Genomic DNA, 115343 nt, shown 5'->3' on the forward strand with positions numbered 1-115343 from the left:
TAGACGGTGATAGCCCGGTACACGAAAGGGTCTTACGAGTGAAATTGAGTAGGGCGGGACACGTGTTATCCTGTCTGAATAGGGGGGGCCCACCCTCCAAGGCTAAATACTCCCTACCGACCGATAGTGAACGAGTACCGTGAGGGAAAGGTGAAAAGAACCCCGTAGAGGGGAGTGAAAGAGAATCTGAAACCGTATGCGTACAAGCAGTGGGAGCACCTTGAGGGGTGTGACTGCGTACCTTTTGTATAATGGGTCAGCGAGTTACTTTCAGTGGCAAGGTTAACCGAGAAAGGGGAGCCGAAGGGAAACCGAGTCTGAACAGGGCGACTGTAGTCGCTGGGAGTAGACCCGAAACCGGGCGATCTAGCCATGGCCAGGGTGAAGGTGGGGTAATTCCCACTGGAGGCCCGAACCCACTGATGTTGAAAAATCAGGGGATGAGCTGTGGTTAGGAGTGAAAGGCTAAACAAGCTCGGAGATAGCTGGTTCTCCCCGAAAGCTATTTAGGTAGCGCCTCATGTATCACTCCTGGGGGTAGAGCACTGTTTCGGCTAGGGGGGCGTCTAGCCTTACCAAACCGAGGCAAACTCCGAATACCGGGAAGTGCAATCATGGGAGACACACAGCGGGTGATAAGGTCCGTTGTGGAAAGGGAAACAGCCCAGACCGTCGGCTAAGGTCCCAAAATTATCGCTAAGTGGGAAACGATGTGGGAAGGCGAAGACAGCCAGGAGGTTGGCTTAGAAGCAGCCATCCTTTAAAGAAAGCGTAATAGCTCACTGGTCGAGTCGGCCTGCGCGGAAGATGTACCGGGGCTCAAGCGATATACCGAAGCTGCGGGTGCGAATTCTCTTTAAGGGGAATTTGCGCGGTAGGGGAGCGTTCCGTAGGCTGTTGAAGGTGTGCTGAGAGGCATGCTGGAGGTATCGGAAGTGCGAATGCTGACATGAGTAACGATAAAGGGGGTGAGAGGCCCCCTCGCCGAAAGCCCAAGGGTTCCTGCGCAACGCTAATCGGCGCAGGGTGAGTCGGCCCCTAAGGCGAGGCCGAAAGGCGTAGTCGATGGGAAACCGGTTAATATTCCGGTACCTGTTATAACTGCGATGGGGTGACGGAGAAGGCTAGGCTAGCCGGGTGTTGGAAGTCCCGGTTCAAACGTGTAGGGAGCGCTCTTAGGAAAAACCGGGAGCGCCTATTCCGAGGCGTGATGACGAGCCTCCTTAAAGGAGGCGAAGTGGTTGAGGCCCTGCTTCCAGGAAAAGCCTCTAAGCATCAGGTTATAGCGGACCGTACTCGAAACCGACACAGGTGGGTGGGGTGAGAATCCTCAGGCGCTTGAGAGAACTCGGGTGAAGGAACTCGGCAAATTGACACCGTAACTTCGGGAGAAGGTGTGCCCTCGGTAAGTGAAGGCCCTTGCGGCTGGAGCTGAAAGGGGTTGCAGTGACCAGGTGGCTGCGACTGTTTATTAAAAACACAGCACTCTGCAAACTCGTAAGAGGAAGTATAGGGTGTGACGCCTGCCCGGTGCCGGAAGGTTAAGTGATGGGGTCAGCCGTAAGGCGAAGCCTTTGAACGAAGCCCCGGTAAACGGCGGCCGTAACTATAACGGTCCTAAGGTAGCGAAATTCCTTGTCGGGTAAGTTCCGACCTGCACGAATGGCGTAACGATGGCCACACTGTCTCCACCCGAGACTCAGTGAAATTGAATTGGCTGTGAAGATGCAGTGTACCTGCGGCAAGACGGAAAGACCCCGTGAACCTTTACTATAGCTTTGCACTGGATTTTGAACCTGCTTGTGTAGGATAGGTGGGAGGCAATGAAGCGTGATCGCTAGATTGCGTGGAGCCATCCTTGAAATACCACCCTGGCATGTTTGGAGTTCTAACCTAGGCCCGTTAACCGGGTCGGGAACAGTGCATGGTGGGTAGTTTGACTGGGGCGGTCTCCTCCCAAAGGGTAACGGAGGAGCGCGAAGGTACCCTCAGCGCGGTCGGAAATCGCGTAGTGAGTGCAAAGGCAAAAGGGTGCCTGACTGCGAGACGGACAGGTCGAGCAGGGGCGAAAGCCGGTCTTAGTGATCCGGTGGTTCTTAGTGGAAGGGCCATCGCTCAACGGATAAAAGGTACTCCGGGGATAACAGGCTGATACCGCCCAAGAGTTCATATCGACGGCGGTGTTTGGCACCTCGATGTCGGCTCATCACATCCTGGGGCTGTAGCAGGTCCCAAGGGTATGGCTGTTCGCCATTTAAAGTGGTACGCGAGCTGGGTTTAGAACGTCGTGAGACAGTTCGGTCCCTATCTGCCGTAGGCGTTGGAGATTTGAGAGGAGCTGCTCCTAGTACGAGAGGACCGGAGTGGACGGACCTCTGGTGTTCCGGTTGTCACGCCAGTGGCATTGCCGGGTAGCTATGTCCGGAAGGGATAACCGCTGAAGGCATCTAAGCGGGAAGCCTTCCTTAAGATGAGATCTCCCTGAACCTACGAGGTTCCTGAAGGGTTGTTGGAGACGACAACGTTGATAGGCGGGGTGTGGAAGCGCAGTAATGTGTGAAGCTAACCCGTACTAATGGCCCGTGAGGCTTGACCATATAACACCCAAGCGAGTTGGGCGTGTTGCCTAGAGAGACTTCTCTTTTTTGCCTGGTGGCCATAGCGAGTAGGTCCCACCCGATCCCATTCCGAACTCGGAAGTGAAACTGCTCAGCGCCGATGATAGTGTGGGATTACCCATGTGAAAGTAGGTCACTGCCAGGCGCCTTAAATAGAAGCCCCCAGCGGGATAACTCCCGCTGGGGGCTTTCCTTTTTCGCTTTGTTAATCTTTAGAATGTGCTAATGTGCTATAGAATTAAAAACCCTTGCCTGCGCTGCTAATAAAGTTAAAATTACAGTAATATTCGAACCATATGCTTGGTGGGTTTATTGTTCTTTTTTTCCATTTTATTGCGGCGCCGTTCGCAGTCGTACATGCTTTATTATTTAAACGCGACCATCGCGCTGCACTAGGCTGGGTTAGTGTTTCGATTTTATTCCCCATTGCGGGTCCTGTGCTGTATTTTTTTTTTGGTGTTAACCGCATTCGCCATAATGCTCGAGAGGTTACCGGCTGGAAATCCAGGTTGCCTTATTTTGGTTACGAGCGAGGCGATGTATTTTTACCGCAAGCCCCCCCCCCGGAGGTAGATGCTTATCCGCTAGTGCATGTGGGTTGGCGTACGACAGCGACTCCACTAATAGCAGGAAATGCCGTAAGTTTTCTTAGGAATGGCGACGCTTTTTATCCACGGCTGATCGAAGCTATTAAGTCTGCGCAGGTACGAATTTGGATTTCCAGTTATATTTTTTCTGGTGATGGTATTGGTATGGAGATTGTCGCCGCTCTTACAGACGCTGCAGAAAGAAATGTGGATACACGCGTCTTGGTGGACGGTGTTGGTGCCTGGTATTCGTTACATAGTTTACGGCGATCTCTGAAGTGTACAGGTATCCGATACGCTGAATTTTTGCCGCCACGGCTACTGCCGCCATCACTTCACATTAACTTGCGTAACCATCGCAAGATTGCAATTATCGATACTGAATATGCCTTTTTCGGAGGGCTTAATATTGATAATCGTCATTTTGTTACCTCTCCTCGAATTGATAATCCACATGAGGATGTACATTTTGAATTATATGGTCCAGCAGCAACTAGTTTAGCCAAAGTTTTCTCCCATGATTGGTATGCCGCCACGCGTGAAATGCTTGTAGTAACGGCTGGTAATGGAGATAAACGGGGTAGCTCATTTGCCCGGGTAATTGAAGATGGTCCAGATGAGGGATTAGACCGGTTAGCTATGACTCTCCTCGGCTTGGTGGGTGGAGCATGTCGGCGAATCCGTATTATGACACCTTATTTTCTCCCCCATCGTGAATTGGTAGGTGCTCTTCAAGGTGCTGCTGTACGTGGCGTCACTGTGGAAGTCTTGCTTCCGCAACAGTCTAATCTACGTTATGTGGATTGGGCAACCCAGCATTCATTATGGGAGTTGTTGCAGTGGGGTGTACATATCAGTTTGAAGCCCTTACCCTTTGCCCATAGTAAACTTTTTATAGTGGATGATGACTATGTGCTTGCTGGTTCATCTAATCTAGATCCGCGCAGTTTGAGACTAAATTTCGAAGTGGGCGTAGAATTGTTTGATACTAGACTGGCAAAGATTGTTAATAATTATTTCGATGATGCTTGGAAAGATGCACGAGTGCTACAATTAGAAGATTTAGATCAGCGCTCCGTACCAACTCGGTTGCGGGATGGTTTTTTTTGGTTGTTTTCAGCCTATCTATAATTACGAAATTAAAGCTGCTATCCTATTCTGAGTCTTAAAGTGGTTTTTATTTTATACAAATGACTGATTTTAGGCCTCTAATGCGCGCTTTTTTCTCTGCTGGTAATACCCGTAATTATGCGTTTCGCAGGCAACAACTGCAAAGCTTGCACCGATTAATTTTCGAACATGAAGAAGAAATCATTCGAGTACTAGCCGCTGACTTTGGTAAGCCAACAGCAGAGACTTATGCTAGTGAAATTGCTTTTCTATACCAAGAAATCAACCATACCCTCAAACATCTTCGTAACTGGATGCGACCAAAGAAAGTATCCACGCCCCTGGTTCTTCAACCCAGCAAAAGCCGTATATATTTCGAACCCAAGGGAGTAGTTTTGGTTGTTGGTCCTTGGAATTATCCTTTTCAATTGACGTTAGCCCCAGTAGTTGCTGCCATGGCGGCTGGTAATTGTGTGGTAATTAAACCTTCAGAACTTACTCCCCAAACTTCAGCTTTGATAAAGCACTTAATTAACAATTATTTTTCGCCAGAATATCTGGTTGTGGTAGAAGGAGAAGGCGCCCAGATTGTTCCGGAGTTAATTGATAAATATCACTTTGATCATATTTTCTTCACGGGTTCGACCCGGGTGGGTGCTATGATTGCTGAACAAGCCGGACGTCATCTAATTTCTACTACCTTGGAACTAGGAGGGAAAAGCCCCGCAATTGTAGAGCGTTCTGCTACCTTTGAAGTAGCCGCTAGGCGCTTGTTATGGGGTAAGTTTTTTAATAGCGGGCAAACCTGCGTTGCACCTGACTATCTTCTCTTAGATGAAGAGATAGCTGATTCATTCATAGAAATTCTTAAAAACAACTTATTAAAATTTTATGATGATCCCTCCCAAGCTAGCCGTCATCTTGCTCGAATTGTAGGTAAAGAGCGCTGGAAAACACTAGTAGGTTACCTGGAACAGGGAAAAATATTGTATGGTGGGCAATATAATGAAGAGAGGCTCTACATTGCTCCGACCTTATTACAAGTTACAGATTTGTCCCAATCCGTGATGCAAGAAGAAATTTTTGGCCCTATCTTGCCTATTATTACCTATCAGAACTGCTCTGAAGCATTAGAAATTATTGAAAGAAATCCTTACCCGCTTGCTTTTTATCTTTTTACTCGTGAAAAGAAAAAGCAGAACTGGTACTTAGAGCATGTTCAGTTTGGTGGAGGTGCTATTAATAATGCCATGGTGCATCTCAGTAACCCAAACCTGCCTTTTGGCGGAATTAACCAATCGGGGCATGGACGATACCATGGCTATGAAGGATTTTCCGCATTTAGTAACCATAAGAGCGTACTCCATAGCGATACCTGGTTTGATCCTGATTTCAAATACCCTCCTTATTCTAAAACCACTTTAAAGTGGTTTCGCCGTTTGTTGGGATAATCTATTTTCGGTAGTCCTGCATTGTGAGTGATAATCGGGATCGGGTTGTTGGGCAAAGGGTCGCATTATAATGGTGGACAAAATACCCAATAGCGCCGACATGGTTTTCTAATTTCTTAGAGGATGTCCCTACCCCGTTACTCCCATTTTTAATAATATCAGTACCACCGCATTGGGGACAGTTCATGGCTATCTCCTTGAGAAATCTATACAAATAGATAGAGCATAACCACTCAATATCAATGCCCGCTTAATAATTCCACTTCAGCCCTTTCCCCTATTATCCAGAAAAAATACGCTTAGATTCAATGGCCCCCATAGATAACTCGCGATAAGTGATATTATCGTGGGTTAAGATCGCGGGACAACTTTAGAATATATTGTTTGTACTATTATGTGAAATAACATATTATGTAATATTTTATTTTAAACATTATTCGGCTAAGGAGACTCCACATGGGACGTCCCGGCGTGACTTATAGAGAAGTAGCCGAAGCCGCCACGCAGCTAACCCAACAAGGCCATATTCCCACCGTAGATGGGGTGCGGGCGCGGCTGGGCACCGGCAGTAAAAGTACGATTGGCCCCTTGCTCAAGCAATGGAAGGCCCAGCATGCGGCGCGGGTAAGTGAATCCGAAACGGGTTTGCCGGTGGAATTGGTGGCGGCGGTGAAAGGGCTCTATGAGAGTCTGCAGCAGCAGGCCCAGAGCCAAATGGACACCGTAAAGGAAGAGACCCAGACCCAGGTGGAAGCGGCCCGGGAGGCACAAGCCGCGGCGGAGGCGCGTCAGCGGGAATTAGAAAGGGCCTTGGAAGCCAAAGAGGCGGCGTGTGCTCAATTAGACGCTGAAAAAGCCACCCTGAAAGTCGCTTTGGAGGACACCCAGCGGGTCCAGCTCACGGTGCAGGCGGAGGCAGCGGGCTTGCGGGAGCGCCTTGAAGACCGCACCCAAGTCGTGCAGGACCTTAAGCATCAGTGGGCCCAAGCCCAGGCCAATCTGGAGCATTATCGGGAATCGATCCGAGCGCAGCGACTACAGGAGCGAGCCGATGCTAGGCGACAGCTTCAGCAGCTCGAGCAAGCCTTAAAGGAAAGTCGGGCGGAAAATCAGGCGTTTCAGGCAACCTACGGTCGGCTGGAGAAGGAGCAGATCCGGCTCCAGGCGGAGTGGGATCAGTTGCATACGGAGAAGACCTCTCTAAGCGAGCAAGTGGAGCAACTCAACCAGAAGCTTGAACAAACCCAGCAGCAGTGGGCAGAAAGGGAAGGGCGATATCAGACTTTAGGCCAGGCTTATCAAGAAGCAATTGCCAAGGTGGAGACTCATAAAAAAAACCTCCTTGAAGTGGAAAAGCAAAAGGCGAGGACACAGGAGAAGATGGAAACATTGATTGCTGCCCTCCAAAAAGCGGAGGATAAAATCGATGGGCTGCAAAGCTAAAAGCAGGTCTTGGCCCAGGAGAAAGCCGCTATCGAGGGGCAGTTTAAACGAAGTTAGGCTGGGTCACCGCATCACTTTTTGTGCAAAAACTGCAGGAATTTCCACAACAAAACAAGCTCACGCAGGCATTGCAAGAATATGGACGCCTACTCCGTACATTTCACATTCTACGCTGGTATGCCGATGAAGCCGAACGCCGGCGCATTAATCTTCCGCTCAATAAAGGCGAAGCGCTGCACTCTCTACGCGCGGTTATTACCGTCGCTAATAAAGGCGTGCTCCGACGCAAACAAGAAGGCGGAGTGGGATCATTGCATACGGAGAAGACCTCTCTAAGCGAGCAAGTGGGGCAGTTAAACGAAGCTTTAACGCACACTCAGCAGCAGCGGGCAGAAAAGGCCCCGGTATTTTCGGGGCCTTTTCTTGAGATAATTTAATAATTTAATTGAGTGACTACTCATCACCACCAAAAATTCCTAAAAGCTGCAGCAGGCTTAGGAATAAATTATAAATCGCCACATACAGACTAACCGCAGCCATGATATAGTTAGTTTCACCCCCATTAACAAGCAAGCTAGTTTGAAACAAAATAAAGCCTGACATTAACAGGATAAACATGGCAGAAACGGCCAAAGATAGGGCAGGAATTTGGAATAACATGGCGGCTAACCCAGCAAGAAAGGCTACTAAAATACCTACCATTAGAAAACCGCCAATAAAGCTAAAATCTTTACGGGTCGTTAGGGCATAGCCTGAAAGGCCAAGGAAAATAACGCCAGTACCCCCTAATGCGAGCATAACGGTTTCATGACCATTGGGTAGACCCAGGTAGAAATTAAGAATAGGTCCTAATGTATAGCCCATAAATCCGGTGAGAGCAAAGATAGCCGCTAATCCCCACGCGCTATTGCGTAGCGCATTAGTTAGAAATAATAAACCAAAATAGCCTATCAATGTAATTATCCAATGCACAGGGGGGGCATTAACCGCCATAGCAACCCCTGCAGTGACAGCGCTAAAAAGCAGAGTTGCAGCAAGAAGAGTATAGGTATTACGCACCAGTTTATTAGTTGCGGGTACCGAAGAGGTTTTCTGTAAAACTACTTGATCGTTGTAACGCATCACATCTCATCCTTACTCTAAAAATGTAGGAGTTTCGCTAAGGCTAGCAACCGCTTAGCGATTTAGTTCTTAGCTTACTTAGTTTTATCGAAAATAGCAATAGTTGAATTTCTTTGTTATCTTTATGATGATCAATGGAGGGCTGGCCGAGAGGTTGAAGGCGCTGGTCTTGAAAACCAGAAGGGGTAAAAAACCCCTCCAGGGTTCGAATCCCTGGCCCTCCGCCATAAATAGTAGATTTTACTATGCGAAAGACATATAACGATGGGCTCGTATTGTTAAGAGAAAAGGGGTAGTTTCAATGGTGGCATCATTACGCCTTAGCCGCAAACCTGGTAACGGTGGCTCTTCTGGAAGAGGCCGAAGACGAGGAAGACGATCATAACGGGTTGCTGGATAAAAGATAGGCAATACCGCCCGTTTTTGTGCTCGCCGTGTTCTTTTCTCTTCTATAATTCTCCAGGCAATATTAGCACGAGGATGGATATGAGGAGGGTTAACAATAGCTAAACGCTCATTAAAGGCAAGTCGATCTAAGCGAGATAAATCAGCTTTAATTAATAAAGGGTTACTTTGGGCCTTTTCAAGGCGTACTTCTAAACGGCGTCGGGCTTCTTCTATATCAATACTTTCAATTTTTGGTAAACGACTCCAAATAAAACTTACTGACTCCGGCACTTGTTCTAAAATCACAAATTTTCGTGTTGCCTGCCGTCTGTGTAAGCGAGCATGTCCTAAAGATGCGAGAGCAATTTTAATTAAAGGCCGTAATAGGGAGGTACCCATTTCTTGATTTTGTTCTTCAATTTTAATTCCATCTATACTTTTTAAAGCTTCTTGTAAATCAGCTTTAGCTTGATTAACGTGATGGATGGTTTCTAAAGTAGTATAAGAAACACCAACTAAGGCAGGGCAGATACAGGTAGAAATTGGATCCTGACCATCACGATAATCGATTGCAGTAACTATTTGACGAACTTGTACGCGGGCTTTAAAAGGATCTTTTTCATGCCAGACCCATAAAGGATAACTTTCTTCTTCTCTTAAGAGCCGATCGAGTATCCTTAATTGAATCTCTAAATGATGCATTGCGGTAGCAAGAGTAGCACGGAGTTGGCTATTTATATTATTCATAATAGCATTATCGTATTTAACATAATATGTATTATACGAACATTAATTAATCATCATCAGAGCAATATCTGTGAAAAAAGATTACTCAAACCAATTTCCCCAAAAAAAAGGAATTATATATCTTAATCATGCGGCTGTTGCACCTTGGCCTCGTCAAACGGCTGAGGCGGTTAAGCGTTTCGCTGAAGAGAATGTCACCATAGGGGCTTGGCGTTACCCCCACTGGTTGGAGACGGAAAAACAGCTACGGGAATTAGCTTGCCGCCTAATTAATGCCCCCTCAACAGATGATATTGCCTTAATTAAAAATACCTCAGAAGGTTTATCTATCGTCGCTAGCGGCTTAGACTGGCAAGCTGGTGATAACATCGTAACGAGCAATCAAGAATTTCCCTCTAATCTTATTCCTTGGCAGGTATTAACAAAACGGGGTGTCCAATTACGTGAAACAAATTTATCAGCGGAACCTACCCCCGAAGACTCATTATTAGCTCAAATAGACGAGAAAACCCGCCTACTGACTATCAGTTCTGTCCAATACGCATCAGGTCTAAAGATGGATCTGGAGAAAATAGGCCAGTTTTGCCGACAGCGAAATATATTATTTTGTGTCGATGCCATTCAAAGCTTAGGATCGCTAAATTTTGAATGCCAAACTATTCATGCTGATTTTGTAATTGCCGATGGCCATAAATGGATGCTAGGTCCAGAAGGCATGGGCATATTCTATTGTCGACCCGAAGCAAAAGAAAAATTACAGCTTCATCAATTCGGATGGCATATGGTGGAAGAAATGGGGGATTACGATAACAAAGTTTGGAGTATCGCCCGATCAGCACGCCGATTTGAATGCGGTAGTCTTAATATGATAGGAATTTTCGCGCTCAAAGAAAGCTTAGATTTATTAATTAATAAGGTTGGCATAGACCAAGTGGAACAGGCAGTTCTCGCAAACACGGCTTATCTTGTTGAAAGAATTCAAGCTGAACCAAAACTCCAATTACTCTCTCCCAGTTCTCCAAATCAATATTCTGGTATTGTCACCTTTAAACATCAAAGAGTAAACTCATCTATTCTCTATCGCCACCTAATAGAGCAAGGAATAATATGTGCTCTACGTGGAGGTGGTATTCGCTTTTCTCCCCATTTTTATACACCCAAGACAGAGCTTGTACAAGCCTTAAACGTATGCCTAAACGTTTAAGGTATTATTAACAAAAATAATACAAGGCCAAAAATACTATTGGGTTAGTACTCTTGGCTTAAACTTGTCGCCTAATTATCTTTTGCTTTATCAATTTCAAGTTTTAACAACTCTGGATTAACGATTTGAGATTTACTTCCACCTCCTGTTTCCATGAAACCCACGCCAACCATTAGAAGAATAAATGCAGCCACACCTATAGCAATATAAATTAACTGTTTATCCATTATAACCTCTTATTTATCAAATATATTTGATTACTAACCCTCAAGCAGGCGCTACTACTTCGGAAAATAAGGAGAAAAAATTTTCTGCTGTTAAATCCTCAAGATTTGCTAACGATGTTTTCCGCAGATCTGCCATGCATTGGGCAACATAACGAACATAAGCGGGTCTGTTGGGTGTACCCCGATGAGGTACTGGCGCTAAGTAAGGAGAATCGGTTTCTATCAGCAAACGATTAGATGGGACTTGGGTAGCCACTTTACGTAAATCTCCTGCATTACGAAAAGTAATAATTCCCGAGAAGGAAATATAAAACCCCAAATCTAAACCCTCCTTTGCTGTTTCCCAATCTTCTGTAAAACAATGAAGGACACCTCCTACTTCATCTGCGCCTTCTTCTTTCAGGATACGCACCGTATCTTTTTTAGCTTGCCTAGTATGTATAATAAGTGGTTTTCTGCATTCTTTTGCTGCTGCAATGTGAACCCGCAAACGCTCACGCTGCCATGCCAAGTCCCCTTCACTGCGAAAATAGTCTAAGCCGGTTTCTCCAATAGCCACCACCTTTGGAGTAGCCGCTAATTTTAGTAATTCTCCCGCACTAATCTTAGCGTCTTTATTGGCATTAGGATGTATGCCAATGGAAGCCGACACCTCAGCGTATTCCTGCGCTAATGCACAAATGTCAGGAAAGGTTTCTAAGTCCACTGACACACATAGCATATGGCCAATTCCTGCTTTTCGCGCTTCCTGCATTACAGGATGCACTGAACCATCAAACGGAGTCAAATCAAGCAAGTTCAAATGGCAGTGAGAATCGATCAACATAAAAATCTATACATCATATTTATGAAAAATAGTATAATAATACCATTTACTTACATCGTATGAGTTGATTTTTCAGATTTAAGCATACCGGCTAAATATGTCTCTATTTTATCCCGAGCTGCACCACCATTGATATCATTAAATTGAATACCAATTCCCGCAGCTCGATTACTTTGAGCCCCTCTCGGAGTAATCCAAACTACCTTACCTGCAACGGGAATCTTCTCTACCTCCCCCATTAAAGTAAGCAGCATAAAAACCTCATCTCCAATATGATAATTTCTATTAGTAGGTATAAATAATCCTCCATTTTTAGTAAAAGGGATATAAGCATGGTAGAGAGCATTGGTATCTTTAATACTCAAAGATAATATACCTTGCCGAGGAGGTAAAGAAGAATCGGATCGATTAGGTATGCTCATGGTGAGACTCGCTAAAACACATTAACCATTGAATGAGTATCCCTTCTAGTAGGAGCTGAGAATTAATATTAATTTGTCCTTTCCACATTTCCCGGTTGCAAGTAGCCTTCTTTTGCAAGGTAAAGAGCATTTCAAAAGTTGCCCTTCGTACAAGCAACTGAAGCGAATCAGCAACATCGCGATTTACCAAAAACCTTTTGGAAACCCCGCTTCTGAGACGAAGCATATCTCCTGCTAGCGTAGACATCCAATATAGCGGTTCTCCCAAGTCATTCTTAAGGCAATTTTTTACCATCTCAAAAAGATCCAATTCACCTTGAGCTAAAGAAAAAAGGTTATTGAGGAAATCCTTACGGTAAGATAAAAAGTCCTGTTCCGCATACTCTAAAGCACGCAAAGGCCCCCCTCCGGATAACATTAGCAAAGTCATCGGATCTAGATCCATAGAAGATGAGAGGCGCTGCTGTAGCCATACTTGTGCCTCTTGGGATTTAAGTGGCGCAAAAAAGAACTGTTGACAACGGCTACGAATAGTGATGGGCAACTGTAAAAATGCAGAGGTAATAAGAACTAAGACTGTTTTACTAGGAGGTTCTTCTAAGATCTTAAGTAAACTATTAGCAGCATTCAAAGTCATTTCTTCAGCAGGAAAAATGGCAACTGTCTTAAATAATGATTGCCGCGCCTTAAGTGCTAGGTGGGACTGGAGCTGCCGAATCTGATTCACTGAGATCGTTTGCTTTCCTTCCTTAGGGGAAAGAGTCATGTTGTCAGGGTGACTGCCAGCGCACTGCAAGCGGCATCCAGAACAAGAACCGCAACCATAGCCTCCTTTTTGTGGATATTCACAGGAGAGAGCCTGAATCAAATTAGACGCAAAAGCCCGTTTTCCCATCCCCACTGGACCCGCTAACAATATAGCGTGGGGCATACGTTTTACAATTTGGGATGCCATAAGTCTATTCCAATGCGGCTGATGCCAAGGATAAAACTCAGACATCCTGATTTACTTCTAAGAATGCTATCATTACTTTCTGAATAGCTTCCTGCACTTTTAATAAAGGTAGCGAAGAATCAATTAGGCAATATTGGGCTGGATATCTTTTAGCCAAGGAAAGGTAGGTCATACGAACACGATCAAAAAAATCAATCTTTTCCTGTTCAAAGCGATCTAGCTGCTGGCAGCGAGTCGCAGCCCTTTGTAATCCAAGCCTCGCAGGGACATCAAATAAAAGAATTAAATCCGGGCGTAAGCCATTAAGTGCCCAACTTTCAAGTGTCGCAATACGTGATAAAGGGAGTTTCCGCCCTCCTCCTTGATAAGCATAGCTAGCGCTTGTAAAGCGATCGCAGAGAATCCACTTTCCCGCTGCTAGAGCAGGAAGAATCACCTGTTGCACATGTTCTACACGAGCCGCAAACATCAATAGAAGTTCCGTATCGGCAGACATGCTTTCTAGCCTCGGCGACAATAATAATTCTCGAATCTGTTCCCCCAATAAAGTACCACCAGGCTCACGAGTAACAACGACATTTTTCCCTGCACTCTGAAGCAACTGCTGAATAAATGTAAGCTGAGTACTTTTTCCAGCTCCCTCAATACCTTCAAGCGCTATAAAAGGCATGATTAATTATTATTCTGCCTACCTAATTGATAGTTTCGTACTGCTTCCTTATGTTCTTTAAAGGTAGCCGAGAAATGATGGCTGCCATCACCACGAGAAACAAAATAGAGTGATTTTTCTCCTGCTGGGTGAAGTGCTGCTTGTAATGCTCCAAGACTAGGCATACAAATAGGTGTTGGAGGAAGTCCAGAACGGGTATAGGTATTATAAAGTGTATCTTTTTTTAAATCCTGGCGCCGTAAATTTCCATCAAAATGATTTCCTAGACCATAGATAACCGTTGGATCAGTTTGTAAGCGCATTCCTCTTTGAAGACGCCGCACGAATACGCCAGCAATCAAAGGCCGCTCTTTGGTCAGTGCGCTCTCCCGTTCAATGATGGAGGCTAGTATCAAAGCATCGTAGGGATTTCGGTAAGGAAGCTCAGGTTCACGATTTTCCCATTCTTGAGCTAGGTGATTTTCCATAAGTTGATAGGCGCGTTGCAAAAAATCCAAGTCAGTGGTATTAGCAGGGAAAAAATAAGTATCAGGGAAAAATCGGCCTTCTGGATGTTCACGAGGATAACCAAGACGTATCATGATCTCAGAATCTAATAATTGTCGATTCAAGGTTTGTTGAAGATAAGGACTATTTTGGACAGCTTTTCTCACTTGCGGAAAAGTCCATCCTTCCACCAAGGTTAAGCTATATTGCTTTACCTTACCTATTACAATTTGGCGCAGAAAAGCCAACGGTGTTATTGCTGCCTGAATATGGTACTCACCGGCTTTAATGTCCTTGGCGACCCCCTGCCAACGAGCTAATAATACTAAATACAGAGGATGCTGTGCTAAAACTTCTCGTTGATGTAGTTCATTAGCAACGGAATATATTGTAGCACCGCTGGGAATTACCAAATGCAGACCTTGCTGGCCTATCTGAAGTGGTATATGAATGAAGCGATCATACTCAAATTTTAACCATAATATTCCTGATCCTACCGCGAATCCTAACAGCGCTAATAAAAAGAAAAATTTTTTACCCATGATATTACCTAACTGTTGCTCAATTAGAGTGAACGAGCTAGGATTGCATTAAATGCTGTAGGTGCCGCGTTACCGGGCCTAAGGGATATTGACTTTCTCCAAGACGGCGTACCGGCCATATCCCTATTAAACTGTTACAAATAAAAAGCTCTTCCGCTCTTTTGAGATCTGCCAGCATTAATGGGCGCACTACCGTTTTTAACCCCAAATTAAAAGCCTGCTTTAATATAAACTCTCGCATGACTCCAGCTACACCGCAGCCGCTTAAATCGGGGGTTTGTAAGTGGGCGTCTTGAACAATGAACAGGTTGCTCATAGTCCCTTCAATGACGTGCCCTTGGCTGTCTAGCATCAATCCTTCAGGAATCATTGGATTTTTCCATTCACTTCTAGCTAGCACTTGTTCTAAACGACTAAGGTGCTTTATACCTGCTAAGGAGGGGTTATAGCCTAGTGAAGTGCGGCAAACTCGAAGGGTAATCCCATACTCCATAAAAATGGATGGATAATTTGGCCAAGGATACACTGAAAGAATGCGAGTAGGTTGAGGTTGCGATGGCGGTTGATAACCGCGGCCCCCGCTGCCCCGAGTCACCATAATTTTCAATACCCCTCGAGAAATCCCCTGACAAACCTTAACTACCTCTTCGTCTAGAATTTCCCGCGCTATTGGCGGTATCAATAAACGACGACAACCCTCTTCTAACCGTTTTAAGTGAGATGAATAAAGTATAGCTCGTTCATCATGAATGGCGATTGTCTCGAATAAGCCATCACCATATTGTAAACCTCTATCGGTAACCTCAATGTCAGAGGCAACCTTGCCATTTACAAGGATCATTAAGGGTAAAACCAAAGCTCGATACTACCAAGCTATGGACTCATTCCAATTGGCGAAAAATTAAAGATCCATTGGTACCGCCAAATCCGAAGGAATTAGAAACAACAGTTTTAATTTTCATTTCCCGAGCGGTATTCGGCACATAATCTAAACCTTCGCATTCCGGATCAAGATTGAAAATATTAATCGTGGGAGGAGCAATTTGATCACGGATAGCGAGTACAGAAAATATAGCCTCTATTCCTCCCGCGGCACCTAGCAGATGCCCCGTCATAGACTTGGTAGAACTCACGGCGGTTTTTTGAGCATGACTTTTCAAAACTGCCTTAATCGCAAGAGCTTCCGCACGATCACCGGCAAGCGTAGAAGTACCATGGGCATTAATATAATCAATGTCTTCGCTATTGAGATGAGCGTCTTTTAGCGCATTTATCATACAACGAGCTGCCCCTTCTCCATCTCTTGGCGGCTGGGTCATATGGTAGGCGTCAGCGCTCATTCCAAAACCTACCACCTCGGCATAGATTCGAGCTCCACGCCGCTTAGCATGTTCCAACTCTTCTAGAACTACAATGCCGGCACCATCGCCTAGAACAAAACCATCCCGATCTTTATCCCAAGGCCGGCTTGCTGTTTCCGGTTCCTCATTACGAGTAGATAAAGCACGGGCGGATGCAAAACCACCTAGACCCGTGGGAGAAGTCGCCATTTCTGCACCCCCGGCTATCATTACCTTTGCCTCGCCACGCTGGATGATACGTGTTGCCTCACCGATATTATGAGTCCCGGTGGTGCAAGCTGTTACAATAGCGATATTAGGACCCTTCATGCCATAAAGGATAGATAGATTCCCGGCAATCATATTGATAATATTGCTCGGCACAAAGAAAGGAGAAATCTTACGTGGTCCCCCTTGGAGGTATGCACTGTGCCCAATTTCGATCCCATGCAGCCCACCAATACCCGAGCCAATAGCAACACCCACTTGAGTCGCGTTCGCTTCGTTAACTTCTAATCCCGAATCCTCAACAGCTTGCCTTGCCGCAGCGATGCCATAATGGATAAAGGGATCCATTTTACGGGCATCTTTTAAGGGGAGATAATGTTCAATATCAAATCCCTTTACTGCCCCTCCAAAGCGAACAGGAAAATTTGTAACATCAAAATTGGTAATAGATCCAATGCCACTCTTACCTGCTAATAAATTGGCCCAAGATTCCTTAACATCCAACCCCATTGGACAAACTGTACCAAGGCCCGTAACGGCAACCCGTTTATCAGACAACAATTCACTCCCTTTTAAATAAAGAAACGCGGCCGCATTATGGTATTTCCATGATACGGCCTGGCCTCTTGCTTTGGATCAATAAGCAGTATGCTTATCCTTGGCGTTCTTTAATATAATTAATAGCTTCTTGAACGGTAGAAATATTTTCCGCTTCTTCATCAGGAATCTCACACTCGAAGGCTTCTTCCAGTGCCATAACGAGTTCTACGGTATCTAATGAATCAGCTCCCAGATCATCCACAAAGGACGACTCATTAGCTACCTCTTCAGGATTTACGCCTAATTGTTCAACCACGATTTCTTTAACTCGTGTTTCTATATCACTCATAATAGTTTATTCCTCTAAAAAACAGCTTCACAGATTCATCTGCGGATGCTAGTTTATCGGTAACCCCCTAAAGCAACAAGACAATAAAAATAATATGCTTTTAAAGCTCTTAATAATAACTAGGCCATATAGAGTCCGCCGTTAACATGTAAAGTTTCTCCCGTAATATAACTCGCCTCTAAACTTGCAAGAAAAGCGACTGCAGCAGCAACTTCCTGGGCTTTGCCCAATCTGTTTAAGGGGATTTGCGCCAGCAATACTTTCCGTTGAGTATCAGCTAGATCGCGAGTCATATCGGTGTCTATAAAGCCTGGAGCTACAGTATTAACGGTAACCCCACGAGTTCCTACCTCCCGTGCAAGCGCTTTGGTAAAGCCTATCATGCCTGCCTTTGCAGCAGCATAGTTAGTTTGTCCTGCATTTCCCATCACACCGGTTACCGAAGCAATATTAATAATGCGTCCCCAACGAGTTTTTATCATACCCCGAAGGCATCCTTTTGAGAGACGATAAATAGCTGTTAGATTGGTATTAAGAATAGTTTCCCATTCCTCATCTTTCATACGCATTAGCAGATTATCATGGGTAATACCTGCATTATTGATCAAAACTGTGGGAGCACCGAGTTGCTCTGAAGTAACCGTAAGCGCTGAATCAATTGAAGCAGGATCAGAGACATCCAATACTATCCCCATACCTGGCCATTCCCGTTCAGCAAGGAAAGCACTAATTCCTTCAGCACCCGCCTTTGAGGTAGCCGTTCCAACTACCGTCGCTCCTTGAAGAGCAATTCCCTCGATAATAGCCCGACCGATTCCCCTACTCGCTCCAGTAATTAAAGCAATCTTACCTTCCAATTTCATGAACCATCTCCTGCCGTAATATTGAGCGCCTTCTCAAGGCCAGCCGGATCAGAAATAGGCAGTACCGTCATACTCTTATCAATTCGTCTGATGAGTCCCGTCAACACTTTTCCAGGTCCGCATTCAATCAATACATCCACCCCCTGAGATTTTAGCCAGGTTATCGTTTCCACCCAGCGTACAGGGTGATTCACTTGCCGAGCTAAAGCATCGCAAATAGTATGGGGATCTTCATTAACGGTCACATCTACATTATTTACTACTGGAATAGATGGCGTTTCAATCATATATTCTGATAAACGCTGGCGAAGCTGCTTTGCTGCTGGTCCCATAAGCTGGCAGTGAGAAGGAACGCTCACAGGAAGAAACACAGCCCGCTTTGCCCCCATTTCTTTAGCTTTACTCACCGCTCTGTGAATAGCATCAGTATGACCAGCAATCACCACCTGTCCCGGTGCATTGAAATTGACTGCTTCCACTATTTGGCCCTCAGAAGATTGCTCACAAATGCTTTTAACGACATCATCGGGGAGACCAAGGATAGCGGCCATTGCACCTTCTGGCTCTGATACCGCCTCAAGCATATAGCGCCCTCGATCTGCAACTAAGCCTATCGCCGATACAAATTCTAGAGCTCCAGCACAGACCAATGCTGTATATTCTCCTAGGCTGTGTCCAGCCATAAAATCTGGACTCCGCCCTTCCGCAGCGCACCAAATCCGCCAAACAGCCACCCCCGCTGCTAACATAGCTGGTTGGGTATAATCGGTACGGTTTAATTTCTCCTCTGGCCCTTCCTGCACCAACTTCCAAAGATCATATCTCACAGCGGCAGAAGCCTGGTCGAAAGTCTCTCGTACTTGGGGATAGGGTTCGTAAAAATCGGCTAACATCCCTATAGTTTGAGAGCCTTGCCCTGGAAACACAAATGCTAATTTATTCATTAAATCAGTATATTAACAGAGCTGAACCCCAGGTAAAGCCGCCACCAAAGGCTTCAAGTAAAAGGGTATCTCCTCGCTTGATTCGGCCATCACGGACCCCTATATCCAGCGCTAATGGGACTGAAGCGGCAGAAGTATTGCCATGAGTATCAACGGTAACAATCACTCGTTCCATAGAAAGATTTAACTTCTTAGCAGTAGCAGCAATGATCCGGATATTAGCTTGGTGGGGAATAAGCCAATCAATTTCCTGCTGAGTCATCCCATTAGCTGCCAACGTCTCCTCAACCATGTACTCCAGAGTGCGAACCGCTATCTTGAAAACTTCATTTCCTTTCATTTGAATGAAAGCTTCTCCCTGCTTCACTCGTTCATAAGCCTCAGAAATACCCGCAGGCACCGTCAATAGCTCTTGGTAACTGCCATCCGCATGAAGGTGAGTTGAAAGCACTCCTGGTTCCGAACTAGCCTGAAGTACTACCGCCCCAGCCCCATCACCAAATAGCACACAGGTGGAGCGATCACTCCAATCGATAATGCGAGATAAGGTTTCGGTACCCACAACTAAGGCGGTTTGGGCGCTACCAGTGCGAATAAACTTCTCGGCTATGCTCAAGGCATAAACAAAGCCGGTACAAACAGCTTGAATATCAAAAGCAGCAGAATCATGAATATCTAACCGCTGTTGAAGTAGGCAGGCCGTGCTGGGAAAAATTCGATCAGGCGTAGTAGTCGCCACGATGATAAGATCAATCTCTTGGGGTGCGATGGCTGCTGCTTCAATAGCCTTCCAAGCAGCTAATTCGGCAAGATCGCAAGCGGTTTGATCAGGTTCAGCCACATGTCGCTCTTTAATTCCCGTTCGTTCCCTGATCCATTGATCAGAAGTATCCACCAAGCGCTCTAAATCAGCGTTGGTGAGTACTCTTTTGGGAAGAAACCCTCCGGTTCCTATAATACGGGTATAGCTCAAACCACTTGTCCTTCCGATAACCACGGCTCCAAATGGGCACTGATATGTTTAGGTACATCTTTACGGGCTTCAATTACAGCAATATGAATTGCATGGGCAAAAGCTGTTATATCTGCTCCACCATGGCTTTTAATAACTACCCCATTAAGCCCTAGCAAATTAGCTCCATTATAACGTCGAGGATCCATCCGCTGGCGGAAGGCTTTAAGCACCGGGAAAACAAGGAAGCCCGCAAAGCGGGTAAGGTAGTTACGTTGAAACGACTCCTGGAGGTAATGGCGTACCATTCGAGCGACTCCTTCACTGGATTTTAATGCTACGTTGCCCACGAAGCCATCACAGACAACCACATCAACTCGGCCTTCGTAGACATCGTCCCCTTCTATAAACCCCGCATAGTTTAAATGACTCTGGGAAAGCATGCGGCCTGCCTGCTTGATTCGCTCATTCCCTTTTATAATTTCCGAGCCGATATTTAGCAGCCCTACCGAAGGTTCTTTAATGCTATCAATAGCACTGGCCAGCACCGATCCCATCAAGGCAAATTGGTACAAATTCTGAGCGCTTGAATCTACATTAGCGCCTAAGTCTAGCATATAGCAGTGTCCCCGAATTGTAGGCAAAGCTGAAACAATTGCTGGACGATCAATCCCCGGTAAAGTCTTGAGTACAAAGCGAGCAATGGCCATCAAGGCACCAGTATTACCAGCGCTTACACAAGCATCAGCCTTTCTGCTTTTAACTAGATTAATAGCTATTCGCATGGAAGAATCCTTTTTAGCCCGTAAAGCTTGTGAAGGCGTTTCGTCCATTTCAACTTTCTGTGAGGCATGCTGGATAGTCAAGCGTGTTCCCAATTCCCCCCGATGTGCTGCCACTAAATTATTTAACAGATCTTGATCTCCGATTAGGATTAACTTTACATTAATCATTTCAGAGAGCACTTTAAGTGCGGCAGGAACAACTACTTGGGGACCGTAATCGCCCCCCATTGCATCTAGCGCGATGGTAACATTCAATCCTAAAATGCCCTTATTCGTTTTCGTCTTCGCTTTCTTCTTTACTGAAGATTACCTTTTTCCCACGGTAGTAACCGTCCGTTGTAATATGGTGCCGACGATGAGTTTCTCCCGAGGAAAAATCCACAGAAAGTGTCGGCTTTTTTAGCCTATCGTGGGCGCGGCGCATACCCCTCTTAGATGGGGTTTTTCTATTTTGCTGAACAGCCATGTTAAAACTCCTTAAATTTACGAAGGGGATTCAATTTATACGAGTATTGGACGCCTTGTCCCTCTTTTTATTCAATCAGATCTGGAATTTCTGCTTCAGAACATTCACCCAATGGATGACTAACCGCGATCGGAAGTGCCAAAAGCAGCTCTTCTCTTACCAAGCGCCATAGAGATGCAGTTTCCTCTGGTTTTACGATCCACTGCTCACAGCTATCAGGCCAATGATAAATTTCCGTTTCATTTACCACCAGTTCAAGTCCAATTTGGGTATCAACAACAATATCTACAGGTTGCAAACACCGCTGACAGGCCAATCGTAATCGTGCTTTGACATGTCCTCGAACAAAACAGCGGCCTTCCTTATTGCAATTAAATGATAGTTCAGCCTCAGCGAACCCTTCTTTATCTAAAAGATCTAATTCCAGTCCCGGTATACATATAAGCGGTACCCGTCCTTGAATCCGCTGACCGGATTGAGCTAGTTTCCAAGGTAATACGTGATCCGATAAATTCGTTGGCATAAGCGAAACGCAGGGATTGTAACGGGCGATGCTATTACTGTCAAAATTTGGATAAATTAATGATTTAACTACGCAGTATTATAGAGTTCAATAATGTTCATATCACGCTCTTCCCGAGTTAGCTTAGCATTATCCGAGCGTTGGTTTTCTAATTTTTTTAGATATTCGGTATTAACATCACCCGTAACATAATCGCCCGTAAAACAAGAAACATCAAAACACGTTAGGGCAGGATTACGTTTCCGGACTGCATCGATAAGATCGGACAAATCTTGGTAGATTAGCCAATCTGCTCCTAGAATATCGGCGATTTCTTGCTCGGTACGGTTATGGGCAACCAGTTCACTTGCCGCCGGCATATCAATCCCATAGACATTAGGATAGCGTACAGGAGGTGAAGCCGAAGCAAAATACACTTTGTGGGCGCCCGCATCTCGTGCCATCTGGATAATTTGCCGAGAGGTTGTTCCACGCACGATAGAGTCGTCTATAAGCAGTACATTTTTACCCTTAAATTCTAAATCGATAGGATTAAGCTTCTGCCGAACTGACTTTTTCCGCTGCTTCTGCCCCGGCATAATAAACGTTCGGCCAATGTAACGATTCTTAATAAAACCTTCTCGATATACAATTCCCAGCACGTAGGCTAATTGTAAGGCTGCGCTACGACTAGTATCAGGGATCGGAATTACGACATCAATATCGTGATCTGGACGCTCCCGCAGTATTTTCTGAGCAAGCTTTTCCCCCATCCGCATTCGAGATTTATGCACTGAAACATCATCAATCATCGAATCAGGCCGGGCGAGATAAACATACTCAAAGATGCAGGGTGAATACATCGAACCATCAATACACTGCTGGATGTGAAGATCACCTTTCATATCAATAAAGATGGCTTCCCCTGGTGCTACATCGCGAACCAATTCATATCCTAATGCGTCAATTGCAACACTCTCAGAAGCAACAATGTATTCGGTCTTAGGAATTTTTTCACGTCTACCAAAAACTAGAGGACGAATTCCATAAGGATCCCGAAACGCCAATATACCATAGCCTGCGATCATTGCTACAACCGCGTATGCTCCGTGACAACGTTGATGCACCTGACTAACCGCAGTAAATAAATCGCTGGGGGTCATTCTCATTTTATTTAGCCGCTGCAATTCATGGGCAAGTACATTAAGCAGCACTTCCGAATCAGAATTGGTATTAATATGCCTCCTGTCCGCCCGAAAAAGAGCCCTTTTCAACTCTTCCGAATTTGTTAAATTACCGTTGTGGGCAAAAGTAATACCATAGGGGGAATTTACATAAAAAGGCTGGGCTTCAGCCGAGGAGGAGCAACCCGCAGTGGGATAACGAACATGACCCATTCCCATTCTGCCTTTAAGCATCAACATGTGGCGGGTATGAAAAACATCTTTTACTAAACCATTATCCTTACGCAAGTATAACCGGCCCTTATCGTAGGTTACGATTCCGGCGGCGTCTTGTCCTCGATGCTGCAATACCGTCAAACCATCATACAAAGATTGGTTGACTTCTTCGTTGGCCACAATGCCGATAATGCCGCACATCTTGCCTATCCTCTTGTATGGATCATTTAAAACTGAATATGTCCAGCAATATCAGGAGGCATAAAGCTACGTACCCAAAGAGCGAGTCCTTGAAAATAATTAAGCAATCGTGAATTTTGCCACCATGATTCCTGGGGTATAGGGGTCATTCCCGCTAAAATTACCAACACTGTGGTAATAGCCACACCGCGTGTAATACCAAAGGCAAGTCCGAGAATTCTATCCGTACCCGTTAGTCCCGTTGTTTGCACCAACTTGACAATGAAATGGTTTACAATTGCAGAAAACAACAAAGTAGCTAGCAAGAGCATAAGAAAGGCTATTACTAATCGTAGCGAAGGTGAAATTGAGATTAAATCGGCAAGCCATTCAGCTATTTGGGGTGAGAAATTTAGTCCGATCCAAAAAGCCGCTACCCAAGCAATTAAAGATAAAGCTTCCTTGACGAATCCTCTTGCTAAGCTGAAAAACCCCGATAGAAAAATAATTCCGATAATGGCATAATCTATCCAAATCAATAGCCTATCCTTATTATAGGGAATTAATATATCTACTTTAACTATCAGAGGGTGAAATAACGAAAGCTTTGGTTTGCAACCGACGTTCTAACTCCTTCCTAATCTCCTTGGCGCGTATTCTATTTTTTTCTGGACCTACTCGAACCTTATAAATTGTTTTTTCCCCTTTTTTTGCTGTCTCTATAAACGCTTTATAACCAGAGGAAGTCACATCGCGATGCATCTGCAGCGCGTTTTTCTGATGACTGAAGCTACCTATTTGAACAAACCATTTTGCCGCTTTCGACGACGATACAGAAGATTTTTCTTTACTCAAAGGAACAAAGTTTGGCAACTTTTGCTCACCTTGCGCTGGCAGTTTTTTAACGGTAGAGACAAAAGTCGATTTTTCCGGTTCCGGCAAAGGCTTATTGACGACCTCAAGCGCTTTATATTCAGGGAGCATCTCGGTAGGCTCACCAAGCAATAAAGGAATTACAATTATTCCTACGCTAATTAGCACCGCTGCCCCGATCAGTCGTTGCTTTAGATTTTTATCTAGCACCGCTTAATATCTAGTGAGTTCTTACTAATGCTGCTTTTCCTTGGGGTCCAATAGTTTCACCTTCTTTAATTGGGCCATCATTACTCTTTTTTCCCTCAGGCATACGCTGCAAGGCAACAGCAAAGACGTCCTCAACCCATTTAACAGGGCGAATATCAAGATTCTGGGTGATATTTTTCGGGGTTTCAGCCAAATCTTTACAGTTTTCTTCTGGAATAAGCACAATTTCAATGCCCCCCCGTAAGGCCGCGAGCAACTTTTCCTTTACTCCGCCAATAGGCAGCACCTCTCCGCGTAGGGTAATCTCTCCTGTCATTGCTACATTGGCTCGTACAGGAACATTAGTTAAGGCTGAAACTAACGCTGTGCACATACCGATTCCTGCACTTGGACCATCCTTGGGAATAGCGCCTTCTGGTACATGGACATGAATGTCATAACTTTGATAGAAACTTGGATCAATGCCTAGCCATTCAGCTCTATGGCGCACCACGGTAGTTGCCGCTTGAATCGATTCTTGCATAATATCACCTAATTGCCCCGTATAAGTTGCCTTCCCCTTGCCAGGCATTACTGCAGACTCGATCGTAAGCAAATCTCCTCCTACTTCCGTCCAGGCCAATCCCGTTACTTGGCCTACTCGATCTTGTTCATCAGCCCGCCCAAAGCGGTATTGTTTTACTCCTAAAAAAGTATCTAAATTTCTAGCGTTTACGGTAACTTTTTTAACAGCTGGCTTTAATTGAATCCGCTTAACTACTTTACGGCAAATCTTAGAAATTTCTCGTTCTAAGTTACGGACGCCAGCTTCCCTTGTATAGTAACGAATAATATCCTTTACCGCTCCTTCAGAGAGAGTAAGCTCTCCCTTCCTAAGGCCATTGTCCTTAGTTGACTTCGGAGCAAGATAACGGGTAGCAATATTGATTTTCTCATCTTCCGTATAACCTGATATCCGAATAACTTCCATCCTATCAAGCAAAGGTCCCGGAATATTTAAAGTATTCGCGGTAGTCACAAACATGATTTCTGAGAGATCATAATCTACTTCTAAATAATGATCATTAAAGGTATTATTTTGCTCAGGGTCTAGGACTTCTAATAATGCTGACGCAGGATCGCCACGAAAATCCATTGCCATTTTGTCAACTTCATCCAGCAAAAATAAGGGGTTACGAGTACCATTTTTAGCTAAGTTTTGGATAATTTTGCCAGGCATCGAGCCAATATAAGTGCGGCGATGTCCTCGTATTTCAGCTTCGTCACGGACTCCTCCTAAAGACATACGAACAAATTTTCGATTAGTCGCACGAGCAATAGAGCGGGCGATAGAAGTTTTTCCTACCCCGGGAGGACCCACCAAGCATAATATAGGCCCTTTAGACTGCTTTACCCGTTGTTGTACAGCTAGGTGTTCAAGGATTCTCTCCTTCACCTTTTCTAAGCCATAATGATCCGCTTCAAGCACCTCTTCTGCCTTAACTAAATCCAAACGAACTCGATTCCTTTTTTTCCAAGGCACACTTACCAACCAATCAATGTAGTTGCGTACAACAGTCGCTTCAGCGGACATGGGTGACATCAACTGCAACTTATTTAGCTCCACCATGGCTTTAGCCTTGGCTTCCTTCGGCATACCTGCTTTTTCAATTTTATTAGTGAGTTCTTCGATTTCATTAGGGACATCTTCAAGCTCACTTAATTCCTTTTGGATAGCCTTTGCTTGCTCATTTAAATAATATTCGCGCTGGCTTTTCTCCATTTGCCGCTTAACACGCCCACGAATGCGCTTTTCTACCTGAAGAATATCAATTTCTGATTCCAAAAGACCTAATAAATGTTCTAAGCGTTCTCGAACATCATTAATTTCCAGAACAATCTGCTTTTCCTCGATTTTAAGCGCCATATGGGCAGCAATGGTATCCGCCAGTCGGCCTGAATCATCGATACTTGAAAGTGAGGATAGGATTTCGGGTGGTACTTTTTTGTTAAGCTTAACGTATTGCTCAAACTGGTTAAGCAAAGAGCGGGTAAGTATTTCTGTTTCTCGATTATCCTCTCCAATATTTTTATAATGAAACAGCTGTGCACAAAAATAATTTTCCGCACTGATATACTGACTTATCTGAGCCCGCTCACTGCCTTCCACGAGCACTTTTACCGTTCCATCAGGAAGTTTAAGCAGCTGCAATATATTAGCTAATGTTCCGATACCATAAATATCCTCAAGCTGAGGATCATCTTGGACAGGATTCTTCTGAGCCACCAGCAATATTTGTTGATTGGCTTCAATTGCCGCCTCAAGCGCTCTAATAGATTTTTCACGTCCCACGAAGAGAGGAATAACCATATAGGGGTAAACAACGACATCGCGTAGCGGTAGCACCGGGGTAGAAACCCCTCCTTTAACTATAACTGTATCGGTCTTCGTGCCATCTTTCTTCATGCTGGAAAACCTCCATATATTGGAAAGTAGGCTAAATCTAGCTGCTTCATCTTATGGTATCAAGAAATGAACTTCAGCCAATGGTAGGGCTTACCCACACAGGAAGGGACTCCTTCGCTTATATGGGGATGTAACGCATCAAAATCAACTGGCTAGCGAAGGCATCATGAAATATTCCAAAATTTTTATACAAGGTTATTTTATTAATCCGAAGCCGCTTTGGTTTCCTGATGTTCATAGATTAATAATGGCTCCGCCTCTCTTTTAACGACACTTTCATCAATTACCACTTTACTCACATGGTCCATTGATGGCAGATCGTACATCGTATCGAGTAGGACATTCTCAAGGATGGAACGTAATCCTCGAGCACCGGTTTTAAGTTCCATTGCCTTAGTCGCAACTGCCCGTAACGCATCTTCGCGAAACTCAACCTTGCAGTTTTCCATTTCAAACAAGCGGGCAAATTGCTTAGTAAGCGCGTTCTTGGGTTCTCTTAGAATACGGATAAGCGCAGCCTCATCTAGCTCATCCAAAGTTGCAACTACTGGCATACGCCCTACAAATTCAGGGATCAGGCCATACTTAATAAGATCTTCTGGCTCAACGGCCTGCAAAACTTCTCCCATACTCCGCTTATCTTCCACACTTTTAACCTCAGCGGAAAAACCGATACCTCCCTTCTTGGAGCGATCTCGGATAATTTTTTCAAGTCCGGCAAAAGCACCTCCACAGATAAAAAGAATATTAGCTGTATTGACCTGCAGGAATTCTTGCTGTGGATGTTTCCGCCCTCCCTGAGGAGGCACTGAGGCTATGGTTCCTTCGATCAATTTAAGTAAGGCTTGTTGTACCCCTTCACCAGAGACATCGCGAGTAATAGACGGATTATCTGATTTACGAGAAATCTTATCTATTTCATCAACATACACAATACCTGTTTGGGCTTTCTCAACATCATAATCGCATTTCTGCAACAATTTTTGGATGATATTCTCTACATCCTCGCCAACGTAGCCTGCTTCCGTCAAAGTGGTAGCATCGGCAATAGTAAATGGAACATCTAACAAGCGTGCTAGTGTCTCTGCAAGCAGGGTCTTACCGCTACCCGTAGGACCTATAAGTAAAATGTTACTTTTTGACAACTCAACGTCATCATTCTTTTTACCTAACTGAAGACGCTTGTAGTGATTGTAAACAGCTACCGATAGTACTTTTTTGGCATGGCTTTGGCCAATAACATACTGATTAAGGATATCCCTGATTTCATGGGGTGTAGGTAGATGACTGCTCTTGCCGGAAGAGAGCCTATCCTGCATTTCCTCACGAATGATGTCATTGCAAAGCTCAACACATTCATCGCATATGAAAACAGAGGGACCTGCAATAAGCTTTCGCACTTCATGCTGGCTTTTGCCGCAAAAAGAGCAGTAAAGCAGTCTATCGTCGTCACCTCTACGGGGCTTGTCGTTATTCATGACTTATCTTTCCTGCAAAATTCTCAGGTAAACAAGTGGCTTCAACCTAATTATATCTTTAGAGAGCCAGTTAAATTCCGCGGTTCCCTTGCAACTAAATTTCCTAAAGCGATATCTCGGTACGTTGTTTAAGCACTGAGTCAACTAACCCATAGGCCAATGATTCGGTTGCGCTCATAAAATAGTCACGATCAGTATCATGTTGGATTTTTTCAATAGGCTGGCCGGTATGCTTAGCGAGAATATGATTTAGACGCTCCCGAACCAACAAAATCTCCCTCGCATGAATATCAATGTCCGTGGCTTGCCCTTGGAAGCCTCCCAAAGGCTGGTGAATGAGAAGCCGTGAATGGGGCAAGCAATGGCGTTTCCCCGGCGCTCCCCCTGCTAATAACACTGCCCCCATACTGGCTGCTTGACCAACGCAAAGAGTGCTTACATCAGGTTTAATAAATTGCATCGTATCATAGATGGATAGTCCAGCGGTTACCGATCCCCCCGGAGAATTAATATAAAGATGAATATCTTTATCAGGGTTTTCAGATTCCAAAAAGAGCAGTTGGGCAACAACCAAATTCGCCATATGATCTTCAACTGGCCCCACCAAAAATACTACCCGCTCCTTAAGTAGTCGAGAATAGATATCGTAAGCGCGTTCCCCGCGAGCTGTTTGCTCTACGACCATCGGAACTAACGTATTGAGGCTATCGATCATGCATTTTCTACCTTTAAGTTTTCATTAACCACTTTGTTAATCCTGAATCTTCTCCTTTGCTAGGGAAATCTGAGGATTTACTACCTCTTCGAAACTCATCGCTTCATCTGAAACCTCAACCTGACCCAGTACCCAATCTACGATCTGAGTTTCCATAACGTCTCTTTCAATTTCTGAAAGGCGTTCTTGATCGCCAAATATCCATCGAGAAAACTCCTCCGGGTCCTCGTAACTCGCTGCAAGCTCCGTGACTCTTTGCTTTACTTTATCTTGACCCGCCTTAATTTCTTGCTTTTCTAAGATCGTACTAAAAATTAACCTTAAAGCCACCCGTTTACGCGCCTGTTCTACAAATGGAGATTCACCCAAAGAGATTGCTTGTGGGTTAATACCTTGTTTAATCAAGTTATTCTTGGCTTGCTCATGCAAAATTTTCATTTCCTCCTTCACCAACGATATTGGTAAAGTGATAGGATTAGCAGCCAGTAAGCTATCCATAATTTGCTCTCGTACGCGATCACGAGTGGCTTGTTCCAAGTTTCGCGTCATCGAAACCTTAATTTCCTGGCGTAGGGTCTCCACTCCTCCTTCCTTAATACCGAGCTTCTCCGCAAAATCTTCATTAATCTCAGGTAACCGTGGCGCCGTCACGGAAATAACTTTCACTGTAAAGCTTGCCTGCTTACCTGCCAATTCCTGATTGCCGTAATCTTCTGGAAAAGTGATATCAAAAGTAAGCTCTTGGCCCGTATGGGCGCCTATTAAGTGTTCTTCGAATTCCTTAAGAGTCGTTCCTTTACCCAAAATAACAAAAAAATCCTCTTTGCTCCCACCTGGGAAAGATTTTTCTTCAATACTGCCATGATAATTAATAGTCACTCCATCCGCCTCTTGAGCTGGACGTTCCACGGGTTCCCATTCTATATGCTGTTCCCGTAGCTTTTCTAAAACCTCTTGGATATCCTTATCGGTGATTTCAGCCCGTGGCTGTTTGATCTTAATTCCGTCAAGCTTAACAGACTCAATATCTGGTAATACTTCGAAAGTTACCGTATAGGCAAAAGGTTTGCCAGCTTCCAACTGAGGTGGCTCAACCCGCGGCATACTAGCAGGTCGCAAGGATTTTTCTTTGATCGCATCACGAAAACTATCCCGTACAAATTCATCCGATACCTCTTGGCGTACAGCTGAGCCGTACCGACGTTCTACCACCTTGTAAGGGACTTTGCCAGGACGAAAACCATCCATTTTTATTCTCGGAACCATGGAACGCAGACGCTCTTGCACCCTGTTTTCAAAATTACCCTCCGGTAATGTGATGGTCAAGCGCCGTTCTAGTTCGCCGGTCGCTTCTACCGTGACCTGCATAAATATATTACCTCAATCTATTTAGTGTTTTAATATAGAAAAACCTAGCAAAGCTGTTAATTGGTGCGAAAGGAGAGACTCGAACTCTCACGGGATTTCCCCACTGGTACCTAAAACCAGCGCGTCTACCGATTCCGCCACTTTCGCGTAATACTAATCATAAATAGGTATTATTAGCACATATATAGCATATTTTTTAAAAAGTAGCCTATATATACTCTAATTTTTTGAAAGCTCTATGCTAAACTCAATAGGAGATACGGCTTCAAAGAGAAGGTGGTATCTGCGTAAAATTTGGCAACTTCTCTAAAAACCAATGCTGTGATTGTTCTTCATACCACCAATTCTGCTGATCATTAAGTGTACGTACAACGTTATCGTCCGGATAATAGTAATTAAACTTAATAGTGACTTTAGCTGTTAACCCGTCTTCCGATAGCTGCCGCCTAAGAACCTCATACCTAGTTATCCGAGCGTTATTCAAAAAATCCCGGGAAACAAGTTTAGATGGCCCATTTCGAGGTCGTACTAAAGTATCTAAAATCTCATAATGCTGCCAACGTATGCTGGAAGCATAAGACTGAATTGCATCTTCCAGGATAATAAGGCGATCCTTCGTGAGCCCGCTGCTGGCACACCCGGCCAAGAAACCTATTCCTAAAAACAAAATTTTCAGCCCTGGAAAAAAGAAAGCCTCTCCCAAAACCCTCTCTTCCTGGTTTCGGTATAAAGAATTGTATATTCCCATTGTATATGCCCCCGTGCATGTAGTTCCCTAAGATACAGACGCTTTTTAAACTTACGCTTTTCTTTGGGCGGGGCAAATAGCGATAAATGTGCCCGAGTTTCTTCTAAGACGCTGCAGATCTCTTGAGATTCCTCGCTATTTTTAATACAGTCCTTAATGATTAATTGGATTCCAAGCCCAGTGAGTGCATAAGAAGAATGATTTAAAATTTCTCCAACCAACTCTTGGCCAACGCCAGGTCTGGGTTGAAATTCAACCGTAATGAATTCGATCTGCTCGATAGGAATAATATTTCTAACTTCTTTGGCACCTTCTTCCTCAGGTTGAGATATAAAAAAGCCGATTAAAGTCAATAAGATAATGCCTCCTAATGTCTGGAGGCGAAATTTAGCCGGAACGATGAAAATAAGAAAAAGAGCGAGCAGAAATAACCAAACCATTAGCGGTCTCACAAACATAATAAACCGATGCGCTTCTCAGCTAAAGGTAAAAATTAATAAATAAAATAAATGAGCCTGACTTTAAAATCGGTTATAGAATAAAATTCTAAAATTATTTAAGGCCAAAAAGCAGTGACACGGAAAAATTTTTAAATAGTTTATGAGCAGGAATATAGTTTTTCCCCTTATTCCGCACTATTGTTATTATTTCGTCAGTCAACACATTAGTGAATTTTTCGTATCCATTGACTTCCGGTATTTCCACCCAGGTTCCTTTCCACAGCGACTCACCAAGGGGCAGTCCATCCCCGTTGTCGCCTAAAAGCGCAAACCACCTGGGAACAACAGAAAGTACTAGCTTATTTTGATGTCTTCTTGCGAATGCACAAATATGCTTTGCTTTAGCTCCATGAACAGATAGAGCGGTATAATCCCCTTTCTCAAAAAGGAAGGGCAACCTCGCACGAAAAGATAGGACTTTCCAAGTCAGATAAAGTTTTACCAGGCTATTTTCTTTATTTCTCAGCAGTTCGTAGGTATGGAATGCCAAAGGCTGCCCTGAATGAATCAGCAGCATTAAATGCTGGAGCATTCGTTGCCTTAACGCAAAATCCACGGGATGACGGTTATCGGGATCAACAAGTTGGAATTCCCAAAGTTCATTACCCTGGTAAATATCTGGCACACCAGGAACAGTCAATTTTAATAAAAGTTGAGATAATCCATTTAGTAAGCCAAATCTTGCCACTCGCTTCTGAAAGGGTATAAAATCCACTAAAAAAGGATTTTTTTCCAGATTACCCAAAGCATTACGCACAAAATGGACCACTGCCGTTTCGTACTCTATATTAGGATTTATCCAAGAAGTATGAACTTTAGCTTCTTTAATTGCTTTTAGCATATAGGCCTCAATGCGGCCTTGAAAGTTGATTAACCTCTCCTCGCTCATTTCAAGCAGAGGCCAAGCACCAAGCACTGTTTGGTAAAATAAATACTCGTCATTCCGGCTTGGGGCACGAAATCCATTTAGCCTGCGTACTTTAGAACGGTTGATGCGTGTCCATCGACTTAAGCGCTTACGCCATTCTTCTGGTATTTCAGAAAGCACATTGAGGCGAGCACGTACATCCTCGCTGCGCTTGCTGTCATGAGTTGAAGAAGTTATCATACCATGGGGCCAGTGTTGGACCCTTTCTTGGTTAGCTCGATGAAAAGAGGGAAGAGAAACTCCAAAGTTTCTCGGATCACTGCCGACATCATTGAGGGAAACCAAATAATTGTATATATATAATGCAGTATCCTCAAGAGCTTTAGCCATAACTGGCCCCGTATATTGTTGGAATCGCATAACGAAGGGAATAACCCCCTCGGGGAATTCGCTCCTTAATGAAGCTTCCAACAAGAGAATAGCTTGGATAAAGTCAAAAATACTGATGTCGGCAGCGGGACTCCTCTTCTTTGCTTGGACCACGGCCCACTGGACAAAGCGCTTATCTTCTTCCGAAACCTGATTCGTAGCTACGTAGGTACGATAAACAGGGAAACAAGCAACCACTTCCGTTAATGCCTCACGCAGTCCATTTAAAGTAAAATCCCGGGTATGTCGATCCCTTTGAGCAATGCTATTAAGCCTATTGGCAAGTACTGTAAGCTCACTAGAAAGCTGGACCCGAATGATGATTTTTTTACGCTCATAAAGTAATTGATCGAAATCCCATGAACGACCGATAAAACGACTATAGAGTTGTTCAAACTCTTTTTGGGAAGAGGGATATATAAATAATCCGTTATTGAGGGAGGCAAATTCATAACCGGTGGTACCACAAACAGGCCAGTTTTCAGGGAGATGTTCATAACTAGCCAAGATTTTCTCAATTACTATATAATAGTTGGGTTTAGAAATTGGATGGGAAAAATGATTCCTCTCGCCCTCACCCTGTATGTCTATGATTTTTTTATTGAGGTGCTGATAATAGCTAAGAGGATCGTAAAGTCCATCAGGGTGATCGATCCGCAACCCGTCTACCTCCCCTTTCTTCACTAACTCTAAAATAAACCGATGAGTGGTTTCAAATACCGCTTGATTTTCCATCCGTAGACCGGCTAAATCATTGATATCAAAGAAGCGGCGATAGTTAATTTCGTCGGCAGCGACTCGCCAATAAGCAAGTCGGTAAGCCTGCCGCTCTAATAAATAGTGCAGCTGATTAAAACTCTCCGGTTGCTCAACCACACCGTTGAGGACTGCCACAGTATCTAGTACGAAGGCCCCAATGGCAGGATATTTTCGACACGATTCCGCCAAGCGTCGTTTGTAAATAGCGCAGTCTCGAAGGCGTTCAGCTCTCTTCTCATCACTAGTGTCATGGCGGGAGGGAAGGTGCTGAAAAGCTGTGATAAGGCTTTGATATTCTAGAAAAGATACTTCTTCTTCTGGGAAGTGATCTGCTAATCGCTCCATTCGATATCCCAAAATATCTGGATAAGTGTTTGGATCAATAGGAAACCGATGATGATAAAAGCAAAGACTAAATTGCCCCCGCTCAAGATCAAAGGTGAGTTCCAGCTCTCCTTTTTCGAGTACCGTGCCATAATGATCTCCAAGCAGGGGCAATAGCACCTTCCCTCGTAATTCTTCTTTTATGGGACGCCAATCAATATCAAAGTAACCAGCATATTCGGAAGCAGGTCCGTGTTCCAGCACATCGAGCCACCAGCCATTATCATCGCCACCCACCCCCATATGATTAGGCACAATATCAAGTATTTGCCCCATTTCATGGCGTCGCAAAGCTAAGATCCAAGAAGAGAACGTTTCTTCATCGCCGATCTCCGGATTAAGCGCATTATGATCCACGATATCATAACCGTGAGGGCTTCCTGAACGAGCCTTAAGGTAAGGGGACGCATAACAGTGACTCACGCCTAATTCATGGAGATAGGGAACAATCGCCTCAGCATCAGCAAAGGTAAACTGGCTGTTAAATTGGAGCCGGTATGTAGCACGAGGAATTTTGATGATCTTACTCCCTTGGATATAATAGATTTTTCACTTCATGTGATGATAAAATAGTCATCTCAGCTATGGGGATTCTCCTTAAAAAACCAAATTACCATCTCAGGAGGCAATTTTTTGTGAATAAGTATTTCATCTAAATTTGAGGAGGTCGTAAAAAGTGTTCTTCCGGAAAGGAGAGATGGTAAAGGAACAGAAATTTTTCCTAAGTTAGCTAATAGCGTTAATTGCGCTCCATCACCTAATTGCCAGCGAACTTGTAATGCTTGCTTGCCTAAGGGTATATAATAACCGTTGTTTTTCCTCATAGTAGCTAGCCTAGGTACAATCCATTGACGCCTGAGGTTTAGCAGATTTTGATGCAGATCAAGCCATTCTTTTCCTTTTGTATTGGTTGCGTGCGCCCAGTTTAAAACAGCGCTGTCAAAGGTCACCTGAACTGTAGGATCCGGAATCTGCTTTTGGGCCGCAGGACTATTAAACTCAGGAAAATGGGCGAATTCCCTTCGCCGACCCTCCCGAACACTGGCAGTTAAATCCTCACTAAAATCACAAAAAAAAGGAAAAGGCTGAGTTGATCCCCACTCCTGCCCCATAAATAAAAGGGGTGGGAAAGGAGAAAGTAATAGCAGTGCCGTTAATGCCTTTACTTGTTCAGGTGTTGTTAAAATTGTTATTCGCTCACCGAAAGCCCGGTTACCCACTTGATCGTGGTTTTGAAAGAAGGCTACAAAGGCGCTTGGTGGTAAAGCTTTACTAGGCTCACCGCGAGGTTTTCCTTCCCTGTAAGGAGAATTTTGTCCTTGATAATCAAAGCCCTCGCTTAAACAGCGGCCTAGATGAGCAATGGGCTGATCAGCATAGTCTAGGTAGTAGCCTGTAGTTTCCTGAGTAGTGAGCACATGCAAGGCATGGTGGATATCGTCATTCCATTGTGCAGTATACCAACGGGGTTGCCCGTTAGATGTACGGGTAAGATAATGAGCTATATTACTATCATTTTCTAGCACCAGATGTATACGTCGTTTGGAATCCAACTGGGAGAAGACCGTCTCTGCTAACTCTTCCAGAATATGGGGTTTAGAATCGTCTTGAATTGTATGAACCGCATCTAACCGAAGGCCGTCGAATCGATATTCCTCTAGCCAAAAAAGAGCATTATGAATAAAAAATTGCCGAACCCAATGGGCATCCTTACCATCAAAATTGATAGCTGCTCCCCATGGGGTGTGGTGACGCTCCGTAAAAAAGTCTGGGGCATATTGATGGAGGTAATTGCCTTCTGGACCAAAATGATTGTACACCACGTCTAAAAACACCATTAAACCGCATGCATGGGCAGCTTGCACAAGGGATTTGAGATCGTGGGGTTGGCCATAACGGCTATCGGGTGCAAACAAGGAAACACCATCATATCCCCAATTCCAACGACCTGGGAAATCGGCAACTGGCATCAGTTCCAATGCGGTTACCCCTAATTTTACCAGATGCTCCAGGCGGTTCTCTAAACCTTGAAAAGTGCCCTCTGGGGTAAAAGTTCCTACATGGACCTCATAAATAACGGTCTCTTCCCAGGGCCGTCCACTCCAGCCGCCTTCCTCCCATTTAAAAGTAGCTGGATCAACTACCTCGCTGGGACCGTGGATATCTCGGGGCTGGAATCGAGAAGCGGGATCAGGAACCCGCTCCCCACCGTTGATCTGATAGCGGTATAAACTGCCCGGTCCAGCCCGCTTGGTTTCTAGCTCAAACCAACCCTCCTCTTTAAGAGTCATAGCTAAGGGGGCTGCTTCTGGCGTACCTTCCAAGCATAAATCCACTTGTTTAGCGGCAGGCGCCCATAACCGGAAACGTACAGTACCTCTTTCCGTCAATTCAGCGCCAAAGGGCATATCATGGCGGTGCTGCATCGTTTGTAACACCTTTCTTGAAATTCTACTCAGTTAAACTATAGCTTATAAAAAACATAGTGGATAATTGTTTATTTTTATAAATAGGCGCAAACCTGCTCGGTTTTCATTTGAAGTCTTATAAAGTCTTTCTAGTAGTAGCTTGGGCTAAGGTTTGGAAGATCACTGGCCCTGCTAGTGCAGCAAATACCGGTGCGCCAGCAATGAGATACCAATAAAACGTAGCAAAACGCCAGAGAACAAGGGCAGTTGCCAATGTGGCGCTATCAAGGAAAGGTCCTAGCATTACCCCAAATCCCAATTCAACCCCCCCGCTCCCACCCGGCAAAAAGGTAAAATGCCCTAAAGTTAGTATTAATACCTGGGTAATAAATAGATAAGGCCAGGGAACATTTTCGCCTAGAGCTAAAAGGAGAACATAAAGAACACTAAAGCGTAACAGCCAATGAGCGATACAGAAGAGATAAGCGGCATATAAATATCGTCGAGGAAGCCCTAAAAGCAGCGTTAAACCGTGGCGAAGGCGTAGCATCCAGCGTGCTGCTCGCTTTCGACGAGGGGTAGAGACTCTGAATAATTTTAATAGATAGCCGAATGCTCGCAACAATTTTCGATATTGCCGAGCGAGAACCCACATAACTCCCATCCCGCCGGTAAGTAATACCACCACCAAAATAAACCCAAGGTGTATATCATAAGCCGCGTTGGTTGCCAGCTTTATCACTACGATGATGGAAGCAGTAATAAAAAATAATAAGTCTATTCCCATCTCCATGGTAAAGATAGCTGCTGCATGAGCCGTTTTTACACCATATCTATTTAAAAGATAGATATAGCTAACAATTCCGCCGCTCCCGGCAGGGGTAGCGGAAAAAGCGAATTCCCATGCCATAACCGTTCCGAGCGCGCTTCGATGTGAGAGCTTGGTATCTACCGCAGAGATTAAAATTCGCAGTTTAGCGGCATTAAAATTCCAACCAAGCACAATCATTCCCAAGGTAAGCAGAGGCAGCCAAGGAGGCACTTGGCTGAGGCGCTCAAAGATTGCCAGTCCGCCATAGCCGAATGGGATCGCCAAACCTAAGCCCATGGCTAGCAGGGCTAAAATCCAGTAACGTCTCACGGATTTAGATTAAAACGGTTGAAGATAAAAAGTTCGGCAAACTGAGCGGGTTTATCGTTGCCATAGAATATGGGTTACTTCACTTGGAAGGAAGGTCAGTAATAGCGTGAGATATCTTAAAGAGGTACAATTTATGGTTCCGCTGCAAAAGTTTGCGTATCTATGTAAGCCTTTCCGGGGATCGTATCCTTTTCTTAATTCTTCGACTTACATAGGAGACAGTTGTTTAGTTTCGATATTTGACCATTACCCAATGGGTACTATTTTACAGGGGGAAAGTTACATGCTGAAACTTTCTCCGCAACCGCAAGTTCCGGTAACATTTGGATTTTGAAATTTAAAGCTCTCGTTCAAACCTTCACGCCGGTAATCCAATTCGGTACCGTCAATAAAATTTAAACTTTGCTTATCAACTAGGATCTTAACTCCATCATGATTAAAAACAGTATCCTCCGATTTTACCTGCTTTGCGAAATCAAGCACATAAGCATATCCTGAGCAACCACTTTTTTTAACACCTACCCGCAAACCTTCTACATTTTCCTGCTGGGAGAGAACTTTTTTAATTTGCTTTAATGCAGAAGCCGTAACTGTAATTGCCATCTTTTACTCTCTCCTATCTGCCATAACCAACATCACACAATAACATCCTCTGAAATTTACTTATTTGACTTTCTAGTACCGTAATCAGTTCATCTATTTGAGATAAATTATTCTCCACCCCGATACTGACACGAACAGCCCCTTGCGCTAGTTCTGGTGCTACCCCCATGGCTAGCAATACGTGGCTGGGTTGGTGATGGTTGCTATCACAAGCGGAGCCGCTAGAAACGCCTATTCCCGCCTTATCCAAGGCCATCAGCAAAGTCTCTCCTTCTATTCCAGGTACAGTAAAAAAGAGAGTATTAGGTAAGCGCTCAGCTTTTTCTCCAAAGATAACAATCCCTGGTAATCGCTGTAAGGATTGCTCTAGATATCCCCGCAATTGGGACCATTCACGAGCACGTTGCTCCATCTCTAGGCTTGCAAGTTCGGCGGCTTTACCAAATCCCGCAATAGCAGCCACATTTTCGGTACCACTACGGCGACCTTTTTCTTGGCCGCCTCCTTGTAGAAGCGGATAAATATCTACGCTACTGTCCACAATTAGCGCTCCTACTCCCTTAGGGCCTCCCATTTTATGGGCTGAAAGACTCATAAGATGAACACCACTGTGGCGAAAATCCAGGGGTACTTTCCCTACCGCCTGGACCGCATCAGTATGAAATAAGCTTTCTTGGACGCGCACCCTCTCACTTAAAGCAGCAATATCTTGTATAACTCCAGTTTCATTATTCGCCCACATAATAGAAACTAAACGAGTATCAGGACGTAATGCTGTCTCTAAAGCTAAGGGACTCACTCTTCCTTCGGAATCCACTTCAATTTCAGTTATTTCAACTCCCTGGGTCTGTAAGGCTAGTCCAGGCTCTCTAAGAGAAGGGTGTTCTACGGCGCTGATTGCGAGGTGGCCTTGAGGACGGGGACCCATTGCTCCAAATATTGCTAAATTATTGGCTTCGGTACCACCGCTTGTAAAAATCACCTGAGAGGGCGTTGCCTGAACCAAGTCAGCTACCTGGGTGCGAGCCTGCTCTATGGCCTCTCGAGCAATACGACCATAACGGTGTACGCTAGAAGGATTTCCTTGCTGTTCCCGAAGATAAGGGAGCATGGTATTCAATACCCGTTTATCCAACGGAGCTCCTGCATTGTGGTCAAGGTAAATTGCCATTTTAAGAAACGCGATTCGTACCTACCATAACAGTGGATGCGGTGCAATCAGCACAGCTTACCGAAACAGCATCATCTAGCCGTGTCGCAACTTCTTGGATGTCATCACGCTGAATTAGCTCACCCAAGGTAATGTGGGCAAGAAATTTATAAATCTGCCGACTGAGATCTTCCCATAGCTCATGGGTAAGACAGCGTTGGTTTTCTTGACAGTTTTTTAATCCCCCACAGCGTGTAGCGTCCATGTTTTCATCAACTGCGGTGATAACATCAATGATACTGATTTTCCCCGCTTCACGACTTAGACGATAACCACCACCTGGACCTCGAGCACTGCCCACTAGACCTTTCTTACGCAGCCGAGCAAAGAGTTGTTCTAAGTAAGAGAGGGAAATCCCTTGGCGGCGTGAAATATCAGCTAGGCTAATCGGACCTTGCTCGTAATGTAAAGCCAAGTCCAGCATTGCGGTTACCGCGTAACGACCCTTGGTTGTTAGCCGCATGTAATTAAGCGTTCCCTAGTTCAGTTAGCAAAAGAATTACATAACTGACTATATGAGTCAACTATTTGGCCACTGCTGATTTATCCTCGCCAACTTGTCGTTCTTGTTCCTCCTCATTATTATTATTTATAGATAACTCGCTGGTTTTTAAATTAGGTAGGCTTGCTTTAGGAAGCTCTCCTCCTAAGTGCTGAATCTCGGCCGTTATTTGCTCAATACGCTCATCTAAACGCTGAATATGCTTAGTCAAACCATGGATAGTTCGTTCAATAGGATCGGGGGCATCTTGAGGGGTACCGTAGGCATCAAATTCAATATGTTTAGTTATTGCCGGATGTTTGGCCTTCCCATATTGATCTTTTGATTGAACCATGTGTCCCGGAACTCCAATCACAGTGGTATTCACTGGAACATTCTTAACTACTACCGAATTAGACCCTATCCGTGCCCCATTGCCTATGTGAACAGGTCCAAGAACTTTAGCGCCAGCCCCTACCACTACATTATTTCCCAAGGTAGGATGCCGTTTTCCTTTTCGCCAGCTGGTCCCTCCCAAGGTTACCCCGTGATAAAGCGTACAGTCATTCCCAATCTCCGCGGTTTCGCCGATGACTACGCCCATCCCGTGGTCGATAAAAAAACGCTGTCCAATCCGAGCCCCTGGATGAATTTCGATCCCGGTTAGCCAGCGACTCAAAGTAGAAATAACTCGTGCCAGCCATTTAGCCCCTAAATTCCACAGCCGATGACTCAGTCGATGCCATAAAATAGCATGGAATCCTGGATAAGTAGTAATGACTTCGAAGGTATTACGTGCTGCGGGATCCCGTTCGAATACGCACCTTATTTCTTCTCGCAAGCGTTTAAACATAATAAAGGTACCTCTTCCCCTGACTAATCTAGCTCATAGCTGTTGCTCAGATTCCTGTTATTCTCTTTTGCAACTGTATAGAAATCCATTATTTCTTCATCATAGCCTCAGGGATCTGTGCTTTCTTTTGGGCAGCAGTTAGAATTCCCCGCAAGATATTGATCTCAGGAGTATTGAGGTGGGCGCGAAAAAACAAGCGGCGTAAGCGGCGCATTAAAAATTTGGGATTACTTGAATTAAGAAAGTCAATTTTTATTAAAGTCTGTTCTAAGTGGCTAAAAAAGCCTTCTATTTCATCTATAGAGGCTGATGATGATTCTCCAGAATGCCGAAAGTCATCCGTCATGGAAGCCATCCGGATCTCATAGGCCATCACTTGTACCGCCGCCGCTAAATTTAGGGAGCTATATGTTGGATTACTTGGAATATGGACCCAATAATTACAATGATCTAGCTCGAAGTTAGAAAGCCCTGAATTTTCTCGACCGAATACAATTGCCACTTCTCCTTTTAGGGCTTCCTGAACAACAAGGGCGCCAGAGGCCCGGGTATTTAATACTGGCCAGGAAATATTTCTAGACCGAGCACTCAGCCCAAATACTTTCTGACAACCAGCTATTGCTTGGGCCAAGCTGGTGCAAACCTTTGCTTGGACCAATAACTCATCTGCACCAGAAGCCATGGCTGTAGCTTCAGCGCAGGGAAAACGTCTTGGATTAACTAAGTATAAGCGGTGTAACCCCATGGTACGCATGGCCCGCGCTGCTGCTCCAATATTGCCGGGATGGGTGGTTTCCACCAATACGATGCGTACTTTTGCTAATTTCATAGTCAATCTATTTTAGATTCAGTAATAAACATAGCGTCGCCATAGCTGAAAAAACGGTAACCTTTTTTTACTGCATGGCGATAAGCAGTTAATACCTGTTTACTGCCTGCAAAAGCGCACACCAGCATAAGTAAGGTGGTCTCAGGCAAATGAAAGTTAGTGATTAAAGCGTTTACAGTGCGAAATCGATAACCAGGGAAGATAAAAATCTCCGTTTCCCCTTGGTAAGGTGCGATAATCCCTTTTGCAGAAGCAGCCTCCAGTGCTCGTACAGTGGTTGTCCCTACTGCCACTATCCGCCCTCCCGCCTGTTGGGTGTCCCGTATTTGAGTACAAATTTGTTCAGACACTTCCACGTATTCTGAGTGCATTTGATGCTGGGTGATGTTTTTAACCCGTACTGGCTGAAAGGTGCCTGCTCCTACATGGAGAGTAATATAACCTGATTGTATTCCTTGGGCTTGTAATCGTTTTAGCAGTAACTTATCAAAATGCAGGCCCGCGGTAGGTGCTGCGATAGCACCCGGACGAGAGGCATAAACAGTTTGATAACGCTCTTTATCAACAGATGTTGTTTTCCGCTGAATATAGGGTGGTAAGGGTATTTGGCCTATTGCTTCAAGGAGTTGTGGTAAGGGGCGAGGATCTAGAAAGCGCAGTTCAAATAGCCCCTTAATCCGCTTCCTTACTTCTACTTCTACTGATTGTTCCATCACCAGACTCTGCCCTGCCCGGGGCGGGTTGTTTGCCCATACATGAGCTAGCGCTCGGTGTTGATCTAGGAATCGTTCTATTAATACTTCTATCTTACCTCCACTATCTTTAACCCCTTGAATTTTAGCTGGTATTACCTTAGTGTTATTGAATACCAATAAGTCCCCCGTTGACAATAATTCAGGAAGCTCGATGAATTGCTGGTCTTTAACGATTCCAGAACTGCCCTCCAGAGATAATAAACGACTCCCTCCACGCCGTTTGGGAGGATATTGAGCAATTAATTGCTTGGGGAGGTTATAAGTAAAATCACTTAGCTGCATAATCTATAATTTTAGCATCATCAGCTAAAATTATAGGTTTATTTCTTTTCGGACATCAAAATTCGTATATAATAGTATATTATGTGCCGGGGTGGCGAAATTGGTAGACGCGCCAGACTCAAAATCTGGTGGTGGTGACACCGTGCGAGTTCGAGTCTCGCCCTCGGCACCATTTTTAAAGACTGATTGTACGGTATATTTTTGCGCTAAGTATCCTTGGTTTAATTTCAATCATTATCTTTAAATACTCTTCAGTCCTATATCTATCTCTTCTGGCATTCCCTATGGTAGTGGCATCGCCTGTAGTGCTAATATACTGAAGTTACTGGGAATGGACATTAGTAATCGTTCTAAGCTCCTCTCCCACAAAGAACTCCATTTTACCCACGCACGTCTTCTTCGGTTTGATTTTTATAGAGCGTATCTCTAGCGAGATAGGAGGGAGGGGTTGCCCATTAACACTAAGAAATGCCTTCCCTCCTACATCGCTAAAGGGTGCTGCTCCGAAGGCTACATGGGTTCCACTTTCCGAGAGAATCCACCTCCCAGCTAAAAAAAATTCATAAGCATCAACAGCAAACCAGCAGAAATTAGAAAGATCTTAAACCATGAAAACCTCATTATTTTTATCCTCCTATTGTAAATAAAATAACTGCTGGAAACATGGCAAATTTCGATATTGATGATTTTCTAAAGAATTTAACTGCTTGCCCAGGCGTTTACCGTATGTTAGACGCCAAAGGGAAAGTGCTCTATGTTGGTAAAGCAAAAAACCTAAAAAGGCGAGTAGGTAGTTATTTTAGAAATTCAAAACTAGCACCTAAAATCCGCATCCTAGTCAACCAGATTTACAATATCAAAATTACTGTAACTCATACAGAGAATGAGGCACTGATTCTAGAAAATAATCTTATTAAAGCTCTACAGCCTCGCTATAATGTATTATTAAAAGACGATAAGAGTTATCCTTATATTTTTCTCTCTGCTGACGATTTTCCCCATTTAGGGTTTCATCGAGGAGCCAAGCAAGCCCCTGGACAATACTTCGGGCCTTATCCAAGCGTTAGCTCGGTATGGCAAACGCTGAAATTACTTCAGGGGGTTTTTCCTGTACGTCAGTGCGAAGATAATTTTTACCGCAACCGCTCTCGTCCTTGCTTACAATATCAGATCAAACGTTGTACTGCTCCTTGTGTGGGTTTAATTAGCAAGGAAGATTATAATCAAGATATTCAACACGTGGTGATGTTTTTAAAAGGGCGGGATCAGCAGGTTATTAATGAGCTGGTAATACGCATGGAAGAAGCCTCCCAGCAACTTGCTTTTGAACAAGCGGCCTACTATCGGGATCGAGTTGCTAGTTTACGGCGCATCCAGGCGCGTCAGTATATCAGTGGTAAAAAAATGGATATTGATGTGCTTGGGGTTATCCTTGCGGAGAGAATGGCCTGTGTGGAAGTTTTTTTTATTCGCGGTGGGTATAATTTAGGCAATAAGACCTTCTTACCTAAACTTGAAGGGAACCTAACGCCGCAAGAGTTGCTTTCTGCTTTTATAGCACAATATTACTTAAATAGAGAGATTCCACCTGTCCTTGTACTCAGCCATCAACCTAAAGATATGAATCTGCTCACCGAAGTACTCAGTGAGCAGGCGGGAAGGAAGATCACCTTGATAAAGCCAGATCGGGGTCCTAAGGTACAATGGGTAAAAATGGCTTTAACCAACGCTAAGATTAACTTAGATCAATGTCTCGCAAAAAAATCGAGTATTGCTGCGCGCTTTAAAAGCTTACAACGATTACTAAATTTAGTGAATTCCCCCCAGCGGATTGAGTGTTTTGATATTAGTCATATTCAAGGGACATCTACAGTGGCTTCCTGCATAGTATTTGATAGAGAGGGCCCCCGTAACGCTGATTATCGCCGCTTTAATATTAAAGGGATCATTCCAGGGGACGACTATGGCGCCTTGCGCCAAGCATTAACCCGACGTTTTAAAAAAAAAGAGGGAATATTTCCAGATTTACTTGTGATTGATGGAGGTAAAGGACAGATAAATCAGGCACTTACCGTGCTTGAAGAAATAGGAGTTATAGAAACCACCGTACTGGGAATAGCGAAAGGTCCCGAACGTAAAGCAGGGAAGGAAACCCTATTTTTGGCAGGGTATGAAAATCCGATAATGGTAACACCCGATTCGCCAGCTTTACATCTATTGCAGCATATCCGTGATGAGGCTCACCGTTTTGCTATTATCAACCACCGCAAGCGCCGTGCTAGGGGGGGTAAGCTTTCTCGTTTAGAGGAGATACCTGGGTTAGGCCCTAAACGGCGTCGGAAACTCTTGATCCAATTAGGAGGATTGCAAGAGATAATGCGGGCCGGAGTTGAAGACTTAGCCCAAATAAAGGGAATTAACCTGGTATTAGCTCAACGTATTTATGATATTCTTCATAGATGATAGTTAAAAATAAGTCTAATGGAGAATAGGGACTGTGGCAGAGTAAAAGTAAAGATTCCGCGGTTTTTTAAGCGGAAAAGGGCTCAATTCATGCCCATTTATACCATTCCCAATGTAATAACAATTTTGCGCATTGTAGCTATCCCCGTTTTGGCGACAGTGTTTTATCTTCCTCTACCCCATGCTCGTGAAATTTGTGCGGCATTATTTGGTATAGCGGCTGTTACTGACTGGCTGGATGGCTATCTAGCAAGGCGTTGGCAGCAAACTTCACCGTTTGGGGCCTTTTTAGATCCGGTTGCCGATAAGCTAATGGTCGTTATTGCCTTGATATTACTCTTACAAAGCCATCCTTCCGTGCCGATGGCTCTTTCAGTAGCAGTTATCGTCGGTCGGGAGCTAACGGTATCGGCACTGAGAGAATGGATGGCAGAGATTGGACTACGTGCTAGTATCGCTGTTTCTATGTTAGGAAAATTTAAGACCACGTTCCAGATGATTGCTGTCTTTCTACTACTTTATCAACATCCTATTGGTCCTATTCCTATATGGGATATTGGTTTAATCCTTCTTTATATTGCGGTTGCTTTAACCCTAGCATCAATGATTGTCTACCTCAATGCCGCTTGGCTAGCATTAGTGGGACGTGTAGAAAATTAGGCTTAACTTGACATAGAACGGTTCACTGCTACAATGACTATCGCTTGAGCGGGAATAGCTCAGTTGGTAGAGCACAACCTTGCCAAGGTTGGGGTCGCGAGTTCGAGTCTCGTTTCCCGCTCCAAATAGCATGATAAAACTCCTTTGATGTTAGCTAACTTGCTTCAGGCTGGGTGGCAGAGTGGTTATGCAGCGGCCTGCAAAGCCGTGAACGCCGGTTCGATTCCGACCCCAGCCTCCATCATTTGGTCTAGTTTCTCGTGATTTTATTGAAGGATCTTTTCCTATTCAAAGTCTAAGTGTGGGTAAAGCCTTGCTTCATTATTGAATCCGCGTTACAGTTCTTTAAAGATAACATTAAGCGCTCCCTCTAACTAACTAAAAAAAGCCCGGGTGGCGAAATAGGTAGACGCAAGGGACTTAGTAATTTGAGCACCTAGGTGGGAAACCCCTAGAGTGAATGGAGTCAGATTCGGGGGAACCTCAGCAAGTTTTCAGGATGGTGGCAATCCCGAGCTAAGCCTTAAGGGGAAAGTGTAGAGACTTAACGGCTCCTACCTAAATCATTTTGATTAGTGATAAGGTAAAGATAAAGTCCAGACCACAAATGTACTTGTTTTATTAGCAAGTGCAGCAGCGAAAGCTGTAGCGGGTAAGAAAATCCCTTGGGGGAAACCCCGTGCCGGTTCGATTCCGGCCCCGGGCACCATATATGATATGGTAGTATATATTTTTATTTGGGAGAGATATAATATATATGACTATCTCATGACGAAGAAGTAGATAACTGTTAAAATCTAGCAATTTTTACAAATTTGCCAGAAATTTTATGCCCTCCGCTTTAACCTTTGCTTCTCTAATACCCGCCTTACCCCACCGGGCTGGCGATCATCACCATTTTGGGCAACTCTACGGAAGCAGTTTCGGCCTGGTATTAGCGGCCTCCGCCTACCATCATCCGGGTCCCATTTTGATTATTACGCCAGATACGATCACAGCGAACCGGTTGGAGGATGAACTCCGCTTTTATCGCAGTAACCAGGAAGATAGCCCCATCCTCCATTTTCCGGACTGGGAAACTCTACCCTACGACACCTTCTCTCCCCATCAAGATATTCTCTCCGAACGATTAGCCACTCTTTATCAATTACCTCGCTTAGAACGCGGCATATTGATTGTTCCAGTATCCACCTTGATGCAACGGCTTGCACCTCAAGAATATCTAGAAACCCATAGCTTGCTACTGGCAATTGGTGATCGCCTTCATCTAGAAAATTGGCGTAAGCAGCTAGAAAAGGGAGGATATCGTTGCGTCTCCCAGGTAATGGAGCACGGTGAGTTTACCATTCGGGGCTCCCTCATCGACTTGTTCCCCATGGGTAGCACAGTACCCTATCGAATCGATCTCCTTGACGATGAAGTGGATAGTCTCCGCAGTTTCGATCCGGAAACCCAGCGCTCTCTGCAATCGGTAGCGCAGATCCAGCTATTGCCTGCCCGCGAATTTCCCCTGGTAGAAGAGGCGATTGCCCGATTCCGAAAGAACTATCGAGGCACTTTTAACGGCGATCCCCAACGTAGCTTGATTTACCGAGAGGTAAGCGAAGGGCACCCTCTTCCAGGAATAGAATATTACCTGCCGCTTTTTTTTGACCATACTGATACTCTATTCGACTACCTTCCTGAAAATACACTGGCTGTCACTTTGGAGGGCGTCAACACCGCAGCTGACAGTTTTTGGAGAGAGATTAATGATCGCTATGAACAGTACTGCCACGATATAGAACGCCCTCTCCTACCCCCCCCAAAACTCTATCTCCAAGCTGGAGAGGTCTTTGGAGCTCTTAAACACCTACCCCGAATCAGTCTACGATCCTCAAAATTAGAGGAAAAACCCGGTTATCAGAATTTTGCTACTGAAACTCCGCCCCCGCTTATGCTCAATGCCCGTACTCCCCAGCCACTGGAAACTCTTAACCAATTTATAGAAAGCTTTACAGGACGAATTTTATTTACCGCCGAAACCGCTGGGCGCCGGGAAACTTTGCGAGATTTGTTCAAAGATAACGGAATTTGGCCTCATTTTTTTGACAACTGGGAGACTTTTCTGCAGGCTGAGGAACGCCTTGGTATTACCGTAGCACCCTTACAACATGGCTTGCTGCTCGGCGAACCGCGGATCGCCGTGGTTGCCGAGTCTCAATTATTTGGTCAACAAGCCATGCAGTACCGCCGCCGCCAGGAGCGTACTCGTGATGCGGATGCGGTAGTCCGGGATTTAGTAGAACTCTCCATGGGTGCTCCAGTAGTCCATGAGGAACACGGCGTAGGCCGCTATTTAGGTCTGCAAACCCTAGAAGTTGGAAAAGTTCGCACCGAATTTATGGCGTTGGAGTACGCAGAAGGGGATAAACTCTATGTCCCCGTCTCTTCCCTCCACCTAATTAGCCGCTATACCGGCGCCACTCCTGAGGCGGCACCTCTGCATAAACTTGGCTCCAGCCATTGGGAACGAGCTAAGCATAAGGCCCGGGAACGAGTTCGAGATGTGGCCGCCGAACTGCTAGCTATCTATGCTCAGCGGGCAGCTCGAAAAAAACCGCCCCTGCCGACCCCAGACTCTCACTATGCTGCCTTCGCTCGCGCCTTTCCCTTTGAGGAAACGCCAGACCAAGCGGATGCTATCCAAGCGGTGATTGCCGATCTGACTTCAGATCAACCCATGGACCGTCTCGTCTGCGGAGATGTAGGTTTTGGCAAAACTGAGGTGGCGATGCGAGCGGCCTTCATCGTTTCTCAAGCAGGCAAGCAGGTGGCGGTGCTAGTACCTACCACACTTTTGGCTCAGCAGCATTATCAAAGCTTTAAAGACCGGTTTGCTGATTGGCCAGCGCGGGTAGAAGTGATATCTCGATTTAGCTCCCGTAAGGAACAAGAAGCTGTGATCAATCGTATTGCGGATGGCCGAGCAGATATCGTGATCGGCACCCATAAGCTGCTGCAGGAAAACATCCATTTTAAGAATCTTGGACTAGTGATCATCGATGAAGAACACCGCTTTGGAGTCCGGCAGAAAGAGCGCATGAAGGCTCTGCGAGCTGAAGTAGACATTCTCACCCTAACTGCAACCCCCATTCCTCGAACGCTCCATATGTCTCTGTCCAATCTCAGGGATCTTTCCATTATTGCCACGCCACCGGCGCGGCGTCTAGCCATTAAAACTTTTGTACGACAATGGAATGACAACCTTCTCCGGGAAGCGTTATTGCGGGAAATCAAACGAGGGGGGCAAGTCTATTTTCTTCATAATGAAGTAGAAAGCATTAATAAAATGGCTCAACGGATTCAAGCCCTTTTCCCTGAAGCCAAAGTGGGCATTGCCCATGGCCAGATGCGGGAGCGGGAACTAGAACAGACGATGCTAAATTTTTATCACCGGCGTTTTAATATCCTGGTTTGCACTACTATTATCGAAACTGGGATTGATATTCCTAGCGCCAATACTATTATTATCCACCGAGCCGATAAACTGGGATTAGCTCAACTGTATCAACTCCGGGGACGGGTGGGACGCTCTCACCATCGAGCTTATGCCTATCTGATTGTCCCTCCCCGCTCGGTCATGACCGCAGATGCGGTCAAACGCCTAGAGGCCATCGAGTCCTTAGAAGAACTAGGCGCTGGTTTTACCTTAGCCAGCCATGATATGGAAATCCGGGGGGCGGGAGAACTGTTGGGTAAAGATCAAAGTGGGCAAATGCAAGAAATCGGCTTTGATCTTTACAACGATCTGCTAGAGCGGGCGGTCAATAGCTTGAAATCCGGGCAAGCCTTGGATTTAGAGCAACCACCGGCACAGGGTCCAGAAGTCGATCTCCATGCTCCTGCTCTGATCCCAGAAGATTACCTCCCCGATGTCCATACCCGGTTAGTGCTCTATAAGCGGATCGCCGCCGCTAAGGACCATCAAGCACTGAGAGAACTTCAGGTAGAGATGATTGATCGCTTCGGCCTATTGCCAGAAGCCACTAAGACGCTATTTGCTACCCACAAACTTCGCTTAAACGCAAATGAAATGGGCATTCGCAAGATCGAAGCAAGTTCCCAAGGCGGTCGGATTCACTTTCAACCAGAACCTAAGGTGGATCCTATGGTTATCATTGATTTAATTCAAAAACAGCCTAGCATTTACAAACTAGATGGCCAGGAAAAATTCCGCTTTATCCAAAAACTACCTGATACCCAAGCACGCTTAGAGGCCCTAGAAAAATTACTCAAGCTATTACTCATGAAAAAAGCGGCCTAGAAATACTAAAACGAGGCTCTCTAGTTGAACCATACAACAATGATGCTTGTTATTTGCGCCAACATTTTAATCATTGGCTGTACCTACCCATTGTCTCCCAAGTCTACTGGACAGCTTGCTTATGTGGCTGGAAGCTTGGACTTCCGAAATGTAATGTTCAGTAACGTCTTTATCATTGCTGTTGATGGCCAACGCTTAAAGTTTTGGCAAAATAAAGTAGCTGTCCCCCCTGGCTCTCATCGTTTTACAGTGGGATACCGCTACCGAGATCCAGGCGATCATCCCACTCAAAAAACCACGGTTGCTTTTGCTGCCGTAGCCGGTAACAATTATCGGCTGGAGTACTATTATGGAAAAATCCTAGTCAGAAATATGGATAATTATAACATTATTGCCCAACAGCAACTTCCCTAATTCTAAACATCTAGGAAATTGATTGCCGCCGCTGCGGAGTCCAACGCTCTTCCAATTTGGCTAGATTCTGCCGATGCATGATAATCACTACTTCATCCTTAGCTTTCAATTGAGTCTCAGCGTCGGGAATAAGAAATTCGTTGTTTCTATACACACAAATCACTCGGCTTTTTTCAGGCAAATCGAGTGCTTCAATAGCGCCTTCATCCTCCTCTCCAACGGCAAATGAAAATACCCGAGCCACATCCCGGATCATGGTAGAAAGTTCCAAGGGATTCCTGCCATCAAACCTATCTGCCAAATAGCGTCCAATGGTTCGATCCGGGATAATCGTATCATCCAACCCCAATTCAATGCACAGGTGCTCCAGTTCCGGATCTTCTATCTTGGTGACTACCCGGCGGAAACCCAATGACCGCCCCATTAAATTCGCCTGATCATTTTTCCTCTGCCTGCAAAATTCTTCCTGCTAGCTTGGGCTTATGTACGGCTTGAGGAGGAAGAGCAGAGCGCTGTATAAGCAATTGCACCAAACGCAGAAAAATCAATAGCCGCAATATCTTGATACCACCAGCAGTAGAGCCGACTCCCCCGCCTATACCCATCATACCTATTAACAGTAATTTCGAACTAGAATCAAGTTCAGCAACTTCCAGCGAGCTAAAACCGGCTGTGGTCTGGGCAGAAAATCCCAACAACAATCCCTGGGAAGCACTCTCCATCCACGGTAAAACTAGCGATGAATAAAGAAGCCATGCAAGCACCCCACTGAAGGCTCGTAACTCCGTATCAAAAATATATAATTCCCGTTTTCCCAATAGCTTGGCAGGATAGAATTGGGTATCATTGAAAGATCTGCTTACTTTTGGCTTTTACCCCGCATCTACCAGCAGTGTTTCTTATGAAATGGAAGACAACTATTGAGTAGGAGGTACATCCCTGGATGAAGGAACTTCGGCCCTCAGCTACGCTGTCCATGGCCGTGTAGTTGCCAAGTACTTGGGTCAGTTACTCGCTATGGTTGCGATTCTGACCTTGGCTCCTTTGGGGGCATCGATTGTCTTTTATGAATACGATCTAAGCATTCGTTACCTTGCCGTTGTCTTTGTTTTAAGTTTTTTTGCTATTCCTTTGGCGCGATTATCCGTGCCTGTCCAAGTGCAGATCAACGAAGCTTTAGTAGTCTCGTTGCCCTTGCTTTTATCCTAGCACCGTTAGCGATGAACTTTGCCCTCATGGGCGAGGACCTCTTTTTTTTGGATGCTTTTTTTGAAGCTGTGTCCGCGATTACGACCACAGGGTTATCCACTTTAGCAAGCGTTGAGGATAAATCCCAAACTTTTCTGTGGCTCTAAATTATGCACTCTCTGCCATTTCCACGGGTGGATTTTCTCCTTCAGATAAGAGTTTGCTGGGTTTGAGTACCGGTTTTGCCCCTTGGGCAATCATCTTACTGGCGTTGGCTGGGGCCATTCCCTTGCCGCTTTACTATCTTATTTACCACTTCGGCTGGCGCCAAGCCTAAGAAACACTGCTGGTAGATGCGGGGTAAAAGCCAAAAGTAAGCAGATCTTTCAATGATACCCAATTCTATCCTGCCAAGCTAGAGGCCAACTTCCCTCCCAGAAAACCCACAACCGCTAAATGCCCTGCCGCTAACGCGAAGGCACTCATGAAGCCCCAGGATAAAGCATACCTCAGTAAGGTAGTATTCATAAGTAACCTCCACAGCAGAACTGGAAAGGTCAAAAAACTAAGCAACCCATCCATACGCTCCTCAGAAACAGGAAGCGGTAAATCACTTAGAAGAAACAACAGAAATAAATCAACAAGACTCACCGCAATACCGGCACAGGCCAATGCCGTCACAGTTCTCAGTATTCGATCACCACGTTTAAGCAATAGCAAGGGCACACTTGCCATTAAAACCAGTAAAACGGCATCGAATACCCCCAAAAATCCCGCGGCTACTACTGAATAGTCAAAGGTTGCTACCCATAGCCGACACAAAACATAAAAAATTAAACTACCCACTAAGAGCGGCAGCGAAGAAGGCAATTTTTGCGGTCCAGCCTCTAGCTGGAATATGGCATATAATGTCTTGGTAAAGTTAATCACATTTGAGAACATCTGCAGCCTACCTTTAGAGGCACCCCAAGGTGCAATTTGTTACTTTTCGAGGCGGCAATAGCGCTTTTCCGCCAATTACCCAGCTCCTAGCAGCTATAGAACAATACCTATTAAGCTTAATTTCGCCACCACAAAACTAATACAAACTATAGCGCAATAACCGCCTCCCTTCCACACCACCTCGCTAACAATATTGACCTTAAATATCAGAAATAATAGCTAGTTGGTCACTATCCAATCCACGCCGAAGAAACCAACCATGAGTACTGCTCATCAACGAGCTTATGGAATGCCAAATCCAAAGTCCGTATTGGTTCCATCATTAAATTAGCCGTATACTGTCTTCACCAAGAACTGCCTAAAAGTGTTGCTAAAGACAGCTAATATGTCCCTTACTAAACATCAAACGCGATATTTACGCACGCTAGCCCACTCTCTAAAGCCCGTAGTCATCGTCGGCCAAAGCGGAGTAACAACAGCTGTGCTAGATGAAATTGCAAGCTCATTAGAACACCATGAACTGATTAAAATAAAAATGCACGACGCAGAGCGAGAAGAGAGGCCAGCAATGGTGAAGTCTATTCTCCAGGTCACGCAAGCAGAGCTAGTGCAAGTTATCGGTAGGATAGGCATATTTTACCGACGCGGGGAGAAAGCCCGAATAACTCTACCCTGAAGCTATTATACTTCGCTAAATTGACCCATCGTATCCACAAATATACCTGCAATAGCCTCCTGGAAAGCGCCACTTATTAGATAAAATCAGCGCTGGACTCCGTGCTAGCCTCCCGTTTATCCCCTATTAAATCTTTTAAGGTAGCCCCTTTCATCGCTTGATCTAAAGCCTGCTCAATTTTTTCCATTATCCCATCCACCGCAGGCGATTTAAGGGAAATCGATTCAAGGGGAAATTTTTGTTCTTCGGCCTGCCGAATGATAGCTAGCACTTTTCGTACGGTAACGGTAGCCGGATCTTTGCTCAGCAAATAACCTGGAGGTTCAGCACCAGTTGCTGTTACAAGGCGAGCGCGCTTCAAAGATTCTATAATGTCCTCGATTAAATAACTAGGCAGGCTAAAATGCTTAGCTAAATTCTCTAGCGTAGGCGGAGGGCAGCCTTGATGGAATGCTTCTCCTACCCGCGCGAGGATAAGTAACCCTACCCGCTCTTTAAGGCGATTGCTTAAGAGCAGGGGATCTTGCTGCGCCAAGCCTATCATGCGAGGATTTTGGTGATAATAAGCCACCTGGGCCCCCACTAAAAGAACAAGCCAACTAATATAAAGCCAAATCATAAAGAGAATCACGATGGCAAAACTGGAATAAATGGCATCGTATTTAGTCGAAGTGGTGACAAAAAAAGCGAAAAGAATTCCGATGGTCTCCCATAATATTCCGGCCACCGCTCCCCCTACCAAAGCGCTTCCTAGTCTCACTTTAGTATTAGGGAGAAAGAGATAAATAAAGGTAAAGCCAGCAATCACTAATAGGTAAGGCAGTAATTTGCTCATCACCACCAGCGTTTTACCCAAAAGCTCAAAATCCAAGAGAGTCTGAATAAAACTGGTTTGCATCACCGAGGCAGTCGCTCCCACTGCCGAAAAGACCAGCACGGGTCCAATTAGGAGTACACTTAGGTAATCGCTAAAACGGCGTGCAAAGGGACGCTCCGCCTTAATCCGCCAGACATGATTAAAAGCGCCTTCAACTTTCTGGATAAGAGAAATAACTGTATAAAAAAGCAGCCCTACACCCACCGATCCCAACACCCCCACCTTTAAGTTTTCTACATACTGGATAATTTTAGTGGTAATTTCTTCGCCCCGTGGTCCTAAAGGCAGTAAAAAATGATGTAACACTGGCTCTATTTCATTGTGGATACCAAAAGCCTTGAGTACGGAAAAACTGACCGCCAGTAACGGTGCTAGAGAAAGCAGCGTCGTATAAACTAAGCTGGTTGCCTGCAAAGTGAGATCACCCTTAAAAAATTCCCGCGACACCGCATATACAAACTTCGCTTTTTGCCGTAAAAAAGCTCGCCAACGATCTTCCCCTCTCCTTTCAGGAGATCGCAACGCCTGCTTCAGGCGCACTTTGGTTTTTTGCCACAAAGTTGCCATCAATAATCTCTTTTACACTTATTCTCCCGTTGTATGTTGCCGTTTAGCAACAGCTTCCAGTAACGGCGTAATCAGTTCAAGAGGTAGAGGAAAAACAATGGTGGAACTTTGTTGGTTAGAAATATCTTTAAGAGTCTGTAGATAGCGTAGCTGGATTGCCCTTGGATCCGCCGATAAAATTTGAGCAGCTTCCAGCAACCTGCCGGCGGCTTGTTTCTCTCCCTCCGCATTGATAACCTTGGCCCGCCGAGAACGCTCGGCTTCAGCCTGCTGAGCGATAGCGCGAATCATGCTTTCATCCAGATCCACGTGCTTGATTTCCACATTGGAAACCTTGACTCCCCAGACATCCGTTTGTTCATCCAAAATTTCCTGGATATCGTTATTGAGCTTATCCCGCTCCGTCAGCATTTCATCTAAATCATGCTGACCTAATACCGAACGTAATGTAGTCTGGGCTAATTGGCTAATAGCCTGATGATAATCTTCTACCTGGATAATAGATTTCTCGGGATCCACTGCGCGAAAGTAAACGACTGCGTTAACTTTCACGGACACGTTGTCTTTGGAGATTACATCTTGGCTAGGAACATCCAATACCACAATTCGTAAAGATACCTTGACCATCTGCTGAATACCGGGAATAAGAAGAATAAGACCGGGACCCTTAACCTTCCAAAACCGCCCTAGCATAAAAACCACACCCCGTTCATATTCCCGGAGAATGCGGATAGATAGGACCAGAAAAGCGACGGTAATCGCCAGCACATATAAAAACGTCTCAATCATGAAGATCCTCCTCCAACTCTGGCTTGACCGTTAACGTTAATCCCTCCAATTCCGTCACCCGTACCCGCTGTCCCAATGTAGTCGGCTCCCTTGCCTGAGCCGACCACAATTCACCATGGATGCGCACGGTCATTTTATCTCTCGCTACAGCCGTCACTTTTCCCACCGCACCCAGCATTTGTTCCCGGCCACTCACTACCGGCCGTTGCTGGGAACGGGCCGCCAAGAGCAAAACCATATAGAGAAAACCGGCACTGCTTACCGCAGCGGCTACGATTAAGGACCAGGAAATCTGATAACCTGGCGCTTCGACATCCAATAAAATGACCGAACCCATCACAAAAGCAATACCTCCCCCTATTCCCAAGGCGCCAAAGCTAGGTACAAATACTTCAGCAGCCATAAACGTAATTCCCAATAACATCAGCGCCAGGCCCGCTGAGCTGATAGGTAAAACCTGAAAGGCATAAAGCGCCAGCAACAAAGAAATCGTTCCTACTACTCCCGGCAAAATAAAACCTGGATTAGCCATCTCGAAAATTAACCCATAGATACCCACTAACATTAAAATATAGGCTATATTAGGGTGAGCTATCATCGCTAATAAGCGATCCCGCCAGTTAGGCTCAACCGGGATAATCGTCATATCGGTAGTTTGCAAGGTTATTTCGCCGCCTACCACCTTGACGTTACGTCCGTCGAGACGCTTAAGTAAAGTAGGAATATCTTGAGCTATGAGATCAATAACTTCCATCTCTAACGCTTCTTGAGCCGATAAGCTAGCAGCCTCCCGCACCGCTTTCTCTGCCCATCGCTCATTACGGCCTCGCTGCACGGCCAACCCTTTGATATAAGCCACCGCATCATTAATCGCCTTACGGGCTAAGGTATCTTTAGGGGGAGTGCCGGCTTCCTCACCCTCCCCTGGGGGGGTTGCTTCTCCCGGCGGCTGGCTGCCCATAGGGAGATGCACGGGAGTTGCCGCTCCTAGGTTGGTAGCAGGCGCCATGGCAGCAATATGACTGGCATACATAATATAAGTACCCGCACTGGCTGCCCGGGCCCCGCTGGGGGCTACATAACCTACCACGGGTACTGGCGAGGCCAAAACATCCTGGATAATCTCTCGCATGGCCGTATCTAACCCGCCTGGAGTATCCATCCGCAAAATAATCAGCGCCGCTCCTTCAGTGTTGCTTTTTGCCATGGTTCGCTGGATATAATCGCTGGTTGCTGGCCCGATAACGCCTCGAACATCCAACAGGAGAGCAGTTCCCGCCAGGTTCTGATTTTGCTGTGCTGGAACCGCCCCCCCCAAAAAGAGGCAAACGAGAGATCCTAATATCCAAAAATACCACTTACTAGTAAACACAAAAAAGAAGGGCTCCATTAAGAAATAAATGAATGACTATGTTTTAATAGTAGACAACCTTAGTCCTTAGTTATGTCACGCACAATGGAAATTTTATTAAACGGTAAAATTCATCAAGTACCAGAAAACTGCTTGATATCAGACCTCATCGCTCTACTGGAACTCCAGGGAAAACGGCTTGCCGTGGAAGTCAATCAGGAAATCGTATCCCGCAGCGAATATACGCAACAGCCACTTCAATCTGGCGATAAAGTGGAGATCGTCTACGCTATCGGTGGCGGTTCAGATCTTGGCGCTACCGCTAATCCCTTAACACAAAATGCTAAAATGGAAGAGATAATGAGCGCATTGGATACTCCCTTAATGGTTGCGGGCAAAACCTACCATTCCCGACTCCTGGTAGGCACGGGTAAATACCGGGATCTGGAAGAAACTCAGAACGCTATCCAGGCTAGCGGTGCGAAGATCGTCACCATTGCTATTCGCCGAAGTAATATTGGGCAAAATCCGGGAGAACCTAACCTACTCGATGTTATACCGCCAGATCGTTATACACTTTTGCCCAATACCGCCGGCTGCTACAATGCCAAAGAAGCGGTACGCACCTGCCGCTTGGCCCGAGAACTGCTAGATGGCCACAACTTGGTAAAGCTGGAAGTCCTAGGAGATGAAAAAACCCTATTCCCCGATCTGGTAGAAACCTATCAAGCCACTGAAGTGCTTATCAAGGAAGACTTTCAAGTGATGGTCTATACCAACGACGATCCCATTGCCGCTAAACGCCTGGAAGAGATGGGCTGTGTTGCGGTCATGCCCCTAGCGGCACCCATTGGCTCCGGGCTAGGCATTCGAAATCCCTATAATATCCTTGAAATTGTCCAAAACGCCACCGTGCCTATCCTAGTGGATGCGGGCGTTGGCACTGCTTCCGATGCGGCGGCAGCCATGGAGCTAGGCTGCGATGGAGTACTCATGAATACCGCTATTGCCGGGGCTCAAAATCCTATTTTGATGGCTTCGGCAATGAAAAAAGCCGTGGAGGCGGGCCGTAGCGCCTACCTAGCCGGGCGTATCCCTCGGAAACGCTATGCTAGCGCCTCTTCTCCCCTTGAGGGCACCTTCTTTTAGTCCCCTTCCCCTCTGCAATCTATGTTATTGTTAAGCAGAGGGGAATAAGTATCCTGATATGCCGAGAAGTTTAGGTTGCTAGAGTAGCTGCTCCAGGAGACTGGAGATAGTAGTAAACCCCCCTACGATCAGCCATCCTTACTAAGTCTATGAGTTCAGGTAAGTTTTTTACCTTGAGTTTTTGCATTATGCTATGACGGTGAGCTTCCACCGTCTTCATGCTGATCTCAAGATCAAAGGCAATCACCTTATTAAGCCTCCCCTCAAGCACTAAATCAAGAATCTGCTTCTCTCGGAGTGTTAAGCTTGTTAAGCACCTGTGCGCGGTTTCAACTTGTTTTTGCTGTCTCCAAAGAGCAAGCGCCTGGTTCGCTGCTTTATAAATAGTATTCAATATTATTTGCTCTTTAGCTGGTTTTTCCAAAACATCGATAGCCCCCTGCTTAAGGGCCTGTACCGCATAAGTAATTTCGCCTGCCTCCACCATCAGAATTATGGGTATCCTGGAACCCAGTGCTTGCAACCGCCGTTGTAGAGCCAATCCATTTATTCCCTGAAGAGAAAATTCTAATAGCACACACCCCAGTTTTTTCCAGCAATTGCTATCTAAAAAGGATTTAGCCGACTCAAATTTTTCTATCGCTAGCCCTGTGGAATAAACTGGATTAACTAGTTTGTTATACAGGCTTTTGTTGATTCCTACCATAAATACTGCTGGTTTTTCCGACTGCATGATCAGCTAGCATTTCCTTCAGTAAAAAGAACATGCTATCAGGCTGGTAGCAGCTTAACATTGATCGTTATCAATTCATGAATCGTGATAGATTAGGTGGGTTTGCTATATGGCAGAGATATAATATATATGTTAAATAAAAAATCCAAGAATTTAAGTATATTACAAGGAAGCTTCAGCTAGCCGCCGCAATTGCGTTTTATCAAATCGATAGGTTTCCGCACCTATTTCTGGCAGCCGCTGGAGGAGGTTCTGACGCTTCCATTGGGCCATCACCCGGCTGATACTTTCCGGAGTAACGCCTAGGACAGCCGCCAATTCCCGTCCAGGCAATAGTCGCGCTGTATTGATTTCCTCTCCCGAATTCCACACCGAAAGATAAATAACCAATCGCGCTAGTCGGCTACGAACAGTACCTGTTGAAAATTGCACAATCCACGTCTCCGCCTGACGAAGTTGATCATGCCATTCTTCCATCAGGGGTGTGCAGAGGTCGGGTACTTTCTCCTCTACTGTTCTAATCACGGATAATGGAATCTGGCATACCTCAGCGGGCTCTATAGCAACCACTGAATGATCGAAATGGGGGTTGGTTAGCAACTCAAGACCAAAACTCTCCCCATTCCTAAAAAGTTGCACGATTCGATACTCTCCCCCTTGGCTATAGCGTACAGCTTTAAATATTCCCGCACGGACCGAAAAAATATGCTGTCCTTTATCACCCGCCCTACAAGCAGTCTCTCCAGCATCAAATCGACAAATTTCAATAGGTGACAATACCTGTGCCAACCAGGCGATCATCTCCGGGTCGGTTTGGGATTTAACAAGTTTATAGATGGGACAAGCAAGGCAGCGCTCCCGTCCCGGCCAATTTTCGTCGGTACACCGGGACGGCTCCCTTTTTGAGGTTTTAGGCATTATGATTCCTGAATCCAGAGAAACCCATCAAGCTAGATAACAGCTTATTACTTATTATTAAGGTTCAATTATAAAATACGGCGTAAAAAGCCCGTCATTTCTTTTATTTTGCTATGGTAATCGGAAGCGTTGACATCTTGGTAAGATCCGTTACGGTCATCTGATAAAGCTGAGATAGAATGCGAAAAGCCTCTAAATCCCAATTCCTTGCCTGCTCACCCTTCTCTACTATTCCTAAAATAGAATACCAGTAATTCTGGAATTTAATAGTGAATGCCCCATTGGGTGGGCGCTCCAAAGACTCCACTATTGCTAATGTTTGGGTGGGATACGGTGGGATTCTCCGCAATACTCGTACCGAGACTGAGGGTATATAAATTAGCTTGCTCGGCGAGCGCGGTGGGGTTTGAAAAAAACTGCGTTCCAATCCCAGCATTGGAACGGAAATCAAAAGTAGCAGCCACATTAGTAACGCTTGTAAAATGAGATGCTAGATGGTGGCGGGCTCTGGCAATGTTTAAAAGCAAAAGCTCCGCTTCGAGTCTGCTCACCGTTTGGTCATACTCCATAACTGCCCGGTGCATAGCGACAGGCGACAAACAGCTTGTTAAACCAAAACTAAGACTCATTGCGAAACCTATTCGCTTTTTACGTAAAAGTGGCTGAAGTACTTTAATACGATGATGATTCATAACTCCTTCATTCTTCCTTTTCCCGGCATATACTAACCCCCGTAAGCTGTTCTACTAATAACAGCACCCATTGTTCTAACATGACACTCATTACCCCTTTTTAACGGTAGCCCCTTATATTTTTTACCAACTAGAGAACATAGGACAATCCTCAAGGAGCATCCCATGAACACAACCCAACCCAACCAACGTATTGAAACCGATAGCATGGGCGAAATCGAGGTACCCGCCGATCGCTACTGGGGCGCTCAAACCCAGCGCTCGCTAATCTATTTTTCCATTGGCCAAGATCTTATCCCTCAGGAAGTCATAGAAGCCTTTGGGCACCTTAAAAAGGCTGCTGCCCTCGCCAATTCGGAGCTAGGTAAACTGCCGGAAGAAAAGGCTCAACTCATCGCCCAAGCCGCCACGGAAGTTGCGGACGGCAAGCTCAACGATCATTTTCCACTGCGGGTTTGGATGACGGGAAGCGGTACCCAAGCCAACATGAATATCAATGAAGTTATCGCTAACCGGGCCATTGAACTTGCTGGCGGAGTTAAGGGCAGCAAGGATCCTATCCATCCCAACGATCACGTTAACTTATCCCAATCCTCCAATGACACTTTTCCTTCGGCAATGCATATTGCCTCGGCCAAAGCCATTCAAACCCGGTTACTTCCTGAGGTGCAAAAGCTGCGCGATGCCCTTCACATAAAAGCGGAGGAATTTAAAGAAATCGTTAAAATTGGGCGCACCCACCTACAAGATGCCGTTCCCTTAACGCTGGGGCAAGAGTTCTCCGGCTACGTAGCTCAGCTCGATGACGGCTGCAAGCGAATCGAAACTGCCCTACCTGGACTCTACGAACTAGCTATCGGTGGAACCGCGGTAGGCACCGGCCTTAATGCGCCGCCTCAATTTTCTGAACGGGTGAGCGCTTATCTCAATAAATTTACTGGACTTCCTTTTATTCCCGCAGCTAATAAGTTTGCTGCCCTAGCGGCCCACGATGGCATGGTAATGGCCAGCGGAACTCTGCGGGTACTAGCCTGCTCCCTCATGAAAATCGCCAATGATATCCGCTGGTTGGGGTCAGGGCCTCGCTGTGGATTGGGCGAGCTGCTATTACCGGCCAACGAGCCTGGTTCTTCCATCATGCCTGGAAAAGTCAACCCCACCCAGTGCGAAGCCATGACCATGGTTGCCGCGCAAGTCATGGGTAATGACACCGCCATCGGGATCGCTGGCTCCCAGGGTAATTTTGAACTTAATGTGTTTAAACCCATGCTGGTCTTCAACCTGCTCCATTCGGTCACGCTGCTAGCGGACAGTTGCCATAACTTTACCTGCTTCTTGGTAGAAGGGCTCCAAGCAAACCGAAGCCGGATTGCCCACTACGTGGAACAATCTCTTATGTTAGTGACGGCTTTAACGCCAGAGCTCGGCTATGACCAAGCAGCCAAAGTCGCCCATTACGCCCTAGAAAAAGACATGTCCCTTAAACAAGCCTGCTTAGAGTTAAAAGTGCTATCAGCCGAGAAGTTTGACGCCATTGTACAACCCAGCAAGCTAGCCCATCCCTTTAGGTAGGCGTTTCTGATTAAATGGTTTAAATCCACCGCTTAAATGGTTTAAATAAACTAATTTTATAACTTTATAGCTATTAGTAATCCGGTTTTATCACCTTATTTCTTTTAAGTATTTAATAGGTTATCTCCTCTCTCGTGTAGATGGCACAGAAATCGCATTAAGGGTAGAGGTTTTCGTAGCACTAGGATAACAATTTGCTTTTACAGACCCTGGTACTGGCTTTTTCCATTACGTTTTTATCCAGGGAGCAAAGACAGCAAGGGCATAAAAAGCAGTCCACACCCATGCTAAGTATTACTTAAACAAACACCTTAAAAAAAGACGAGGGATCATAAGAAAATGGCACAGCACGCTGACACCCTTGGGGCTCCCAAAAAAGGCTTTGCCGGCTTGAAGGAAAATTTTGCTGCCGATTTAAGGGCGGGGCTAAGTATTTCTCTCATTGCCTTGCCCTTGAGTCTGGGAATCGCCTTAGCTTCTGGCTTTCCAGCCTTTGCCGGCCTCATCGCAGCTATTGTAGGCGGCATGCTCGTTTCCCGCATCAGTGGCTCTTATGTCACCATTAATGGGCCAGCAGCCGGGCTAATTGTAGCCAATCTGGCAGCTATCCAAAGCCTCGGCCAAGGGGATATTCACGCTGGCTACCTTTATGCTATCGCCGCGGTCTTTGTAGCCGGCATCATGGTTTTTATTATTGGCGCCGCCGGGGCAGGAAAACTTGTGGATGTCTCCCCCAGTTCGGTGATTCATGGCATGTTAACCTACATTGGGGTGGTTATCATGGCCAAAATGTTTTTCCCAATGGTGGGGGTCATTCCTGAAGTCCATCCAATTCTAGGCTCCAACGTGGTTGGCACAATAGCTGCCATTCCTCAAGGTTTTACCGATATGCTGCCCCCCGTGGCCATTATAGGATTTGTTTCCTTGCTCATCATGGCCCTCCACCCCTTGATCAAGATCAAATGGGTGCAATTAATCCCAAGCCCGGTATGGGTGCTGATATTTGCCATCCCCGCAGGCGCGCTCTTTGATCTGGAAACATTGCAGCAACAGCTCAACCGTCCAGAAGGAAAAGAGCTGCTGCTAGCCTTACCGAGCAACCCCTTGGATGCCATTGCCTGGATCGGCCCAATTACCCCGGACTTCGGTAAAATCCTAACCTGGGCTTTTTGGTACGCTGCTCTCACCATCGCCCTTATCACAGCCATTGAATCCGGTCTTAGCGCCAAAGCGGTGGATCAACTCGACCCCTATCATCGGCACTCGGATATCGGCAAGGACATCCGCGCAGTGGGTATAGGGAGCGCCGTTTCCGGCATTCTCGGCGGCTTGCCTATGATCGCTGAAATTGTTCGTAGCAAAGCCAACGTCCTGATGGGGGCAAGAACAGGCTGGGCCAATTTCTTCCATGGCACCTTTATCCTGATTTTTGTTTTTGCATTGTCTCCAGTCATGCAAATGATCCCAGTCGCCTCGCTCTCCGCAATGATGGTCTTCGTGGGATATAAGCTGGCTGCTCCTAGCGAATTTGCTGGTATCTTTAAAATTGGTCGGGATCAGTTTCTCTATTTCATACTCACTTTGCTTGTTTGCATTTTCACTAACCTGCTTGTGGGCGTTTTTGCGGGCATCATTTTCAAATTCATTTACCAAGCCGTGGTAATGAGAGCGCCAACTTCCACCCTTTTCAAAGCGGATTTAACTATCGACCATAGAGATGAAAGTGTCGAAGGCGAAGGTGAGGGTGAAGGCGAATACCAAATCAAAGTAAAAAAAGGCGCGACCTTCACCAATTTTCTCTCCTTTAAACGCCGGCTCAATCAACTACCAAAGGGGAAGAAAATCATTGTTGACTTTTCTGATGCTAAAGTAGTGGATTTCACCACGCAAACGGCGCTCCAGCACCACGCTAAACTCTACCAGGAGACCGGGGGATCCATTGAGGTTGTGGGGCTTGAAAAACTCAAGGCCTACTCGAAACATCCTCAATCAACCCGCTATCGGCGCTAGACTGCTAGCATGAACGCTAGGGGGAGGCTTAAGCCTAAGCTACTAGCCTCCCCTTTTTAGCGTGAAGAGAAAAAAGTTGACCTTCTTTCTATTAAGGAGAATTACTTAGTGAAAATAAAAATACTGAAAACCCAGCTTGTTTTTGTTCTTATTTCGTTCCTTACAATCATGCCAGCCCTAGCGGATACCGATAATATCTTCGGCAGTTGGACTTCGGTGACTCTCCAGGGTGACTTTGGCTTTATCTCTCCTGAAGGCAAAGATTTCCGATGGATAGTTATCGATCAGGCTCGGACCCGGGACGATAAGGATCTTAACCCTAGCCGTTATCCTGGCGATAATGGATTTTCACCCCGCTTTTCCGAAAACCTCGTTTGGATACAGGGCGGTTACAATTTAACGGAGCACTCTAGCATTTGGCTAGGCTATACTCATGATTGGATAAAACCGCTGAACGGAGCCCATCTTCAGGAAAGTCGTCCTTATCAAGACTATCTATGGAGCGATAAGGTATTTGGTAATTTCACCGCCATGACTCGAACCCGTTTGGAAGAGCGGGTCGCCATTTCTGGACAAAACAGCGGAGAAGTGGGTATTCGCATACGCCAGCTTGCCATGCTGAAACATCCCATCCCTAACGTCAAAGACCTGTCTGTATACGTAGGAGATGAGGTACTCGCCTATTTAAATGAAAACAAATTTGGTCCAGAAGGGTTTAGCGAAAATCGGGCCTTTGGCGGATTATCCTATCAGTTAACCCAAGAGGTAGGGTTGATGCTGGGCTACCTGGGTCAATATCTTAAGAACCCAGGCGGCAATGATCTCTTCACCCATAATGTCCAATTTGACATTAATTATAAATTCTAAGAACAGAATCATCAAAACGCACACCCCCGCCCCGACCTATTTCAGGTGGGGGCGGGATCAACGACTGACGAACGGTAGACTTCCATAAAAATAGAAGGAACAAAGCCAATAAAGGAAACCCACTATCAACACCATTTCTCCTTTAATTCCATAACCTATATATGGCGCTGAACGTGAAACGTTTAATTTACCGAACCGCTCAACTACGAGGTCTAATTTTACTCGGGTTATTGTTTCTGACTTTAATCCTTCTCGGAGGAATGATTTGGCGTAATTTGCAACGCTTGGAAACAGTACGCGCTTATATAAGCTATTCCTATCGTCTTCAACAAGTTAGCCTTAATATGCAACAGGTTTTGCTCAAACAGCTTTCTGGGGCAACTGGAGAAGTGGGTTTGAATAAACTCAAGCACATAGGGGGAGAAGTAAAAAATCTTACCATGGCGAACTACTACTCGGATAAAGAAACCCCAGAAAAATTGCGCCAACTCCATTCTCTCCTCGTTGGACTTATTAAGGATCAGAAGCAAATCCAGCCGGTCATGTTATTTCCAGCTTTAAACGGGATGAAAGGGGTATTAAATGCAGAAATTAATAATGATGAACAAATACTTACGGAAGTTATTCAAGACACCCGCACCGAGTTAGGGCTGGCTGTTGGCACTTTAACCGCTATTTTATTGCTAGGAGGATGGGTGCTGCGTCGCCGTATTCTGGGTCCCTTAGGAGATCTTTCCCAGTTATTATCCAGGCTCGCCAAAGGGGATTTTACACCTATTTCTACCCATCGTTTACATCCTCTGCTACTGCCCGTATTTACCAGCTACAATGAGATGGTACTTCGGCTGCGAGAATTAGAAAAAGAAAACCGCCTCCGTGCCCAATCCTTGGAAGCAGAAATCCGGACTGCTGCCCAAGCGTTACTGGAACAACAACGGAGTCTGGCTCGAGCAGAGAGGCTTGCAGCGGTGGGGGAACTGGCTGCCAGTATTGCCCATGAACTCCGTAATCCTCTGGCGGGTATTCTAATGAGTTGTAGTAACCTGCGGAAAGAAATCAGCAATCCGGATCAAGCTCAACGCCTTGACCTTATAGGTGCTGAGCTAAAGCGGCTAACCCGGCTTTTAAATAATCTCCTCGATCAGGCCAAACATACCCCTCAACCCGCTGTTAAATTACATATCGCCAGCGTTGTTCAAGAATTATTAGCGCTGACCCGTTATCAAATACCCGCTCACCTACAGCTGGAAAGCAAAATCCCGGAAACTTTAAGCTGCCAACTACCAGAAGGAAACTTCCGCCAGGCACTGCTCAATCTAGTACTCAATGCCGCTCAAGCCATGGGAGAAACACCCGGTAAAGTGCAAGTAGATGCCTATCAGAAGGGCGAGACGCTCTATCTAAGAGTCAGTGATGAAGGACCGGGGTTTTCCCAAGAAATGCTTGACGGCGGTATCCGCCCTTTTGTCAGCGGCAGCCAGCGGGGAACTGGGTTGGGACTGACCATGGTACAAGGGTTTGCCCAGGAAGTGGGCGGCCATGTTCAGATCGCCAATAAACAGCCCCATGGCGCTTGCGTTACCCTTATCTTGCCCTATCAGGGAGAGCTGCAGCATGCGTGCCACGCTACTAATTATCGAGGACGAAATACTTTTAGGCACTGAACTCTCACGCCATTATCAAAGTGGAGGGTGGGAGGTAGAGTGGGCCACAACTTTATCGCAAGCACGCTCCATTCTTTTGGAGCAACACTTTGATCCGCTTCTCGTTCTTTCGGATATGAGCCTGCCGGATGGTAACGCCCTGGACCTGATAGAGGCTGTCCAAGGGCAACATCCCCATGCTGAATGGCTTCTTCTCACAGGCTATGGCAGCGTCCCTGACTCAGTGCGGGCACTGCGGCTTGGCGCTTATGATTTTCTCGAAAAACCCTGTGAACTAGAGCACCTAGATTTAGTAATAGCTAGTGCTGCCCGCAGTGCCCGCGCGCAGCGGCGCTTATTTTATCAAGTCCAACAACATCATCGCCAATACTCCCCCCAAGCCTTTGTAGGCCGTAGCCAATCCGCCCAAGAAGTGCGTAAATTACTCGCTAAACTGACTGAAGTTCCCTTTAGCGCCCTTATCATTGGCGGTGAAACAGGAACCGGAAAAGGCTTGGCGGCCCGAATCTTGCATTATGGAGGAGAACGAGCCCAACATCCGATGGTAGAACTCAATTGCGCCGCGCTGCCTCGAGAATTACTGGAATCGGAACTTTTCGGACATGAAGCGGGAGCTTTTACGGGGGCTAAAGCCCGCCACCCTGGCCTAATTGAGCAAGCGAATGGAGGTACCTTATTTCTGGATGAAATTGGCGAAATGCCTCTGGATTTGCAGGCCAAGTTGCTCAAAACCATCGAAGATCGATGGGTACGCCGCCTCGGTGGCAGCAAGGAGATTCCCATTGATGTACAAATCTTGGCGGCCAGCAATCGTGATTTAGAAGAAATGGCCAAGCATGGGGATTTTCGTAGCGATCTCTACCATCGCCTTAGCGTCTTTCGCCTCAATTTGCCAGCACTGCGGGAAATTAAAGAGGATTTAGAGGAACTTGTGCCTCTGTTTGTAGCCGCATTTAATGCTGAAGCAGGCAGACAGGTCAAAGTCATTCCAGAGAGAGTGTGGACTCGGCTTCATGCTCATGATTGGCCCGGTAATGTGCGTGAATTGCGCAATGTGGTGGAACGGTGCGTGCTGTTTTCCGAAGACGCTGTTTTCCCCGAGCAATGGCTCCAATTGCCAGGGCAAGCTAATTCTCTAGCTAGTGCCTCGCACACAGCGAGTCCTGATCAGATTTTTCTCCCCTTAGATGGCAGCATGGTTCTTGAAGAGATGGATCGTTACATTATCGAAACCGTACTTAGACGCAATGATTATAACATCGCCGCAACTGCCCGTGCGCTGGGAACCACGCGGGAAACTTTACGTTACCGTATTCAAAAACATGGCCTCAAATCTTCTAAATTATCATCTTCGCGAAGTTAATGAATGCACGATAATTTAGAGTTTCCGCCTAAGTCTCGCTTGGCTGTTCTCGACAGCCGCGCTCGCCTTGCCGCCATTCGCATTTCCCGGTAGTTCTCAGATGATAGCTAAGCCACGGTCCTTAGGGTTTTGACCCACACTCCCACAAGTTTTGCCTGCCTGTGCGCGTCGGCGCGCACAGGCAGGTAGGCTCCGGCGCTCGCCGCTGTAACGAAAAACAAAAATATTCTTGGCCGCGTTCTACTCCCCAAAAAACCCCGGTAAAGGTCCCCCATTCGCATCCACTTTATTTATATCACCTGGTATTACCATGATACGCTTCCAATGGAGCAAATTAAACAGCCTATAATTTTTGATGATACTACCTTTATCTATCCAAATATGTATACAGACTATTTTGGGCTTACGGGCCATCCATTTCGGCTAGTGCCGGATCCACACTATTTTTTCCCAGCGCCTTTCCACAAAGCGGTAAGCAAATGCCTACTCGAAGGCCTCATAAGTCCACTCCGCATCGCGGTGGTTTCCGGTCCTCCTGGCGTCGGCAAAACGCTTCTGCTAACTCGTTTTATGGAGCAACTAGGGAAAAACTATCCGGTTATCTTTATCCAAAACCCTAAACTGGGTTTTGAAGAACTTCTCGCCCTGATACAGAGCAAATTTAATATCATCGTCAAAGATGAATCCGTTGCCGCAAGACTCTCAGCTCTAGATTCTTTTGAGGAAAATATCTCTCAAATAGGCAAACGGGCCGTCATTCTTGTGGATGAGGCGGATAGTATTTCCCAGGAAGCAGTAGACGTGCTTTCTAAATTGACGAAACCGGCAGCAGCAGAAACGCCATCTTTTTTTATCGTACTAGCAAGTCGAAACAACACTGCTAATTACCAAAGCTTATTGATAGAACATAAAAATACTTCAAAAGTATACTCTCTTCTTCCCTTGCTTGCGGATCAAGTTGGTCCCTATGTCGATTTTCGCCTTCGTCAGGCCGGTTATGTAGGTGAAAACCCCTTTAGCCCAGAAGCAATAACTTCCTTGGTAAAGTTTTCCCACGGCATTCCCCAACTCATCAACCGACTCTGCGGCGCTGCGCTCCTGGAAGCTAGCCTCACTGATAAAAAATTTATCTCTTCGGAAATAGTCGACGAAGTCGCCCAAGGTCTATGGCTCACTCTAGGAAACAGTAATGTCTCTAGCGATTTATCTCTGGCTAAAGGCACAGAAGCGGCCTTTTTACCGACAGCCGGACAGCCTCAACTCCCCTTAGAACCGGTGTTTGAAACTGATCAAAAAGAGAATAAAGAGATCCTTCCCATTATTTCTCCGCCAGGAAATGATTCTTCAGCTTCAGAAAAGCAATCCAACTCCGAAAAGTCTTCTTCTTTAGATACGCGTCCCCCATCAGAGCCAACACCCCAGCTTACCAACACTGTCCCCCATGATAACTCCCCTACCCCTCTAGAAAGGTCCCAAGCAGGGGAAAAGAAACCACGGATTATTATGGCCTTAGGTATCTTCATAGCGCTAATAATAGGTCTAATCGGTGGGGCTTATCTATCAGCATTAATCCCTGGAGAAAGTTCTCTTCTTTCAATCATAGAACCCACCGAAGACACTAAAAGCACCGCTAATAAAATAAGATCTACCGAGGAAAAAAGTGAAGACTTTCCTGGAAAAGGCAAAATGATTGCTGGCGAGGTACCTCCCTCTACCACCACGGAAAAAAATAGCACTCCAGCTACCCAGGAAACCGCTTCTGCTAGTCACAGTGGGATGCCTTCCAACCCTGAACTTGCATCAGAGAAAAGTTCTGACGAGATTTCCCCAAATCCGGGAACGGAAGCTACTGTGATTTCAGCCCAGAAAGAATCGCAGCAAGATCAGAATAGGGCAATAATTCCTGAAGATGAACCCAGAAAATACTCACAGCAACCCTCCCAAGCACAACAAATTACCCTACTGCTGGACCAGGCCAAACAGCAAGAGACTGCTTTCAAACTTACCACCCCAGAAGGTAATAATGCTTACGAATCCTATACTGCCATTTTAAAAATGGCGCCGAATTACCCCGCAGCCGCAAAAGGGCTTCAGCGTATCCGTGACTACTATGTTCGCTGGGGCCTGAAGGCTGAAGATCAAGGGGATCTAGATTTAGCCGCTGTCTATTATAAACGCGCTTTGAATATCTTTCCCAACGATTTCGCCTTGAATACCGCGTTGCGCCGAGTTGAGGAACAGCTCCAAAAACAAAAGGAGATAGGCCCGCCCGCCACCGAAAATGATCGGTAGACAAACCCTACTGTTGTAGACTGAAATGGCAGACCTTCCCGAAGGAGTTAATCCAAACGCCACCAGGGTTGGTTGAGTATACCAATGCGCCTGGCAGGAGACGAGCAGCCAACGTAGCCTGTCGGCTTCACGCAGCTATCATTGAATAGTTGGGGCGCGCACTCGCCCAACGTCTTCAGGCCGGACATAGCCGGCCTGATTACCAAACGAGTTGAGCACGTAAGATAGGACATTGGCGACCTCCTCATTACTTAGCTTAAGCGCTGGCATAGCTCCATCGTAGGGCACGCCATTAACCGTGATTTTACCCTGTAGGCCATTGATCAACGTGCGGATAGCGCGGTCTTTATCCGCCACCATAAAATCAGATTTGGCCACTGGCGGAAAAACGTAGGGGATGCCTTCCCCGGAGGGCTGATGACAAGCTGCGCATACCTGATCAAAGTACCTGGTACTTGCACCTTGAACTCCACAATCGCTGAGCCGCCTGCGGGGATAAGCGTTGTCTGCACATTGTGATTCAGCATCTCGCCCCCTTCTAGATAGACTTTGTCGAAAATCTCGCCGATCACATGAAATGAGGAGATCAAATTTGGGCCACCGTTGCCGATGTACAAACGGACAGTCTCGCCGGATTTAGCGGTAATCGCGTTGTCGCCCGTTGTGGAACCGACGGCTCCATTAAAGACCACGTATTCGGCTTCCTCGTGGATCGCCTTCTCCATGTCAAAGGGCTGAAGCCCCACCTCGCCATAACGCCCTTTGGTATAGAATTCACCCTGCATCACGTAATATTCCCGGTCTACCTTGGCTATACTTTGGGCTGGTTCCACGAAGATAAGACCATACATCCCATTGGCGATATGCATGCCAACAGGCGCCGTGGCGCAATGATATACATAGAGACCGGGATTGAGGGCCTTGAAGCTAAACTGTGAGGTATGGCCCGGCGCTGTCAGAGACGAGGTAGCCCCGCCACCAGGGCCGGTCACAGCATGTAGGTCAATGTTATGGGGCATCCTGCTAGTAGGGTGATTGCTCAAATAAAACTCGACCTCATCACCCTCACGGATGCGTATAAACTTTCCCGGCACCGATCCGCCGAAGGTCCAGAAAGTATATTCCACTCCATCGGCCAGACGCTTGACTGTCTCCACCGTTTCCAGGCGCACCACCACTTTCGCCGGCGTGCTGCGAATGATAGGAGGCGGCACCAGTGGAGCATCGGTTAAGATAGCTTCCTCCACGGGTAAGTCGACAACGGGTAATTCGGCATAGGCAACAGCTGAAAGCAGGCCCCAGCCCAGCGCCGCAGCGGCTATTCTTTGTTGCAAGAATTCTTTCAGATAGTAAGCCATGTCCTTTCTTTTTTCCTTTTTCAGACAGTCCCATCCACAAAAATTTATCCTAGCTTACTTATAGTCTTCTGGGTACAAACTTGAGTTAGCTAATAGTAGCCTCTAGGTTTCCAATAGGGATAAGGATAATAGGCAGGAGGATAATTTCTAGGCTTCCAAAGATGATATTTTTTTACTTGTAACAGGGGAAGCAAAGGCTTTTCTTCCCCTTTTTTTATTAACTTTTCTATGGAACCATAGACGGTCATATCCCGCCCTGGCCGGTAAATCTCTGGGTCCAGAAAACCGTCCACCCAAGCCAGAAATCGCCCCAACTCAACATGTATTTCCCTTGGCCGGCTGTCGCTCTCCAATGGCCGGGCAATAATCTCTATTATGGTATGCTCTTTTTTATTCTGAATACCCGCAATTGTGCCGCCCCACCGCACATAGCTGCCTTGATAATAAGCGATATCCTCTCGCACCGCGCTTAGACTAGGACTTCCCAATAGGGGCTGTTGGACCAGGGGGGGGAATTGGCTCGCGCATCCGCCAAGAACAAAAAAGATAATAGTAAGCACTATTTTATCAATGGAGCAGCAGCTTTCTTGCACTCAAATACTCGCTAACAAATAGCAGGTAATCCTTACCTTTCCCCTTGTTATTGAGGAAATCATCATGCTCCAACCTCATATTCTCTATATACCACGGGCTTTATAGCAGTCCCTATGCTAATCCCGAAAAGCCGGTTCATTCCATCCAGGAACTCTTTTCCTTGAGCTTCAAGGGAGGCGACGGCTGAGTCTAATACGCTCTCCTCGCCCTCAAAATCCCTAAGTAGTACGCGCAGCCTATAGGTTTTTTTATCCGCTAACATCACCTGGAGTTCAATGACCCCCTTCCCCTTTATCTCTCCTAGCATATCTGGTGCATCCTTCGCGGAGATTAAGGCGTTTACCTTATAGTCAGCTTTTGCACTCAGAGTTTGCCCCCTATGTTTGCTCAACCAATCCTCGCATTCTTTTACCGATATTCCACTTTCGCGCCAAAAAGCATCCCGGGAAAAATTAACCTCCAGGAATCGCTGCACTAAGAATTCCCTGTCAAGATACACAAATAACGCACCGCCCTTGGGTCCCTGCGGCTGATCAAGTAAGACTCGGTAAATAGCCGTAAAAGCGCTTTTCTGGTCAAGGGGTGTTAAGCGGGCGGTATCAAAAATAAGCTTTTGGTAAGCTTCCTCTCCTGGTGAGTCTTTGGGAAAATTTTCCCCCAAAAGATGCAAGAAAGCCCGTTGGGAATGACTCAATTCAGCGGCCGCGGCAGGTAGATTCGCCTGAAGCTCTATGCGATCTTCCTCCGAGGCATAGTTATCGAGCCAATAGGCCGCCGCTGATAATCGTTTTTTTAGATTCTCTTTATCTTGTCCAGTCAGCCCCTCTTCGGTCCTTTTTTGAATTTCATATTCCACGTCGATATGGGGCAGTTGCAGCAAGGCAATCAGCAATTGAAATCCGATTGGATGGTAAGCGGTGGAAGCCGGATCGACTTCAATCATCCGCAACATTTTTTTCTCAGAAGGAGCCTGTTCCCGTCGCGCCTTCTGGACCAGCCGGTCATGTTCATTAAACAACCTGACGATATACTCAAAGTCCGTGGAAAAATTGACCGTTCTTTTAGGCGGGGTCCGCACTATCAGAAATCTCAGTATCTCGGGCGGAAGAAAATGGGCTATCTCCCTAGCCGCCATACCCACCCCCTTGGAAGAGCTCATTTTAGCCCCACTGACCAGGAAGAACTCATAGGGCACGTTCAACGGCGGCGAGTCGCCAAAGATTTCCTTCAGGCAACGGGCGGCCACATCACGGGAACCGCCTTTGGTGCAGTGATCCTTACCGGCACCCTCTATGGTAATGCCAAAGGTATGCCATTTTGCCGTCCATTCCAGCTTCCACGGCAACTTACCACGGCCATCAAAGGGAGAGACTTTTCCCTGGTGCCCGCATCCCTGAGCCCAGCTCACCAAATCAGTTTTACAATGGTAAGTCACTTCCTTGCCATCGTAAGCTGTTACCGCCGTAGTACCAATCTTGCCACAATGCTCGCAGATTACTTGGAATGGATACCAATCCTCGGGCCGGGCCGCGTGGCTGACTTCCGCGTAGATCTTACGAACCACATCAGACTTTTTTAAAATGGCGTCAATAGCTTGATTAAATCGTCCCGAGCGATAAATATCCCGCATTCTATATACTTGAGCCTCAACCCCAAGCTCCGGAAAAATATTCAAAAACTCGGAGATATAGTGATCCGCCAAATCCGTGGCCTTAGAACCAGCAGGGGCCGGTATGTTACAAAGGGGATACCCCATATATGCCTGCAAGGAAGAGGCTGCATCGGCGGGGAGACCGTCCAAGGGATCGTAGTCATCAATACCATACTGGTAGATGGCTTCCACCCCCTTATCCCGTAATGCACGATAAATAGCATCATGAATTAAAACACCCCGTAAGGAACCCACATGCACCCTACCTGAAGGGGTTTTAGAGTCATTGATGAGTTGGGGGCCCGTCAGTCCCTCAATGATTTTTTCGAACCACATAAAATTGCCTGATTTTTCCTTTCTAAAATCGCTTTCACGCCCAAGAAAGTCTAATAATATCATTTCTCTGGGGTGCCCAAACCAAGCAGGGAATCCTCTTCAAACTTTTCAAATCGGAGCGTCCCATCTAACGCTGAGAATCCAACGCCTGATCCAAATTAAAGGCCGCCGTGATCAACGCCAAATGGGTAAATGCCTGGGGAAAATTGCCAAGGGCTTCGCCGCTATAACCCGTTTCTTCAGCATATAAGCCAAGGTGATTGGCGTAACCCAGCATACGCTCGAATATCAACCGGGCTTCCTCAAGCCGGGGTGGATGATGACGCCCGGCGCGGGTGAGGGCTTCTACCAGCCAAAAAGTGCAGATATTGAAGGTCCCTTCATCCCCCTCCAACCCATCCTCGGTTTCGTTGAGGTTATAGCGAAAGACCAAGCTATTGGACACCAGTCCCCCTACCTCAGGGGGTTTAAGGATGGCGTCCAGTGTCTTTAGCATCCGGGGATCGGTAGGAGAGAGAAACAGCATTAAAGGCAGGGTCAGATTGGCCGCATCCAACGCCTTGTTTTGGTAATGCTGGACAAAGGCTTGCCGTTCAGGGCACCAGCCTTTGTCCATAATCTCTAGATAAATCTGATTACGCACCTTTAACCAACGATCCTGATCGGCCGGAAAGGAGCGTTGCTGGGCGAGGCGCAGCGCCCGATCGATGGCCACCCAGCACATGAGCTTGGAGTAGACAAAATGCTTATGTCCCCCACGAACTTCCCAAATCCCGGCATCCGGCTGTTGCCAATTCTCGCAAACCCAATCAACCAATCGCCGCAAGCGAACCCACAAATCATTGGAAATCGGCGCGCCATATTTATTATGCAAATAGACCGCATCCATCAATTCCCCATAGATATCTAATTGGAGTTGACGATAAGCGGCATTCCCAACCCGTACTGGCCGGGAGCCGCAATAACCTTCCAGATGATCCAGGATCTCCTCGGGAATCTCAGAACTCCCGTCCACCCGGTACATAATCTGCAAGGGGCGCTCCACGGATACTGCGGGGCCGGGGCAGAGACTCTCGATGAATTGCATAAAACACTCCGCCTCCTCGGTAAACCCGATTCTTAACAGGGCATAGACGGTAAAGGCCGAGTCTCTGATCCAGGTATAGCGATAATCCCAGTTGCGCACTCCCCCTAAATCCTCGGGCAAACTACAGGTAGGAGCCGCCACAATAGCTCCGCTAGGCTCAAAGGTTAAAAGCTTAAGCGCCAAAGCAGAACGATGCACCATTTCACGCCAGCGCCCTTGATAGGTACATTTACCTAGCCACCGTCTCCAATAGAGCACCGTCCGCCGAAAACTGGCTTCTGTCTCGGTTACCGAGAGGCAAGGAGCGCAACGGGATTGGCTGGTAATTTGATGCAAAATAAAAACAGCCGTTTCACCCTGGTTTAACGTAAATTCCGCTTCGACTCCTTCCCCATCTCGTTGCAGCGGAACTCTCGCTGACAAGGCCAAATTTAAGTCTTTTGAATAAAATTCAGCGCCATTGTCCACCAGGACCGTAGTATGCTCATCACGGGCAAAATTAAAGGCGGGATGGCACGTTAATCGCAACCGGCTGCGGCCCCGAACCGCGGTGACACGGCGAACCAACTGATGAAAATGGGGTTCACCGGGGGCAGCCTTGCTGACTGGCATAAAATCAGTCACTTCAATGGCCCCCTCCGGAGCCAGAAAACGAGTCACCAGGACATTGGTTTCAGGCCAGTAAAACTGTTTGCACTTAGCCCCATTATCTATCGACGCAATCTGAAACCGACCACCCTTCTTATCATCAAGCAGCGCCGCAAAGACGCTGGGAGAATCAAAATGGGGAATACAGAGCCAATCAATGGAGCCATTAATCCCCACCAGCGCCGCTGTCCGCAGATCGCCAATCATTCCATAATTTTCGATAGGTTGGTAAGCCATAGGGTAATATCCTGCTTAAATTCCGAATCATCAAAAGGCCGCAGAAGCAACCGCTAGAAGATGTGCCCATTGCCCCCCGTTGGTAGCTTCTAATGGACAAATCTCTTCCAGCAACATACCTCATACGCCAAACTCTATTCTCTGCCAGCAGATAAATTTGATTTTTACGCTACCATTGCTGGCAATCTAGTGCAGTATTTTCTATCCTTTTTATTAGTAAAGTTAAAATAACGCTATCCCATAGCAACCCACTATGCCACACCGCATCGAGTTATCAAACATAACCCTATACCAGGAGTTACATTGATGACGCAGGTCGAGCAACTGGCTGAGTTCACTAGCCGGGCTTCTTACCAAGACCTCTCGGAAGCCGCCCGCCAACAGCTCAAAATTCGCGTATTAGATTCCCTAACCTGCGGAATTGGCGCCTTGGAAGGCGAGCCTATACAGATGCTTCGCTTCTATCTATATGAAGTTGGAGGGTCAGGATTGTGTACTTTAATGGCCACCAAGGAACGGGCCGCGCCCGCTCGGGCCGCTTTTTATAATGGGTCCTTAATCCGTTATCTCGACTACAATGATAGCTATCTGGCCGCCGGGGAAACCTGCCATCCGAGCGATAATCTAAGCGCCGTAAAGGTGACCGTGAGTCGGCGCGGCATTTCCCGTGGAAAGCGCCGGGTTAAGGACTCCACCGGCCGCACGGTCACCCTCCATAATGGGCGGGAACTGGTGAAAGAAAAGCAAGATTATGTGGGCTTTCATAGCCGCCCTATGACCTGGGAGAGCATTATCCAAAAATACAACCAACTCACCCACCCTTATGCGGAGATACCGCTCCGCAGAGCCATTATTCACGCCGTCGCCCAGCTTGAGCACATGCAGCGCCAGGAATTTGGGTAAACTAGGAACTTTGAGGGCAGGTACTAACTATACTAGAGAAGTAACTTTGGAAAAAACTTAAGAGACTATTTTTAGTCATATTTTAAATATGCGCTTAATTGAGGAAGCGACGCCATGACTGACTCCCATAACCGCGACCCACGGGTATTTTCTAGCGAACCCAAACTCAACTGTGATGTTTGCCTGAAAGAAATTCCACAATCAGAAGCCCAAAGCGCTGAAGCGGAGGAATATGTGCGCTGGTTTTGTGGCCTGGAATGCTATGAGCAATGGAGAAACGACAAAGAAAACAAGAAAAACCCGGAGGAGAAGAAAGAAACCTGAGTCCGCTTGCCGACAAGCAGGTCCGAATATACGGGATCGCAAGGATGGATTATTATCAGGCAAAGATTAAATGAAAAAAACTAAAAGACCAGTTAACTCTCATAATGCCTACCATGCGCACGTATATTTTGAGAAAGAAACTTTAGATTTTGCCTCTTCACTGTGTAAAGAGGCGGGAGAACGATTCAATCTCAAAGTTGGTCGTATTCATAAAAAGCTGGTTGGGCCCCATCCAAAGTGGAGTTGCCAGATCACATTTGGTTCAAAGGATTTTGATAAGCTTATTCCCTGGCTGGAAGAAAATCGAAACGGCCTTACCATCCTAGTACACGCCCTGTCTGGGAATGACTTAGAAGACCACACCCTCTATGCCTACTGGCTAGGGGAAAGCGTTGAACTCGATTTATCAATATTTGCCAAATAACTCCACTATTGAATTCCATGCAGCCTATGAAAAAAACCTAAAAATGTAGTGTGATCATTTTTCCGGCTAATCCTTGCTCTATCAATACGGCCTTTCTCAACTAGCGGATCGGAACCGATCTCAGGCTCACCGTAGGGACTGAATACCTTGCTGCCATAGACATGGAGGGTATCGTTTAATCGGGGACTATTTAAATTTTTAAGAAAAACCCTATGCTGAGGAAAACCCACATTTTTTGGCTACTGGCACTCATCGCAATAGGAATCGGTAGCACGCAGTGGTTGCAAAACAATGAACCAGCCTTGGAGTCCCAAGGGGGAATTCCCTTAGCGGAACTGCTGGGCGGGGGGGAAGGATTTGCCCGGGTAGAAGCCCCCTGGCAATTCTCTTTCCCCAGGGATCACGGCGCCCACTCCCGCTACCGGACGGAATCCTGGCATTTCACGGGCCATTTGGCCTCGGAACAGGAAGAACATTTCGGCTTTCAACTCAGCTTTTTCCGGGTGGGCCTAAAACCGCCGGAAACCCCCGCCCGTCCCTCAAAGTGGGGAACGAAGGAGGTTTACCGCGGCCATTTTGCCCTGACCGACGTCAGCCAAGAGCGTTTCCACGCCTTTGAGCGTTTTAGCCGGGCCGCCCTGGGGCTGAGCGGAGGGGACTCATCGCCTACCCAAGTGTGGGTGGAGAACTGGCGCATCCAGGCCCTGGAAGGAGAAAACGCCAATTTCCGCCTACGGGCGACCGCCGATGGCGCGAGTATCGACCTGACTTTACGCAGCCTTAAACCGCCTCTCCTTCCTGGCGGCGATTCCTCTGGGCAGGCCGGCGTCTTTTACGGCTACCAGCTCACGCGCCTAGCAGCCCAGGGCACCATCCAGCGAGACAACCGGATCTACCCTGTAAAAGGTTTAGCCTCGCTAGATCGGGCTTGGGGAGCAGTACCCGTACCGGTCGGACCGGTAGTTTGGGATCGTTTTCTGCTGCAACTAGACGATGGCCGGGAACTGCTAGTTGTTCGACTCCGCCGACGAGATGGCAGCGGTACGCCCCTTAATAGCGGATTTCTGGTGGATCGCGCAGGTAAAATCCAATCCTTCAACTCCGAAGCGCTCACTATAGAAATAGTAGACTACTGGGAAAGTCCCAGAGATGGAACTTCTTATCCCGCCCGCTGGCGATTCCGCTTCCCCGCTCAGGGAATAGACTTTCGCCTGACCCCTACCGTGGCGGATCAGGAACTCAACCTTTTACTCCGCTACTGGGGCGGATTAGTACAGGTCAGAGGACAGGAGAAAGGGAAAAAGATACAAGGACAAGGTTATGTGGAGTTGACCGGCTACGGAACATAAAAAGCGCAAGATTTTTGCTATGATTAAAACTCATGTATTTCCACACAGCGTCGGGGGAAAGCAAGTGCAGCTTAAAAATCGCATTTACCAACCATGGGCCACAGTCGGTTTGGTTTTTTTATTGACTGCCTGCGGATCAGGCGAGGAATCCACATCCGAGTCCTCCTCGACCATCAAAGCGGCTTCTACCGGTTTTGTTCCGCCTGAACCCCAACGGCCGGGCGATCCGGATGCGGGCTACGAGGCCATCATCAATAAGGCTTACGTGACCTGCGGCATTCCCTATAATGCCTATAAGAAAAGCGATCTGGACCGCCCTCCCGAATATACCCTTCCAGGGCGGAAAGGGCCTAATGCTAAACTGCCCTACAACCAAACCTATTACCAAAACGCCGACGGCACCGAACTGGTGGTTAGCAATTGCCTCACCTGTCATGGCGGGGTCTTCAACGGCGAGCTCATTGTAGGACTAGGCAACGAAGCGGCGGACTTTACTGGCGATTCTGCGGCTGCCGCCGAACGCGTAGGCGTTTATGTCCAGGGGGAGAAAGAAACGGCTGCATGGCGTAAATGGGCCGATCGGGTCGCGGCCATCGCCCCTTATATGAAAACCGAAGTCATAGGTGTTAATCCAGCCGTTAACTTGACCTGGGCCCTGTTTGCCCACCGGGATCCGGAAACCCTTGCCTGGTCCCAGGAACCCCTGCTAGAACCCCCGCTAAAAGAGCCTGTTCCCTTGAGCGTCCCCCCCTGGTGGCGGATGGAGAAAAAACATGCCATGTTTTACTCAGCAGGGGGCCGGGGCGATCATGCCCGGATGATGATCCTAGCCTCTACCTTCTGCACGGACTCGGTGGAAGAGGCAAAAGCCATTGACTCCTACGCCCCGGATATTCGCGCCTATATTGCCTCTCTGGAATCCCCTACCTATCCTTTCCCCATTCATCAGGGGCGGGCTAAACAGGGCCAGGCCGTGTTCGAAACCCACTGTTCCCGTTGCCATGGTACCTACGGCGACAACGAAAGTTACCCTAACCTGGTCATCCCGCTAGAGGAAATTGGCACAGACCCAGAATATGTCCAGGCGGCCATGGGAAAACAACTGAATCGTTTCGGCCATTGGCTGACGCAGTCCTTTTATGGCGAAAACTCCTATTTTGTCTTGCCTGCGGGGTACCTTGCCCCGCCCCTAGACGGCGTTTGGGCAACGGCTCCCTATCTGCACAACGGCTCCGTTCCCACCATGGAAGCCTTGCTGAAAAGTGACTTGCGGCCCACCTATTGGATCCGTACTTTTGATTCCAAGGATTACAATGATAAAACCCTAGGCTGGCATTACACGGAACTCTCCTACGGCAAAGAAGGCGCAAAGAATCCTGACCAACGCCGACGTCTCTACGATACAACGCTGCGAGGATATGCCAATGGAGGCCATACGTTTGGGGATCAGTTGGCAGAAGAAGAACGGCGCCAGGTTTTAGAATATCTAAAAACTTTGTAGTTCTGTTAATTCCCCTATATAAAATTTCATGGGGCTTGGTTCGAAGTTAGTCAAGCCCTTTAAAAAATATTGAAACAACATCTTCTTATTACCCTCTATCCTCGCTATCGAGGCATGAGGGAGCAGTCTGTAATAATCGCAAATCCTGATGGCAAGTAAAAAGCAGGAGCAGGAGATCGCGCACCGTTATGATACCTTCCTAGAGGTAATGGCGTATGCCGCCGAGCAGCTTTTATATTCTTCCCATTGGGAAAAAAACATCAGCAATGTTTTAGAACGGTTAGGCCAAACCGTAGGCGCCTGCCGAACCTACATTTTTGAAAACCGTTCTCAGAAAGACCGATTTCTAACCAGTCAACGTTATGAATGGACGGCCCTAGGCGTCAAACCTCAAATCAACAATCCTGAACTGCAGGATTTCTCCTATGAAGCAGGGGGATTCCAGCGTTGGGTAAGCTTACTGAGCAAAGATCAGCTCATTTGCGGGCGAATCCGCGACTTTCCTGTCTCGGAACAAGCAATGCTATCATGCCAGTCTATCCAATCCATCGCTGTGGTGCCGATTTTTGTCCGGGATGGCTGGTGGGGGTTTATCGGCTTTGATCATACCCGTTATGAGCGGTCGCTTTCCCTCCCAGAGGAAAATGCGCTTAGGACACTGGCCAGTATTTTTGGCGCCGCAATAAGCTGGAAAAACATCGCCGAAAGCCAGGAAAAAAACCGCCATCAACTCAAACAGCTCCTTGCTAGAGAGCGGTCCTATCTTCAGCTTTTTGACGCCATTGGGCGAATTCAGTCACTTTTTATTCAGGATGCCAACCCTTCGGTATTGTTTGGCAAGGTCTTGCAAGAAGCGCTCATGCTTTCAGGAAGCGAATTCGGCTTGCTCGGCGAAATTCGCCACTCAAAAACTGGTGCTTCCTATCTTAGAACACTTGCTGCCGGCAATATTACCTGCAACGAACACGGCTGTTACCTGCGGGCCACATGCCCCACGAGCGGCGCGGAAATTGTCCAATTAAAAAGTCTTTTTAACAAGGCTATGAACCATGGCGAGGTCATTATTGCCAATGATATTGGTAACGATCCCTGGACAGACCATGATTCCCAAATAAAACGTTTCCTTGCGCTCCCTTTTTATCACCATCATTCCCTGTTGGGAATCATTGGCATTGCCAATCGCAAGGAACCCTATGATAAAAATTTGATCGATTATCTGCATCCCTTCCTTTCCACTTGTGGCAGCATTCTGGATGCCTACCATAACGATCAGCGTCGAAAAAATGCGGAAAGCCGTCTTCGCCTCACGGCCAAAGTCTTTGAAAGCACCGTTGAAGGGGTCATTATTACCGACACCCAGGCATACATCGTCGATGTGAATGAAGCTTTTACGCACATTACCGGTATCACAAGAGCGGAAATCATGGGCCAGCATCTTAGTAGGCTCCAGCCCAAACAGGGAAAGCCGATCTCTTTTCAACGAATACGGCGCTCCATTAAAAGCACTGGCCAATGGCAAGGGGAGCTATGGAGTCAGCGAAAAAATGGAGAGCTTTACCCCCTTTGGGTGACGGCCAATGCCGTCAGAAATTCACAAGAAGCCATTACCCACTTTGTGGCCATTTTTTCCGATATCACCCTACGCAAGCAAACTGAACAACGACTCTACCATCTCGCTCACCATGATGCTTTAACGGGTTTACCCAATCGCTCCCTTTTCCTTGATCGCCTCGAACATGCCATCCATCATGCCCAGCGCCATGATCATCGGCTTGCCGTCCTGTTTATCGATCTCGATCGTTTTAAATTTGTCAACGATACCCTCGGTCATCCCATTGGTGATAGCTTATTAAAACAGGTCGCGGAACGCATGCGGCTCAATGTTCGCGCTGAAGACACCATTGCCAGATTGGGAGGTGATGAATTCACCGTTATTATTGAAAATTTTACCGATACCTCGGCTCTTTCCCTCATTGCCCAGAAAATTATTGAGGCTTGCAAGGAACCCTTCAATATTAAGGGTAAAGAATTGTTTATTTCCGCCAGTATTGGAATTAGCCTTTATCCGGAGGATGGCCATGAGGCCAATATGCTGCTCCAACATGCCGATGCGGCCATGTATCGAGCTAAAAAAAGAGGTAAAAGCTGCTACCAATTTTTCACCACTGATATTAACACCGCCGCCACGGAACAGCTTGCGCTGGAGAATCTCCTCCGAGAGGCCCTTGCCCGCAAGGAATTTCAATTGTATTATCAGCCAATTATAGATCTGGAAAGTGGCGCCATTGTGTCAGTGGAAGCATTGATACGGTGGCTTGATCCACAATTAGGCTTAATCAGTCCCGATACCTTTATTCCTTTGGCGGAGGAAACCGGGCTCATTCTTCCTCTTGGGGAATGGGTATTACTAACAGCCTGTACGCAAGCTAGCATTTGGAACCAATGCAATCCTTACCCTATACGGATCGCCATTAATCTATCTGCCCACCAGCTTGAGCAAGCTGATTTTTCAGAACGCGTATCGAAAATTCTTAAGAAAACGGCTCTTCTTCCCCATCACCTGGAACTAGAATTGACGGAAAGTATGCTCATAAACCGCATGGAGTCTAGTCTGAAGACTCTCAATACCTTAAAAAAAATGGGATGCCGGCTATCCTTGGATGATTTTGGAACCGGGTATTCCTCCTTGGCTTATTTAAAGCGCTTTCCAATAGACACCGTTAAAATTGATCGTTCCTTTGTGCAAGATATTAGTATTGATCCCGATGACGCTGCCATCACCACTGCCGTGACCACGATGGCCCACAGCTTAAAACGCAAAGTGATTGCGGAAGGGGTCGAGACGCGGGAACATGTAGATTTTCTCAATAAAATCAACGTTGATGAAGCCCAAGGTTATTTTATCAGCCATCCGCTCCCCGCTAGCGATTTATCTCAATTACTAAAGGAAAGACGATACCTCTATCATGACGACTCCCTACGATTTTGATCTTTTCGTCATTGGTGCTGGCTCTGGCGGTGTTCGGGCTGCCCGCATGGCAGCAGGCTTTGGCGCCCGGGTAGCCATTGCCGAGGAACGATACCTAGGGGGTACCTGTGTCAATGTAGGCTGTATCCCGAAAAAGCTACTCCTGTATGCCGCCCATTTTTCCGATGATTTCGAAGACGCCACAGGCTTTGGCTGGACAGTGGGACAGCGCCAATTTGATTGGTCAACCCTCATTCAGAACAAAAACGCGGAAATTCAACGCCTCAACCAAATCTATGAAAATTTACTCAGCAAAGCCGGAGTCACCCTTATCAACGGCCGCGCCCGCCTGGAAACCCCCCATACCGTTTCAGTCAATAACCACCATTACACCGCGGAACGTATTTTAGTAGCCACGGGGGGTTGGCCTGTCGTTCCTGAATTTCCCGGCCGTGAACACGTCATTACTTCCAACGAAGCCTTTTTCCTTGACAAACTTCCAGAACGGGTTGCCATTGTTGGCGGGGGTTATATCGCAGTAGAGTTTGCGAGTATCTTTAACGGGCTGGGCAGCAACACGACCCTACTCTATCGCGGTCCCCTCTTTCTTCGTGGCTTTGATGAAGATCTCCGGCGGAATTTGGCTCAAGAAATGTCCAAGCGCGGGGTTGAGCTTTGCTTCAATACCCAAGTAGTCGCTGTGGACAAGGGAGTGCAGGGTTTTACCGTCAAGCGCCATGATGGAAAAACAATGGAGGTGGATGCCCTCATGTATGCCACTGGCCGGGCTCCTAATACGCTAGGGCTGGGGCTAGAAGAGATGAGAGTGGAGCTCAGTTGGAATGGCGCCGTGGTCGTCAATGAATATTACCAAAGTTCCATTCCTTCTATCTACGGAATCGGAGACGTGACTCACCGCCTCAACCTCACGCCCGTTGCACTCGCTGAAGCAATGGTTTTGGCCCGCAACCTTTATGGCGGAGAATATTCCCGGCTAGACTATGCCAATATTCCTGCCTGTATCTTTAGTCATCCGAATGTTGCAACGGTTGGGTTCACGGAAGAGCAGGCACGGGAGCACTGCGGCGAAATTAGCATCTACCGTTCTGATTTCCGCCCCTTAAAACACACCTTAAGCGGTAGAGATGAGCGAACAATGGTCAAGCTCATCGTGGAAAAAGCCACGGATCGGGTCGTGGGCGCCCATATGTTAGGACCCGATGCGGGTGAAATTATCCAAGGTATCGCTATCGCCATCAAGGCGGGGGCAGCGAAATCCATTTTCGATAACACCCTTGGCATTCACCCTACCGCTGCCGAGGAATTCGTTACCTTGCGGCAACCTGTTACCGGACTATAGAATAGTGAGCCACAAGTCTAGGAAAAAAACAGCGATGAAATTTATTAAGTACATTGGACCCATGCGAATTGGGATGGCGTTATTTACGCTCGCTCTCATGGGAATGGCGCCCTTTACAAGCAGCGGGAACACTTCTGATTGGGGCGTGATAGCAAGCAAGGAGAACCTTTCTGGTTGGGACATGATGGTGAGTATGGTTGCCCCATCGCTGACGGTCATTATGTTCTTTGTCCTTTCTCTGGATATGATGATGAACCGTATATTTATGACCGACACTGAAGGCACTCATCGCCTTCGTTATCGGCGCATCCTGTGGCTAGATTTTTCCATGATCTTCATTTTGCTACTAGCCTGGGGGCCCTTTTTCGCTGATCTGCTGAGGCAATCTTAAGCAAACTCTCACCAGGTATATTATCGTGTTCTCCTTTCCCTCTATTCTCATGCTCCGGGAGCAGAAGATTTATCCGCCTGCTCTTTTTCTAACATCGCGACCACATCGCGGAACAAGTCCTTGTTCTGCTCATTAAGATTCATGAGGGTTTGGTGAGCTTTCAAAAGCGTGTCCAACATAGCAGCCTTATCTGTTTCTTCCAAGGCCAGCGCTTTCCCCGCTAACGGTTCGCCGCCACCATGGGCGACAATATTGAATACCTTATCAAACCCTAGACAAGCTAATACCTCATTGATTTCCTCTCGCTTGGAAATAATGGTAACCCTAGGCCGATCACAGCGCTGCATGAACTTGGCAATACGCACCAACAACCCCAAGTTGGTACTATCAATGCTTCGGGTTTCCGTCAAATCGACCACAAAACCCTGGGGCGTTGCCTCGGAAAATAAACCCTGCAAAAAATGATCTAATGAGGGGCTTAGAGGATAACGTACATCGCCCAAAAAGCGCAGCACATGGACCCCATCATGAACAGCGTGCAAAATTTTATTGTCAGCCATAGCTACGTTGAAGCAATATCAATGAGCTGCTTTCACCCGCAGGTGAATAATACCCATCCGCCACATCCAGCTCCGTTATCAGATTGCTAATAAACCCAGCTTGTAGTTGCTGGCGGCTCGTCTTACTACCGCTACAATCATTATATCAATCCCATTCGCGGCCAATTAGAAGGAAAATCAAATCTTGGACAAGCGCTTACAAGACCGCCTGCGACGACTCATCAATACCACCCAAAAAAGAATACTGAAGGGAGGAAAAAAAGGCATAGAAAAAGAGAGTCTACGAATTACCCTTGAAGGAAAGCTGGCCCACACCCCCCATCCAAGAGCCTTAGGATCAGCGCTCACCCATCCCTATTTGACTACCGATTATTCTGAATCCTTATTGGAGTTTATCACGCCCCCCTACGCAGAGATACAGGAAACCCTAGCATTCTTGTCCCTTACCCATCAACTTGTTTATCACCACCTGGAACGGGAACTTCTTTGGGCGACCAGTATGCCCTGTGCCGTGAAAGATGACTCCAGCGTTCCCATTGCCCGCTACGGTCGTTCGAATGTTGGGACAATGAAACACGTTTACCGGCGGGGACTAGGCTACCGTTATGGGCGCATGATGCAAACTATCGCTGGCGTCCACTTCAATTACTCCTTACCCGAAGCCTTCTGGCCAATTTTCAAAGAGCAAGAAAACAATCCTCAGCCGTTACAGGAATTTATTAATGAGCACTATTTTTGTCTGCTTCGCAATTTCCAGCGTCTAGGCTGGCTGGTTTCCTACCTATTCGGTGCTTCCCCCGCCGTTTGTAAATCCTTTTTAAAGGCAAGACCGGGAGGGTTGTCAGCGTTTGACCCAGGCACCTATTTTTTGCCCTATGCTACCTCCCTGCGCATGAGCGATATCGGTTATAAAAATAAACACCAAACTAACTTAGATATTTCTTACAATAGCCTCTCGGAATATGTGGCTGGTCTTACCCAAGCGATTGAAACTCCTTACCCGCCCTATGAGAAAATCGGTGCGGGAGGCCACTATCAACTCAACACTAATAGGCTACAGATTGAAAATGAATACTATAGCTTCATGCGCCCTAAGCAAGTGACTCAATCCGGAGAAAAACCCACCCTTGCCCTCAAACGCAGGGGAGTGCAATACGTGGAAATGAGAGCCCTGGATGTCAGCGCCTATGATCCCCTAGGAGTCAACGAACCCCAATTGCGTTTCCTGGAAGCTTTGCTTATTTTATGCCTCCTAAAAGAAAGTCCCCCTATGAATACCGAGCAGCGGCGGGCAGCGGAGCATAATCAGCGGATTGCCGCCTGCTGTGGACGGGACCCTCACCTTGAATTGCAAACCAATGGGCAAACCCGGCTTCTGCGGGATTGGGCCCGGGAAATCTGCGATGAAATGATGGGAGTGTGCGAATTATTGGATCAGGGAGACCCCCACCAGCCCTATGCAAAGGCCCTGGCAAGCCAGCAAGAGAAAGTTCTCCGGGAGGAAAAAACCCCGTCCGCTCAGATACTCACCGAGATGAAGCAGAGGCAAGAATCCTTTAACGACTTCGCCATGCGGTTGTCCAAAGAGCATGCTCAATATTTCAAACAATTGCCCTTGGGAGAAGATCAATTGCAATATTTTGCTGGCTTAGCGCAGCAATCTTGGCAACAGCAGCGGGCGGTTGAAGCCGCTGATAATATTCCCTTTAAAGAATACCTTGCCCGCTATTTTGCGCAACGTTAAGAAATTTTTTTACTGCTCCCGTTGGTAGGTACCTACCAGCTCTGCCTGCCCCACTATATGGCCGGTCATGGCCTTCTCCAGATCCTCTTTGGTCGGTGTGCCTAAATCCGGCAACTCCACCGCCAAGGCGTAAAGTTTATGAAAATAACGATGGCGTCCTATGGGAGGGCAAGGTCCGCCATAGCCAGTGCGATCCCAATTGTTTAAGCCTTCCCGTGTTCCAACAGGCAGATCTGACGACGATACGCCCCGGAGCAAGCCAGCCGCTGAGGGCGGAATATTATACAGTAGCCAGTGGACCCAGGTCATTTTTGGCGCCGCTGGGTCTGGCGCATCCGGATCATCCACGATCAAGACTAAACTTTTAGTTCCCTCGGGAAGGTTGGACCACGATAATTCAGGAGAAATATCTTGACCATCACAGGTATATTCAGAGGGAATGTCCCCCTGATGATTAAAAGCAGGGGAGGTAAGAGTCAGAGTCATCGCTGCATCTCCTCTGGCAAAAGTTAGTGCGCTCGCACCTAAAAATAGCAACAACATAACCAAGAAATATTTATATAAAGAGGCCATTACCTTAAGATAAAAATCCATTGATGTGAAATACATTCGAAATAGGACTCTAATTGCAAGAATTGGAGTTTGCGGCTAAGTCTCGTTCGCTTGTTCCCGACCTGTCTGCGTGCATCGCACAGGCAGGCAAGCTCACTCGCCTTGCTGCCCTTCGCGTTTCATAGGCGTCCTTTGGCGGTCATGCAACCACCTCCAGTTTGTATACGCCTCCACGCGCATCACTTCCGGTCCTCCCAACCGTAGCTAACCTCAAAATATTCCGGGCTGCGTTAATATCCCGGTCATGAACAGCCCCACATTCACAGGACCACTGCCGCACTTTGAGCAGCATAGCATCGATCACTGCGCCACACACCGAGCACGTTTTACTGGTGGGCGCCCAGCGGTCCACTTGCACAAACTCGCAGCCATACCAGGCGGCTTTGTACTCGATTTGCCGTTTGAGCTCGTGCATGCCCACATCACCCAACGCCTTAGATAGCCGTCTATTGGCCATCATGCCCTTGACGTTGAGCGTTTCCATGGCAATGAGCCCGGCCTGACGTATAAGCGCCGTGGTGAGCTTATGGAGCCAATCCTGACGGGTATTCTTTACCCTGGCGTGGGCCTTGGCGACCCTTACTCGCTGGCGGTGCCAGCGAACGCTACCCTTGCGCCTGCGCGAGAGCCGACGCTGAGTTTTGGTGAGTTGCCGGGTATGCGTACGTAGGTGGCGTGGGTTACCGGATTTCCAACCCTCGGAGGTCACGACAATATCCTTTACCCCGAGATCTACGCCGATACCGTTTGGCTCTCGCGGTAGGGGCTGGAGGGTTTCCTCGCACATAAAGGCGACACCATAACGGCCAGCGCAGTCCTGGGTGACCGTCACCATCTTGGGGATGCCCTGGGGCTTGCGGGACCATTTGAGCTTAAGCAAGCCAAGCTTGGGCAGCTTAAGAAACTCACCCGCCCGATACCTTCCCGCTACCTGGCGTGGGTCGAGTTGATAGCGGATGCTTTGGGCGTGGGCTCTTTTCTTGAAGCGGGGATATTTCGCTCGCCCTGCAAAGAAGTTTTTAAACGCGGTGTCCTGGTCCCTGAGCTTTTGATTGAGCGTGGTCGCGCTGGCCTCTTTTAACCAACCATAGGCCGCTGTCTTTTTTAGCTTGGTGAGGTGCCCGCTAAAGTCAACAGCGCTTACGCTTTGACCGCGGTGGCGATAAACGTAACTACGCCAGGCTAAACAGGTATTCCACACCCATCGCCCATGGCCAAACTCAATAGCGAGTTGCTGACGCTGGGCGCTGGTGGGGTAGAAGCGGAATGTATAGGACCGCTGGATAGTGGTAAAATCACGCTTGGTCATGGCCTCAATACTCATTCTATTGGGTCGGTGGCAAGTGGCTAGGTGATGCGTCAACATCAGCTAGCCACGCTTATTCTACCGCGAATTTTACTCGCCGCAAACTTCACTTTACTTGCCTTTTGCCATCTATTCGCGCTATGATTTTCTCGCTCTCGGAGCCTAGGGTCGGGAGGACCCGAGGTGAAAGCGCGTGGAGCGGCAAACCAACGGAGGCCAAGGTAAACCCTTCGCCGAAGGCTGTTAGGAAGCGCGAATTCTCCAGGCTGATGAGGTTTTGAATGGACAAAACTGGCATCAGTCATGGCGAAACTCCAAAAATCTCTAGTGGTCTACCCCGCCGTTTGGAATCCACTAACTTAAGAGAGGTGGGATATGAGTGACGGCACCCTACCACGTCAACAAGGCTTGTATGAGCCTCATAATGAGCACGACTCATGTGGGGTTGGTTTTGTCGCCAATGTCAAAGGCCACAAGCGCCATGACCTTATCCGGCAAGGCTTGCAAATTCTGAAAAACCTGACCCATCGTGGCGCTGTGGGCGCGGACCCACGGGCTGGCGATGGGGCAGGAATCCTGATTCAGATGCCTGACCGCTTCCTCCGGGAAGAGTGCGCGGCCCGCGGAATACATTTACCCCCTGCGGGCGAATATGGCGTTGGCATGCTTTTTCTCCCCCAAGGGGCCGAGGCCCGCGCCACTTGCGAGCAACTGATTAGCCATTACCTCAATGCTGAAGGGCAAACTCTGCTTGGCTGGCGGGAGGTGCCTACCAATAACACCCACCTGGGTGAAAGCGTTAAAGCAGTAGAACCGGTAGTGCGGCAAGTTTTCATTGGCCGCGGCGCAAACAGTCCCGCCGGGGATGCTTTTGAGCGCAAGCTGTTTGTCATCCGCAAACAAATTGAAAACGCCGTTAGGGATTTGGATAAGACCGAGCAAGCGGCTTTTGACATTCCCTCCCTGTCCTCCCGGACTTTAGTCTACAAGGGTATGCTCCTGGCCAATCAAGTGGCGTCCTATTTCCCGGACTTGACCGATGAGCGCCTGGTCACCGCCCTGTCCCTGGTTCATCAGCGGTTCTCCACCAATACCTTCCCTTCCTGGGATCTGGCCCAGCCATTTCGGATGATTGCTCATAATGGGGAGATCAATACCCTGCGGGGGAATATCAACTGGATGGCGGCCCGCCGCCACGCCATGACTTCCGAGCTGCTAGGCGCTGATCTCAAAAAACTTTGGCCCCTCATTGCCGAAGGACAATCCGACTCCGCTTGCTTTGATAACGCCCTGGAGTTGCTCGTGGCTGGCGGCTACCCTCTGGCCCATGCCATGATGCTGCTCATCCCCGAAGCCTGGGCGGGCAATCCCCTGATGGCAGCCAAGCAACGGGCCTTTTACGAATATCATGCGGCCCTGATGGAGCCTTGGGATGGACCGGCAGCCATGGCCTTTACCGATGGCCGCATGATTGGGGCCACCCTGGATCGCAACGGCCTCCGTCCGGCCCGTTATCTAATTACCGATGATGATCTGGTGGTCATGGCCTCGGAAATGGGCGTTCTGGATATTCCCCAGGAGCGGATCATTAAAAAATGGCGGCTGCAACCCGGCAAGATGCTGCTCATCGACTTGGAAGCAGGACGCATCATCGACGATGATGAGCTGAAAAAACAGCTAGCGGAGGCTGAGCCCTATCAACCCTTGCTTGACCAGACCCAAATCCGGCTCGAGCACCTGCCTGTCGAAACCGGGCCCATGGCCCCAGACCCGGACACGCTCCTGGACCGTCAACAGGCTTTTGGCTATACCCAGGAGGATCTTAAATTTCTTCTCACCCCCATGGCCGTCACCGGTCAGGAAGCCGTGGGCTCCATGGGCGCGGACGAACCCCTGGCGGTACTCTCCAACCGGGCGCTTCCCCTCTCCAATTATTTCAAGCAGCGCTTTGCCCAGGTCACTAATCCGCCCATCGATCCCATTCGGGAAGAGTTGGTCATGTCCCTGGTCTCCTTGATTGGGCCGCGGCCTAACCTGCTGGGGCATCACCAGGCAGGTGTCCATAAGCGTTTAGAAGTCAGTCAGCCGGTCCTCACCAACACCGATCTGGAACGAATCCGGCGCATCGAGGATCATACCGGGGGCGCTTTTCGTACCCAGACGCTGACTATCTGTTATCCGGTAAAGGAGGGGGCCACCGGCATGGAAGCGGCTTTGCAAAAGCTGTGCCGGCGTGCCGAGCAGGCTGTCCACAAAGGCTACAATATCTTGATCCTCTCGGATCGCGGCGTGGACATGGATCATGTCCCCATTCCAGCGCTGCTGGCTACCTCGGCTGTCCATCACCACCTGGTGCGAGCAGGGCTACGAACCGAGACGGGCCTGGTGGTGGAAACGGGCGCCGCCCGGGAAGTCCACCACTTTGCGGTACTAGCGGGCTATGGCGCCGAGGCGATTAATCCTTATCTAGCTTTTGAAACCCTCTCGGCCCTCCGCCCACAGCTCCCCGAGGAACTCAGCGAAGAGGAGATCCAAAAACGCTATATCAAGGCAATCGGTAAAGGGCTATTAAAAATCATGTCTAAGATGGGCATCTCCACCTATCAGTCCTACTGCGGCGCGCAAATTTTCGATGCGGTCGGGCTCGCCAATGATTTTGTAGCAAAATATTTCACCGGCACGGTTTCCACCATTGAAGGCGCCGGTCTTGGCGAGATTGCCGAAGAGGCCTTCCGCTGGCATCGGAACGCTTATAGCGACGCTCCCCTTTATCGCCATAGGCTCGATGCCGGCGGCTACTATGCCTATCGCCTGCGGGGCGAAGACCATATGTGGACCTTGGATACCATCGCCAAGCTTCAGCACGCCAGCCGGGCCAATGAGGCTAAGACCTATGAAGAATACGCCCAGTTGGTCAACCAGCAAAGCAAGCGGCTCCTGACCCTGCGGGGTTTATTCGCGTTCCGGCTTGCGGCTCAGCCCCTTCCGTTAGCGGAAGTGGAGCCAGCAAGCGAGATTGTCAAGCGCTTCGCCACCGGCGCCATGTCCTTTGGCGCCATCTCCCACGAGGCCCATACCACCCTGGCCATCGCCATGAATCGTATAGGCGGTAAATCCAATACGGGGGAAGGCGGCGAGGAAGCCGAACGCTTCAAGCCCCTGCCTAATGGAGACTCCATGCGCTCGGCCATCAAGCAGGTGGCCTCTGGCCGCTTTGGCGTCACTGCCGAATATCTGGTGAACGCGGACGATATTCAGATCAAGATGGCCCAGGGCGCTAAACCTGGCGAAGGGGGGCAACTCCCCGGCCACAAAGTGGACGCTACCATTGCCCAGGTTCGCCACTCGACCCCAGGGGTAGGACTGATTTCTCCTCCCCCCCATCACGATATTTACTCCATCGAGGATCTGGCCCAGCTTATCTTTGATCTCAAAAATGTCAATCCCCAAGCCAGAATCAGCGTCAAGCTGGTGTCTGAAGTGGGGGTAGGCACCGTCGCCGCGGGGGTCGCCAAAGCCCACGCGGATCATGTCACCATTGCTGGCCATGATGGCGGGACGGGCGCCAGCCCCCTGACCTCCATCAAGCATGCGGGCCTGCCCTGGGAAATTGGCCTCGCCGAAACCCAGCAAACCTTAGTGCTCAACCGGCTGCGGGGCCGTATCGCGGTCCAAGTGGACGGAGGAATCCGCACCGGCCGGGATGTAGTCATGGGCGCCTTGCTGGGCGCCGATGAATTCGGCTTCGCTACCGCGCCCCTGATTGTCGCCGGCTGCATCATGATGCGTAAATGCCACTTGAATACCTGCCCCACGGGGGTCGCTACCCAAGATCCGGTATTACGCAAGCTTTTTGCCGGCAAGCCGGAGCACATCGTCAACTACTTTTTCCTGGTCGCCGAAGAAGTCAGGCAACTCATGGCCCAGCTGGGCTTTCGCCGTTTTGATGACATGATCGGACGCTTGGATGTCCTCGATACCCGCCAGGCGCTTGATCACTGGAAGGCCAAGGGCCTGGATTTCTCCCGTATTCTTTACCAACCCGCCACAGGCCCGGAGGTCTCCCTTTATAATAGGGAACGCCAGGATCATGGCCTCGATGAAGTCTTGGATCGCTGGCTCATCGCCCAGGCGCAACCCGCCTTGGAAAGGCAAGCACGAGTCCAGATCGAAACCCCGGTAGGCAATACCGATCGCACCGTAGGGGCCATGCTCTCCGGCGAAGTCGCCCGGCGCTATGGCCATAAGGGCCTGCCCCCAGAGACTATTGACATCAAAGCCCGTGGCACCGCCGGGCAGAGCTTCGGCGCTTTTCTAGCCCAGGGTATTTCCCTGGAGCTTGTCGGGGAAGCAAACGATTACGTGGGCAAAGGTCTCTCGGGCGGCCGGTTAGTGATAATGCCTCCCCCCCAATGCCCCATCGTGCCCGAGGAAAATATTATCATCGGCAATACCGTGCTCTATGGCGCCATCAGCGGCGAGTGCTACTTCCACGGCGTGGCGGGGGAGCGTTTCGCGGTCCGTAATTCTGGCGCGACTGCCGTGGTGGAAGGCGTAGGCGACCATGGTTGCGAATATATGACCGGCGGGGTGGTGGTGGTGCTCGGCGGAACCGGACGCAATTTCGCCGCTGGCATGAGCGGCGGCATCGCCTATGTGCTAGATGAAGCGGGCGACTTTGAGCAACGCTGTAATTTGGCGATGGTGGAGCTCGAACCCATTACCGAAGAGGATGAGGCGCTAGAGCACCTAGAGCACCAGGGGGGCGATTTGGAAACCCATGGCCGGGTGGATATCAGCCACCATATCAGCCGCTTCGATGGGCAGCGTCTCAGACAGCTCATTGAACAACACCACCGCTACACCCACAGCGGGCGGGCCCGCCAAATCCTGGAAAACTGGTGCGCGTACTTGCCCCGCTTCGTCAAGGTCATGCCGGTGGATTACCGGCGCGCCTTGCAGGCAATGGAGCAAGCCCAAGCAACCCGGCACACTGTCACCGCCATGAAGAAGGAGGCGCTAGGCCAACATGGGTAAACCTACTGGCTTTATGGAAATTCCCCGCCGTGACCGGACCGAGGCGCCAGTCGCGGATCGGGTACAACATTTCCGGGAATTTGCCATTCCTCTCAGTGAGGATGAAGTGAGGGAGCAAGGGGCCCGCTGCATGGATTGCGGTATCCCTTTTTGCCACCCCGCCTGTCCCGTCAATAATATTATTCCCGACTGGAATGATCTCGTCTACCGGGATGATTGGCGCCGGGCCCTGGAAGTGCTCCAGTCCACCAACAATTTCCCGGAGTTCACGGGCCGTATCTGTCCCGCGCCTTGTGAAGCAGCCTGTACCCTCAATCTGACCGATGAGCCGGTCACCATTAAAACCATCGAATGCGCTATTATCGACAAGGGCTGGCAAGAAGGCTGGATCAGGCCGCAAATACCCGCCCACAAAACGGGAAAGCGGGTGGCCGTGGTCGGCTCGGGACCGGCGGGGCTGGCCTGTGCCCAACAATTGGCCCGGGCGGGGCATCAGGTGGAAGTCTTTGAAAAAAACGACCGGATCGGTGGCTTACTGCGCTATGGCATCCCGGATTTTAAAATGGCCAAAGCCCTTATCGACCGGCGCATGGCCCAAATGCAGGCAGAGGGCGTGGCCTTTCATCCTCATACCCATGTGGGGGTCAACCCACCCGCCCGCTCGCTGCTGGAAAAATTCGACGCCATGGTGCTCACGGGCGGTTCCGAGGACCCCCGGGATCTCCCCATTCCAGGACGGGATCTGGAGGGAATTCATTTCGCCATGGATTTTTTGACCCAGCAAAATCGCCGCCTGGCAGGCAACCCGCCTCCCCCCCACGAGGCCATCAGCGCCAAGGACAAGCATGTGATCGTCATTGGCGGCGGCGACACGGGCTCGGACTGCATAGGGACCTCTTTTCGCCAGGGGGCCCTGGCCGTCACCCAGCTAGAAATCATGCCCCAACCGCCGGAAAAGGAAAATAAACTACTCACCTGGCCCCACTGGCCCTATAAGCTTCGCACCTCCAGCTCCCAGGCGGAAGGCGCCGCCCGGGATTGGGCTGTGGCCACCAAGACCTTCCGGGGGGAAAACGGCCACGTCACCGCCCTCCAGGTGGTGCGCCTTGCGTGGCAGCAAAACCAGCAAGGCCATTGGCACATGGAGGAGGTGCCCAACAGCGACTTCGAGTTGCCCGCGGATCTCGTGCTGCTGGCCATGGGCTTCGTCCATCCGCTGCATCCAGGCTTGCTGGAAGAACTGGGCCTTGCCCTCGATGGCCGGGGTAACGTACAAGCCGATACGGAAAACTACCAGACTTCCCTCCCCCAGGTCTTCGCCGCAGGCGATATGCGCCGGGGCCAATCCCTCGTGGTATGGGCCATTCGGGAAGGCCGCCAGGCGGCCCGAGCGGTGGATGAATTTCTCATGGGCTCCTCGGACCTGCCCCGGTGACGGCGGCTCCCTGCCGTCCCACCAGGCCAGGGTTGACCTAGCGGGGCGGGAGGCGCGCGCACCCCCTTGCCCGCCCCGCGGGCTAGCCATATAGGGAAAAACCCCAATTTTCCAGACGGTGGTTTTGGTTTAGTCTCTCCCAGTAATGACTTACTCAAAGGAAACGGCCATGCCCTTAACCATGCAATTTGCCAGGAATCATCTTCCCCTAGCCCGGCTTGACAATCCCACCGTGGCTTTAAGGTCTCCCCCTATCACCGTGACTTTAACGTCTCCCCCTATCCTCGACAGTTCCCTATGTCGGGAGCTTTGGGAAACCGCGCAACAGGTACGGGGAAATGAAATCAAGGTGGTCATTGACCTGCGAGCCACCGTCTCCATTCACCACTCGGGCTACCTGCTGCTGCAAATGCTGCAAGAGAGCGTTGCCAAGGAGCGAGCGGAGCTGGTGCTTCTCCATTGCCCCGCCCATCTGAAAAAAGCACTGCGGGCACGTGGATTTGAATCCTATTTTACCCTCTTGTAAGCTAAGAGGGCTTCCAGGGGCCTATTCCCTAGGCCCCACACCCACCCCTGAAGGCGGTGCGCGCGCGCACCGCCTTGTTTTGCCTACCTCCTAAGCCGCCTTCCTTCATGGCCCACCCGCAAAAGTCACCTAAAAGAGCGGGACTTGCTGCTAACGCTCCAACCTGGCCCCTAAAAGCCGACTATACTAGTGACAACGTTCGGACCTTTAAGGAACTTATCCCGCATGGAGCTTAAAAATTCAGGTTCCCCTCCTTTTTCCATTGTGGGCATTGGCGCCTCCGCCGGCGGGGTCGAAGCCTTGCAGACATTTTTTGAAAACCTACCAGAAAAGCCGGGGGTCGCCTTTGTAGTCATCATCCACCTGGACCCGGAGCAGCGCAGCGAGCTAGCGCCCATCCTGGCCCGCAAGACCTCCATGCCGGTGGAGGAAGTGCAGGGCGAGTGCGCCCTTGAGCCCAACCATGTTTACGTCATTGCTCCCAACCAGCAGCTCCAGCTCACGGACTCCACGGTAAGCGCCCTTCCCTTCTCCCAACCCCGGGGACAGCGAGCGCCCATTGATACCTTTTTCCGCTCACTGGCCCAACAATACGGCGACGGCTTCGCCCTTATTCTCTCCGGCAGCGGTTCCGACGGCGCTGTCGGCGTCAAGGCTATCAAGGAGCAAGGCGGCCTGATCCTGGTGCAAGCCCCCACCGATGCCCGTTTCGACGGAATGCCCCGGGCCGCCATTGCCACGGGTGTGGCCGACCTTGTGCTGCCGGTAGCTCAACTGGCCCAGCAACTGCCCCAGCTTATTCAACGCAAAGCCCGAATTTACGAGCGGCTGGAGGACGAGAGCCACCATCGTCAGGAAGAAGAATCCACCCTGAGGAAGATCTTCGCCCATCTGCAAAACAAAATTGGCCATGACTTCTCTAACTACAAGCGCCCCACCATACTGCGCCGTCTGGCCCGCCGGATGCAAATCCAGCACCAACCGAAGCTAACCGACTACCTGGATTTTCTCCTCCAAACTCCGGAAGAGAGCCAAGCCCTGTTTGAGGAATTGCTGATTTCGGTCACCTCCTTCTTCCGCGACCCCGAAGCCTGGGAAACATTACGCGAGCAACTCCTTCCCCGGCTGTTCGAGGAAAAAGCGCCGGACGCCCCGCTCCGGCTCTGGGTGCCCGGTTGCGCCACGGGCGAAGAGGCCTATACCCTGGCCATCCTGCTGCTGGAAGAAAGCGAGCGGCAGAATCTGCGGGCCGAGATACAGGTTTTCGCCACCGACCTGGACGCGGGGGCCTTGGCCACCGCCCGCAGCGGTTATTACCCGGCCGCGATTGAAGCCGATGTCTCTAAAGCACGCCTGCAGCGATACTTCCGGGCAGAAGGCAACCACTATCGCATTACCGGCGAAGTCCGTGACTGTGTCCTTTTCGCCAGCCACAGCCTATTGCAGGACCCCCCCTTCTCCCGGCTCGACCTTATTTCCTGCCGCAATCTGCTGATCTACCTAGACCGGGATCTGCAAGAGCAGGTGTTTGGCATTCTGCACTATGCCCTACGCCCGGGCGGGTACCTTTTCCTCGGCGCCTCCGAGAGCGCCGAGGGAGAATACTTCCGCGCCCTCGACAAATCCCATCGCCTCTTCCAGGGACGACAAACTCTAGGCCCAACCCCACCCCTGCCCTACCTGCTTACCACCCCCTCCCGGACCTGGAGAATATCAACGCCGCCATCAGGGTCCCCCCCGTCAACGTCACCCGCGCAGCTCCACCGCCAACTGCTGGAAGAACTGGCCCCTCCCAGCCTGCTGGTGGACGAGCGGCGCCAGGTCATTCACCTCTCCGAGACCGTGGGCCGTTTCCTCCAGCCCGCCGGCGGCCTACCCAGCCAGGATATCATCGCCCTGGTACGCCCGGCGCTACAAGCGGAACTGAGCACGGCCCTCTATCGGGCCTTTGAAAAAAACAAGTCCAGTCTCTCGCCCTTCACGCCCGTCCCCTTTAATGGCGCGCCCCAGCAGGTCGCCCTCCTGGTGCAACCCCGCCCAGCCACGGAGCAGCAGGAGAAAACAGCCCTGGTGATCTTCCTGGAAGGGGGCGAGGAAGCACAAGCCTCGGCACCCAGCACGGATGAAGAGTCCCCCTTATCCCTGCGGGTGCACCAACTGCAAGTGGAACTACGCCAGGCCCGCGCCCAATTGCGCACCCGGCAGGAAGAAGCGGAAATGAAAAGCGAGGATCTGCGGGCCGCCAACGAAGAGCTCCAAAGCATTAATGAGGAATACCGCTCCACCGCAGAGGAACTGGAAACCAGTAAGGAAGAGCTCCAGAGTATTAACGAGGAACTCCAAACGGTGAACAATGAGCTTAAAAGTAAGCTGGAAGAAATCTCCCGCGCTCATAACGATCTGGAAAACCTCATGACCGCCACCGAGATTGGCACCCTGTTTCTCGACCGCCACCTGTGCATCCACCGCTTCACGCCGCCCACGGCCAAGCTCTTTTCCATTACCATCCATGATCGCGGGCGGCCCATCACCGATTTCACCCATCGCCTTCATTACCACCAGCTTGAAGCCGACGCCAAGCAAGTGCTGGAGGATCTGATACCCATCGAGCATGAAGCCCAAAGCAAGGAAGGGCGGTGGTATCTGGTACGCCTTCGCCCCTACCGCGATGAACACGATCGGATTATTGGCGTCATCGTCACCTTGGTGGATATCACAACCCGCAAGCACACCGAGGATGAGCTACGCCGGCTCAATGAGGAACTGGCGTCGCAGTCGGCCCAATTACAATCCCAAGACCGCCAAAAGAACCAATTTCTCAGTCTGCTCGGCCATGAACTGCGCAACCCCTTGGCGGTTATTTACAATACTACCGAGGTGCTCAAGCATAACGTCAACACGACCACGCCGGAGCTGATCGCCTCCAAGGTTAAGCTCATTGCCTGCCAGGTGAAACATCTGCTACGCTTGGTGGACGACCTGTTAAATCTGACCCGCATCCATAACAACCGGATCGAGCTGAAGAAAACCACCGTGAATGTGCGGGATATAGTCACTAGCGCCGTTGACCAGATCACCGTCTATCACCATCAACTGGCATTGGATTTCCCCGACTCCCCCGTCTACGTGGAAGCGGACCCGGATCGGCTGCTTCAGATCGTGGCCAACCTACTGAACAACGCTGTCCAGTACACGCCCGCTGGGGGCCACATCTGGGTTACCGTGCGGCAGACCCAGGAGAAAGCCCTTATCCGGATACGGGATAGCGGGATAGGCTTCACCCGCGCGCAGTTGCCGCAACTGTTCCAGCCCTTCAGCCGGCTGCGAATCCACACCGGCCACGATGGCCACCAGAGCGGCTTGGGCCTGGGCCTGAACCTGGCCCGCAAGCTGGCGGAAATTCATGGCGGCAGCGTGGAAGGTTTCAGCGCCGGCCCGGGTCAAGGCAGCGAATTCACGGTGTACCTACCCGCCCTGCCCAATGAAGCGGCCGCAGAAGCCGCAGAAGCCGCAGAAGCCGCAGAAGCCGCAGAAGCCGCAGAAGCCGCAGAAGCCGCCACCCCGACGACAACCCGCCGCATCCTGCTGGTGGAGGACGATGAAGCCGTGGCCGATTCCTTGGCAATGCTGCTCCAGATCCAAGGCCATGAGGTGCGCATCATTCATCGGGGCAAGCAAACGCTAGAGGCGGTCCAGTCGTTCCAGCCGGAGGTGGTGCTCCTGGATATCGGCCTGCCGGATAGGGATGGCTACGGGGTTGCCCGACAGCTGCGCCAGGAGCCGGGCCTGGAAAACCTCCCCCTGGTAGCCCTCACCGGCTACGGCCAAAGCGAGGATATCCAACAAGCTAAGGCGGCCGGCTTCAATCGCCATCTCCTCAAACCGGCCACCGTCGAGACCTTGCAAAAACTCCTGGGGGAACTTTGATCCGTAGGGCGGGAAAGCGAAGCGCATCCCGCCATGAAGGAAAATGGATCTCGGCGGGATGCGCTGCGCTTTCCCGCCTTACTTGCTTTAAATAAATGGAAGAGTGCCTGATCGCCTATTGCCGGGCTGGTTTTGAAGGAGAATGCGCGGCCGAACTGCAAGCGCGGGCGGGCTTGCAAGGCTTGGCGGGCTATGCCCGAGCCAAACCCGGCAGCGGCTATGTAGTATTTATCCTCTATGAAGCGGGTATGGCGGCGCGCTTTGTCCAACAGACAGGAGCGCTGGATCTGATCTTCCCCCGCCAGCTTTTTATCTCCCCCGGCCTGTTGCAGAATTTGCCCGTCACGGATCGGATCACCCCCCTGGTAGCGGCCCTGGAAAGCCAGGCTAACCGCTTCTCCGCCCTGTGGGTAGAAACCGCCGATACCAACGAGGCCAAGGAATTATTAACCTTTTGCCGCAAATTTTCCACGCCTTTGCGCAAAACTCTGGAGCAACGGGGAAAGCTGGATGACCAGAATCCGTCCGCCCCCCGGGCGCATGTTTTCTTTCTAAGCTCGGTTGCCGCCTATCCGGGCGTTTCCTTCCCCCACCGCTCATCGCCTTGGTTCATGGGTATTCCCCGCTTGAAGCATCCAGCCAGCGCCCCTAGCCGCGCCACCCTGAAATTAGAGGAAGCCTGGCAGGTCTTTTTAACCCCGGAGCAGCGGCGAAAATGGCTCCAGCCGGGCATGAGGGCGGTTGACTTAGGCGCGGCGCCAGGAGGCTGGAGCTGGCAACTGGTGCGCCGGGGAATCCGAGTCATCGCGGTGGATAATGGCGCTATAGCGCCTTCCTTACTGGAATCCGGCCTAGTGGACCACCAACCCATGGATGCCTTCCATTACACACCCCGGCACTTTGCTGACTGGATGGTGTGCGATATCGTGGAAAAACCGCGCCGGGTCGCCCAGCTTGCGGCCCAATGGCTCGCTAACGGATGGTGCCGGCAATGTATCTTTAACTTGAAGCTACCTATGAAAAAGCGTTATCAAGAAATACAGCAATGTGCGCGCTTGATAACCGAGAGACTAGAAACAGCGGGCATGGCCTGGGATCTTACCTTTAAGCAGCTCTACCATGATCGGGAAGAAGTCACCGGTTACCTACGTTTAAAATAAACCTTTGAGCTTTGGCTCGTCGGCAAAATGGGTGACTCTTCGACGACTAGCAAGCTACAATAGTTACCCCCATTGGCACCCAATCTCTCATCCTCGACATAAAATAAGGTGATGCTGGTGAACACACCGTCCCGCAAAGCGCACTATAACGCCAACAAACTCCAGAAAAGACTGCGCCGCCTGGTGGGCCAGGCCATTGAGACTTTCAACATGATCGAGGAGGGCGATCGGCTCATGGTCTGCCTATCCGGGGGCAAGGATAGCTATGCCCTGCTGGATATACTGCTCAGCCTGCAACAACATGCCCCCATCAAGTTCGATCTCATCGCCGTTAACCTTGATCAAAAACAACCGGGATTTCCAGAGCATGTACTTCCCCGCTACCTGGAATCCCTAGGCGTACCTTACCGGATTGTAGAGCAGGATACCTATAGCGTCGTTAAGCGAGTCATTCCCGAGGGTAAAACCACCTGTTCCCTGTGCTCGCGCCTGCGGCGGGGCATCTTATACGGCACGGCGGAGGCGTTGGGGGCCACCAAAATTGCTTTGGGCCATCATCGGGATGATATCCTTGAGACTTTTTTTCTGAATATGTTCCACGGGGGAACTTTGAAGGGGATGCCACCGAAACTACTCAGCGACGATGGCAAGCATATGGTGATCCGCCCCTTGGCCTATTGCCGGGAGAAAGATCTGGCAAGCTACGCGCAGCTAAAAAACTTTCCTATTATTCCTTGCAATCTCTGCGGCTCCCAAGCCAATCTCCAGCGCCAGGTGATCAAAGCCATGATGAAAGCCTGGGACAAACAATTTCCTGGGCGCCTGGAGACGATGTTCCGGGCTTTACAAAATGTCAAACCTTCCCATCTGGCCGACTCTACCCTTTATAATTTCCAAGGGCTGCAAAGGCAGGAGACGCCTTTTCCTGAGGGCGATAAAGCTTTTGATGAGGAAATCTTGTTGGAATCTAAAGTACGGGCAGTGCGATTTAAGTAGGGCCTGGTTATCCTTCTAAAGAAATTATTCCTTGCTCCTATTTCTTAATTCCAGTAACCGAGCTCAATGCTAATTGCCGTAATCGGACGCGCCACGATAAATTTAACCGCATCCCATGAAGGTGGCTTAAAAACCACCTTCACATTATTGGAAAAGCCATAGGCTTCTTTAGGTATGCCGAGCCAATTACGGTCCGCTTTGCCATTTTTATTGCGATCATGAAAAGCCGCAACTGCATACACTCCATCAGGAATGCCCTCTACTCTCCACTCGACTTCCCGGCCTTTCAGCTCCAGGGCGACATGGGCCAAGGATTCCTCTAACCAGCGCTCGGCGGCATTATAAAGAGCTATTTGCACCTGTCCTTCCGCCGGTTCAATGTCCGTGATTTTTATTACAATCGTATTTTCTTCGCTCGATACCGCCATTGCCGGGTGGATAGAATCGATAGCGAAAAACCACCCAAGCATACCCGTGGCAAAAAAAATAATTCTGAAGGGCTCAAAAAACATAAGAAATAAAATTAAAATCAGAGACGAGACAAACGCTGGAATTGATCCGAAAGCGGGAACCACCATCAGAGTCGCTTTGGCTTTAATGCCGCTATTAAATAAATCTTAGCTCTCTATTAGCAAAACTTTCCCTCACACGCTCAGGTTAAGACACTGAGCAAAGAAAAACCCTCGTCCATTTTCTGCCGGGGAGAATCATTTCTGTCATGAATCATCAAGCTTAAGCGGACGGCTTGCCCGCCTTCTAGTGCGGCGGAGCACCTTCTTCCGGAAACACTCATCATTCTAACGCAACTTACGGGAGGAGGCGAATTCTCTTGCCGTCTAAAGTCGACAGTCCCCTTCGCGCGAATGAATGTATGGATATCCTGCCTTCATCATCTTTAAATCAGGATCTACTAATCTTAATTTTCATCGGTAAAGGACTGGGAACGGCTACCATGAGAAAATAAAAACCATGCCAGGCCAATGCCAATCAGAGTAACTGGCACAGGATGTCGTTTAGCGATTTCGCTCCACCGTGTCCAATCGTGATCATAATCCCTCATTTCCCGCTCTCCAGCCCAGGGGGTGGAGCGAGATAAATGGCGCTCTGTCTGGTGGATGCTCCAGATGAGTTGAAGCAGGGGTAAAATGCTCTTCATAAGCCGGTGACCAGCCCCGGCTCCAGAAGACTTGGGTTGGGCAGGTTCATAGGAGTTGGTTTCTACCCGCTGCCCTCCACGATCACTGGAGTGATTATCGGCAGACGGCTTAGAAGAAGCATCATGGCCCGATGATTTACCCACCGTATCGGCTACGTAGGCACCCCGCTGGCCTAGCGGTTGATACCCCCCTTCCGTGGTATCTGCCCTTGTCTGATGCTCCATTTCGGCGTTCAGCTCTGCTCCCAGTAATATAATAAAAGCGGTAATAAACAACCACATTAAAAAAACCACTACGCCTCCCAAGGAGCCATAGGTTTCATTATAGCTGCTGAAATTAGAGACATAATAAGAAAAGCCAACGGAGGCCGCAATCCAAAGCACGGTAGCCAAAACCGCGCCCCAACTCACCCAATGCCATCGAGGCTGGCTACGGCTCGGCCCATAGCGATAGACCACCGCCAAGCCCAGCATCGCAACGAAAGCGAGCACCGGCCAACGAAGAAGGGAAACCCACGTTCTCACGTCTGCACCCAGTCCAAAATTTCCTAGCAATGCCGGAAGTGCCACCACCAAACCAATCGCAATGACACCTAACATTAAAGCACCGAAAGTGAGTATCAAAGCAGTGGCGTTTAGCTTCAAAAATCCCCGTGTCTCTTTTTCATCATAGACTACATTGAGGGCTTCCATAAGCGTTTTTAGTCCCTTGGTGGCACCCCAAAGGGCTAGCAGAATGCTTCCTATAACCCCTACTCCCAACGCTGTCTGAGAATGAGCAGTGATACTGCTCAACTGGTCATTAAGTAAAGTTTGAGCCTCCGCGGGAATGAAACCCGATAAAGTATTAAGCTGCTGCTGAACATCCGCGGGATCGGCTACTAAACCATAGATGGAAACCAAGGCCGTTAAAGCTGGAAAGATGGCCAATAAGGCGTAGAAAGCAACCCCCGCGGCAATCACGGTAAGCTTATCTTCACTCAACTCATTTTTAACCCGCAGCAGCACATCGCCCCATCCCTTGGCGGGGATTTCCTGAGGGCGCGTGGCTGAACGGCCCCGGCAGGCATGTTGCTCAGCGTATTCGGTAGTTGCTCCAACCACCCTACCTTCTCCTGATAAGCTAAAATGTCCTGTTAAAACTTGGAGTTTGCGGCTAAGTCTCGTTCGCTTGTTCCCGACAAGCTCCCTCGCCTGCTGCAATTCGCGTTTCCACGGAGTCCTTTAGCAGCCATAAGCCACCTCCGGTGGGTATACTCCTCCACGCGCATGACTTTCCGGCCTCCCGCCGGTAGCTAACCTTAAAATATTTTTAGCCGCGTTGATATCGCGGTCATGGGCTGTTTGGCAATCCGGGCAGGTCCACTGCCGCACTTTGAGCGGCATGGCTTTTTGCACTGCGCCACACACTGAGCACGTTTTACTGGTGGGCGCCCACCTATCCACTTGCACCAACTCTCGGCCATACCACTTAGCCTTGTATTCCAATTGGCGTTTAAGTTCGTGCATACCTACATCGCCCAGCGCCCTGGATAGCCGTCTATTGGCCATCATGCCCCTGACGTTGAGCGTTTCCAGGGCAATCAAGCCGGCCTGTCGAATCAGCGTCGTGGTGAGCTTGTGCAACCAGTCTTGCCGACTCTCTCTGACCTTGGCATGAGCCTTGGTTACCCGGATACGCTGATGGTGCCAGCGAACGCTGCCCTTACGCTTGCGCGAGAGTCGACGCTGGGCCTTGGTGAGTTGCCGGGCATAGGTTTTGAGGTGCCGTGGGTTGCCTGACTTCCAGCCCTCGGAAGTCACCACCACATCGCACACCCCTAAATCAACACCGATACCGTTTGGCTTTCGCGGTAGGGGTTGGAGGGTTTCCTCGCACATGAACGAAACGAAATAACGACCCGCACAGTCCCGGCTGACCGTCACCATTTTGGGGATGCCCTGGGGCTTGCGGGACCCCTTGAGTTTGAGCGACCCGAGTTTGGGCAGAACGAGCTTACCCTCTATCCACGCTTTCATCTTGCCCCTGTGGCGATGATCAAAGCAGTAGCGGATACTTTGCCCGTGCGCTCTTTTTTTAAACTTGGGATACTTGGCGCGGCCCGCAAAGAAATTCCTGAAGGCCGTGTCCTGGTCGCGGAGCTTTTGCATGAGGCAATCGCGGGTCGCCTCGTTCAGCCAGGCGTAGAAACCCAATCCCTTGAGAAACGTCAACTCGCGGCTAAAATCAACGCCAGTCACGCGCTTGTCATGCACCCGGTATTGACGGCGACGCCAGGCTAAAGCGGTATTCCACACCCACCGGGCATGGCCGAACTCCATGGCGAGTTGCTGGCGCTGGACGCTGGTGGGGTAGAAGCGCAATTTATAGGACCGCTGGATAGTGGTAGAATCACGCTCGGTCATGGCCTCAATATTCGTCCTATTGGGTCGGTGGCAAGTGGCTAGGTAGTGCTCCAACACTCCCTGGCCGCGCTCATTATATCGCGAATTTTGCCCGCCGCAAACATCACCTTACTTTGCCCTCGCGCTCGATGCGCCACTTCGTTTCGCACGCTCGCTGGGGGGTCGCCGTACATCCCTGTACTCCTTCGCTGCGGACCTTATTGAAGCAGGCTGTTAAGACTGAGAATGGGGTGAGGAACCCAGATCCTGCCGTTTAGCCTCCTTTTTAGCCGCATCCTGAGCGGCTTCAGCTACCCGCTCCGCTTTGTGTTTTACTTTCTCCAACTCCTCCTTACCTGCCTCGGGGGTCAGATTTTGCCGCTTCGCCTCTTCCCGGGCCGCCGCCTGGGCTGTTTCAGCCACCTGTTCGACTTTATGAAGCTGCTCTCTACCCGTAGCTTCAGCACGTGCCAGGAGCTCATCCCGTTCTCGGCCCATCCACTCATCTTCCTTCCGCGTCGGGGGCAAACCAGCGCCTAAGGACGCTCCTAGGGCAATCCCGATACTCCCCAACACTAAGGGATGCTCCTGGAACAGGGAGGTCAACCCGCGCTTGGCCCGTTGAGCTTGGTAACGCGCTGTCTCGCTAACGTCTCCCATTTTTTCCCTGGCCTCATCGGCAGCATGCTTTGTTTGCTCCCGAGTCCGCTGAGCGGTCTCTGAAATTTTTTCCTTCGCCGCATGGGCCATATTTCCGGCCCGCTCTCGCGCCTCATGGGCGGTTTGGCGTGCCTGATCCCTATAACTGCCGGCCGATTGCGAGGTAGCGGTAGCCATCGCTGGCTCCCCAGAAGGGGTTACAATGGGCCTTCTCGCCGGCCCATTATTGGAATGGCGGTAGGTTCGGCTGTAGCGATGGTCCGATCTCTCGGAACCGCCCATCATTAGCCATCCCAAACCAATACCCAGCAAAGCCACAGGTATAGGGTTGTCCTTAACATTCCGGCCTAGATTGGCAGCAAACTCATTAGTTCCCTCCCCCGCCCCACGAAAGTAGCCCACTGTTTGATCTAGCAACTGGCCAGGAGAAAATCTCCGCTCAAGCGCATGCAGCGTGTTATTCATGTTAGCGCGAGTTTGCTCTATCTCCGCTTCAATGTCAGCGGGAGATTTATCTTCATAAGATTTTTCTTGATAGGGATACTCAGTATGTTTCATCGTATCTGCTCCTGTTTCCACGAACCTCTTCTTTCACCATATTTTTATCCTGCCGCAGGGACTGGGCTGTCCTGCGAGGCACTAAATGTTTGGCCTTAAGATCGCTTTGCCCCTTTTTAAGTAAACCATAGCCAATAAGCAGGACTACTACCCCCACAATCAGGGAAGCTATCCACAGCGGAGAGAGATCGCCTCCACCTAGAATATCGGCAAGGATGTAAACCAGCGCTTGCAGGAGCACCAGAAAGCCGCCAAACGCAACTGCGCCACCCGCCACAACCGCGCCTATTCCCGAGCCGACCTGGGATACTTTTTCGGAAGCCTCGGCCTTAGCAAGCTCCAACTCTTGCCGGACTAAGGTGGTCACTTCCTGCGCCAGCTCTGAGAGAAGTGAGATAATAGAGCGGTTTTCCGGTGGGGTATGGGGATCATAGGCTGACATCACAGATCTCCTTTAGGTTGAGTGTTGGCGGGAGTAGTTTCCGTCGTGGACGAGCTACCCATGGGTCCAGCAGAGGATGTAGGCATAGCGGTGCTGTAAGGCGGTGGTGTTGTTGGGGAGACTGTGGTGGAGCCAGTGCTGGAGGAAGCAAAGGAACTCCCCGCGGCCCCCGAGTTGCTTGTAGATAGCCCACCACCGCTAGAAGGCTGAGCGTAATCATACTCGCTATGGAGCTCCGAGCTTCTAAAAAAGCGGGCTAACAGGAAACCGGTGACCACCGCGCCCCCTAGAAAGACTCCCGGCTGGCGACGGGCAAAATTTTCCGTTTGCTGAACCAAAACGTTAAGATCACCTTCCCGCAGCGTGTTGGAAAATCTCTCAAGACTATTAGCCGCTTTCTCGGCATAGGGCGTGATCAGGGGTGGATGCTCCTGCTGGTGCATTTCCTGGGCCGTTTTACGCAGAGCTTCCGCCACGCTTCCGATCTCATCGGCCGTGGCTCTTTTACGATCGGCCAATAAATCCCGACCCTGCTCCTTGGCTTTATCCGTAAGTCGGTGCGCTTCTTGCCGCGCTTGGTCCTTAACCCCCGTCCCAGGAGGAGAGTCGCCTTGACTCGAGTAGGTTTTATCCATTGTCAACTTTCTCCATTTTTTTCAATATAAATAAAATTCTCATCATCTATTCAATAGGTACTTGATAAGTAAATATAGCAAGTCATTTTTCAAAATCTAGTCACATTCACATCAAAATAAAAAATATTGATTGGGTAAATATAGTTCAAACTCAACTCATTTTTTTATATTTACAAAATAAAAAAAAGCGAGTAAACAGAGGAGATATTTTGTAATTTTTACATTAAATACTGCTGGGCAGAAACGCCGCCCAGCAGGCGTCATTAGATATTAATGTAAAGTGTAATTTTTACATCCTCTTTTTTTCGTAAACTACAACAATTCTTAACTGCTGACATCAGCATATAAGTTCTATCCGCTAATATTGAGAGATAACTTCATGGTCTTCAGGACGATAATTATGCACATTTCTAAGTGCCGATTCGGATTCTGGAATCGTTTCACTTACCACGGTATTGAAACTTCCATCCGCCTCTAGGATAACTGCTTCTACATCCTTAACCGATGAATGGCCCCACTGACGAAGCGCTAACAAGACATCCGCCTCTGTTACCCGTTCCCTGCGCATTGCCTCCTGCAGAAATTGTCCCTGATACAGTAACAACGTGGGTTTCGGCTTAACTAAATACTCTATTTTTTTAGATTTAACGCACATAGAGGAAATAAAATATTGTGCTCCTATCAGTACCATAAGGGCCGTTATTCCTTCCATGAAAGGCGTGCTTTTTGATAAAGCAATATTAGCTAGCACAGAGCCAACGGCAATAGTCACCACAAAATCAAAGGCGGTCATTTTAGCCAGCGTTCTTTTACCGGAAAGTTGGAGCAAAAAAATCAAAGCCATGTAGGCAACCAACGTGGCTATTAGAACCCGCCCTATTCCAGACCAATCATCAAAAAACATAATCCATTCTCCCACTCACATTTTGAGTAAATTTTACAAATGAGTAAACTTTACAAACCCACTTAATTAAAGGCTAAAAACGTTTGTAAAGGCATTTGCATTAACTATAGTTCTTATCCTTTAAATTAATACTAAATTTTTAAGAAAAATGAGTGCTGTTAAAAAATTTTTAGCACAACCCTTTACGGTGAATTTTAACTTCCCTCAGGTGGTTTAAGGACTGTCACCGAAACAAGCGGCGTGACATTGAAACCAACCTTCAGAAGATGCTGCTGGATCTGATGGGTAAGGTACCGCTTAAGCTTAGTTTCATCAGCGTCCGAGAGGGTGATTTTTTTGATGGGTTGAACATAGACGAGGGCAAGGAGTGAATTTTGTCCAGGAATATTAGTCCGGGTAAAACGAGCATTCGCCTCGATCAGGTGAACTACCTTGCTTGCTTCCACCGCTGTTCGAATTTCCGCAACGGCACGCTGGGCACGGGTACTACGCTGGAGTTCTGGGGAGGAGCTGAATTGCCACCACAGAAGTCCCGCAAGGACCACGGCTGAACCGGTGAGAAGAACGGGAAAAGCCCACCTTTGTCCCTTCAAAAATCGCGGTCCTTTCGCTGACAGCCCATAAAGGCGAAAGACCACGGCACCCGCAAAATTGATCCCCATTAGCTGGAGTAGAAGGACGAAAACCGCTCCTTTAGCCATTGCCCATTCTCCGAGCACCAAAGTCATTCCTAACAGGCCCGTCGGTGGAGCAAGAGAGGCCGCTACGAGCATACCCACAGCAGCGCCTGAAACCAGGCTATCACGTTCACTCTGGACAAGATTAATGGCCCCGGCAGCCCCAGCCGATAGGGGAAGAAGCGCGCTTACTACCGAAATTTCACTGACGTCCACCATCAAACTTGTCGCTGCGCTCAACCGGAAGATCCAGGTGAGAAGCGCCGCGACCCCGGCAGTCACTATCAGCCCGAGGATATAACGACCAAGGCTGCGCCGGATTAGATGAAAATGGCCAGTCGCTGTGCCAATGGCCGCATTCATGGCAGGTCCCGCGAAAGGGGCTATCAGCATCGCCGCAACCAGAAGATAGATGGTATTAGTAATAAGGCCGATCCAAACTACAATACCGCCTGCTACCGCATAGCTGATGAACCCCCGCAGTGAGCCGATGCTCTGAAGTCCGGACAGATAGACCTCAAAAGGGCTTCGCTCGCTCACATCTACAGTCTGCTCCGGCACCTGGTCCGCCGGAGGACGAAGGGGAAGAATACCGCGTGGCTCAAAGGTGAAATGGGCTTCTGAGTCGATATCCTGCACCGCCTGGAGAAACGACCCCACCTGCCGGTTTGGGAGATGGGCCAAAATCAGCGCTTTCTTTTCCCCTTCCCGCCAACCGCTCAAGGGGAGATGCCACACATTCATAGCGGCAAACGCTTGAGCCTCTTCGATAACCTTCACCGCCTTCTCTTCGACTACCTCAATATACAGTTGACGCATGCCAGTCCTCCTCTTTATTAAATGGACTTCTTCCTACGCTAAAAATATATAGAACATTGGAATTGAACATGGGTGTTTAATGGCCCCCCAGAGAGAGTGCAAAGTGAAACGGCGCATCGAGCGCGAGGGCTAAGTTGCTTGCGTTTTGCCATGAATTCGCGGTATGTTTTTCTCGTTGGCAAGAGCGCGACCTACCGGCGGGGGGCCGGGAAGTGATGTGCGTGACGGGTGATACCCAACGGAGGGCCTTGCGCGCTAAGTCATGGGCCAGCCCGAGGCACCCGTTGAAGCGCGAATTCTCCAGACGGATAAAATTTTGTAGGCACAAAACTTTATCCGTCATGGCGAAACTCCAAGGACTGTTTATTGTTAGTAGTTATACATAGTTAATGCTGCCCTGGAGCAAGGTATCTTCTTTAAATTCGAGACTTACCAGAGAAGAGCACCTGCAACGCGGCATATTTCTCATAAACCTGGGCCTGAGAGGCTTCTTGGCCTATATTTGATAGGGATCAACAATTATGTCGATATATAACAGGGGGTATTATCCATGACTTATACTGTGACTTTGTTAATGACGGAGTTTGTTACGCATGATGTCAAGCGCTTTATCGTGAGCCGGCCACCCGGATTTGACTACCAACCTGGCCAAGGTGTTGAATTGGCCATTAATCAACCCGAGTGGAAAGATCAGGGGCGACCCTTTACCCCCACCTCCCTCGGGGAAGATAAAGTGCTGGAATTCACTATCAAGGGATATCCTGACCACAATGGTGTAACTGAAAAACTGCACACTTTATTGCCAGGGGAAGAACTGCTCATGTCGGACCCCTTCGGCACCATTACCTATCAGGGAACGGGGGTTTTTATCGCCGGCGGGGCCGGAATTACGCCCTTTATGGCAATCATTCGCCAACTCTCCTGCCAAGACCAACTCGCCAACCACACCTTGATCTTTTCCAATAAAACGCCAGCAGATGTCATCTGCGAAAAGGAATTCCGTCATTATTTTGATGAAAAATGTATTTTGACCTGTACCGAAACCAGCGCGCCAGGTTACGAGGACCGGTTTATCACCAAAGAGTTTTTGCAGGAAAAAGTCTCTGATTTTAATCAACAATTTTATACTTGTGGCCCACCCCAGTTTACAAAAGATATCAATAATACATTGCTTGAACTCGGTGCTAACCCTAATGCGCTGGTGTTTGAAAAATAAATACCGGCTTTACAATCCATAGAAAGGTAGGCGCTAGTAACCACCTAATGACTAGCGCCATACTTCTTTTATCTACCCACTCATAAAGCCCTTTTCTTTTAAATACCTTTCTATATCTTCCTTCCCAAATCCTATTTTTCTGGCGACCCGATCCGCATGGCTGACTTTTGAGATTCCTTCAATAATTTTGTAAGTGGGTCCTTCTTCTATAAACTGCACTTGAAAATATTGGCCTATTTTATTGTCTTTAAATCGCTCCGCTAGCTCATGGTTATGAGTTACCAAAAGCGTATTATTTCCTATTCGATAAAACCCGTTGAGTACATGGAAAGAGGTTTCCAATTTTTCTGCATGAGTCGTCCCTTCCGATAATTCATCTAAAATTATCAAGCTCTCTGGGGTCGTCATTAAAAACATATCCTTGGTTCGCTTAAGCTCTTTTCCAAACCGCCCTTCTATATCTTCCAGGGAGCTGATTTCAGGGACTTGATAAAAAATCCGATCAGCAACGGAAATTTCAGCATCTTCCGCGGGCACATAACAACCTATTTGAGAGAGTAATTGAATTTGGGCAATTGTTTTGCAAAAGGCGGTCTTACCACCACTATTGGGGCCACTAATAAAGGTGAGCTTTTGGCCATCCAGGTCAATATCATTGGGAACGTAATGAGGATTATCCTTACCCAGGACAGGATTTCTTGCCTCCCTGAGTATCAAGGTATGATTTTTGGCTGCAATCACTCGCGGCAGTAGCGTAGGGCTACCAAACGATTTCCCGTAATGATGAAAAGCAAGCAACTCATCCAACTTTCCTAACGCTTCTAAGGTAGTATGTACTTCCGCCGATGCTCGGTAGCGTTTCTGCAAAGGATAGATGCAACTATCGCGATCAAATGTCCCCACCAAAGGCATATAAAATATAATGGCTGGCAAGAGAAACAGTATCAATATGGGCGAGGCGGAAAAGGAGATACCCAATACCATAGGCCCATACATGAATAGCGCCACCAGACCCAGTATTACGGCCAATATAAAAAGCGGTTTAAACAAAGTTGGCCTGAATTTTACCGCGGGAATAAACCATTTTTTCTCTTCTTTCGTCTTGATTCCACGCTCTGTTACATAAACGGGTCCTTGCATCAAAGAATAAATGTTGGTGGCACCGAACTCCTTGAGGTCATCAACTAAAATTCTGAGATAATCGCTCTCTGGCGCAGGCAAAGCCCTTGCATCCTTGACCAATTCGAGCATACATCCGGTTCCCTTTTCATAAGTAGCATAGCCATATCCCTCAATTTCAGTATCCCCCCTCGAACTGCCAAAAAATCCGGTAAATTTACTAAAAAGCAAACGGTAAAATGACTTTTCCCGTTTCGCGGCTTTTTTTGCCAAGGATTCTATTTTTTCCCGCAGGCTAGCATTCGATGCCAGCTCCCGTAATGCTTCCTGTTTGGCTTTGATGATTTTTATAGAGGATAAAGGCTGGGCCAAAGAGCGATAAAGCACGGCCTGGCCGATCACTGTATGGGCAGTGTTTATCACATCGAAAAGCCTATCCGCTTCTATCACCTGGAAGGTGGATTCATCCATCACCCCTTCGCCAACGCGCGATGGCTGGGCTAAACGGGGCGATGGCGCAGCCTCACTTCCTTGCAAGATAGGCGGGTATATTCCATGTATCATTTCTCTTAGGTATTCTTTTAAGGAACTACTCATCAATCACTCCAAACGGTAATCTAGGAAAGCACTATGTTCAATGATGTTGATGGCTGTCAATGCTCCGATCCGAAAACATCGTACGCCTCGATGGCAAAGGCAGGGGCTCCCAGTCGAATGTGGGCTGCTGGAGTCCGTTTAACGCTTCTGTTAGGACTACTCTTTACCCTGCTCGCCTGTGCCACCTATGGGGAGCGGGTAGCTCCCGTCCCTTTTCCCGAAGCTCAATCCGACCATGTGGATGTTGACGGCGCCAAAGTGGTGGCCCGGGCCTTCACCAGCAACAAGGAAGCCAACCAAGCCTTTGGCTTCGATATCCGCGGTGCGGGACTATTTCCTATCCGCTTTGTCATCGACAACCAAACCCCGCTAACGGCCAGGGTAAGAGCGGACCAGACCTTCCTCATTGACGATCAAGGCCAGGCGTGGCCCTTATTAACGGCCGAACAGGCTTATCAGCGCGTCCACAGTCATGTGGAATTGGGGGAAACGGCAAAAGGGGCTGGCAAGCCGGCCATGCTTCTCGGCGCCGCAGGCGCCTTGGCCGGCATGGCGGTGGGAATCGTCACCGGCCAGAACATCGGTGAAATTACCGCCAAGGGCGCGGCCGCGGGCGCCGCTGCAGGCGCGCTCTATGGCGGCACTAAGCGCCATGGCGAGCTTGAGCAGCAGATTCGTCAGGATTTACTGCAAGAATCCCTGCGCAACGAGCGCATTCGCCCTGGCGAGCTGGCCTACGGCTATCTCTTCTTTCCCGGCAAGAAAGAAGCCAATTCCGCCAAAGCGCTACGCCTTGGCCTCAACCTGGGGGAGAAAAGCCATATCATCACGGTGACCTTCTAAACTACCGGGTAAGGTTAAGGCAGTAGGCCGCCTTAGCCCTGCTAGTAGCGCTGCGCCCTGTTTGCTACTTGCCTCCCATCTGGGTGTTTTCTTGAGAAAGAATATAATCCAGCCATTGGGCGGCCAGCCGGTCCGGGAGACGGTTCTGGATCTGACGAGCCACCAGATTATCAATATCTATCCACGATAAGGGTTGCTCTTGCTCGGCACAGGAAAAGACCGCGCGGGTGCGCTTGCCCGTTTCCGGGTCAATTTGCCATTGCAAGCATTGGGCGCAAACGCCCTTTAGCATGCATTGCATCGGGCTCCCTACCATGCCAATGGCTTTGAGATCGGGGCGGAACACTTCTTTCAGACTCTCTCTCAAAGCCTCTTGGAAGCCCCGCAATAGGCCCGTGGAACCCATCACCAGAAACCGATTCACCGCTGCCAGGGAAAGATGACCATCACCCTCATGCGTTTCTAACTCGCCAGCGCCGTAACGCTGTAGCAGCGCCACCATGTCTGTTTCCACCACGCTCAGATCCTGGGGCCGGCGGGGAGTAATTTTAGGCTCCCGGGCGGTACACCAGATGATCTGATCGGCCGCCATTTCAAGTTCACCCTGATGATCGAGTTCAGAGGCCGCGCCAAAGGCGGCCACATAGAGGACCCGGTTACCCGCCGCCCGCAGGGCGGGACCAATATCCAACATCACCGCCGCTCCCCAGCGGCCCGCA

General features: G+C 48.4%; 96 protein-coding genes, 5 tRNA genes, 2 rRNA genes and 1 pseudogene (2 of these 104 cut by a window edge). 42 read left to right on the forward strand and 62 right to left on the reverse strand.

The genetic code is table 11. The features are described 5' to 3' along the window. From NWAT_RS07105 to NWAT_RS16655, 6 genes are all read left to right on the forward strand, one after another. Positions 1 to 2597 (forward strand): 23S ribosomal RNA (locus NWAT_RS07105) (it extends 315 nt beyond the left edge of the window). Positions 2598 to 2648: 51 nt separating this feature from the next. Continuing rightward, positions 2649 to 2763 (forward strand): 5S ribosomal RNA (rrf, locus tag NWAT_RS07110). 151 nt (positions 2764 to 2914) lie between these two features. After that, positions 2915 to 4336: a phospholipase D-like domain-containing protein gene (locus tag NWAT_RS07115; RefSeq protein ID WP_013220445.1), complete on the forward strand. Its 1422-nt coding sequence runs from the start codon at positions 2915 to 2917 to the stop codon at positions 4334 to 4336. Between the two features lie 80 nt (positions 4337 to 4416). Then, positions 4417 to 5766 carry an aldehyde dehydrogenase family protein gene (locus NWAT_RS07120; RefSeq protein WP_269724278.1) on the forward strand — a complete coding sequence of 450 codons (1350 nt, stop codon included), beginning with the start codon at positions 4417 to 4419 and terminating at the stop codon, positions 5764 to 5766. A 456-nt stretch (positions 5767 to 6222) separates the two neighbouring features. Next, positions 6223 to 7209 (forward strand): DNA-binding protein, encoded by a 987-nt coding sequence (locus tag NWAT_RS07125; RefSeq protein ID WP_013220448.1) that lies wholly within the window; start codon positions 6223 to 6225, stop codon positions 7207 to 7209. Between the two features lie 80 nt (positions 7210 to 7289). After that, positions 7290 to 7646 (forward strand): Tn3 family transposase, encoded by a 357-nt coding sequence (locus NWAT_RS16655; RefSeq protein ID WP_041350563.1) that lies wholly within the window; start codon positions 7290 to 7292, stop codon positions 7644 to 7646. 16 nt (positions 7647 to 7662) lie between these two features. Here NWAT_RS16655 and NWAT_RS07135 read toward each other — a convergent pair whose 3' ends face one another. Next, the gene (locus NWAT_RS07135) at positions 7663 to 8331 is read right to left on the reverse strand and encodes a Bax inhibitor-1/YccA family protein (RefSeq protein WP_013220449.1); all 669 of its coding nucleotides are present in this window, start codon (positions 8329 to 8331) and stop codon (positions 7663 to 7665) included. Positions 8332 to 8467: 136 nt separating this feature from the next. Between NWAT_RS07135 and NWAT_RS07140 the strand changes: the two genes are divergently transcribed. Then, a tRNA-Ser gene (locus NWAT_RS07140) sits at positions 8468 to 8558 on the forward strand. Positions 8559 to 8574: 16 nt separating this feature from the next. On the opposite strand, the gene NWAT_RS07145 is transcribed toward NWAT_RS07140, so the two are convergent. Beyond that, on the reverse strand, positions 8575 to 9465 hold the full coding sequence (locus NWAT_RS07145) for a DNA replication terminus site-binding protein (RefSeq protein ID WP_013220450.1): 891 nt from the start codon (positions 9463 to 9465) through the stop codon (positions 8575 to 8577). Between the two features lie 70 nt (positions 9466 to 9535). Here NWAT_RS07145 and NWAT_RS07150 point away from each other — a divergent pair, with 70 nt between their 5' ends. Beyond that, the gene (locus NWAT_RS07150) at positions 9536 to 10669 is read left to right on the forward strand and encodes an aminotransferase class V-fold PLP-dependent enzyme (RefSeq protein ID WP_013220451.1); all 1134 of its coding nucleotides are present in this window, start codon (positions 9536 to 9538) and stop codon (positions 10667 to 10669) included. 71 nt (positions 10670 to 10740) lie between these two features. Here the strand turns inward: NWAT_RS07150 and NWAT_RS16660 are convergent, their stop codons facing one another. From NWAT_RS16660 to queA, 33 genes are all read right to left on the reverse strand, one after another. Beyond that, the gene (locus NWAT_RS16660) at positions 10741 to 10896 is read right to left on the reverse strand and encodes a hypothetical protein (RefSeq protein ID WP_013220452.1); all 156 of its coding nucleotides are present in this window, start codon (positions 10894 to 10896) and stop codon (positions 10741 to 10743) included. Positions 10897 to 10936: 40 nt separating this feature from the next. Beyond that, complete coding sequence (locus NWAT_RS07155) at positions 10937 to 11722, reverse strand: TatD family hydrolase (RefSeq protein ID WP_013220453.1); 786 nt, start codon at positions 11720 to 11722, stop codon at positions 10937 to 10939. Between the two features lie 50 nt (positions 11723 to 11772). Continuing rightward, positions 11773 to 12144: a PilZ domain-containing protein gene (locus NWAT_RS07160; protein ID WP_013220454.1), complete on the reverse strand. Its 372-nt coding sequence runs from the start codon at positions 12142 to 12144 to the stop codon at positions 11773 to 11775. Further along, positions 12131 to 13144 carry a DNA polymerase III subunit delta' gene (locus NWAT_RS07165; RefSeq protein ID WP_083781431.1) on the reverse strand — a complete coding sequence of 338 codons (1014 nt, stop codon included), beginning with the start codon at positions 13142 to 13144 and terminating at the stop codon, positions 12131 to 12133. The genes NWAT_RS07160 and NWAT_RS07165 overlap by 14 nt, the downstream gene beginning before the upstream one ends. Next, positions 13137 to 13769, reverse strand: a complete 633-nt coding sequence (gene tmk / locus NWAT_RS07170; protein WP_013220456.1) for a dTMP kinase — start codon at positions 13767 to 13769, stop codon at positions 13137 to 13139. Before tmk ends, NWAT_RS07165 begins: the two co-directional genes overlap by 8 nt. A gap of 2 nt (positions 13770 to 13771) precedes the next feature. After that, positions 13772 to 14797, reverse strand: coding sequence for an endolytic transglycosylase MltG (mltG, locus tag NWAT_RS07175; RefSeq protein ID WP_013220457.1), 1026 nt, complete (start codon positions 14795 to 14797; stop codon positions 13772 to 13774). Between the two features lie 37 nt (positions 14798 to 14834). Continuing rightward, positions 14835 to 15638 carry an aminodeoxychorismate lyase gene (gene pabC, locus NWAT_RS07180; RefSeq protein WP_013220458.1) on the reverse strand — a complete coding sequence of 268 codons (804 nt, stop codon included), beginning with the start codon at positions 15636 to 15638 and terminating at the stop codon, positions 14835 to 14837. Between the two features lie 40 nt (positions 15639 to 15678). After that, positions 15679 to 16923, reverse strand: a complete 1245-nt coding sequence (gene fabF, locus NWAT_RS07185) for a beta-ketoacyl-ACP synthase II (protein WP_013220459.1) — start codon at positions 16921 to 16923, stop codon at positions 15679 to 15681. Between the two features lie 94 nt (positions 16924 to 17017). Then, entirely contained in the window at positions 17018 to 17254 is a 237-nt protein-coding gene (acpP, locus tag NWAT_RS07190) for an acyl carrier protein (protein ID WP_013220460.1), read from the reverse strand. Positions 17255 to 17373: 119 nt separating this feature from the next. After that, entirely contained in the window at positions 17374 to 18117 is a 744-nt protein-coding gene (fabG, locus tag NWAT_RS07195) for a 3-oxoacyl-ACP reductase FabG (RefSeq protein WP_013220461.1), read from the reverse strand. Continuing rightward, the gene (gene fabD, locus NWAT_RS07200; RefSeq protein WP_013220462.1) at positions 18114 to 19061 is read right to left on the reverse strand and encodes an ACP S-malonyltransferase; all 948 of its coding nucleotides are present in this window, start codon (positions 19059 to 19061) and stop codon (positions 18114 to 18116) included. Before fabD ends, fabG begins: the two co-directional genes overlap by 4 nt. 4 nt (positions 19062 to 19065) lie before the next feature. Further along, positions 19066 to 20034 (reverse strand): beta-ketoacyl-ACP synthase III, encoded by a 969-nt coding sequence (locus NWAT_RS07205; RefSeq protein ID WP_013220463.1) that lies wholly within the window; start codon positions 20032 to 20034, stop codon positions 19066 to 19068. Beyond that, positions 20031 to 21053, reverse strand: coding sequence for a phosphate acyltransferase PlsX (plsX, locus tag NWAT_RS07210; protein ID WP_083781432.1), 1023 nt, complete (start codon positions 21051 to 21053; stop codon positions 20031 to 20033). The genes NWAT_RS07205 and plsX overlap by 4 nt, the downstream gene beginning before the upstream one ends. 13 nt (positions 21054 to 21066) lie before the next feature. Beyond that, a complete protein-coding gene (rpmF, locus tag NWAT_RS07215; RefSeq protein ID WP_013220465.1) occupies positions 21067 to 21264 on the reverse strand; it encodes a 50S ribosomal protein L32 in 198 nt (65 codons plus the stop codon). Positions 21265 to 21331: 67 nt separating this feature from the next. After that, complete coding sequence (locus NWAT_RS07220; RefSeq protein WP_013220466.1) at positions 21332 to 21787, reverse strand: YceD family protein; 456 nt, start codon at positions 21785 to 21787, stop codon at positions 21332 to 21334. Between the two features lie 68 nt (positions 21788 to 21855). Then, complete coding sequence (gene purF / locus NWAT_RS07225) at positions 21856 to 23367, reverse strand: amidophosphoribosyltransferase (protein WP_013220467.1); 1512 nt, start codon at positions 23365 to 23367, stop codon at positions 21856 to 21858. Between the two features lie 26 nt (positions 23368 to 23393). Continuing rightward, entirely contained in the window at positions 23394 to 23885 is a 492-nt protein-coding gene (locus NWAT_RS07230; protein WP_013220468.1) for a CvpA family protein, read from the reverse strand. Positions 23886 to 23922: 37 nt separating this feature from the next. Further along, positions 23923 to 24429 (reverse strand): SPOR domain-containing protein, encoded by a 507-nt coding sequence (locus NWAT_RS07235; protein ID WP_013220469.1) that lies wholly within the window; start codon positions 24427 to 24429, stop codon positions 23923 to 23925. 10 nt (positions 24430 to 24439) lie between these two features. Further along, positions 24440 to 26875, reverse strand: a complete 2436-nt coding sequence (gene lon / locus NWAT_RS07240) for an endopeptidase La (protein WP_013220470.1) — start codon at positions 26873 to 26875, stop codon at positions 24440 to 24442. 203 nt (positions 26876 to 27078) lie between these two features. Continuing rightward, on the reverse strand, positions 27079 to 28353 hold the full coding sequence (gene clpX / locus NWAT_RS07245; RefSeq protein WP_013220471.1) for an ATP-dependent Clp protease ATP-binding subunit ClpX: 1275 nt from the start codon (positions 28351 to 28353) through the stop codon (positions 27079 to 27081). Between the two features lie 103 nt (positions 28354 to 28456). Further along, positions 28457 to 29068 carry an ATP-dependent Clp endopeptidase proteolytic subunit ClpP gene (clpP, locus tag NWAT_RS07250; protein WP_013220472.1) on the reverse strand — a complete coding sequence of 204 codons (612 nt, stop codon included), beginning with the start codon at positions 29066 to 29068 and terminating at the stop codon, positions 28457 to 28459. Between the two features lie 36 nt (positions 29069 to 29104). Continuing rightward, on the reverse strand, positions 29105 to 30436 hold the full coding sequence (gene tig, locus NWAT_RS07255; protein WP_013220473.1) for a trigger factor: 1332 nt from the start codon (positions 30434 to 30436) through the stop codon (positions 29105 to 29107). 61 nt (positions 30437 to 30497) lie between these two features. After that, a tRNA-Leu gene (locus NWAT_RS07260) sits at positions 30498 to 30583 on the reverse strand. 525 nt (positions 30584 to 31108) lie between these two features. Further along, positions 31109 to 31624 carry a hypothetical protein gene (locus tag NWAT_RS07270; RefSeq protein ID WP_013220475.1) on the reverse strand — a complete coding sequence of 172 codons (516 nt, stop codon included), beginning with the start codon at positions 31622 to 31624 and terminating at the stop codon, positions 31109 to 31111. Between the two features lie 112 nt (positions 31625 to 31736). Continuing rightward, positions 31737 to 34670: a malto-oligosyltrehalose synthase gene (gene treY / locus NWAT_RS07275; RefSeq protein ID WP_332309893.1), complete on the reverse strand. Its 2934-nt coding sequence runs from the start codon at positions 34668 to 34670 to the stop codon at positions 31737 to 31739. A gap of 32 nt (positions 34671 to 34702) precedes the next feature. Then, entirely contained in the window at positions 34703 to 36550 is a 1848-nt protein-coding gene (gene treZ, locus NWAT_RS07280; RefSeq protein ID WP_013220477.1) for a malto-oligosyltrehalose trehalohydrolase, read from the reverse strand. Positions 36551 to 36668: 118 nt separating this feature from the next. Continuing rightward, positions 36669 to 37673 carry a lysylphosphatidylglycerol synthase transmembrane domain-containing protein gene (locus tag NWAT_RS07285; RefSeq protein ID WP_041350568.1) on the reverse strand — a complete coding sequence of 335 codons (1005 nt, stop codon included), beginning with the start codon at positions 37671 to 37673 and terminating at the stop codon, positions 36669 to 36671. 279 nt (positions 37674 to 37952) lie between these two features. Then, positions 37953 to 38276, reverse strand: coding sequence for a HesB/IscA family protein (locus NWAT_RS07290; RefSeq protein WP_013220479.1), 324 nt, complete (start codon positions 38274 to 38276; stop codon positions 37953 to 37955). 13 nt (positions 38277 to 38289) lie between these two features. Beyond that, positions 38290 to 39447 carry a cysteine desulfurase family protein gene (locus NWAT_RS07295; protein ID WP_013220480.1) on the reverse strand — a complete coding sequence of 386 codons (1158 nt, stop codon included), beginning with the start codon at positions 39445 to 39447 and terminating at the stop codon, positions 38290 to 38292. Position 39448: 1 nt separating this feature from the next. Next, a complete protein-coding gene (iscR, locus tag NWAT_RS07300) occupies positions 39449 to 39949 on the reverse strand; it encodes a Fe-S cluster assembly transcriptional regulator IscR (RefSeq protein WP_013220481.1) in 501 nt (166 codons plus the stop codon). Positions 39950 to 40010: 61 nt separating this feature from the next. Further along, positions 40011 to 40820 (reverse strand): serine O-acetyltransferase, encoded by an 810-nt coding sequence (gene cysE, locus NWAT_RS07305; protein ID WP_013220482.1) that lies wholly within the window; start codon positions 40818 to 40820, stop codon positions 40011 to 40013. 88 nt (positions 40821 to 40908) lie between these two features. After that, the gene (locus NWAT_RS07310) at positions 40909 to 41649 is read right to left on the reverse strand and encodes an RNA methyltransferase (protein WP_013220483.1); all 741 of its coding nucleotides are present in this window, start codon (positions 41647 to 41649) and stop codon (positions 40909 to 40911) included. A 2-nt stretch (positions 41650 to 41651) separates the two neighbouring features. Continuing rightward, on the reverse strand, positions 41652 to 42686 hold the full coding sequence (gene queA / locus NWAT_RS07315) for a tRNA preQ1(34) S-adenosylmethionine ribosyltransferase-isomerase QueA (protein WP_013220484.1): 1035 nt from the start codon (positions 42684 to 42686) through the stop codon (positions 41652 to 41654). Between the two features lie 85 nt (positions 42687 to 42771). On the opposite strand from queA, the gene NWAT_RS07320 reads away from it, so the two are divergent. From NWAT_RS07320 to NWAT_RS07350, 7 genes are all read left to right on the forward strand, one after another. Continuing rightward, positions 42772 to 42858 (forward strand) — tRNA-Leu (locus NWAT_RS07320). Between the two features lie 491 nt (positions 42859 to 43349). After that, on the forward strand, positions 43350 to 45149 hold the full coding sequence (gene uvrC, locus NWAT_RS07325) for an excinuclease ABC subunit UvrC (protein ID WP_013220485.1): 1800 nt from the start codon (positions 43350 to 43352) through the stop codon (positions 45147 to 45149). Positions 45150 to 45239: 90 nt separating this feature from the next. After that, the gene (pgsA, locus tag NWAT_RS07330) at positions 45240 to 45809 is read left to right on the forward strand and encodes a CDP-diacylglycerol--glycerol-3-phosphate 3-phosphatidyltransferase (protein ID WP_013220486.1); all 570 of its coding nucleotides are present in this window, start codon (positions 45240 to 45242) and stop codon (positions 45807 to 45809) included. Between the two features lie 48 nt (positions 45810 to 45857). Next, positions 45858 to 45933 (forward strand) — tRNA-Gly (locus tag NWAT_RS07335). A gap of 43 nt (positions 45934 to 45976) precedes the next feature. After that, positions 45977 to 46050 (forward strand) — tRNA-Cys (locus NWAT_RS07340). Between the two features lie 588 nt (positions 46051 to 46638). After that, positions 46639 to 50115: a transcription-repair coupling factor gene (gene mfd, locus NWAT_RS07345; protein ID WP_013220487.1), complete on the forward strand. Its 3477-nt coding sequence runs from the start codon at positions 46639 to 46641 to the stop codon at positions 50113 to 50115. 24 nt (positions 50116 to 50139) lie between these two features. Beyond that, positions 50140 to 50529: a hypothetical protein gene (locus NWAT_RS07350; protein WP_232420237.1), complete on the forward strand. Its 390-nt coding sequence runs from the start codon at positions 50140 to 50142 to the stop codon at positions 50527 to 50529. A 10-nt stretch (positions 50530 to 50539) separates the two neighbouring features. Here the strand turns inward: NWAT_RS07350 and NWAT_RS07355 are convergent, their stop codons facing one another. Further along, the gene (locus NWAT_RS07355) at positions 50540 to 50953 is read right to left on the reverse strand and encodes a TrkA C-terminal domain-containing protein (RefSeq protein WP_232420238.1); all 414 of its coding nucleotides are present in this window, start codon (positions 50951 to 50953) and stop codon (positions 50540 to 50542) included. Positions 50954 to 50966: 13 nt separating this feature from the next. Further along, entirely contained in the window at positions 50967 to 51347 is a 381-nt protein-coding gene (locus NWAT_RS07360) for a potassium transporter TrkG (RefSeq protein ID WP_041350570.1), read from the reverse strand. Between the two features lie 199 nt (positions 51348 to 51546). Between NWAT_RS07360 and NWAT_RS17335 the strand changes: the two genes are divergently transcribed. Beyond that, positions 51547 to 51738 (forward strand): hypothetical protein, encoded by a 192-nt coding sequence (locus NWAT_RS17335; protein WP_049772954.1) that lies wholly within the window; start codon positions 51547 to 51549, stop codon positions 51736 to 51738. A 381-nt stretch (positions 51739 to 52119) separates the two neighbouring features. Here NWAT_RS17335 and NWAT_RS07370 read toward each other — a convergent pair whose 3' ends face one another. Further along, positions 52120 to 52659 (reverse strand): hypothetical protein, encoded by a 540-nt coding sequence (locus NWAT_RS07370; protein WP_013220489.1) that lies wholly within the window; start codon positions 52657 to 52659, stop codon positions 52120 to 52122. Between the two features lie 385 nt (positions 52660 to 53044). On the opposite strand from NWAT_RS07370, the gene yhbY reads away from it, so the two are divergent. Beyond that, on the forward strand, positions 53045 to 53335 hold the full coding sequence (gene yhbY / locus NWAT_RS07375) for a ribosome assembly RNA-binding protein YhbY (protein ID WP_013220490.1): 291 nt from the start codon (positions 53045 to 53047) through the stop codon (positions 53333 to 53335). Between the two features lie 76 nt (positions 53336 to 53411). Here yhbY and NWAT_RS07380 read toward each other — a convergent pair whose 3' ends face one another. From NWAT_RS07380 to NWAT_RS07390, 3 genes are read right to left on the reverse strand one after another with little or no spacing between them, the layout of a single operon-like run. After that, positions 53412 to 54779, reverse strand: a complete 1368-nt coding sequence (locus NWAT_RS07380; RefSeq protein WP_013220491.1) for a YhjD/YihY/BrkB family envelope integrity protein — start codon at positions 54777 to 54779, stop codon at positions 53412 to 53414. An 18-nt stretch (positions 54780 to 54797) separates the two neighbouring features. Continuing rightward, the gene (locus NWAT_RS07385; protein WP_013220492.1) at positions 54798 to 55568 is read right to left on the reverse strand and encodes a slipin family protein; all 771 of its coding nucleotides are present in this window, start codon (positions 55566 to 55568) and stop codon (positions 54798 to 54800) included. After that, positions 55561 to 56958, reverse strand: coding sequence for an NfeD family protein (locus tag NWAT_RS07390; RefSeq protein ID WP_013220493.1), 1398 nt, complete (start codon positions 56956 to 56958; stop codon positions 55561 to 55563). The genes NWAT_RS07385 and NWAT_RS07390 overlap by 8 nt, the downstream gene beginning before the upstream one ends. 66 nt (positions 56959 to 57024) lie before the next feature. On the opposite strand from NWAT_RS07390, the pseudogene thiS reads away from it, so the two are divergent. Both thiS and NWAT_RS07395 read left to right on the forward strand, forming a co-directional pair. After that, a pseudogene (gene thiS / locus NWAT_RS17340) lies at positions 57025 to 57222 on the forward strand (sulfur carrier protein ThiS); the annotation flags it as partial. A gap of 57 nt (positions 57223 to 57279) precedes the next feature. Further along, positions 57280 to 58068, forward strand: a complete 789-nt coding sequence (locus NWAT_RS07395; protein ID WP_232420252.1) for a thiazole synthase — start codon at positions 57280 to 57282, stop codon at positions 58066 to 58068. A gap of 70 nt (positions 58069 to 58138) precedes the next feature. On the opposite strand, the gene NWAT_RS07400 is transcribed toward NWAT_RS07395, so the two are convergent. The 3 genes from NWAT_RS07400 to NWAT_RS07410 all read right to left on the reverse strand — a co-directional run bounded on the left by NWAT_RS07400 (position 58139) and on the right by NWAT_RS07410 (position 60348). Next, on the reverse strand, positions 58139 to 58801 hold the full coding sequence (locus NWAT_RS07400; protein ID WP_013220495.1) for a response regulator transcription factor: 663 nt from the start codon (positions 58799 to 58801) through the stop codon (positions 58139 to 58141). 162 nt (positions 58802 to 58963) lie between these two features. Next, positions 58964 to 59719 carry a Crp/Fnr family transcriptional regulator gene (locus NWAT_RS07405; protein ID WP_013220496.1) on the reverse strand — a complete coding sequence of 252 codons (756 nt, stop codon included), beginning with the start codon at positions 59717 to 59719 and terminating at the stop codon, positions 58964 to 58966. Between the two features lie 263 nt (positions 59720 to 59982). Next, complete coding sequence (locus tag NWAT_RS07410; RefSeq protein WP_157679836.1) at positions 59983 to 60348, reverse strand: hypothetical protein; 366 nt, start codon at positions 60346 to 60348, stop codon at positions 59983 to 59985. Positions 60349 to 60576: 228 nt separating this feature from the next. Between NWAT_RS07410 and fumC the strand changes: the two genes are divergently transcribed. The 6 genes from fumC to NWAT_RS07440 all read left to right on the forward strand — a co-directional run bounded on the left by fumC (position 60577) and on the right by NWAT_RS07440 (position 70179). Beyond that, positions 60577 to 61983, forward strand: a complete 1407-nt coding sequence (gene fumC / locus NWAT_RS07415; RefSeq protein WP_013220498.1) for a class II fumarate hydratase — start codon at positions 60577 to 60579, stop codon at positions 61981 to 61983. Between the two features lie 339 nt (positions 61984 to 62322). Then, a complete protein-coding gene (locus tag NWAT_RS07420) occupies positions 62323 to 63993 on the forward strand; it encodes a SulP family inorganic anion transporter (protein WP_013220499.1) in 1671 nt (556 codons plus the stop codon). A gap of 108 nt (positions 63994 to 64101) precedes the next feature. After that, positions 64102 to 64860, forward strand: a complete 759-nt coding sequence (locus NWAT_RS07425; protein ID WP_013220500.1) for a DUF2490 domain-containing protein — start codon at positions 64102 to 64104, stop codon at positions 64858 to 64860. A 173-nt stretch (positions 64861 to 65033) separates the two neighbouring features. Continuing rightward, positions 65034 to 66524: a sensor histidine kinase gene (locus tag NWAT_RS07430; RefSeq protein ID WP_041350573.1), complete on the forward strand. Its 1491-nt coding sequence runs from the start codon at positions 65034 to 65036 to the stop codon at positions 66522 to 66524. Further along, positions 66475 to 67887, forward strand: coding sequence for a sigma-54-dependent transcriptional regulator (locus tag NWAT_RS07435; RefSeq protein WP_013220502.1), 1413 nt, complete (start codon positions 66475 to 66477; stop codon positions 67885 to 67887). The genes NWAT_RS07430 and NWAT_RS07435 overlap by 50 nt, the downstream gene beginning before the upstream one ends. 324 nt (positions 67888 to 68211) lie before the next feature. Continuing rightward, a complete protein-coding gene (locus NWAT_RS07440; protein WP_232420239.1) occupies positions 68212 to 70179 on the forward strand; it encodes an AAA family ATPase in 1968 nt (655 codons plus the stop codon). 138 nt (positions 70180 to 70317) lie between these two features. Here NWAT_RS07440 and NWAT_RS17010 read toward each other — a convergent pair whose 3' ends face one another. The 5 genes from NWAT_RS17010 to NWAT_RS07460 all read right to left on the reverse strand — a co-directional run bounded on the left by NWAT_RS17010 (position 70318) and on the right by NWAT_RS07460 (position 76090). Then, the gene (locus NWAT_RS17010; RefSeq protein WP_232420253.1) at positions 70318 to 70578 is read right to left on the reverse strand and encodes a c-type cytochrome; all 261 of its coding nucleotides are present in this window, start codon (positions 70576 to 70578) and stop codon (positions 70318 to 70320) included. Continuing rightward, positions 70503 to 71537 carry a copper-containing nitrite reductase gene (gene nirK / locus NWAT_RS07445; protein ID WP_198342186.1) on the reverse strand — a complete coding sequence of 345 codons (1035 nt, stop codon included), beginning with the start codon at positions 71535 to 71537 and terminating at the stop codon, positions 70503 to 70505. The genes NWAT_RS17010 and nirK overlap by 76 nt, the downstream gene beginning before the upstream one ends. Positions 71538 to 71626: 89 nt before the next feature. After that, entirely contained in the window at positions 71627 to 72130 is a 504-nt protein-coding gene (locus NWAT_RS07450; RefSeq protein WP_013220504.1) for a Slp family lipoprotein, read from the reverse strand. Positions 72131 to 72192: 62 nt separating this feature from the next. After that, positions 72193 to 74118: a lysine--tRNA ligase gene (gene lysS / locus NWAT_RS07455; protein WP_041350934.1), complete on the reverse strand. Its 1926-nt coding sequence runs from the start codon at positions 74116 to 74118 to the stop codon at positions 72193 to 72195. A gap of 127 nt (positions 74119 to 74245) precedes the next feature. Continuing rightward, positions 74246 to 76090, reverse strand: coding sequence for a glycoside hydrolase family 15 protein (locus tag NWAT_RS07460; RefSeq protein ID WP_013220506.1), 1845 nt, complete (start codon positions 76088 to 76090; stop codon positions 74246 to 74248). 306 nt (positions 76091 to 76396) lie between these two features. On the opposite strand from NWAT_RS07460, the gene NWAT_RS17345 reads away from it, so the two are divergent. The 8 genes from NWAT_RS17345 (at position 76397) to NWAT_RS07505 (ending at position 85310) form a co-directional block, all read left to right on the forward strand. Next, positions 76397 to 76993: an MmgE/PrpD family protein gene (locus tag NWAT_RS17345; RefSeq protein ID WP_013220507.1), complete on the forward strand. Its 597-nt coding sequence runs from the start codon at positions 76397 to 76399 to the stop codon at positions 76991 to 76993. Positions 76994 to 77107: 114 nt separating this feature from the next. Continuing rightward, the gene (locus NWAT_RS07470; protein ID WP_013220508.1) at positions 77108 to 77317 is read left to right on the forward strand and encodes a DUF3330 domain-containing protein; all 210 of its coding nucleotides are present in this window, start codon (positions 77108 to 77110) and stop codon (positions 77315 to 77317) included. 70 nt (positions 77318 to 77387) lie between these two features. Beyond that, entirely contained in the window at positions 77388 to 77741 is a 354-nt protein-coding gene (locus NWAT_RS07475) for a DOPA 4,5-dioxygenase family protein (protein WP_013220509.1), read from the forward strand. 212 nt (positions 77742 to 77953) lie between these two features. Next, on the forward strand, positions 77954 to 79090 hold the full coding sequence (locus NWAT_RS07485; RefSeq protein ID WP_013220510.1) for a lipocalin-like domain-containing protein: 1137 nt from the start codon (positions 77954 to 77956) through the stop codon (positions 79088 to 79090). A 19-nt stretch (positions 79091 to 79109) separates the two neighbouring features. Next, positions 79110 to 80591 carry a c-type cytochrome gene (locus tag NWAT_RS07490; RefSeq protein WP_013220511.1) on the forward strand — a complete coding sequence of 494 codons (1482 nt, stop codon included), beginning with the start codon at positions 79110 to 79112 and terminating at the stop codon, positions 80589 to 80591. 148 nt (positions 80592 to 80739) lie between these two features. After that, a complete protein-coding gene (locus NWAT_RS07495; protein WP_013220512.1) occupies positions 80740 to 83580 on the forward strand; it encodes a bifunctional diguanylate cyclase/phosphodiesterase in 2841 nt (946 codons plus the stop codon). After that, on the forward strand, positions 83558 to 84919 hold the full coding sequence (gene gorA, locus NWAT_RS07500; RefSeq protein WP_013220513.1) for a glutathione-disulfide reductase: 1362 nt from the start codon (positions 83558 to 83560) through the stop codon (positions 84917 to 84919). The genes NWAT_RS07495 and gorA overlap by 23 nt, the downstream gene beginning before the upstream one ends. 34 nt (positions 84920 to 84953) lie before the next feature. Beyond that, entirely contained in the window at positions 84954 to 85310 is a 357-nt protein-coding gene (locus NWAT_RS07505; RefSeq protein WP_013220514.1) for a hypothetical protein, read from the forward strand. A 47-nt stretch (positions 85311 to 85357) separates the two neighbouring features. Here NWAT_RS07505 and NWAT_RS07510 read toward each other — a convergent pair whose 3' ends face one another. Continuing rightward, the gene (locus tag NWAT_RS07510; protein ID WP_013220515.1) at positions 85358 to 85870 is read right to left on the reverse strand and encodes an STAS domain-containing protein; all 513 of its coding nucleotides are present in this window, start codon (positions 85868 to 85870) and stop codon (positions 85358 to 85360) included. A 184-nt stretch (positions 85871 to 86054) separates the two neighbouring features. On the opposite strand from NWAT_RS07510, the gene gshA reads away from it, so the two are divergent. Next, the gene (gene gshA, locus NWAT_RS07515) at positions 86055 to 87614 is read left to right on the forward strand and encodes a glutamate--cysteine ligase (protein WP_013220516.1); all 1560 of its coding nucleotides are present in this window, start codon (positions 86055 to 86057) and stop codon (positions 87612 to 87614) included. A 9-nt stretch (positions 87615 to 87623) separates the two neighbouring features. Here gshA and NWAT_RS07520 read toward each other — a convergent pair whose 3' ends face one another. Both NWAT_RS07520 and NWAT_RS07525 read right to left on the reverse strand, forming a co-directional pair. After that, positions 87624 to 88100, reverse strand: coding sequence for a YbhB/YbcL family Raf kinase inhibitor-like protein (locus NWAT_RS07520; protein ID WP_041350935.1), 477 nt, complete (start codon positions 88098 to 88100; stop codon positions 87624 to 87626). A 265-nt stretch (positions 88101 to 88365) separates the two neighbouring features. Next, complete coding sequence (locus NWAT_RS07525) at positions 88366 to 89592, reverse strand: RNA-guided endonuclease InsQ/TnpB family protein (RefSeq protein WP_013220518.1); 1227 nt, start codon at positions 89590 to 89592, stop codon at positions 88366 to 88368. A 315-nt stretch (positions 89593 to 89907) separates the two neighbouring features. Between NWAT_RS07525 and gltB the strand changes: the two genes are divergently transcribed. From gltB to ttcA, 6 genes are all read left to right on the forward strand, one after another. After that, on the forward strand, positions 89908 to 94569 hold the full coding sequence (gltB, locus tag NWAT_RS07535) for a glutamate synthase large subunit (protein ID WP_013220520.1): 4662 nt from the start codon (positions 89908 to 89910) through the stop codon (positions 94567 to 94569). After that, positions 94562 to 96004: a glutamate synthase subunit beta gene (locus NWAT_RS07540; RefSeq protein ID WP_013220521.1), complete on the forward strand. Its 1443-nt coding sequence runs from the start codon at positions 94562 to 94564 to the stop codon at positions 96002 to 96004. Before gltB ends, NWAT_RS07540 begins: the two co-directional genes overlap by 8 nt. Positions 96005 to 96173: 169 nt before the next feature. Then, positions 96174 to 96530: an STAS domain-containing protein gene (locus tag NWAT_RS07545; protein WP_013220522.1), complete on the forward strand. Its 357-nt coding sequence runs from the start codon at positions 96174 to 96176 to the stop codon at positions 96528 to 96530. Positions 96531 to 96755: 225 nt separating this feature from the next. After that, positions 96756 to 100457 (forward strand): chemotaxis protein CheB, encoded by a 3702-nt coding sequence (locus tag NWAT_RS07550; protein WP_013220523.1) that lies wholly within the window; start codon positions 96756 to 96758, stop codon positions 100455 to 100457. A 95-nt stretch (positions 100458 to 100552) separates the two neighbouring features. Further along, positions 100553 to 101617 carry a 23S rRNA (cytidine(2498)-2'-O)-methyltransferase RlmM gene (rlmM, locus tag NWAT_RS07555; RefSeq protein WP_013220524.1) on the forward strand — a complete coding sequence of 355 codons (1065 nt, stop codon included), beginning with the start codon at positions 100553 to 100555 and terminating at the stop codon, positions 101615 to 101617. Positions 101618 to 101728: 111 nt separating this feature from the next. Next, positions 101729 to 102613 carry a tRNA 2-thiocytidine(32) synthetase TtcA gene (ttcA, locus tag NWAT_RS07560; RefSeq protein WP_013220525.1) on the forward strand — a complete coding sequence of 295 codons (885 nt, stop codon included), beginning with the start codon at positions 101729 to 101731 and terminating at the stop codon, positions 102611 to 102613. 44 nt (positions 102614 to 102657) lie between these two features. Here ttcA and NWAT_RS07565 read toward each other — a convergent pair whose 3' ends face one another. The 8 genes from NWAT_RS07565 to NWAT_RS07600 all read right to left on the reverse strand — a co-directional run bounded on the left by NWAT_RS07565 (position 102658) and on the right by NWAT_RS07600 (position 110849). After that, on the reverse strand, positions 102658 to 103191 hold the full coding sequence (locus NWAT_RS07565; RefSeq protein WP_013220526.1) for a DUF2141 domain-containing protein: 534 nt from the start codon (positions 103189 to 103191) through the stop codon (positions 102658 to 102660). A gap of 338 nt (positions 103192 to 103529) precedes the next feature. Further along, complete coding sequence (locus NWAT_RS07570; protein ID WP_013220527.1) at positions 103530 to 104873, reverse strand: YihY/virulence factor BrkB family protein; 1344 nt, start codon at positions 104871 to 104873, stop codon at positions 103530 to 103532. 120 nt (positions 104874 to 104993) lie between these two features. After that, the gene (locus NWAT_RS07575; RefSeq protein WP_232420055.1) at positions 104994 to 106232 is read right to left on the reverse strand and encodes an RNA-guided endonuclease InsQ/TnpB family protein; all 1239 of its coding nucleotides are present in this window, start codon (positions 106230 to 106232) and stop codon (positions 104994 to 104996) included. A gap of 156 nt (positions 106233 to 106388) precedes the next feature. Next, positions 106389 to 107372, reverse strand: a complete 984-nt coding sequence (locus NWAT_RS07580; protein ID WP_013220528.1) for a DUF3618 domain-containing protein — start codon at positions 107370 to 107372, stop codon at positions 106389 to 106391. Then, positions 107359 to 107814: a phage holin family protein gene (locus NWAT_RS07585; protein ID WP_013220529.1), complete on the reverse strand. Its 456-nt coding sequence runs from the start codon at positions 107812 to 107814 to the stop codon at positions 107359 to 107361. Before NWAT_RS07585 ends, NWAT_RS07580 begins: the two co-directional genes overlap by 14 nt. Then, complete coding sequence (locus tag NWAT_RS07590) at positions 107814 to 108449, reverse strand: hypothetical protein (RefSeq protein ID WP_013220530.1); 636 nt, start codon at positions 108447 to 108449, stop codon at positions 107814 to 107816. Before NWAT_RS07590 ends, NWAT_RS07585 begins: the two co-directional genes overlap by 1 nt. A gap of 358 nt (positions 108450 to 108807) precedes the next feature. After that, positions 108808 to 109353, reverse strand: coding sequence for a DUF421 domain-containing protein (locus NWAT_RS07595; RefSeq protein ID WP_013220531.1), 546 nt, complete (start codon positions 109351 to 109353; stop codon positions 108808 to 108810). A 194-nt stretch (positions 109354 to 109547) separates the two neighbouring features. Then, complete coding sequence (locus NWAT_RS07600) at positions 109548 to 110849, reverse strand: DUF389 domain-containing protein (protein WP_013220532.1); 1302 nt, start codon at positions 110847 to 110849, stop codon at positions 109548 to 109550. 550 nt (positions 110850 to 111399) lie between these two features. Between NWAT_RS07600 and NWAT_RS07605 the strand changes: the two genes are divergently transcribed. Beyond that, positions 111400 to 112065, forward strand: coding sequence for an FAD-binding oxidoreductase (locus tag NWAT_RS07605; RefSeq protein WP_013220534.1), 666 nt, complete (start codon positions 111400 to 111402; stop codon positions 112063 to 112065). Between the two features lie 72 nt (positions 112066 to 112137). On the opposite strand, the gene NWAT_RS07610 is transcribed toward NWAT_RS07605, so the two are convergent. Then, entirely contained in the window at positions 112138 to 113781 is a 1644-nt protein-coding gene (locus NWAT_RS07610; RefSeq protein WP_013220535.1) for a MutS-related protein, read from the reverse strand. A 33-nt stretch (positions 113782 to 113814) separates the two neighbouring features. On the opposite strand from NWAT_RS07610, the gene NWAT_RS07615 reads away from it, so the two are divergent. Further along, positions 113815 to 114624, forward strand: coding sequence for a hypothetical protein (locus NWAT_RS07615; protein WP_013220536.1), 810 nt, complete (start codon positions 113815 to 113817; stop codon positions 114622 to 114624). Positions 114625 to 114688: 64 nt separating this feature from the next. Here NWAT_RS07615 and NWAT_RS07620 read toward each other — a convergent pair whose 3' ends face one another. Next, positions 114689 to 115343 carry the 3' portion of an FAD-dependent oxidoreductase gene (locus tag NWAT_RS07620; protein WP_013220537.1) on the reverse strand. 2858 nt of this gene lie beyond the right edge of the window, so only the last 655 of its 3513 coding nucleotides appear in the window; its start codon lies off the right edge, out of view; it ends in the stop codon at positions 114689 to 114691.

It is taken from the genome of Nitrosococcus watsonii C-113 (assembly GCF_000143085.1).
Classification (GTDB): domain Bacteria; phylum Pseudomonadota; class Gammaproteobacteria; order Nitrosococcales; family Nitrosococcaceae; genus Nitrosococcus; species Nitrosococcus watsonii.

What these genes read in the sequence shown, in the direction of transcription:
- NWAT_RS07115 (WP_013220445.1), top strand. Translation starts at nt 2,915, where the DNA reads ATGCTTGGTGGGTTTATTGTTCTTTTTTTCCATTTTATTGCGGCGCCG.
- NWAT_RS07120 (WP_269724278.1), top strand. Translation starts at nt 4,417, where the DNA reads ATGCGCGCTTTTTTCTCTGCTGGTAATACCCGTAATTATGCGTTTCGC.
- NWAT_RS07125 (WP_013220448.1), top strand. Translation starts at nt 6,223, where the DNA reads ATGGGACGTCCCGGCGTGACTTATAGAGAAGTAGCCGAAGCCGCCACG.
- NWAT_RS07135 (WP_013220449.1), bottom strand. Translation starts at nt 8,331, where the DNA reads ATGCGTTACAACGATCAAGTAGTTTTACAGAAAACCTCTTCGGTACCC.
- NWAT_RS07145 (WP_013220450.1), bottom strand. Translation starts at nt 9,465, where the DNA reads ATGAATAATATAAATAGCCAACTCCGTGCTACTCTTGCTACCGCAATG.
- NWAT_RS16660 (WP_013220452.1), bottom strand. Translation starts at nt 10,896, where the DNA reads ATGGATAAACAGTTAATTTATATTGCTATAGGTGTGGCTGCATTTATT.
- NWAT_RS07155 (WP_013220453.1), bottom strand. Translation starts at nt 11,722, where the DNA reads ATGTTGATCGATTCTCACTGCCATTTGAACTTGCTTGATTTGACTCCG.
- NWAT_RS07160 (WP_013220454.1), bottom strand. Translation starts at nt 12,144, where the DNA reads ATGAGCATACCTAATCGATCCGATTCTTCTTTACCTCCTCGGCAAGGT.
- NWAT_RS07165 (WP_083781431.1), bottom strand. Translation starts at nt 13,144, where the DNA reads ATGTCTGAGTTTTATCCTTGGCATCAGCCGCATTGGAATAGACTTATG.
- tmk (WP_013220456.1), bottom strand. Translation starts at nt 13,769, where the DNA reads ATGCCTTTTATAGCGCTTGAAGGTATTGAGGGAGCTGGAAAAAGTACT.
- mltG (WP_013220457.1), bottom strand. Translation starts at nt 14,797, where the DNA reads ATGGGTAAAAAATTTTTCTTTTTATTAGCGCTGTTAGGATTCGCGGTA.
- pabC (WP_013220458.1), bottom strand. Translation starts at nt 15,638, where the DNA reads ATGATCCTTGTAAATGGCAAGGTTGCCTCTGACATTGAGGTTACCGAT.
- acpP (WP_013220460.1), bottom strand. Translation starts at nt 17,254, where the DNA reads ATGAGTGATATAGAAACACGAGTTAAAGAAATCGTGGTTGAACAATTA.
- fabG (WP_013220461.1), bottom strand. Translation starts at nt 18,117, where the DNA reads ATGAAATTGGAAGGTAAGATTGCTTTAATTACTGGAGCGAGTAGGGGA.
- fabD (WP_013220462.1), bottom strand. Translation starts at nt 19,061, where the DNA reads ATGAATAAATTAGCATTTGTGTTTCCAGGGCAAGGCTCTCAAACTATA.
- rpmF (WP_013220465.1), bottom strand. Translation starts at nt 21,264, where the DNA reads ATGGCTGTTCAGCAAAATAGAAAAACCCCATCTAAGAGGGGTATGCGC.
- NWAT_RS07220 (WP_013220466.1), bottom strand. Translation starts at nt 21,787, where the DNA reads ATGCCAACGAATTTATCGGATCACGTATTACCTTGGAAACTAGCTCAA.
- purF (WP_013220467.1), bottom strand. Translation starts at nt 23,367, where the DNA reads ATGTGCGGCATTATCGGCATTGTGGCCAACGAAGAAGTCAACCAATCT.
- lon (WP_013220470.1), bottom strand. Translation starts at nt 26,875, where the DNA reads ATGAAGAAAGATGGCACGAAGACCGATACAGTTATAGTTAAAGGAGGG.
- clpX (WP_013220471.1), bottom strand. Translation starts at nt 28,353, where the DNA reads ATGAATAACGACAAGCCCCGTAGAGGTGACGACGATAGACTGCTTTAC.
- clpP (WP_013220472.1), bottom strand. Translation starts at nt 29,068, where the DNA reads ATGATCGATAGCCTCAATACGTTAGTTCCGATGGTCGTAGAGCAAACA.
- tig (WP_013220473.1), bottom strand. Translation starts at nt 30,436, where the DNA reads ATGCAGGTCACGGTAGAAGCGACCGGCGAACTAGAACGGCGCTTGACC.
- NWAT_RS07270 (WP_013220475.1), bottom strand. Translation starts at nt 31,624, where the DNA reads ATGGTTTGGTTATTTCTGCTCGCTCTTTTTCTTATTTTCATCGTTCCG.
- treZ (WP_013220477.1), bottom strand. Translation starts at nt 36,550, where the DNA reads ATGCAGCACCGCCATGATATGCCCTTTGGCGCTGAATTGACGGAAAGA.
- NWAT_RS07290 (WP_013220479.1), bottom strand. Translation starts at nt 38,276, where the DNA reads ATGGCAATTACAGTTACGGCTTCTGCATTAAAGCAAATTAAAAAAGTT.
- NWAT_RS07295 (WP_013220480.1), bottom strand. Translation starts at nt 39,447, where the DNA reads ATGGCAATTTACCTTGACCACAATGCAGGAGCTCCGTTGGATAAACGG.
- iscR (WP_013220481.1), bottom strand. Translation starts at nt 39,949, where the DNA reads ATGCGGCTAACAACCAAGGGTCGTTACGCGGTAACCGCAATGCTGGAC.
- cysE (WP_013220482.1), bottom strand. Translation starts at nt 40,820, where the DNA reads ATGTTTAAACGCTTGCGAGAAGAAATAAGGTGCGTATTCGAACGGGAT.
- NWAT_RS07310 (WP_013220483.1), bottom strand. Translation starts at nt 41,649, where the DNA reads ATGAAATTAGCAAAAGTACGCATCGTATTGGTGGAAACCACCCATCCC.
- queA (WP_013220484.1), bottom strand. Translation starts at nt 42,686, where the DNA reads ATGCAGCTAAGTGATTTTACTTATAACCTCCCCAAGCAATTAATTGCT.
- uvrC (WP_013220485.1), top strand. Translation starts at nt 43,350, where the DNA reads ATGGCAAATTTCGATATTGATGATTTTCTAAAGAATTTAACTGCTTGC.
- pgsA (WP_013220486.1), top strand. Translation starts at nt 45,240, where the DNA reads ATGCCCATTTATACCATTCCCAATGTAATAACAATTTTGCGCATTGTA.
- mfd (WP_013220487.1), top strand. Translation starts at nt 46,639, where the DNA reads ATGCCCTCCGCTTTAACCTTTGCTTCTCTAATACCCGCCTTACCCCAC.
- NWAT_RS07355 (WP_232420238.1), bottom strand. Translation starts at nt 50,953, where the DNA reads ATGGGGCGGTCATTGGGTTTCCGCCGGGTAGTCACCAAGATAGAAGAT.
- NWAT_RS17335 (WP_049772954.1), top strand. Translation starts at nt 51,547, where the DNA reads ATGGTTGCGATTCTGACCTTGGCTCCTTTGGGGGCATCGATTGTCTTT.
- NWAT_RS07370 (WP_013220489.1), bottom strand. Translation starts at nt 52,659, where the DNA reads ATGTTCTCAAATGTGATTAACTTTACCAAGACATTATATGCCATATTC.
- yhbY (WP_013220490.1), top strand. Translation starts at nt 53,045, where the DNA reads ATGTCCCTTACTAAACATCAAACGCGATATTTACGCACGCTAGCCCAC.
- NWAT_RS07380 (WP_013220491.1), bottom strand. Translation starts at nt 54,779, where the DNA reads ATGGCAACTTTGTGGCAAAAAACCAAAGTGCGCCTGAAGCAGGCGTTG.
- NWAT_RS07385 (WP_013220492.1), bottom strand. Translation starts at nt 55,568, where the DNA reads ATGATTGAGACGTTTTTATATGTGCTGGCGATTACCGTCGCTTTTCTG.
- NWAT_RS07390 (WP_013220493.1), bottom strand. Translation starts at nt 56,958, where the DNA reads ATGGAGCCCTTCTTTTTTGTGTTTACTAGTAAGTGGTATTTTTGGATA.
- NWAT_RS07395 (WP_232420252.1), top strand. Translation starts at nt 57,280, where the DNA reads ATGAGCGCATTGGATACTCCCTTAATGGTTGCGGGCAAAACCTACCAT.
- NWAT_RS07400 (WP_013220495.1), bottom strand. Translation starts at nt 58,801, where the DNA reads ATGCAGTCGGAAAAACCAGCAGTATTTATGGTAGGAATCAACAAAAGC.
- NWAT_RS07405 (WP_013220496.1), bottom strand. Translation starts at nt 59,719, where the DNA reads ATGCCTAAAACCTCAAAAAGGGAGCCGTCCCGGTGTACCGACGAAAAT.
- NWAT_RS07410 (WP_157679836.1), bottom strand. Translation starts at nt 60,348, where the DNA reads ATGAGTCTTAGTTTTGGTTTAACAAGCTGTTTGTCGCCTGTCGCTATG.
- fumC (WP_013220498.1), top strand. Translation starts at nt 60,577, where the DNA reads ATGAACACAACCCAACCCAACCAACGTATTGAAACCGATAGCATGGGC.
- NWAT_RS07420 (WP_013220499.1), top strand. Translation starts at nt 62,323, where the DNA reads ATGGCACAGCACGCTGACACCCTTGGGGCTCCCAAAAAAGGCTTTGCC.
- NWAT_RS07435 (WP_013220502.1), top strand. Translation starts at nt 66,475, where the DNA reads ATGCGTGCCACGCTACTAATTATCGAGGACGAAATACTTTTAGGCACT.
- NWAT_RS07440 (WP_232420239.1), top strand. Translation starts at nt 68,212, where the DNA reads ATGGAGCAAATTAAACAGCCTATAATTTTTGATGATACTACCTTTATC.
- nirK (WP_198342186.1), bottom strand. Translation starts at nt 71,537, where the DNA reads ATGGCTTACTATCTGAAAGAATTCTTGCAACAAAGAATAGCCGCTGCG.
- lysS (WP_041350934.1), bottom strand. Translation starts at nt 74,118, where the DNA reads ATGTGGTTCGAAAAAATCATTGAGGGACTGACGGGCCCCCAACTCATC.
- NWAT_RS07460 (WP_013220506.1), bottom strand. Translation starts at nt 76,090, where the DNA reads ATGGCTTACCAACCTATCGAAAATTATGGAATGATTGGCGATCTGCGG.
- NWAT_RS17345 (WP_013220507.1), top strand. Translation starts at nt 76,397, where the DNA reads ATGACGCAGGTCGAGCAACTGGCTGAGTTCACTAGCCGGGCTTCTTAC.
- NWAT_RS07470 (WP_013220508.1), top strand. Translation starts at nt 77,108, where the DNA reads ATGACTGACTCCCATAACCGCGACCCACGGGTATTTTCTAGCGAACCC.
- NWAT_RS07475 (WP_013220509.1), top strand. Translation starts at nt 77,388, where the DNA reads ATGAAAAAAACTAAAAGACCAGTTAACTCTCATAATGCCTACCATGCG.
- NWAT_RS07485 (WP_013220510.1), top strand. Translation starts at nt 77,954, where the DNA reads ATGCTGAGGAAAACCCACATTTTTTGGCTACTGGCACTCATCGCAATA.
- NWAT_RS07490 (WP_013220511.1), top strand. Translation starts at nt 79,110, where the DNA reads ATGATTAAAACTCATGTATTTCCACACAGCGTCGGGGGAAAGCAAGTG.
- NWAT_RS07495 (WP_013220512.1), top strand. Translation starts at nt 80,740, where the DNA reads ATGGCAAGTAAAAAGCAGGAGCAGGAGATCGCGCACCGTTATGATACC.
- gorA (WP_013220513.1), top strand. Translation starts at nt 83,558, where the DNA reads ATGACGACTCCCTACGATTTTGATCTTTTCGTCATTGGTGCTGGCTCT.
- NWAT_RS07505 (WP_013220514.1), top strand. Translation starts at nt 84,954, where the DNA reads ATGAAATTTATTAAGTACATTGGACCCATGCGAATTGGGATGGCGTTA.
- NWAT_RS07510 (WP_013220515.1), bottom strand. Translation starts at nt 85,870, where the DNA reads ATGGCTGACAATAAAATTTTGCACGCTGTTCATGATGGGGTCCATGTG.
- NWAT_RS07520 (WP_041350935.1), bottom strand. Translation starts at nt 88,100, where the DNA reads ATGACTCTGACTCTTACCTCCCCTGCTTTTAATCATCAGGGGGACATT.
- NWAT_RS07525 (WP_013220518.1), bottom strand. Translation starts at nt 89,592, where the DNA reads ATGTTGACGCATCACCTAGCCACTTGCCACCGACCCAATAGAATGAGT.
- gltB (WP_013220520.1), top strand. Translation starts at nt 89,908, where the DNA reads ATGAGTGACGGCACCCTACCACGTCAACAAGGCTTGTATGAGCCTCAT.
- NWAT_RS07540 (WP_013220521.1), top strand. Translation starts at nt 94,562, where the DNA reads ATGGGTAAACCTACTGGCTTTATGGAAATTCCCCGCCGTGACCGGACC.
- NWAT_RS07545 (WP_013220522.1), top strand. Translation starts at nt 96,174, where the DNA reads ATGCCCTTAACCATGCAATTTGCCAGGAATCATCTTCCCCTAGCCCGG.
- NWAT_RS07550 (WP_013220523.1), top strand. Translation starts at nt 96,756, where the DNA reads ATGGAGCTTAAAAATTCAGGTTCCCCTCCTTTTTCCATTGTGGGCATT.
- rlmM (WP_013220524.1), top strand. Translation starts at nt 100,553, where the DNA reads ATGGAAGAGTGCCTGATCGCCTATTGCCGGGCTGGTTTTGAAGGAGAA.
- ttcA (WP_013220525.1), top strand. Translation starts at nt 101,729, where the DNA reads ATGCTGGTGAACACACCGTCCCGCAAAGCGCACTATAACGCCAACAAA.
- NWAT_RS07565 (WP_013220526.1), bottom strand. Translation starts at nt 103,191, where the DNA reads ATGGTGGTTCCCGCTTTCGGATCAATTCCAGCGTTTGTCTCGTCTCTG.
- NWAT_RS07580 (WP_013220528.1), bottom strand. Translation starts at nt 107,372, where the DNA reads ATGAAACATACTGAGTATCCCTATCAAGAAAAATCTTATGAAGATAAA.
- NWAT_RS07585 (WP_013220529.1), bottom strand. Translation starts at nt 107,814, where the DNA reads ATGTCAGCCTATGATCCCCATACCCCACCGGAAAACCGCTCTATTATC.
- NWAT_RS07590 (WP_013220530.1), bottom strand. Translation starts at nt 108,449, where the DNA reads ATGGATAAAACCTACTCGAGTCAAGGCGACTCTCCTCCTGGGACGGGG.
- NWAT_RS07595 (WP_013220531.1), bottom strand. Translation starts at nt 109,353, where the DNA reads ATGTTTTTTGATGATTGGTCTGGAATAGGGCGGGTTCTAATAGCCACG.
- NWAT_RS07600 (WP_013220532.1), bottom strand. Translation starts at nt 110,849, where the DNA reads ATGCGTCAACTGTATATTGAGGTAGTCGAAGAGAAGGCGGTGAAGGTT.
- NWAT_RS07605 (WP_013220534.1), top strand. Translation starts at nt 111,400, where the DNA reads ATGACTTATACTGTGACTTTGTTAATGACGGAGTTTGTTACGCATGAT.
- NWAT_RS07610 (WP_013220535.1), bottom strand. Translation starts at nt 113,781, where the DNA reads ATGAGTAGTTCCTTAAAAGAATACCTAAGAGAAATGATACATGGAATA.
- NWAT_RS07615 (WP_013220536.1), top strand. Translation starts at nt 113,815, where the DNA reads ATGTTCAATGATGTTGATGGCTGTCAATGCTCCGATCCGAAAACATCG.